We start from the raw sequence: 114651 nt of genomic DNA on the forward strand, positions 1-114651 counted from the left end.
CGGCGCGGGCGCCGACATCGACGCCGCGGGTCGGTTCGTCGAGCAGCAGGACCCGGCAGCCGCGCAGCAGCCAACGGGCCAGGACCGCCTTCTGCTGGTTGCCGCCGGAGAGCGTGCGGACGGGGGTGTCCGGGTTGTCGGGGCGCAGCGAGAGTTCGCGGGTGGCCTCGCGGGCCGCCCGGCGCTCGGCCCCGCGGTCGATCCAGCCCGCCCTGGAGAAGCGGGACATCGAGGAGACGGAGACATTGCGGGTGACGGATTCGAGCATCAGCAGGGCCTGCGCCTTGCGCTCCTCGGGGGCGAGGCCGATTCCGGCGGCGACGGCCGCGCGGACGCTGCCGGGCCGCAGCGGTTTCCCGGCCACGGTCACCCGTCCGGCGCTCGGCCTGCGGGCGCCGTAGACGGTCTCCAGGATCTCGGAGCGTCCCGAGCCGACGAGTCCGGCCAGGCCCACGATCTCGCCGGGCCTCAACTCCAGGTCCACCGGGGCGAATTCCCCCTTCCTGGTCAGTCCTTCGACCCTCAGGACGGGCTCCGCCCCGGACGCCCCCGCACGGTCCGTGGTGCGCGGCGGGAAGACGTACTCGACGTTGCGGCCGGTCATCATGGCAACGATGTCGCGTGTCGGGGTGGACTCGGCGGGCAGCCCCACGGCCACGGCGCGGCCGTCCTTGAGGACGGTCACCCGGTCGCCGATCCGGCGGATCTCCTCCAGGCGGTGCGAGATGTAGACGACGGCGACACCGTCGGCGGTGAGCGAGGCGACGGTGCGGAAGAGGTTGTCGACCTCGTCCGGGTCGAGTGCGGCGGACGGCTCGTCCATGACGATGAGCCGTACGTCGTGCGAGAGCGCCCTCGCCATGGAGACGATCTGCTGCTGGGCGGCGGACAGTTCGCCGACCGGGCGGCCCGGGTCGATCTCCGGGTGACCGAGCCGCTTCAGCAGCGCGGCGGCGGCCGTGCGGCCCTCGCGGGTGCGGACGACGAAGCGGGCGGTGGTGGGTTCATGGCCGAGAAAGACGTTCTCGGCGACGGACAGGCCCTCGACCAGGTCGAGTTCCTGGTAGATGGTGGCGATGCCCAGCCGCATGGCGGCGATGGGGGACTTCAGCGCGACCGGTTCGCCGCGCCAGGTGATTTCGCCGTCGTCGGGCTGGTGGGCCCCGGCGAGCACCTTGATGAGGGTGGATTTTCCGGCGCCGTTCTGCCCGAGGAGACAGTGGACTTCGCCGGCCTGGACCTCCAGGTCCACGCCGTCGAGGGCGCGCACTCCGGGGAACGACTTGGTGATGCCGGACATGGTGAGCAGGGGTGGTTCTGGTGCCATGACGAATCCCCTCGGCAAATGAGGTCTCCCCTGCTCGGACGCAGCCGAGTGCTTGGGGAAGGCCGATGAGCGGGCAGGGCTGTACCAGGTGCGGTGGTGCGGGTGTTCCCGGCGCTCCCGGTGTTCCCGGGTGCGCCCCTGTGCTGCCGGCCCGGGGTCAGGCCGGTGAGAAGAGGTGGTCGCTGATGAGCCGGGCGGCGCCGATCACTCCGGCGGCCGGCCCCAACTCGCCCAGCACGATGGGGAGATTGCCGGTGGCCAGCGGCAACGACTGCCGGTAGACCTGGGTCCGGACGCTGGCGAGCAGGGTGTGGCCGAGGCCGGTCACACCGCCGCCGATCACCACCAGACCGGGGTTGAAGAAGCTGACGAGTCCCGCGATGACCTGGCCGACCCGGTTGCCGCCCTCTCGGATCAGGTCGAGCGAGGTGGCATCACCGGCGGCCGCGGCGGCGGCCACATCGGCGGCGGTGAGTTTCCCGGCCGCTTCGAGCAGGCCGGCCAGTTCCGCCGACCGACCGGTGCGGGCCGCGTCCTCGGCGTCGCGGGCGAGCGCCGCACCGCTGAAGTGGGCCTCCAGGCAGCCCCGGTTGCCGCAGGCGCAGGCGCGTCCCTCGGGTTCCACCTGGATGTGGCCGATGTCCCCGGCGCTGCCCGTCGTACCGCGGTGGACCTCGCCGCCGACGACAATGCCGCAGCCTATTCCGGTGCCGATCTTGACGCAGAGGAAGTCGCCCACGGAACGGGCGACGCCCGCGTGCTGCTCCCCCATCGCCATCAGGTTCACGTCGTTGTCGACCATGACGGGGCAGCCCAGTTCCTGGCTGAGCGCCTCGCGGACCGGGAAGCCGTCCCAGCCGGGCATGATCGGCGGTGCTACCGGTACGCCCTCGGGGAAGCGGACCGGGCCGGGTACGCCGATCCCCGCGCCGTCGAAACCCTCGGCGAGTCCCGAGGCCCGGAGCTTGGCCGCCATGGACAGCACCTGCTCGAAGATGGCGACGGGCCCCTCGCGTACGTCCATCGGGTGGTTGAGGTGGCCGAGTACCTCCAACTCGGCGTTGGTGACGGCCACATCGACGGATGTGGCACCGATGTCGACGCCGAGGAAGCGCAGTTGCGGTGCGAGCCGGATGTTGTGCGAGCGGCGCCCGCCACGGGATGCGGCGAGTCCGTCGGCGACGACGAGTCCGGTCTCCAGCAGTCTGTCGACCTCGACGGCGAGCTTGGAGCGGGAGAGATCCACCTGATCCCCCAGCTGTGCCCGGGAGTTGGGCCCGCCGTCGCGCAACAGCCGCAGCAGTCGCGCCTGATGCGCATTCGCGGGTCGTGCAGTCATACGTCTCACGCGCCCCTCCCCGCCACATCGGCCTGTACGTCGGGCTTTCGAGTGGAACGTAGCAGCGGTTGCCGGGAGTGGGAAGAAGTTGCGCAGGAATCCACCACAACTTTCTCCACACCGAGGACAAAGCCGGTCGGCGGGTCCGTGGCCCCACCGGCCGGCTGTCTCAGCGCAGGATTCCGGCCTGCCGGGCGGCCCGCACCCAGGACGGGAACTCCGACAGGACCCGGTCGTACAGCTCCTGGTCGGAAATCGTCTCGATGTCGTCGACCGCGAAGAAGCCGACGTTGTCGACCCGGCGGCCCGACATGGTGTCGAGCCGTTCCAGCACGCCGTACTGGGAGCTGCCGAGCCCGACGAACTGCCAGAACACCGGCTCCTCGGCAGCCGCCCGCAGCTCCTGCTCGATCTCCCGGTTGCGGTGCACACCGCCGTCCGAGAAGAACAGGACCAGCGTCGGATCGGGCGCCGGGTGGGCCCGCACGAAGGCCCGCACCTCGGCGATGACCTTCTGCTCCTCGTTCTGGATGCCGACCGTGCGCATGTCGATCTGACCGGGGACCAGTCCTCTGGGCGGCTTCCTGCGGCCGAAGCCGAAGATCTGGCCGACGCGTACGTGCAGGGCGAGCCACTGGGGCAGGTCGCCGACGGCGAGGTCGGGCAGCCGGGCGGGGTTGGTGGCGAACGTCCATGCCTGCATCTCGCCGTCGTCGTCGAGCTGTGCCGCGACGGCGACCATCCGCTCGGCCACGCCCGCGACCGTGCCGCGCCGGTAGAGGCCGCTCATCGAACCCGAGGCGTCGAGTACCAGGACGACGCGGGCGCGCAGTTCCGGTACGCCGTGTTTGCTCAGGCTGACCAGGACCTGTTGCTTGCGCAGCGACAGGCGCTCACGCATCTCCACCGGCAGCCGTTCCTCGCCCTTGGTGAGCCGGGGGCCGGACCCGCCGCCCGCGGTGTGCCCGGGTGCGGGCCACGAGGGCGGCGAAGCCGGCGCGGGGGGAGGAAACGAGGGCGGGGGCGGGGGCGGGGGCGGAGGGACGGGGCCGGGGCCCGGGGTGGTCACGGGCTGCGGGCCGGGCCCGGCCGCGGTCGGTTCCTCGTCGATGCTGATCCCGAAATCGGTCGCCAGCCCGGCCAGCCCGCTCGCGTAACCCTGGCCGACCGCGCGGAACTTCCAGCCGCCGTCGCGGCGGTAGAGCTCGCCGCCGACCAGCGCGGTCTCCGTACCGGCGGTGATGTCGAAGCGTGTCAGCTCGGCGCCGGAGGCCGCGTCGAGCAGCCGCAGGCACAGCCCCGGTACCTGGCCGAACGTGCCGCCGTCGGCGGAGGCGCAGAGCGCGACACGTTCGACGTCCGGCGCCAGCGCGCCCAGCCGGACGTCCAGCGCTTCGCCGCCGGTCCGTCTGCCGAGGTGGCTCACGGCGCCCGACGCGTGGAGAGGCTGGTTGTAGAAGACGAAGTCGTCGTCGGAGCGCACCCGCCCGCCGCGCGTCAGCAGCAGGGCGGAAGCGTCCACGTCCGGCACTCCGGGCCCCGCCGACCAGTCGAGTACGGCCCGGATCGCGGAGGCCGCGACCGGCACGTTGGCGCCTTTGCTCAATATCGTCACAGCAGCAAGTCTGCCTGCCGTCCAAAACACCGGCGCCGACGGCCCCGCAGGGCCGTCGGGACGCCGGGCCGGATGCCTCAGCTCTCGTCGCGCTGGTGATACGTCCGGCGCGTGTGTTCCGTGTGGGAGCGCATGATCTCCGTGGCCCGCTGTTCGTCGCGCGAGGAGATCGCCGCGATGAGCGAGCGGTGCTCGATCCAGGACCGGGTGCCGCGCTGCCGGGCCACCGGGGTGTAGTACCAGCGGACCCTGCGGTCCACCTGGCCCGCGAGTTCGGCGAGCACGACGTTGCCCGCCAGCTCCATGACCTTGGCGTGGAAGGCCGCGTTGGTGGCGACCGCCAGGTCGACGTCGTCGTCGGCGACGGCCTGCTCGCCCTTGGCGCACAGCTCCTCCAGGGCCGCGATGCCGGCCGTGGAGGAGTTGGCCGCGGCGAGACGCGCGGCCTCGGCCTCCAGAAGGGTACGGACCGAGAGCAGTTGGTCCGCCTCCTCCTCCGTGGGCTCGTGCACGAACGCGCCCTGGGCGGGCCGGAGATCGACCCAGCCCTCGGTGTTCAGCCGCTGCAACGCCTCGCGCACCGGCTGGCGGGACACCCCGAGATGGCCCGCCAGCTCGCTCTCGACCAGGTGCTGGCCGGGGCGGAGGGCACGCGTCGTTATGAGTTCGAGCAGCGCCTCATACACGCGCTCGCGCAGCGGACCGGGCCGTTCCAGCTTCGGCACAGCCCCCTGCGGCAGTCCTGTGGACAACATCGCGGTCCCCCTCCGGCCGACGAGCACCAATTGCTTATCGTCTACAGTCTACCGAGCGCAACGCCCCTCAGGGACAGCGGATCACCTGACCCGCGTACGAGAGATTCCCGCCGAAGCCGAAGAGCAGGACCGGCGCACCGCTGTGGATCTCGCCGCGTTCCACCAGCTTGGACAGGGCCATCGGGATCGAGGCTGCGGACGTGTTGCCGGAGTCGACCACGTCCCTGGCGATGACCGCGTTGACCGCGCCGATCTTCCTGGCGACCGGTTCGATGATCCTCAGGTTGGCCTGGTGCAGCACCACCGCTCCCAGGTCCTCCGGCGCGACACCGGCCTTCTCGCACACCTTGCGGGCGATGGGCGGCAGTTGCGTGGTGGCCCAGCGGTAGACGGACTGACCCTCCTGGGCGAACCGCGGCGGGGTGCCCTCGATCCGTACCGCGTTCCCCATCCCCGGCACCGATCCCCACAGCACGGGACCGATCCCGGGCCGGCCGTCCCCGTCCGGCTCCGCGACGACGACCGCCGCACCGGCTCCGTCACCGAGCAGGACGCAGGTGCTGCGGTCGGTCCAGTCGGCGATGTCCGCCATCTTGTCGGCGCCGATGACCAGGACGCGTCCGGCGGCCCCGGCCCGGATCGCGTGGTCGGCGGTGGCGAGTGCGTGGGTGAAGCCGGAGCAGACCACGTTGATGTCCATCACCGCGGGCGAGCCCATCCCGAGCCGGGCCGCGACGCGCGCCGACATGCTCGGTGAGCGGTCGATCGCGGTCGAGGTGGCGACCAGGACCAGATCGACCTCGGCCGGCTGGAGCCCCGCCGCGGCCAGCGCCTTGGCCCCCGCGTGCGCGGCCATCTCGTCCACCGGCTCGTCCGGGCCACCGACGTGGCGGGTCTTGATGCCGACGCGACTGGTGATCCACTCGTCGCTGGTGTCGACCAGGGCCGCCAGATCGTCGTTGGTGAGCACCTTGGCGGGCTGATAGTGGCCGAGCGCCACGACACGTGAGCCGGTCATGTACGGGGTCCCCTCGCTACGAATGGCAGGAACCATCCAGTCTTGGTCGCTACCGCCCGGTACACGTGCACGTGTTCCCACAGGAATAGCGCCCGGCCGTTGGAGGCTTGACGACAGCCCCGGCACTTTGAAAGGCATATTGTAGACAATGTGCTGTCAAGTGGCGGGCCCGGCGTCGGCGGCGCCCTCCGCACATGCTGCGGCACCGGTTGCGATGTCACACTCCATGTGCAGGGCAAGGGCCGGTCCGGCTTCAGCGCGTTCCGGCCTCCACCACGTACAGAATCGGATTCAGCCGCCATGGGACGGGTCACCGAGCGTCGCCGCACCATCCGCATCAGGGACGGGGCCGTCTCCACCCGCCCCGACACCCTCGTCGCCGAGGAACCCCTGGAGATCCGGCTGAACGGCAGGCCGCTCGCCATCACGATGCGCACCCCGGGAGACGACTTCGCGCTGGCGGCGGGGTTCCTGGTGAGCGAGGGCGTCATCGGTGACGGCTCCGAGGTGCAGTCGATCGTCTACTGCGCGGGGGCGACGGCCGACGGCGTCAACACGTACAACGTGGTGGACGTGAAGCTCGCCCCCGGGGTCGCGGTCCCCGACATCACGCTCGAACGCAATGTGTACACCACCTCGTCCTGCGGGCTGTGCGGCAAGGCGAGCCTGGACGCGGTACGCACCACGACCCGTCACCCGGTCGCCGACACTCCCCCGCTGCGGGTCGAGCCCGCACTCCTCTCCGCCCTTCCCGACCGGCTGCGCGCCGCCCAGCGGGTCTTCGACCGGACCGGCGGGCTGCACGCGGCGGCGCTGTTCTCCGAGACGGGCGAACTGCTCGACATCCGGGAGGACGTCGGCCGGCACAACGCGGTCGACAAACTGGTCGGCCGGGCCCTGACCGACCACAGGCTGCCGCTGAGCCGGGCGATTCTGCTGGTGTCGGGGCGGGCCTCGTTCGAGCTGGCCCAGAAGGCGGTGATGGCCGGCATCCCGATGCTCGCGGCGGTCTCGGCGCCCTCGTCGCTCGCCGTCGATCTGGCGGCCGAGACCGGACTGACCCTGGTCGGCTTCCTGCGGGGTCCGTCGATGAACGTGTACGCGGGCGAGCACCGCATCGCCCTGGAGACGGCGGCAGCCCGGGACTGAGGCGGCCGGCCCGCCCTCAGCTCGCGACGGCGGCCCGGGACGACACCGGCCCGCTCACCGGCTGCTCCTCCTGCGTGTCGCGCGAGCGGCGCTTGGCGATCACCGCGCACACCATCAGCTGCATCTGGTGGAAGAGCATCAGCGGCAGCACCGCGAGGGACGCGTGCGCCCCGAACAGCACGCTCGCCATCGGCAGCCCCGAGGCCAGACTCTTCTTCGAACCGGCGAACTGGACGGCGATCCGGTCCTCCCGGTCGAAGCCGAGCCGCTTCGACCCGTACCAGGTCAGCGCGAGCATCAGCGCGAGCAGCAGCGCCTCGACGCCGAGCAGCGCCCCGAGCCTGGCCGGGGTGACCTGGTGCCAGATGCCCGCGACCACGCCCTCGCTGAACGCCGTGTAGACGACGAGCAGGATCGAGCCTCGGTCGACATAGCCGAGGACCTTCTTGTGGCGGGTGATGAAGCCACCGATCCAGCGGCGCAGCAGTTGCCCGGCGACGAACGGCAGCAGCAGCTGGATCCCGATCTTCAGCAGCGCGTCCGCCGAGAATCCGCCGCCGTCGTTGCCGAGCAGGGCGGCCGCGAGCAGCGGGGTGAGGAAGATCCCGGCGATCGAGGAGAAGGAGCCCGCGCAGATCGCCGCGGGCACGTTGCCGCGGGCGATGGAGGTGAAGGCGATCGACGACTGGATGGTCGAGGGGACGAGGCAGAGGAAGAGGAAGCCGCTGTAGAGCTGCGGCGTCAGCACGTGGGGAACCAGCCCCCGGCCCGCCAGGCCGAGCAACGGGAAGGCCACGAAGGTGCAGATCAGCACGGTGAGATGGAGCCGCCAGTGCTTGAGTCCGTCCAGTGCCTCGGCGGTGGAGAGCCGGGCGCCGTACAGGAAGAAGAGAAAGGCGACGGCCCCGGTCGAGGCACCGCCCGCCACCTTCGCGGCGCTCCCCGACGCGGGCAGTATCGCCGCGAGCACGACGGTGCCGATCAGCGCCAGGATGTACGGGTCGAGCGGCAGCCAGGACGGCAGCTTCAGGGTGCGGCGGCTCATGTGCTCCACATGTTCTCTTGGTTCTGGTCGTGCCCTCTCCATGCTGCTCCCGATCGGAGCGATCGGGAATCCCGCACACCGCTCTCACTGTCATCACGTTGCGCGATAGCCTGGTTTCATGTACGAACCCACGCAGCTCCGTACCTTTCTCGCCGTCGCCCAGACGCTGAGCTTCACCCGGGCCGCCCGTCGGCTGGGGGTACGGCAGTCCACGGTGAGCCAGCATGTGCGGCGCCTGGAGGATGCGGCGGGGCGGCAGTTGTTCACCCGGGACACCCACCGGGTCGACCTCACCGTGGACGGCGAGGCGATGCTCGGCTTCGCGCGGACGATACTCGCGGCCCATGAGCGGGCAGCGGCCTTCTTCACCGGCACCCGGCTGCGCGGGCGGCTGCGGTTCGGGGCCTCCGAGGACTTCGTGCAGACCCGGCTCCCGGAGATCCTGGAGTCGTTCCGCCGTGACCACCCGGAGGTCGAGCTGGAGCTGACGGTGGAACTCTCCGGGACACTCCATCAGCGGCTCGCGGCCGGCCGGCTCGATCTGGTGCTCGCCAAGCGGCGCGCCGGTGACACGCACGGCGAGCTGGTCTGGCAGGACGCGCTGGCCTGGATCGGCGCCCCACACCTGCGGCTCGACCCGGACGGCCCAGTTCCGCTGATCCTCTTCCCCCCGCCGGGCATCACCCGGGCCCGCGCCCTGGAGGTCCTGGAGGAGCACGGCCGACCCTGGCGGATCGCCTGTACGAGCACCAGTCTGAGCGGGCTGATCGCGGCGGCCCACGCGGGGCTGGGCGTGATGGCCCACAGCCGGGGCCTGATCCCGCCGGGACTGGCGCCGGTGCCCGCCAGGGCGGGGCTGCCGGAGCTGGGCGGGGTGGACTTCGTACTGTCGCACGGTCGCCGTCGCGACGGGGCACACGAGGCCGCGGACGCGCTGGCGGCGGCGATCCTGGCGGGCGGCGACCGGCTGATCCGGGGCGTCGGCCCGATGGGATCGATCAACGGCCGGGAGAGCGCATGACCGTCCGCGCGCAGGGGAAACATTGGACGGCGGAGGTCGGGGAACCGACCCACCCGATCCAGGATGGATGAGGGCAGAACACTGCGCATGCGTCCGGAACGGGAGTGGCAGCGGCGTACAGATTCCGTGGAGATTCCGGCGCCGACCGCTCACTCTACGGTCCAGGCCACGCCCGAGCCTTGCCCATCTGGCCGGATTTCGGTGACTGACCTGTGCATATGCCAGGTTGTCCACCGGCCCGGGGCCCTCCCGCCGCGCCGCCCGGTGGGGTAGCGTCACGGCGCTGTGCGGAGCGCCACAAGGAGCAGGTCATTGCGCGAGTTCACTGTCCCACCCATGGCGGCCGCGCCCCTCGTGGGCGGCCTGGCCGATGTGGTGTTCGACCATGCCGAAGAGGACCCGAACAGGGTCGCGCTCGGCCGGAAGGACGCGAGTGGACAATGGCGGGATGTCACTGCTGCGGCCTTCCGTGACGAGGTGCTGGCGCTGGCCAAGGGGCTGATCGCGCACGGCGTCAGATTCGGTGACCGGGTGGCCCTGATGTCGCGCACGCGCTACGAGTGGACGCTCTTCGACCTCGCGCTGTGGGCGGTGGGCGCCCAGTCCGTACCGGTCTATCCGACGTCCTCGGCCGAGCAGGTGCTGTGGATGCTGCACGATGCCGAGGTGTCGGCGGTGATGGTCGAGCACGAGGACCACGCCATGACGATCGCCTCGGTGATCGACCGGCTGCCCGGTCTGAAGCGGCTCTGGCAGCTGGACGCCGGCGCGGTGTCCGAGCTGGTCCGAGCGGGCGCGGACGTCGAGGACGAGGTGGTGCACCGCCACCGCCGCGCGGTGACGCCCGAGTCGGTGGCGACGGTCATCTACACCTCGGGGACGACGGGGCGTCCCAAGGGCTGTGTGCTCACGCACGCCAATTTCATGTTCGAGACGGACACCATGGTCGCCCGCTGGCGGTCGGTCTTCCACTCCAAGCCGGGTGACGAGGCGGCGACCCTGCTCTTCCTGCCGCTGGCCCATGTCTTCGGCCGGATGGTCGAGGTCGCGGCGATCCGGGGCCGGGTGAAGCTGGGCCACCAGCCCGAGCTGTCGGCCAGGGCGCTGATGCCGGACCTGGTGTCGTTCCGGCCGACGTTCATCCTGGCGGTCCCTTACATCTTCGAGAAGGTCTTCGACGCCGCCCGGCGCAAGGCCGAGGCGGAGGGCCGGATCGGGCCGTTCGACAAGGCCGTGGACATCGCGGTGAAGTACGCGGAGGCGCTGGAGGCACGGGCGTTCGGTACCGGTCCGGGGCCGTCCGCCGGGCTGCGGATGCAGCACCAGTTCTTCGACAAGGTCGTGTACAAGAAGGTGCGCGACGCGATGGGCGGCCGGATCCGGCACGCCATGTCGGGCGGTTCGGGGATGGAGCGGCAGCTCGGACTGTTCTTCGGGGGCGCCGGCGTCACGGTGTACGAGGGCTACGGGCTGACCGAGTCGACCGCCGCGGCCACGGCCAATCCGCCGGAGCGCACCAGGTACGGCACGGTCGGGCTGCCGATCCCGGGGACGACCGTGCACATCGCCGAGGACGGCGAGGTGTGGGTGCACGGCGGCAATGTGTTCGGGGGCTATCTCGGCGACCCGAAGGCCACCGACGCGGTGCTGCGCGAGGGCTGGCTGGCCACCGGGGATCTCGGTTCGCTCGACGAGGACGGCTATCTGACGATCACCGGGCGGAAGAAGGAGATCCTGGTGACGTCGGGCGGCAAGAGCGTGTCGCCGACCGGTCTGGAGGAGCGGGTGCGGGCGCATCCGCTGGTCGCGCAGTGCATCGTGGTCGGCAACGACCGGCCGTACATCGCGGCCCTGGTCACGGTCGACCAGGAGTCGGTGGACCACTGGCTCGCGATGCAGGGGCGGGCGCCCCTGAAGCCTGAGGAGCTGGTGCGCGATCCGGACCTGGAGATGGAGGTCCGGCGGGCGGTGGTGGCCGCCAACACGGCGGTCTCGCAGGCCGAGTCGATCCGTACGTTCCGGATCCTGGCGCATCCCTTCAGCGAGGAGCACGGCCTGCTCACCCCGTCGCTGAAGCTGAAGCGCAGGGCGATCGAGACGGCGTACGCGGCGGAGGTCGACGCGCTGTACCGCTGAGACACGACGTGCCCCGGCGGTACAGCGCGTACGACGTCAGGTGCCGGCGCCTCTCGTTCGGATCATGCCGGGCTCGCGTGCCCCGGCGCCGCGCCTCGCCGCGTTGTCGTCACTCGCCAGGGCTCCTTCCCCGAGCTCCCGGCGGACCCCGCTCCCCGATCCGGCCCGATCCAAACGAAACGCCCTAGGTGATCGAGACACGGAACAGCTTGTCCGAGCCGTCGGGTTCATTGCCCTTGTTGTCGCAGTTGGTGGTGGAGAGCCAGAGCTGGTCCTGGCCGGGCACCTTGGTGACGGTGCGCAGCCTGCCGTACGTACCGACGTAGTACGCGCTCGGTGTGCCCAGGTTCTCGGTGTCACCGGTGATCGGCACCCGCCACAGCCGTTCGCCCTTCAGGGCGGCCATGTAGATGACGTTGCGGACGATGGCGATCCCGCTGGGCGAGGCCTCGGAGATGTTCCAGGTCTTCTTCGGGTTGGTCATGCCGGTGGTGGTGCAGGTGCCCTCGCAGACGGGCCAGCCGTAGTTCTTGCCCGGCTTGATCAGGTTGAGCTCGTCCTTCTTGCTGTCGCCGAACTCCGCCTCCCACAGACGGCCGTTGCGGTCGAAGGCGAGGCCCTGCGGGTTGCGGTGTCCGTAGCTGTAGACGTAGTTGCCGAACGGGTTGCCGGGGGCGGCCTTGCCGTCCGTCGTCATCCGCAGGATCTTGCCGTTCAGCGAGTTCTTGTCCTGGGCCAGGTCGGGGGTCTGCGCCTCGCCGGTCGACGCGTACAGATAGCCGTCGGGGCCGAAGGCGAGCCGTCCGCCGTTGTGGTACCGGCTCTTCTTGATCCCCTGGAGCAGGACCGTGTACCCGCCGAGCGAGCTGCCGTCGTAGGTCATCCGGGCGACCCGGTTGCCCTCGGACGCGGTGTGCATGAAGTACACGTAGTGGTTGCTGGACCACTTCGGGTCGACGGCGATGCCGAGCAGGCCGCCCTCGCCGTCGGTCGTGACGGCGTTGGGCACGGTGCCGACCTGGGTGCGGGTGCCGTCGGGGGTGGCCTTGAGGACCTTGAAGCTGTCCCGTTCGGTCACCAGCGCGGTCTTGCCGTCGGGCATCCAGTAGGTGCCCCAGGGAATGGACCAGCCGCTGGAGACGGTGGCGATGCCGGAGGGCACCCCGCCGTCGGTGGCGCAGTCCGGGGTGGTGAAGGTGACGGCGTTGCTGGGCGGTGAGGCGTTGCCCGCCGCGTCCTTGGCGACGACGTCCAGGGTGTACGGGCTGGCGCAGGCGAGCCCGGTGAGTGTGGTCGTGGTGGCCGGCGGGGTGCCGGTCACGGTCTTGTAGACGGTGCTGCCGCTGCGTACCTCGTAGGTGGCGACGGCCTTGTCGTCCGTCGACGCCCCCCAGCTCAGGGCGACGCTGTTCGCGGTGAGGCCCGAGGTGGACAGGGTGCCGGGTGCCGTGGGTGCGGTGGTGTCGGAGCTGCGCAGGGTGGTGCAGTCCACGATGGGGCTGACCGATGACACATTGCCGGCCGCGTCGCGCGCGAACAGTGTGAGGTTGTAGGTGGTGTCGGGGGTGAGGCCGGTCAGGTTCTTCGTGGTGGTGGTGCCCGGTGCCTCGCCGAACTTGTTGCCGTGTTCGTAGATGTCGTACGCGACGACACCCACGTCGTCCGTGGCGGCGCCCCAGCTGAGCGTGAGGCTGTTCTCGGTGATCTCCGAGCAGCTGGGCGCCGTGGGTGCGGTGGGTGCCTGGGTGTCCGACGGGGCGGTGACGGTGACGTCGAGGTAGTCGAGGTTGGGCAGCCCGTTGGTCGTCGTGGACGTGAGCCGGATCTTGTTGCTGCCCGCCTTGACCGGGGTGGTCAGGGTGGAGGTGGCCCAGGTGTTCCAGTCGGTGGTGGCGTTGAAGGCGCGGGCGGCCGAGACGACCGTGCCGCCCACGGCGACATCGGCGGGCCGGGCGTCCGCCGTGCCGTTGGAGTACCGGATGGCGATCTTCCCGGTGCCGGCAAAAGCCGCGTCGACGGTGAACTCCACATAGCTGCCGACGACGTTGTCGCCGTTGACGAATCCGGTGCCCGAGTAGCCGGAGTGGTTGGACTCGGCGGCGCCCTCGACTATGGTCGCGGACTCCGCCTCGTACCGGGTGGCGGCGGCGGAGGCCGGCTGCGGGACCGCCTGCACCAGGGCGGTACAGAGCAGCACGGCCGTGAGGGCGGCCACTCTTCCTCGTACCGTGGTGAGTGTTCTGGCCTGCATCTGAACCTCCGTCAGGGAACCCAGTAGTTGCCGGATGCGACGATCATCGACTGGAGCTGGACGCTCCCGCCGTAGTAGAGGTCCGGGTCGACCGACGTGGTGGCGAGCTTGTTCCAGAGCGCGTCGAGCCAGGCCTGGGAGCCGGAGTCGGTCAGCGCGGTCACGACGAACGGGGCGGTGAACGCCATGTCGTTGCCGCTGTCGAACACCGAACCGTTCAGGTGGTAGCCGCTGGCGATCTTGTCCGGGTCGGCGCCGGTCTTGGTCTTGATCCAGGAGTTGAGCTTGCGGGCCGAGGCGAGCGAGGCACTGTCCCCGCTGGTGACCGCGTCGGCGCCGATGCGCCACGGGTCGCGGCAGGCGTTCCAGGAGTAGTCGCCGTCGTTGGGGCTCTCCAGCACCTCGCCCGGGGCGGGCTTGGCGGTGCTGTTGGTGTTGACGACGAAGTCCGCCAACAGCCCTGTCCCGGAAGCGTACTTGGACTGCTGGGAGGTGATCAGGTTCTGGTGTGCGGTGCGCACGGTGTCCCAGGTGCTGTCACCGGTGGCGGCCCTGAAGGCGCGGAAGTGGTCGATCATCCAGTCCGAGGAGCGGGTCATCCAGTAGTGGGATTCGCCGGAGTCCGACCAGTCGCCGAAGAGCATCAGGTGCGTGGTCGGGTTGACCTCGCTCTTCTTGATGGCGTTGATGTGTTTGACCGCGAGGTCCTTGTAGTCGTACGTGCCGGTCGAGCCCCACTGCTTGTCGGCGAGGAGCAGCCCGAAGGCGACGTCGAGGTCCCCGTCGGTCGCCGAGTCGGAGCCGTCGACGCTCTTGCAGGAGGCGTCCTGTTCGGCGGCGAGCAGGTTGGCGTTGTTCACCGAGGGGTGCGCGAGCATGTACTTGACCATGCCGTCGAAGACGGTCTTCGCGTCGGGGTCGGCCCCGGCCATGGTCGCGGTGACGACCATCCCGTAACCCTGGGCCTCGGCTACGTAGGGGTGGTCGGCGTCCGGCGAGATGACCTCGTACCAGCCGTTGCCGCAGTTCTTCCTGACGAACGCGGACTTCCAGGCGTTGTAGGTCTTGACCACGGCCTGGTCGAGTGACGCCTGCGTACCCGAGGGCTTCAGCATCCCGGCGGCGTAGGGGAATTGACGGCTGCCGAAGGGCACCGCGGGGCCACCGGCCGCCGGGGCCGCGGTGTCGAGGTAGTCGAGGTTGGGGCCGCCGTTCGCCGTGGTGGCGGTGGCGCGGACGGTGTTGGTCCCGGCGGCGAGCTTCGCGCCGATGGTCTTCGTCTTCCAGGTGTCCCAGGATCCGGTCCCGCCGAAGGAGACGCCGGAGGCGACGACCGTTCCGTTCACACTGATGTCCAGCGGGCGGTCGGTGGTGGTGCCGTTGGCGTAGCGGATGGCCAGTGAGTCGCTGCCCGCGGCGGTGTTCACCGTGAACTCCACGGAGGAGCCGGCCACGTTGGTGTAGTCGACGAAGCCGGTGCCGGAGTAGCCGGTGTGGTTCGTCGCCACTGCCGCCCGGGCCAGCAGGGCGCTCTCCGCCTCGTAGCGGGTGTCCGCCGCGGCGGCGGACGGCGCGCCGAGCAGGGGCAGCAGCAGTCCGGCGGCGGCGAGTGCCGCTCCGCCGAGGGTCAGTCTGCTCGTGGTGGTACGCATGGGATCTCCTCAGCCCTTGTACTGGACGACGATCTTGGTGAAGTCGTACGGGGACTGGGACACCCCGCTGCAGGCGTCCCCGTCGCTGCCGGAGCCGCAGGAGCGGTCGCGGTTGACGGACCAGAAGGCGAAGCGCGCGATGTGGTGCTGCTGCGCGTAGCCGAGGATCGTCCGGAAGTCGGCGGTGGTGACGGTCTCGCCGGCCTCGTCCGTCCTCCCGTTCATCGAGGAGACCCCGATGTGCCGGTGGGCGGCGTCGTCGCCGTACCCGTAGGCGCTCTTCACGGCGGCCTTCAGCCCGTCGAGGGCGCTGACCGTGGCGGCGCCCATCGTGCCGCTGTGCCCGCCGAAGTCGAAGGGCATGATGACCCAGCCGTCGTTGTCGAGCCCCGCGGCGGCGCCCCGTTCGATGAGGTCCTTGCCCGTGGCGTCGGGGCCGGTCGGGGTGGTCCCCATGGTCACGTACGTCACGATGCCCGGGTTGGCGGTCTTGACGATCTTCAGGGCGTCGACCACCCGCTGCCGCACGGTGGCCCTGGAGAACTCGGTGTCCTCGATGTCGATGTCCAGCGCCTTGAGGCGGTAGGCGTTGATCACCTTCTGGTAGGCCCCGGCCAGCGCGGTGGCGCTGGTGCACTTCTCGCCGAGCTTGTCGCCGCTCCAGCCGCCCACCGAGACGACGATGTCACCACCGGCCGCCCGGATGGAGTCGATGGCCTTCTGGTCCGAGCCGCCGGTCAGCGGCCGGTCCCCGTCCCACTTCGGGTTGCAGGTGCCGTCCGAGAGGATGAACGCGAGCGTGAACCACTTCACGCCGGTCGCCGCCATCACATCGGCCGGCTTCTGCGGGTTTCCCCAGCCGAGGTACTCGTACGGTGCCGCGGCCATGGCGCCGGGGCCCGCGGCCGTGATGCCGGGGGGCTGGGAGTCGGGGCCGGGGCGGCCGTCCGCCGTGGTGGCGGTGAAGTCTGTGGGGGCCCCGGGCGCGTTCTCGGCGGCGGAGGCCTTCGGGAGGTGGCCCAGCAGGGGCAGGAGCAGACAGCTGAGGCCCGCGACGACGGCCACCAAGCGGCGTGGGGGTGCGGCAGGGTGCACGGATGATCCCTTCCGGTTCCGGTGTTAGGAAAGGTTCCTAACCGACACTGCATAGGATTCCCTGAGGAGCTTTCTGTCAATGCCCCGCGTGGGCCCAAATCTCGTGCGGGGCAGCCGGGTTGGCCGGTGTGCGGGCAGCTCGGCGGGGCGACGGGGATTCACCCCGCCGCCCCGGGTGCGCCGGTTCGTGCCACCTCCTGCCGGGACGGTTCGGGCCGGTCAGACCAGTTGGTAACCGCGCATGCCGGTGAGCAGGAGATGGGTGTCCCGCAACGATCCCGAGGTGTCGCCGAGCGACCGGTAGATGCCCCATTTGGGCCGGACCCGGTCGGCGAGGAGCGTGTCGGCACCGGACTTCGACCTGTCGATGACGGTGGTCGCCCCGTCCTTCAGGATCCAGCGGACCGAGCCCGACGTCCCGTCACCGATCGTGATCCGGAAGTCGACGTCGATCCACTTGTTCTGGAGCGGTTCGAGGTCGGTACGGCCGACGAGGATGTCGGCGATGGCCAGCTTGAGCTCGATGGTCTGTACGCCGCTCACCCGGCGCAGGGACTGGACGACGATCGGCGAGGTGCCGGTGCCCGGCTGCTTCATCTGCATGATGTGGGTGAAGCTGGTGGTCGCCTTCAGCGAGTCGGGGATGTACATGCGGTACGTGACCCGCCAGGTCTCCCCGGGCAGCCACTTGAGGTACGAGCCGCTGCCGGTGCGCAGTCCGGTCACCTCCTGGCGCTGACGGTCCGTCGAGGTGTCCCGGTCGACGGTGTGCATGTTGAACCGGAAGTTGTCACCCTCGGTGAAGATGTGGGGCTGCCCCGCCGGATGGGAGTCGGCGCGGTCGTCCTCGACGGTCTCGAAGGCGCCGAGTCCGTCGCCGCTCGCCGAGGGCGACCAGCGCAGTTTCCAGCTCGCCGCGTGGGCGGTGCCGGGGAGCCCGGCGGTTGCGGCGACGGCGCCGCCGATGGCCGCACCGAGCAGTGCTCGCCTGGAAGGGTTCGTCACTTCGACCTCGCTCGGAGTCGTTCGTTCGGGATCCCGGGAGTTGTCGCGTCGTTGTCACGTTCACAAGGGTGTCCGTTGTTCAGTGACGTGCTCAAGAGTTGCGTGCTGACGGGTCTCGGTCAATGGCCCGGACGGAAGCGGCCGGAGCAATGGCGGCGCGTCGAGGGGGTGCCGGCGCGAGCCCCGGAACTTCGGGCGGCGGGGGAATGTCCGGCGGCCGGTGATCGTTGACCATGGGAGTACCAACCGACGACGTAAGGATCGACCGCTCGTGAGCCAGGTCCCCTCCATCACTCTCAACAATGGCGTCGAGATGCCGCAGCTCGGTTTCGGCGTCTGGCAGGTGCCGGACGACGAGGCCGCGAAGGCGGTCGCCACGGCCATCGAGTCCGGGTACCGGAGCATCGACACCGCCGCGATCTACGAGAACGAGCAGGGCACCGGGCGGGCGATCGCGGCCTCCGGCGTCCCTCGCGAAGAGCTGTTCGTCACCACGAAGCTGTGGAACAGCGAGCAGGGCTACGACTCGACGCTGCGCGCCTTCGACGCCTCGCTCGACAAGCTGGGTCTGGACCACGTGGATCTGTACCTGATCCACTGGCCGATGCCGGCCAAGGGCGCGTACGTCGACACGTACAAGGCATTCGAGAAGATCCACGCCGACGGCCGCGCGAAGGCCATCGGTGTGTCGAACTTCCTCCCCGAGCACCTGGAGCGGCTGCTCGGCGAGACCTCCGTGGTCCCGGCGGTCAACCAGATCGAGCTCCACCCGCAGCTCCAGCAGGCCGAGTCGCGCGCCTTCCACGCCGAGCACGGCATCGCGACCGAGGCGTGGTCGCCGCTGGGCCAGGGCAAGGGCCTCCTCGACGTCCCGACGGTCGTCGCGATCGCCCGAAAGCACGAGCGCACGGCCGCCCAGGTGGTGCTCCGCTGGCACCTCCAGCTCGGCAATGTGGTGATCCCGAAGTCCGTGACCCCGTCCCGGATCGCGGAGAACCTCGATGTGTTCGGCTTCGAGCTGGACGCCGACGACCTGGCCGCGCTCGCCGCGCTGGACGAGGGCAAGCGCCTCGGCCCGGACCCCGCCGAGTTCAACATCGGCGCCTGAGCCACGAAGAAACGGACCGCCGCCCGGCTGCCGAGCCGGACGGCGGTCCGCCGTTGGACAGCCCTGGGGCTGAAGGGACCGGAACCATGAGCGGGAACACCGCACCCGCCGTCGCCGCGGGCCGCTATCAGCTGCGCAATGTGGCCAGCGGACTGCTGCTGGAGGTGTACGGCTCCGCCAAGGGCGGCGGCGCCCCGGTGCAGCAGGGCCCGGAGACCGGGGCGACTGCCCAGCACTGCCAGCTCTCGCCCGTGCACGAGGGTGCGGCGCTCCACTACCTGGTCAATGTCAACAGCGGAAAACGCCTGGACGTCGCCAATGCCTCGACCGAGAACGGCGCCGTGATCCAGCAGTGGCGGGCCAACAACTTCGGCGCCCAGGAATGGCTGATCGAGCGGCACCTGGAGGCACCGGGGGTGGTGACCCTGGTCAGCTTCATCAGCGGACTCGTCCTCGAAGTCGCCGATGGCAGCATGGCTGACGGCGCTCGTGTCCAGCAGTGGGAGGACACCGACTCCCCCGGCCAGTGGTGGCGGCTGGAACCGGTGCCGGACACCACCGGCGCATAGGCCGGATACGGTCCCGCACGGAGATGCGTGCGGGTGTGCGGATGCGTGCGGACCGAGATTCGGGGTGCCCCTTCGGGGCCGCCCCGACCGGACCGTCGGTCGCCCTGGGCCAATACGGCCCTCCGACCCCTGGCGGCCGGGACGTGGGCGGCGTCTGCCGCGCCGTCGCCACGTTCTGCCACCTGGTCGGCTGGCGGTGCATCGCCACCCGGCATTAGCATGGCCTGGCAGGTGTTCGAACCTGTCAGTCGTCATTCAGGTGCGGCTGTCCGACCGGGTTCGCCCCGGCCGGACAGCCTGAATGGAGCCCCGGCCCGATTACGGCGGGCCGGGGTTCTACTTCACCCGAGTGACCGGAGCACTGGCTTCGGTCACCAGTCGCGGTCGCCGCCGCCGTCGTGGCGCTCGATCACCCGGAAGCTGCCCACGACTCCGTTGTCGACCCACACGCCGCCCTTGACGTGGCCCGGACGCACCCCGTTGCTGGTGCTGTGCGGTCCGACGGTGGCGATGGGGGCGCCGTTGTCGCAGGTGACCCCGCGGAAGACCTCAAGGGTCCGGCGGCTGTCGTTGCGGATGTTGAGGGTCCTGGAGCCGAGGCCGCTGACCACGGTCACGCAGCCACCCAGGTTGTCGGTGTACGTCCGCTCGTTGATGTGGATGCGACCCTCGTAGTGGCCACGGCCGCCCTCGTCGTGGCCGCCACCGCCACCGCGCTCGTTGTCCTTGCCCTCGTTGCCCTTGCCGACGTCGCCGCCGCCGAGAGCCGAAGCAGGAGCGGCCTGCTGGACGGCCGGGACCGCTGCCCGGGCCGGCTCGGAGGTGGCGGCCGAGGCGTAGGTGATGCCGGTGGCGGCCAGAGCCGCAGCAGCCGCGACGGCAGCCGTAACGATGGTGGAACGCGTGATCATTTCGCTTCTCCTGTCTCAGGTGGATCGACCGAGCAGTCGACCCGCGAACGAAAGTACAGACAATCCGAATATGTGTCATATAAGACACATAAAAGGTTGTCGCCAGAGCGCCGATCGAGCTAAGCGAAATGCACGAAATGCTATTTTCAGACCGTCATATGGGACATCAATTGCCCTTGCAGATACGCGAGTTGACCGGCCATTAGCCCGCCCAGGGGGTTTCTGACGTCCACTCACTCCGGTGGCAGCATGTCTTCCCTCGACGCGGCCCGGTCGGCGACCGGTGTTCGTGACCGCCCATCAGCCGTCCAGCCAGCGCCTGAGGGCCTCCGTGTGCTCACCGAGGCGCGGCGGCCGTCGTTCGTACCGCGGCGGGGTGCGGGACAGCCCGATGGGGTTGGCCACCAGGCGCATGGGGTCGTCGGGGCCCGCATCGGCCGGTGTGACCCGCGGGGACAGGCCCAGGCGCTCGGCGAGACCGAAGGCGCCCGCGAGGTCATTGACCGGACCGCAGGGCACCCCGAGCGGGGTGAGCAGGTCGAACCACTCGGCCGCGGTGCGCGGGGCGAGCCGCGTGGAGATCTCCTCGGCCAGCGCGTCGACATGTGCGACCCGGTCCGCGTTCGACACGAACCGGGGGTCGGTGGCCAGCTCCTCGGCGCCCAGGCCCCGGCACAGCGCGCGGAACTGCCGGTCGTTGCCGACGGCAACGACCAGCGGCCGGTCCGCCGCCGGGTAGAGCTCGTACGGGGCGATGGACGGGTGCCGGTTGCCGAGGATGCCAGGCACCTGACCGGCCAGGGTGTAGCCACCCGCCTGGTTCACCATGCTCGACAGCAGCGAGGACAGCAGATCGACCTCGACGTGCTGGCCTTCGCCGGTCGCGTCGCGGTGGCGCAGCGCCGCCATGACGCCCACGGCGGCGTGCAGCCCGGTGAGCACATCGACGAGTGCCACACCCGTCTTGACGGGCTGCCCCGGTGCGGGCCCGGTGACGCTCATCAGCCCGCCGACCGCTTGCAGCAGCAAGTCGTAGCCGGGCAGCGCGGCGCCCCGGCCGGATCCGAATCCGGTCACCGAGCAGTAGACGATGCCGGGGTTGAGCAGCTCGGCCTGCGCGTAGGAGAGGCCGTACTTGTCCATCGTGCCGGGGCGGAAGTTCTCGAAGAGCACATCGGACCGGCGCACCAGTTCGTGGGCGTCGCGGCGCCCTTCCGGTGTGCCGAGATCGATGGCGAAGGACCGTTTGTTGCGGTTCACGGACAGGAAGTATGTCGACTCCCCATGGGCGTGGGGCGGCCCCCAGGCCCGGGTGTCGTCGCCCGTGCCGGGACGTTCCACCTTGATGACGTCGGCGCCGAGGTCCGCGAGGAGCATCGTGGCGTACGGAGCGGCCAGCACCCGCCCGAAGTCGGCGACCACGACACCCGAGAGGGGGCCGGGAACGGGAGTGCCCACCGGGGGGCCGTCCGGAATCCGCCTCTGCGACGGGGAAGCCGACGCGGCCGCTTGAGCGGACGGGGTGGCTGGAGTGTGCTGCATTCGGATCCCTCTCGATGCGGCTTCTCATGCGCCGGGCCGCTGATGGCCGCGATCGCGAAGCCTCATCCTGGGCATGCCGCACACCCCGTGCCAGTGGACGAGATGTCCTGTCCGGACACCCGGTACCACTCCAATCCGTCGATGGCCGGGGCAGGCGTCAGCCCCGTCGGCCCAGGTGCACCGTGCGCGCCGAGAGCAGGAAGACATCGGGGCGCCGGCGCAGTCCGGCCGGGTCCTCGGGGTCGAGCAGCCGGTCGAGTACGGCGATGTCCTCGGCCGAGAGGTCGTCGGCGAACATCTCACGGCGACGGGTGAGTTCGGCGACGACATGGTCGCGGGCCCGGTCGGGAAGGGGCGCCGGCAGGTCGAGCAGGAAGCTGCGGGTGCCCTGCGGCTCCAGCCCCACCGCGGTGAACAGGGCGCTCCAGTCCTCGGTCTCCCGCTTGGCGCCGGGCAGCGCGGCCCGCATGTTCTCGAACCGGTCCGCGTTGATCGCTTCGAGCCTGGCCTCCAGACCGGGCCGTCCCATGCCGATGTCGCGCGGGAGGCGACGGGGCTGCAGACCACCCTCGGCCAGGGCCACCGTTCCGCCGGGTCGCAGCAGCGCGGCGAATCCGGCGAGGACGGCGCGCTGGTCGCCCATGTGGTGCAGGGCGTTGCCCACCCAGATGAGGTCCGCCTCCCCGAGTCCTTCGAGGTCGTCGGGGATGTCGGCATGCCGGGTACGGACCCGGTCGCCGAGGCCGAGCTGTTCGGCGCGGGCGCGGGTGCGCTCCAGCAGGGCCGGGGTGCCGTCGACGGCGACGACCTCCGCCTCCGGGAACACCTCGGCGAGCAGGCAGGAGATCACCCCCGGTCCACTGCCGATGTCGAGGACCCTGCGCACCTTCGGTGCGGTGGGGAGCCCGGCGATCCAGCGGGCGGCCTCCTCGTACTGCGGTCGGCTGACCTCGGCCTCCTGCTCCAGCATCGGTCCCATGACGTCCCAGTCGAGGTCGCCGTTGTCGTGGTGATGTCCCTGGGGGTCGCCGTGGTGGTGGCCGGGGGAGGTGTGCCGGTGATGACCGTGATCGGTTCGCTGACTCATGGAGCCAGCCTCACCCCACTCCGCACCCTCCGGCAAGATTTATTGCCGCTTCAGCAATACGTACACAGGATGCGTCATAACCCCCTCGCACCGTGAGCCATTCACGCATCAAGCACTACGGGATCAAGATCACCCCCGAGGCGCGGCGAGGCACCGACCGAAGGGCGTTCCCCCTGGTGAGCGAGGCAGGCAGTGGCCCGGCACCGCAAACATCATCCCCACACCGGCCTTAGCGCGTTAATTCATCGCCCAACAATCTTGTGTGACAACGGTGTTGACGCGTTATGACCGGGCCCATACGGTGCACTCGCCCGCCCCATCGAGCCAACGCCGGAGCGTACCCATGAAGCGCCGTACCTTCCTTGCCGGAACCGCCGCCGTGTCCGCACCGGCCGTCGCCCTGGCCGCTGCGGCACCCGTCGTCGCCGCGCCCGCTCCCGGTGACGGCGCCACCGCCGCGGAGACCGTACGCCTCGTCATCGACGGCATACCGCACGATCTGCCGCCCACCACACTGCACAACACCGCCCTCGCGGCCACCGGCACCGCCGGGCAGGCGCGGGTCACCATGACCGGGACGTACAGCGAGTTCTCGGTGGCCTTCCCGAGCCCGTACGCGCCCGGCCTCGCCCGGGTGTCGGTGTGGCTCACCGGGGTCACCCCGAAGAAGGGCAACCTCTGGCTGAAGCTCTTCGACGGGGACAGCGAGGAGTGGGGGACGCTGGCAAGCAGGGTCGACCCGGCCGGTTTCGACGGGCGGACCCGGGTCACGTTCGAGCCGCAGCGGCTGGCCCGGATGACATGGAGCGGAAAGGGCGACGGCCGGCTCACCCACCCGCTGCGCCGGCTGGTGCTGGTGTTCTTCCCCGACGACAAGCAGTCGGCCGAGCCACTCGTGCTGGACGTGGACTCCGTGGAGGTGGTCGGCGACGGCGGGCCGGTGGCCGGCTGGAACCGGGCCGGTGCGCTGGAACTGACCAGCGGCGCGGACCGGGTCCTCATCGACGACCGCGGCCGGCTGCTCGACTGGACGTCCGGTGGCCGGGTCCAGTCCCCCGGTGTGCTGCCGCTCGCCGTGTACTACGACAACGGCACCGGTGTCTTCTCCGACGAGGCCACGGTCGACATCACCCGGGTCGCCGCGGACGAGGCCAGGGTCGGTTTCACCGTGCCCGGGTTCTTCACCGCCGAGCTGGCGGTGAGACTCCGTCCGGGCGGCCTCGAACTGCGCCCCACCGCCGTCCGGAACCTCTGGTCCCGGCCCATCCTCAGGATCACCTGCCCCGAGGTGGCGTACCGGCTGATCCCCGCCGACGGCACCATGCTCGGCATCGCGCCGAAGTGGGGCGGGCTCGCCCACACCCGTTCGGTGCTCGCCGGTGGCTTCTACGCCAACTACGGCATGCCGACCGCGACCCATGACCTGATCCTGTTCGAGGAGGACGACTCCGCGATCGGCGTGTACTCCGTACAGCCCGCGAGCGCGAAGCCCTACCGCCCGACGCAGTTCGGTTTCGTGGGTGCCCGTGCCCGCGAGGAGTCCCTGACCGGGCTGATGCACCGGCTGGACGCCTGGATCGCCCCCGGCGGGACCGGGGGCCTGCCCGCGACCCGGCTGGTGGCCGGGGGCACCGCGTTCGACCTGTTCGCGGCCTACCGGGCGGACAACGGGATGGACTCCTGGCGCGGGCTGTCGGACAAGCTCGGCCCGCGGCTGCGCGCCGGGCTGCCCGACGCGGTGCACCTCAAGGTGGACCTGTGGCAGCCGACCGGCGGCACCTGGGCGACGGGACGGCCCGAAGCGGCCCTCGAATACCTGCGTGCCGTGCCCGGCGGGCCGTACAGCGTAGAGCTGGCCAGCTACTACTCCGACGGGCAGCACGACCACCACTACCCGGACTTCCTCACCTTCGACTACCTCGGCGGGCCCGCGGAGTTCCAGCGGCTCATCGACACCATCCACGACGGCGGGCACTACGCCAGCGCGTACACCAACCCGACGTGGTGGCACCCCGACAGCCGGGCGGTGGCGGAGCTCGGCGGCGTCGAGCGGATCGGGATCCGCGACGGGCGCGGCAAGCTGGTCACCAAGACCCACACCGACAACCCGGGGTATCTCATCGGCGGCTGGCGGAAGGCGCCCAGGGCGCTGATCCTCGACCAGCTCCGCACATTCCGCGACACCTACGGACTGGACATGATGTTCCAGGACGAGATCGCGCGCCGGGAGTACGACTACTCGGCCGACTTCTGCGCACCGCCGTACGCGTACTGCGAGGAACTGGTGGAGCAGACCGCGCAGTCGGCCGCGATCCTTCCGATCGGCACCGAGGGGGTGGGCGGGGACCGGCTCTTCCAGACTCTGACGTCGAGCCTCGGCTTCTTCCTCAACACCATGCAGGGCGACCGGGCCAACACGTACGACGGCCCCAACCGCAACGGTGCCGTGGTGCAGCAGTGGCCACTGGGGACCGGCGTCCTGCACGACAAGGTCGCGTTCTACCCGCACAACCTCGACCGGGGCGTCGACACCACCGAGAACCTGAGCTGGGCACTGGCTTTCGGCCTCAATCTGCACTACCAGGCGCAGCACATGGAGAGGGACTTCAGGGCGGGGCGCGGATTCGAGATGCTCAAGGGCCTGTCGCTGGTCCAGCGGCGGGTCGCCGGCCGGTACTTCGGGCGGCGGATGACCGCGTTCCGGTACCTCACCGAGGACCTGAAGGTGTCGCGGACGGTGTTCGACGGGGGTGTGGAGATCGTGGCCAGCCACGACATCCAGCCCCGCGCGCTGCCACTGCCCGGCGGCCTGGGCACGGTGACCGTCGCGCCGCACGGCTTCGTCGCCTCCGAGCACGGAACCCCGACGTACGCGCTGATCGACGACGCGCACCACCGGCCCGGCCATCTCGCGCGCTGGGCGGGCGGCCGGTTCGTTCCCGAACTCGCTTGGTACCCGGCTGATCTGGCGGGCTACCGGACCGACACGATCCACGCCGACCTCCGGCTCACCGCCACACCCGCCGAGCTCCCCGCCGCCGGCACCACCCGGGCGGCGCTGGCCCTCGCCGCCTGGGACGGCGCACCGGTCGACCTGACCGGTGCGGACATCGAGTGGGAGATCGAGGGCCGGCCGATCGCCCGTCTGGTCACCGACGCCGACGGCAGTGTGTGGCTCGCCCCGAACCCCGGCGGTGCCACGGGCTGGGTCACGGTCCGCGCGGTCGTCACGCGGGACGGGGTACCGGCGTACAGCGGCGTCGAACTGGTCAAGCTCACCGACGGGTGACCCAAGGCGTGCGGGGTCCGGGGCGTTCAGGTGTATGTCATCGTTCCGGACACGCCGCTGCCGATTGGACACCGGCATATTGCCGGTAGGCCTCCGGGCCCATAACTTGCGTTTATGGAGCTGGAGTTGCGCCATCTGCGAACCGTACGTGCCATCGCCGACACCGGGAGCCTGACCAAGGCGGCCGCGGCCCTCGGGCTCGCCCAGCCGGCCCTGAGCGCGCAGTTGCGGAGGATCGAGAAGGCGCTCGGCGGGCCGCTGTTCGACCGGGACCACACCGGCGCCCGGCCCACGCTCCTCGGCGAGCTGGTGCTGGAACGGGCCCGGGTGGTGCTGCCCGCCGTGAGCGAACTCCAGGAGGAGGCGGTGCGGTTCGCCAACGCCTGGGGGACCATGGAACGCTTCCGGCTGGGCGGCACGCACGGACCGCTGCTGGGCGGTCTGGTGGACCGGCTGGTCGCCGCGCACCCGGCCGCTCCCGTGTCGACGTACACCTCCTGGTCGGTGGGCGAGATCGCCGCCCAACTGATCGACGGCAGGCTCGACTTCGCGCTCATCGGGGCGTGCGGTCAGAGCCCGCCGCCCGCGCACGACCGGTTGACCTGGCAGGTGATCGGCATCGACCCGGTCTTCGTGATGCTGCCGGATTCCCATCCGCTGGCCGGTGCCGAGGAGCTCAGCCTCTCCGCCCTGGCGGACGAGTGCTGGGCGGACGTGCCGGGCGAGGGCTGTTTCGCCGACTGTTTCGTCGGCGCGTGCGCACGGGCCGGGTTCAGCCCGGTCTCGGTGTACGAGACCGACACGGCGTCCGTCGTCCATCTCGTACAGGTGGGGCGGGCGGTCGGGCTGTGCCGGGCGACGTTCCCGCCGACACCCGGGGTGGTGACACGGCCGATCACCGGCTCGCCGCTCAGCTGGCGCCATCTGCTGGGCTGGCATCCTCGGTCGGCGGCGGCCGCTGCCGCGGCGGGCGCGGTGAGCGGGCACACCCGGGCGGCGTACGCGGCGGCGGCGGAGCGCAGCGAGAGCTATACGCGCTGGCTCGCCGCACATCCGCGGTTCGGGGCGGCTATGTGACATGTGGCGTGACGCGCACCGCGTGCCGCCCCGGCTACCGCACCCCGTGTCCGTCGGCGATCGCCGCCACTCGCGCGGCCAGCTTCAGATCGTTCTCGGTGACCACACCGCCCGCGTCGTGCGTGTTCACGGAGAGGGAGACGGTGTTGTAGCCGAGGGTCAGATCGGAGTGGTGGTTCAGTTCGTCCTGGATCGCGGCGACGTGCGCGGTCAGTCCGAGGGCGGCGAAGTGGCTGTGGAGCCGGTAGGTGCAGGTGATCCGGTCGCCCTCCAGCGACCAGCCGGGCAGGTCGCCCAGACGGTCCTCGATCTCCTGCTGCGACAGCGGTGCGGCGGGCATGCGGCGACTCCCTCATCGGTGAACGGTGCCGGTCGGCGGTGCCGGTGACGTTACGGTCTGGGTATGACGACTGTCGCGATTGACACGGGGGTAGGGCCGCTGCTGCGCAGTTGGCGGGAGCAGCGCCGGATCAGCCAACTGGAACTGGCGCTCCGTGCCGATTCCTCGGCCCGGCACATCTCCTTCATCGAGACGGGCCGGTCCCGCCCCAGCGAGGAGATGATCCTGCGGCTGGCCGAGCACCTGGAAGTCCCGGTCAGGGAGCGCAACGCCCTTCTGGTGGTGGCCGGTTACGCCCCGCGCTACGCGCAGACCGCGCTCGACGACCCCGCGCTGGACACGCTGCGGGAGGGCATGGAGCGGCTGCTCCGGGCGTACGACCCGTATCCGGCGCTCGTCGTCGACGGCACGTACAACGTGGTGGCGGCCAATCGGGGCATGGCGCTGCTGATGGACAAGGTGGCCGAGCACCTGCTCGTGCCGCCGCTGAACGCCATGCGGCTCACCCTGCACCCGGACGGGCTCGCCCCGCACATCCGGAATCTGCGGGAGTGGCGGGCCGATCTGCTGGCCCAGATGGAGCGTCAGATCGCCCTGGCCCGTTCGGCGGAGCTTCGCGAGGTGTACGAGGAGGTCGCGGGCTATCCCGTACCGGAGAGCACCGGCTCCATCGGCGCCGGGGCCGCCCCGTCGCTGCCGTTCGCGCTGCCGTTGCTGATCGAGCACGACGGAGAGGTGCTCTCCTTCGTCTGCTCCATCGCGACGTTCAACACGCCGATGGATGTGACGGTGGCCGAGCTGGCGATCGAGACGTTCCTGCCCGCCGACCGGGCCACCGCCGACCATCTGCGCGCGCTCACTTCCTGACGACCGGAGCGACCCACTGCGCCCGGGAGCGCGCCAGGACGGTCGCCGCGACGGTCACGCAGGCCAGCACGGCCGCGGCGATCAGCAGCGGAAGCCTCGGATGCCCGTGCAGTACGGCCATGGCGCCGGCGACCGCGCCCAGCATCATCGCGGCGGCCGAGAGCACCCGCCGTCCGGCCCGGCTGCCGCCTCCGCCGGCGAACCGGCTGTCGGAGAGGATGCCGGTGATGGTCAGGGTCAGCACGGTCGTGGTGAGGTCGGGAACCGCCAGCGCCCGGGACACGGCGTTCTGCACACCGAGCCCCAGGCCGAGGAGCACGACGAGCGCGAAGCGGACCCCGCCGGTGAACGGGTGGCCGGAGGCCGCGGTGACGATCAGCGCGGCCAGGACGCAGGCGGTCTCCACGAGGAGCGCGTACAGCAGCATCCGGCCGCGGTGCGTCTGGGTGCGGTGCACGATCAGGCCGCCGAGCAGTGCCCCGGCCGCGAACGCGGCGAGCGCGACGAGGGACGCTGCGAGCGAGAACCCGGGGGCTCCGGCGATGGCGAAGCCGGAGAAGACCACGTTGCCGGTCATGTTCGCCACGAACACCCGGCCCAGCTCCAGATAGCTGACGGCGTCGACCAGCCCGGTGACGACGGTCAGGGCGAGCATCAGGGGCGGCAGCGGTCCATGACGGTCCTTCAGATCCGGAACGACGGTGCTCCAGGCCTCACGCAGCAGGACGGGCATGGGCACGGGCACACTCCGATCACGGGGACGGCTGCTCGGAATTGTGCGCCCCGGGCCCGTGGAACACCATGACCGACGCACAGTGCTCCTCCCGGCACGGCGGGCCGGGAGGAGCACCGGTCGCTACACGCGTGCCCCGTTGTCGAGCGGATCCCGACGCGCCGTTCTCGTACCGGAGCGGCGGCCGGGAGACCGCTTCCGGGCGGGCGGCGGGGCCTTGCTGCTCCGTTCCAGGACGAGGGCGGCCGGGACCGCGGTCATCACCGAGGAGTACGTGCCGACGCAGATCCCGATGAGCAGGGCCAGCGCGAAGTCCGCGAGCGAGTCACCGCCCAGCACGGCGAGTGCGGTGAGGATGAACAGGGCGCCCATTCCGGTGTTGAGCGTTCTCGGGACGGTCTGCAGGACGGCCCGGTTGGCGACCTCGGCGACGGGCCGGCGGCGGGCCTTCGCCCACAGTTCCCGCACCCGGTCGAAGACCACCACCGAGTCGTTGACGGAGTATCCGATGACGGTGAGGAGCGCGGCCAGGAAGATGCCGTCGACGGTGCGCCCCAGCCAGGCGAAGGCGCCGACCAGGACGATGACGTCATGGACGAGGGCTCCGACCGCGGCCACCGCGAACGTCCAGCGGAACCTGACCGCCAGATAGGCCAGTTGGACCAGGACTGCGATGCCGAGCGCGATCAGGGCATTGCGCCGGAGTTCGTCGCCGAGGCTGGGGCCGATGAGTTCGTCGCGGACCTTGGTGGTCTTGCCGCCCTCCTCCGCGAGGGCTGCGCGCAGGGCGTGCTCGCCGTCGTTGTCGAGCTTCCCGGTCCGTACGGAGAGGTCGCCCGCACCCGCCGTGGTGACCTCGGCATCGCCGAAGCCCGCGCCGGCCAGGGCGGTGCGGGCCCGCTCCACGTCGACGGGCCGGCTGGTCGAATACTCCACGAGCCGACCGCCGGTGAATTCGACACCCAGGTTGACGCCGCGTACGAGGATGCCGAGGACGGCGACGGCGACCAGTGCCGAGGAGATCAGCAGCCAGCGGCGCGGGGACCGCATCAGCTGGGGGTCGCGGCGGGTCAGCCAGGTGCGCACCCGGCCGGGGCCGGAGATGCCGTTGACGCCCCGGTAGTCGCCGACGAACCGGGAGCCCGCGGCGATCTCGGTGAGTGCGCGGGCGATGACGAGCGCGGAGAACATGGAGGCCAGTACGCCGATGGCAAGGGTGACGCCGAAGCCCTTCACCGGTCCCGAGCCGAGGAAGAAGAGCAGTCCGGCCGCGATCAGCGTCGTCACGTTGGAGTCGGCGACGGCGCTCCAGGCGCCGCGGAATCCGGCGATCAGCGAGGAGCGCAGCGACCGCCCAGGATGCTGGGTGTGCTCCTCCCTGGCCCGCTCGAAGACCAGCACGTTGGCGTCGACCGCCATCCCGATGGCCAGGACGAATCCGGCGAGGCCCGGAAGGGTGAGGGTGACGCCGAGGGCCACCAGGGCCGCGTAGGAGATCAGTCCGTAGGCGGCGAGGGCGACGGCGGCCAGTGCGCCGAAGAGCCGGTACACGACGGTGATGAAGAGCGCGGTGGCGGCGGCGCCGATGAGGGCGGCCCGGGCGCTGGCATCGATCGCGGCGGCGCCGAGCGTCGGGCCGACGGTCCGCTGCTCGACGATCTCGACGGGGAGCGGCAGGGCACCGCCCTTGATCAGCAGGGCCAGTTCGCGGGCCTCGTCCGCGCTGAAGGATCCGGTGATCTGGGTGGAGCCGGAGGGCAGGCCGGCGTTGCAGCCGACGGAGGGCGAGACCTGCGGCGAGGAGATGATCTGCTGGTCGAGGACGATGGCGACGCGGCGCCGGTCGTCCTGTACCGGGTGGCAGGCGGCTTCCCCGGTCAGCCGGGTCCAGTCCCGGCCCGCCGCCTTGTGGAAGTCGAGGGAGACGGTCCAGCCGGCGCCCTGCTGGGCGTCGAACACGGCGGTGGCGTCCTTGACCCCGGCGCCGGAGAGCCTGGCCGGGCCGAGGTCGAGGGCGCGGCCCTGTTCATCGGGGAGCGTCGGCCCGGCATCGGGGCTCCGGCCGGCACCGGGCTCGGCTCCGGGCTTGGATCCGGGCTCGGCTCCGGGCTCGGTGTCCGCCCCGTCCTCGTTCGGAGCGGTGGCGGGGCCCTGGACCGCGTGGAAGCTGAGCTGGGCGGTTCTGCCGATGACCTCGGCGGCCTTGCGCGGGTCCTGGACGTCCGGGAGTTCGACGATGATCCGGTCCTCGCCGGAACGGGTCAGTGTGGGTTCGGCGACGCCGAGGGAGTCGATGCGCTGGCGGAGCACCTCCAGGGTGCGGTCGGTGCTCTCCCGGTCCGCCTTCGCGGTGTCCGAGTCCTTGGCCTGGAGCACCATTCGGGTGCCGCCCTGAAGATCGAGGCCGAGTCTGGGTGACATGGTCAGCGTGATGAGCACGGAGACGAGCAGTACGGCCGCAGCCAGAACCGCCCGCACCGTGGTGGCGCGAGTCATGGGTTTCCTCCGAGGGGGCGCCGGGCGCCCTCACCTCGGCGAGGACGGGACGGCGGTTCAGCGGGACGGGACCGGTGACAGGACCGGTGGCCGGTGAACGGCCGTCCACGGAGGCCCGCGTACGCCGGGGAGCGTGACGCGGGAACGGTCGGTGGCACGAGAGGGCGCGGCGGGGGCCGGGCGGTGGGCGCGGCGCGGCGTGTGGATGCCGGGCGCGCCGGGCAGCAGGACGAGGTCCGGGCCGGGCGGCGGGAGGTGGTGCGCCGTGCGAGCCTGGTCGCTGCCGGCCCGGGGCAGGGGACGGGGTGCGGGCGGCGGCTGGGACCGGTGGTGGTCGGTGGCCGTGACGGTGCGGCTGCGCCGGGAGTCGTGGAAGGCGCCGGCGCGGGCGGTCCGGTCGGTGTGCTGGGTGGGCTGATGGGCGCCGGGTGTGTACGCGGCGGAGGGCGGTACCCCGGCGGACGGCCGGGCGGGGAGTACGTAACCGGCGGCTGCGGGGGTGCCGCCGACGACGGTGAGGACGGCGAGCAGAAGGGCGGCGAGGAGCAGCCGGGCCGACCGCGCGGTGCCGGGGTGTGCCGGGGCGCCCGGCCGTGCCCTCGGGGACACCTTCCCCGGGGGCGGCCCCGGGAGGGGGGTCACCCGGTTTCGCCGGTCGGGGCCGGTGCCGTGCCGGCCCGGCGGAGTACGGAGCTGAGGACCAGGCCGGCGCCGCGTACGACCGCGGTCGCCGGGTCGTCGGCGGGACGGACCGGGACGCCGAGGCGGAGCGCGATCCCGTCGGTGATGTCGGGGCGGGCGGCACCGCCCCCGGTCAGCAACGGGCCCTTGCGCAGGGCGCCGAGGACGGCGCCGTGCCGGTCCTGCTTCCACATCTGCGTGATCATGTCCAGCACGGTGCGGGCGACGGCGGCAGGCGGCCGGGCCGGGTCGAGGTCGTCGAGCCCGGTCTCGGCCTGGCGGGCGTCGCGGACCTGCCCGTCGACGAGCACGGTCACCTCGGTCAGTCCGGCGCCGATGTCGACGACGAGCAGCGGCCCGCCGGTCCGTGGTCCGGCGCATGCGGCGGCGGCCCTCGCGCTGTCGAGGGCGATGACGGTCGTCGGCCCCAGACCGGCGATCAGTTCCGCCGCCGCGGCACGGTGCCGGGCCCCGGCGAGGACGGGGTGGCTGACCACGATCACGGTGCCGGTGCGGTCCGTACCCAGTGCCGTGTCGGCGATACGGCCGAGCAGCCGGCCGCAGGACTCGGGGTCGACGATGCGCCCCCGCCGGACCGGGCGGCCGGGCCCCGACTCCGTACCGGAGTCGTCGTGGACGTCGCTGTCGGCCAGGACGCCGTGTCCGGGCACCCAGACGCGGGTGCGGGAGCTGCCGAGATCGAGGGCGAGGCCACGGGTGACACCGCGGTGGCCCCGGCGGGAGGACGGGCCGAGTCGTCGTCCGTCGTGCAGAGAACGCATCGCCCCTCCCCCGCCCTGCTACCGCAGCCACGCAAACCACCCATGGACCCGCTGATAGCGAGGCATGGCCGAGCCCTCACTATGCAATAGGGAGGCAAAGAAAGCCACTCCCGGGCAAAATCCAAGGGCCGGGGGCTGTCGTGTGTCACACCTCCGACGGCAGGAAGACGGCAACCAGTTCGGCGAACTCGTCCGGTGCGGCGATCCGGACGCCGAGATCCTCGGCCTTGGTGCGCTTGGATCCGGCCTTCTCCCCGGCCACCAGGAGCGAGGTGCGCTTGGAGACGCTGGACGAGGACTTCCCGCCGGCCCGCTCGATCAGCTCGTTCATCTCGTTGCGGGAGAGCTTCTCCAGTGCGCCGGTCATGGCTCCGGTGACGACCACGGTCATCCCCTCCAGCGGCAGACCGTCCCCCTCCCCGTCCCCGTCGGCAACAGCGCCTTCCGTGCTCTCCTCCCCCGGCTCGGGCGGCGGCGTCGCGCCGGGCTCCGTCATGTTCACCCCGGCGGCCACCAGCTTCTCGATCAGCGGGGCCAGCTCCACCAGCTCCGCGACGACACCCGCGGCCTTCTCCTTGCCGATGCCGTCGACCTGCTGGAGCTCCTCCGCGTCGGCCGCCCTGATCCGGTCCATGTCCGCGAAGTACCGTGCGATGCGCCGGGACATGGAGCGCCCGGTGCCGCGTACGCCGAGCGCGCAGAAGACCCGGGAGAGCGGCTGGGTCCGGGCCGCATCGATGGCGGCCAGGAGGTTGTCGGTGCTGGTCTCGCCCATCCGTTCCAGGCCCAGCAGTTGTTCGCGGCCGAGGGTGAACAGGTCGGCGAAGTCGGCGACCAGGCCCGCGTCGACGAGCTGGACGACCCGGGTCGCGCCGAGGCCCTCGATGTCGAGCTGGTCGCGGCCCGCCGCGTACGAGACGGAGGCGACGAGCCGGCAGCCGCGGCCCCGGACGCAGCGCCAGCGCTGCTCGCTGGTGTCTATCTCGGAGCCGCACTGCGGGCAGGCCCCGGGGAAGTCGATGGGCTTCTCGTCACCGGTGCGCAGATGGGCGACGGGGGCCTCGATCCGGGGGATGATGTCGCCCGCCTTGTAGACCATCACCCGGTCGCCCAGGCGCAGATCGCGGCGGGTTATGTCGGCGGGGTTGTGCAGCGTGGCGTAGCTGACGGTCGAGCCGTCGATCTCGACCGGCTCCAGCACGGCGCGCGGTGCGATGATGCCGGTCCGGCCCACGTTCCATTCGACGGCCAGGAGCCGGGTGACCTTCTCGACGGCCGGGAGCTTGTACGCGATGGCCCAGCGCGGCGCCCTGGTCCCGGATCCGGCCTCGCGCCGGTCGGCCGCGAGGTCGGCCTTGATCACGATGCCGTCGATGCCGAACGGCAACGAGGCGCGCAGGGCGGCGACTTCCTCGACCCGGCTCTGCACCTCCTCGACGGTGGTGACGGTGCGCGGCGCGACGTCCGTGTCCGCCGCGGTGTGCACGCCGAGCCGGGCGACGTAGGAGAGGACCTCGCTGTGCGGGAGTCCGGCGAGTCGGTCGGCCAGCTCGCCGGAGTCGGGCAGCGGCAGGGCACCGTAGGCGAAGAACGTCATCTCCACCGTGTAGGCGCGGTCCTTGGCACGGAGGGTGCCCGCCGCGCCGTTCCTCGGGTTGGCGAAGGGGGCGCCGCCGTGTTCGGTGCGTACGGCGTTGGCCTGCTCGAACTGCTCGGTGGTCATGAGGATCTCGCCGCGCATCTCGATCGTCACCGGCTCGGCGAGCTGCTCGGGCAGGCCCACCACGGTGCCGATCGCGTGCGAGACGTCCTCGCCCGCGGTGCCGTCGCCCCGGGTGATCAGCTGCTCCAGGCGGCCCGCCCGGTAGCGCGCCGCGACGGCGAGCCCGTCGAGCTTCGGCTCCACGCTCCAGGCCACGACGGGGCGGCCTATCCGGCGCTCCAGCGACGCCGTCCAGGTGACGAACTGTTCGGCCGAGAAGACGTTGTCCAGGGACAGCATCGGAACGGTGTGCGGCACGTCCCCGGTCGCGGCGCCGCCCGCCACCTTGCCGGTCGGGGAGGCGTCCAGCGTCTCCTCGGGGTGCTCGTGTTCGTATGCGGCGATCCCCCGCACCAGCCGGTCGTAGGCGTCGTCGTCGAGCGTGCTCTCGCCCGTGGCGTAGTACGCGGCGGCGGCCCGCGACGCCTCTTCGACTGCGGCGGCGTAGGCGGCGGTGTCGGCGAGCACATCAGCTGAGTTCGTCATGGCCCCCATCCTGCCGCCCACCACTGACAACGGCCCTCAGCCGGCTGCCCGGACCGTTCCGTCCGGCTCGTCGGTGCCGCCCGCCGCGCCCGGTGGCGGCAGCGGAATCTGCGGGCCCGAGCACTCCCGCAGCCAGCGCCGCAGCACGCCGTGCACCTGTTCGGCGCCGACCAGCTCCGTGTCCGGGGCCACCGGCGCGGACAGCTCGGACGGCCACAGCAGGAACGGCCGGGACTGCTCGCCGCCGAGGCCGCCGTGCGAGCCGATCTGTTCCTCGAAGGCGTGCACGCAGCCCGTGGCGCCGTCGTACATCGAGTTGACCATGATGTCGGCGACGTGCGGGAAGGTGTCAGTCCGCCGCACCGCCGCGGCCGCCCCGGGGCCGAACGGGGCCAGCGGCCCCTCCCCGTCCACCAGCTCCGACACCGGGATCTCCGCGCCGCCGCGGCCCAGCACCACCGATCCGCGTCCCTCGCTGCGGACCAGCAGAAAGCCGATGCCGGGGTGGTTGGCGAGGGTGCCGAGCAGGGCGGGGTGACTGCGGTCGAGCTGTTCGCGCGAGGCGCGCCCCGCGATGTCGGGGAAGGAGATCAGGCCGAGGTTCCCGGACGCGAGGACCACCGGGTCGGACGGGGTCGCGAGAGGTTCCGCCGCGCCCTCGCCGACCGGCCGGTGCAGGGCGATCCGTACCGCGTCACGCGCCTCCGAGCCGCTGGGGGTGCGCTGCGCCCGTCGGGACACCGGCAGCCCGCAGCCGGCCCGCACCAGATCCTTGAGGGTCAGCCCGTACGCCCCCGCGAAGGTCTCCCCCGGGCTCTGCCCGTGGTCGGAGAGCAGCACGATCCGGTAGGTGCGCGGGGTGTGCTCGGCGACCTTGACGATCAGGGCGAGCGAGCGGTCCAGACGGGCGAGCACCTTCTCCGCGTCGCGGCTGTTGGGTCCGGAGTGGTGCGCCACCTCGTCATAGGCGACCAGGTCGGCGTAGACGGCGGTCCGGCCGGCGAACATGTCCCCGATGACGGCGGAGACCACCACATCGCGTTCGACGACGGTCGCGAAGGCCCGGATGAAGGGGTACAGCCCGCCGCGCTTGATCCGGGGCGTGACCTTCCGCATCCGCGCCCGGGTCGACTGGCCGATCTCGCGACAGACCTCGGCGACGAACGAGAGGGCGGTGCGCACGGCGTTGGCCGGGTCGGAGAAGTACGCGAAGTACCCGGCCCTGGAGCGGCGGCCCTTGCCGAACCGGGCCGCCATGGACAGGACGAGCGCCAGCTGGTCGGCGCCGCCGCTGAAGAGGTTGCCGCGGCTGGCCCCGTCCAGGGTGAGCAGCCCAGGGTCGTTGGTGCGTGCGATGGCCCTGCGCTGGAGTTCGAGGGCGCTGGCGGGTCTGCTGGAGACCATGACGTCGCCGGTCTCCTTCTCGTACCAGCGGAAGGCGGGGACGTCGTGGTTGCTGCCGTGCAGGATGCCGAGCTGGCTGGCCCCGGTCTGGCTGGACCAGTCGGTGCGCCACGGGGTGAGCCGGTGCCCCTCCTTGTCGGCCAGCCACTGTGCGACGGTCGGCATCAGCCCTTCGTCGGCGGCGCGGGCGAGCGCGTCGTGGCCGACGCCGTCGAGCTGGAGGAAGACGGTGCCCGGCGGTCCGCTGCGTCCGCTGTCCGTGCCGGTGCGGCGCCGGCGGCGGACGGCCAGCCGGGAGAGCCTGCGCCGGTAGGCGTTGTCGTCACGGACGGCGAGCGCGGTGGAGGTCGCCGAGGCGACGGCGGACATCACGGCAGCGACGACGACGGCCGTCTCCGGGTTGGCGGCGCCGCGCCCGTCCGGGATGAGCCGCAGGGCGAGCAGCAGCAGCGAGCCGTTCAGGAAGAACACGAGCAGCCCGAGAACCAGTGCGGGCACGATGAGCAGCGCCCTCACCAGGAGCGGCCAGACCAGTGCGGAGAGCAGACCGAACGCGCCGGCGCCCCAGGCGGCGGTGAACGCGGTCTTGGTTATGCTGTCGCCGTCGTCCGACTGGAGCTGGAAGTCCGGCAGGATCCCGGCGAGCGCCAGCATCGTGAGCGTCGAGACCGCCCACACCACGACCACTCGCATCAGGGCGCTGCCGGCTGCTCGCCATCGCCCGTCATTCACGCCTTTTCCACCTCACGTCCGGCCCCCGCCGTTCCGGGCCTCGGCCCCCCAGCTTTTCACAGCGGGGCCGCGGACCACCGGGGCCGGACGGTCAGCAGCCGTCGTAGCCGGCGGTCGGCATGGAGAGTCTGCGGTGCACGCTCGCCTTGGCACGGGCGTTGTACGGCGGCTCGTCCAGCCCGGCCAGCTCCAGGCGCACACCGCGCCGCTCGCACTCCGCGGCGAACTCCGGCACCGAGGTGAGGGCCCGTGCCAGCACCCGGTCGTTGGCGGCGACGAAGAGTTCGACGTCGCCGCTCTCGACGTCGGTCCACAGGGCGTGGTGGTCGGGGCGCAGTCCGTAGAGCCGCAGCTGCCGGGTGACGACGTAGCCCTTGTCCGCGGCCCAGCGGGCGCACATGTCCTGCTGGCTGCGGGTGTCCACGAGGAACGGGTCGTTGTCGAGCTCTTCCAGCGGTGTGAGGCTGGCGATGGCCGCCACCCGTACGTCCGTCACGTCCACCATGGCCGTTCCCCCGGTGCTAGGCGTATCGGCGACCCTACCCTCCGCCCTCCCGCGCAAAAAGGCGCGCGCCGGGACGGGAGGGAGCGGGAGGAGTGCGGGGCGCGGGCCCGGACCATCTGCGCGCCCCCAACCCTTAGGCTCGATGCCGGGGACAGGATTCGAGGAGTCCGGGAACGAGGAGGGATCGCGTGCCGGTGGAAGTCACCTGGTGGGGTCATGCCACCTGCACGATCGAGGACTCCGGGGTCCGGGTGCTGACCGATCCGCTCTTCGTGCGACGCATGGCACATCTGCGGCGCCGCCGCGGTGAGCTGCCCGGCCCCGAGGCCGCGGTCGCGGATGTCGTGCTCGTCTCGCATCTGCACTCCGACCATCTGCATCTGCCGTCCCTGGCCAGACTCGCCCCCGGCAGCAGGCTGATCGTGCCGGTGGGCGCGGTGCGCGCGGTGCCGGGGCTGCGGGTGCTGCGCTCGATGCGCGGGCTGCGGATCACCGAGGTCGCCGCGGGCGACGAGGTCCGGGTCGGCGAGGTGCGGGTGCGGGCGGTTCCGGCGCTGCACGACGGCAGGCGGCTGCCGATGGGTCCGCATCGCTCCCCCGCGCTCGGCTTCGTGGTCGAGGGCGAGGCGCGGACGTACTTCGCCGGGGACACCGGGCTCTTCGACACGATGGCCGAGGCCGTCGGTCCGGTGGATGTGGCGCTGCTGCCGGTCGGCGGCTGGGGTCCGCATCTTGGCCACGGTCATCTGGACGCGGGCCGGGCGGCGCAGGCGCTGGCCCGGCTGGCACCGCGGTCGGCCGTGCCGGTGCACTACGGCACATACTGGCCGATCGGCATGGACGCGGTCAGGCCGCACGAATTCCATTCGCCGGGTGACGAGTTCGTCCGCAAGGCGGCGCTGCTGGCGCCGGAGGTGTCCGTGCACCGGCTGTCCCACGGTGAACATGTGCGGCCGGAGGCCGCCAGGTGATCCATCAGGTCGTGGGGCAGTTGCCCCCGGAGTCGACGCAGCAGGCGGTCGGCTATCCGTCGCTGTTCCTGCTGGTGGCACTGGGGGCGCTGGTGCCGGTGGTGCCGACGGGTGCGCTGGTGAGTTCGGCCGCGGTGGTGGCGCTGCATCAGTCGTCGCCGTTCTCGCTGCTGATCGTCTTCGCGGTGGCCTCGGCCGCGGCGTTCCTCGGTGACGTCTGCCTGTACTGGCTCGGTCAGCGCGGGGTGCGGTCGAGGAACGGTTCCAGGTGGCTGCGGGCGATCCGGGACCGGGCGGCTCCTGAGCGGCTGGCGCAGGCGCAGCGGAAGCTGGACGAGCACGGTGCGATGGTGCTGGTGCTGTCCAGGCTGGTGCCCGCCGGGCGGATTCCGGTGATGCTGGCGTGCCTGCTGGGCCGGATGCCGCTGCGGCGGTTCGCCCGTGGCGATGTGCCGGCGTGTCTGGCGTGGGCGGCGACGTACCAGCTGATCGGGATACTGGGCGGTTCGCTCTTCCCCGAGCCGTGGCAGGGGGTGGTCGCCGCGGTGGGTCTGACGCTGCTGGTCAGCGGGGCTCCCGCGGTGTGGCGCAGGACGCGGGCGCGGTTCAGCCACTGATCGGGCGGGGTGCCGGTTCCAGCACCCGCGAGGCGCCGATCGGCAGGTCCCAGAGCCGGTCGCGGGGGTGTCCGGCCCGTTGCCAGGCGGTACGCAGCCGGGTCAGCGGTTCGAGTACGGGTTCCGCGGAGAGCAGGAAGGTGGCCCAGTGCATCGGCGCCATCGCACGGGCGCCGAGGTCCTCGTACGCCTGCACCGCCTCCTCGGGATCGGTGTGTACGTCGCCGAGCCACCAGCGCGGTTCGTACGCGCCGATCGGCAGGAGGGTCAGGTCGATCCCGGGGTACCGGCTGCCGATCTCGCCGAACCAGTGCCCGTAGCCGGTGTCCCCGGCGAAGTGGATGCGCTGCGCCTCGGGGCCGGGGGCCGTGATGATCCAGCCGCCCCACAGGGAGCGGCAGGTGTCGGTGAGGGTCCGCTTGGACCAGTGATGGGCCGGTACGAAGTCGAAGCGGACGCCGTCGATCTCGGCCGATTCCCACCAGTCGAGTTCGGTGACGCAGGTGAAGCGGCGACGGCGGCACCAGCGGCCGAGTCCGGCGGGGACGAGGAGCGGGGTGTCCCGGGGCAGTCTGCGCAGGGTGGGGGCGTCGAGGTGGTCGTAGTGGTTGTGGCTGATGACGACGGCGTCCACGGGCGGCAGGTCCTGCCAGCGGACGCCGACCGGAGTGATCCTGGCCGGGGTTCCGAGGATGCGCCGGGACCAGACGGGGTCGGCGAGGACGGTCAGTCCGCCGGTGCGGATGATCCAGCTGGCGTGCCCGGCCCAGGTGACGGCCGTGGCGCCCTCGGGGGTGTCGGGCAGGGGTTCGGGGGCGTACGGGAGCCGGTGGATGCCACGCAGTCCTTCCGCGTTGGGCCGCAGGGCGTGCTCACGGGCCAGTCGGGACATGCCCATGACACCCGGGAGGGGTGCGGTGAGCCGGTCCGCGAAGCTCTTGGGCCAGGTCCGGATCTCGCCGAGCGGACGCGGTGCGACGATCCGGACCTGGGGGCCGTGGTGCGGTAGCGGCTGTGCGGTCCCGGTGCGGGAGCGCTCGGTCTGTTCCGTCATCGAGAGACTCCCGTCTCGCAGTTCCTCATCGGAGTTCGTCGAGGGCCGTTGCGAAAATGCTCAGGGCCTCGGCCACATGCGGCAATTCCAGGGGCGCCACAGCGGTGAGGGACTCCAGTTGCTGTTCCGGGGTCGACCCGAGCAGCGTCCCGGTGCCCAGCCGTACCCGCAGCGCCCCCAGTTCGTCGCCGAACCGGTGTCCGCCCGGCGTCGGCGCGCCGAGACGCTCTGTCAGGTACTCCTCCAGTTCCAGCGAGTCCGTGACGCCGCGGCCGGCCAGCCGGGATCTGAGCGGGCCCAGATCGGCGTAGAGGTGCCGGCCCGCCTGCGGGGGCCGGGCCAGCGCGCCCGCCGCCAGGACCGCGCGGTGGGCCGCGGCGGCGATCCTCGCCTGGAGCGCGGCGGCCCGGCGCACCCGGTCCGTCACGGCCCCGGGCTCGCGCAGCGCGTGGGCGGCGGCCATGGCCACCGGCCCCGCGACGAGCGCGCCGAGCGCGGTGAGGATGTCGAGCGTACGGGCGTGGCGCACCGCCGCCCGTTCGGTGTCCGGGAACCGGGCGACCGCGACCGGCCAGGCGGACGGGGCCAGCGCTCCGGCGAGATCGCAGACGACCGTGACGTCGTCCGGGCACATCTCGGCCGGGCTGAGCAGGACCGTTTCGTGCGGCCGGTGCAGGGTGTCGCGCCAGGTCTCGTCGCTCACGACGTGCAGCCCCTCGGCGATCGCCGCCTCGCACGCCTCGCGGACCAGCTCCGGCGGGGCGACGGTGGCGGTCGGGTCGTCGACGACGGAGACCATCAGCAGCCGGGGCCGGCCGCCCTCGGCACGCACCCTGCGCACGGTCTCCAGCAGCGCATACGGGTCGGGCACGCCACCGCACTCGGCCGGGGTCGGCACATGGTAGGCGGGCCTGCCGAGCAGCCGGGCCTGCGGGATCCAGGTGGCGGGGCAGGGGCGCGGCATGAGTACGTCGCCGCCGTGCGCGGCGATCAGCGCGAGCAGCAGCGGCGAGGCGCCAGGGGCCGCGGCGATGCGCTCCGGGCTGCCGGGCAGTCCGCGCCGCTCCCAGTAGGCGGCCGCGGCCGTGCGCAGGGCCTCGCCGCCGCCGGTCGGTTCGGGCTCGCTGCGGCCCGCCGCCGCGGCGAGCACCTCGGCCAGTTCGGGCAGCACCGGCAGCCCCGGATCGGGGGCGGGCGGCCCGTACCGGACGGGGCCGCGGTCCTCGCGTACGGAGCGCGCGCCGCCCCCGGCCCGTCCGGGCCGCTCGGTCCGCTGCCGCGCCATCCGGGCCTCCTTCGCCGCCGCCCCGTCACCCTGTCGCGCCGTCTCGCACTCAGGGCCCTTTATACGAGGGTTCGGCCGACCGCGCCCGCCGACGAAGCGGCGGGCGTCGATGACACGGGATCAGCCGGCGAAGGGTGTACCGGGCATTCCGCGCCCCGCGCCGGGCAGCACCAGCAGTGAACCGGACAGCGGGTGCGGGGCGGTGAGCCCGGTGCGGGCGGTGGAAATGTACAGGTCGTCGAGGTCCCGGCCGCCGAAGGCGCAGGCGGTCGGGCGACGGACCGGCACCGCGACGATCCGGTCCAGGGCGCCGTCGGGCGTGTACCGGCGCACCGCGGCGCCGTCCCACAGGGCGACCCAGACGGCCCCTTCGGCGTCGACCGTCAGCCCGTCGGGGAATCCCGCGCCCTCCTCGACGATGGCGAACGGGCGCCGGTCCACTGCGTGTTCCCCGTCGAATTCGAAGACGTCGATCCGGCGCGTCGGTGTGTCGATGAAGTACATCAGCCGGCCGTCCGGGCTCCAGCCGATGCCGTTGCCGCACGTCACGACGGGCAGCACCGCGGTCACCCGGCCGTCGGCGGCGACGCGGGTGAGGCTGCCGCCGTCGGCGGCTCCGTCGTAGCGCATGCTGCCCGCCCACAGCGCCCCGTCGGGCGCGACCGCCGCGTCGTTGCCGCGCCGGCCCGGCACCGGGTCGTGAACCAGCCAGTGGAAGGTGCCGCCGGCGTCGTACAGGCCGATGCCGTCGCGAAGATTGACCACGAGTCCGCCGCCGGCGCGCGGTTTGGCGGCCCCGACGTGCTGTTCGGTCGCCATCACCGTACGGCGGCCGCTCACCGGGTCGTAGGTGTGCACTCGCGCGGAGACGATGTCGACCCAGATCAGCCGGCCGGTGGCCGCGTCCCACGTCGGCCCCTCGCCGAGTTCGGCCTGCTCATGTACGGCCACGTCCACGTGCGGTGCGTTCACTTCTGCCTCTCACGCCGGAATATCGAACACACACTAGAACACGCGGTGCCGCGTGACATCCGGCGCTTGCCGCGTCCTGGCTGCGGTGGAGGCCGGGGGCGGCGTGCGCAGACGGTCAGCTCAGCGGTGGCGCCGTGTTCTGCACCGAGGCGACCGGTGCGGTCATGTCGAGCAGGAGCAGGGCGCCGTGGTCGGGGCTGCCGGGCTCGGCGGTGCAGGCGCCGATGCGTTGGCCGGGGGTGCCTTCCACGTGCAGGGACCGGGACGTGGGGGTGAGCGTGCCGACCCGCGGGTGCTGGAAGGTCTTGTCGGCGGGCTTGCGTCCGGTCACTTCGCAGCGCTCCCGGAGACCCGCGAAGTCGGGGCTCTTGAGGAGGAGTTCGCCGACGAGCTGGGTGAGGTCGGGGGCGTCGGGAGCGGTGCCGGCGATGGCGCGCAGGCGGGCGACGCAGGCGGTGATCCGACGGTCCCAGTCGTGAGCAGCTCGCGGGCGGCCGGTGCAGGAACAGATGGCTCGCGAGGACCTGTCCGTCACCACCGAACCGTGGGTCCGGGACGCCCCCGACGAGGACAACACCAAGCGCGCGCTCGTCGCATCGCTGGAGAAGCTGGGCCCGGACCACCTCGACCTGTACCTGATACACCAACCAGCCCTTCGGCGATGTCCACGGCCAGTGGCGTGCCATGGAAGCCCTCGACCGGGAGCGCCTCGCGAAGGCGACCGGTGTCGCCGACCTCTGCCCCGGCCGGCTCCTTGACCTGATCGACAACAACGAGGTCACCCCGCAGGTCAACCAGATCGAGACCCACCCCTTCTTCCGGCACGCCGACTACCAGGACCTCATGCGGGAGCACGGCGTGCAGATCCAGTCCTGGGGCGGCTTCGCCGAGGGCAGGAACGACCTGTTCACCAACCCGCTGCCGGCCGAGATCGGCGAAGGGTGCAGTCGGCCCGAGCGGCCGGCCGCACCGCTCAGTCGTACCGGGCCTGCCTCCACGGACCGGCGACAGGTGGTGGTGGGCACACCGGGGTCACACCCCCACGTAACCTTTCTCCCGTGTCGGACTCCCGCCTGTACCGCGTCGCCGTGCTCGTGCTCGAAGGCGCGAAACCGCTCGATGTCGGCATTCCCGCGCAGGTCTTCTCGACGCGCGCGAGCATGCCGTACGAGGTGCGGGTGTGCGGGGCGGCGCCCGGTCTCGTGACCGGCGGCGACGGCCTGTCGTACCACGTCGCCCATGGCCTCGACGCACTCGCGTGGGCCGACATCGTCTTCGTCCCCGGCTACCGGTTCCCGGACCGCGACGACCCGCCGCGCTCCGTGCTCGACGCGCTGATCTGCGCCCACGCCCGGGGCGCGCGGCTCGCCGCCATCTCGACGGGTGCCTTCGCGCTCGCCGCCACGGGACTGCTCGACGGCAGGCGCGCCACGACGCACTGGCACTACACACGGGCGCTGATGGCACGGCACCCGCTCGTTCAGGTCGACGAGAACGTCCTGTTCGTCGACGAGGGCAGCGTGCTGACGTCGGCCGGCGCCGCCTCGGGCATCGATCTGTGCCTGCACATCCTGCGCAGCGACCTCGGAGTGGCAGCCTCGAACCACGCGGCCCGGCGCCTCGTCGCGGCCCCCTACCGCAGCGGCGGTCAGGCGCAGTACGTGCCACGCAGCGTGCCCGAGCCACTCGGCGAGCGGTTCGCCGCCACCCGCGAGTGGGCACTCCACCGACTGGGCGAGCCCCTCACCCTGGAAGCGCTCGCCCGGCACGCGGCGGTGTCGCCGCGCACGTTCTCACGGCGCTTCGTCGAGGACACGGGATACACGCCGGTGCAGTGGGTCATGCGCGCCCGCGTCGACCTGGCCCGCGAACTGCTCGAACGTTCGGAGCGGAGCGTCGAGCAGATCGCCACCGACGTCGGTCTGGGCACCGGTGCCAATCTGCGGTTGCACTTCCAGCGGATCCTCGGCACGACGCCGAGCGAGTACCGGCGCACCTTCACCCGGGGCGAGTAGCCCGCCGCCCGGTGGCGAGATCCTTTTGAACCGTGGCGATCCTGCCGCTGTCAGAGGCGGACGCGGCGCGCGAGATTGGTGGCGAACCGAAGGGACACCACCAATGACTCGCATTGCCATCAACGGATTCGGCCGCATCGGACGCAGCGTGTTCCGCGCACTGCTCGAACGCGACAGCGCCCTTGAGATCGTCGCCGTCAACGACCTCACGGAGCCCGGATCCCTCGCGCGGCTGCTCGCCTACGACACGACGGCCGGCCGGCTCGGCCGCCCGGTGTCCGTCGACGGGAACGCCCTCGTCGTGGACGGCCGTCGCATCACGGTGCTCGCGGAGCGCGAACCGGCGCAGCTTCCGTGGGCCGGGCTCGGCGTGGACATCGTGCTTGAGGCGACCGGCCGCTTCACGTCGGCCGGGGCCGCCCGCGGCCACCTGGACGCGGGCGCGAAGAAGGTGCTCGTCAGTGCTCCGTCGGACGGCGCCGACGTCACGCTCGCGTTCGGGGTCAACACGGATGCGTACGCCCCGGACGCGCACACCATCGTCTCGAACGCCTCGTGCACGACCAATGCGCTGGCGCCGCTGGCCTCGGTGCTCGACGACCTCGCCGGCATCGAGCACGGCTTCATGACGACGGTGCACGCCTACACGCAGGAGCAGAACCTCCACGACGGTCCGCACCGTGACGCCCGCCGTGCCCGGGCCGCCGCCGTCAACATCGTGCCGACCACGACGGGCGCCGCCAAGGCCATCGGCCACGTGCTGCCGAACCTCGACGGCAAGCTGTCCGGCGACTCGATCCGCGTGCCGGTCCCGGTGGGCTCGATCGTCGAACTCAACACCACCGTCAGCCGCGACGTGACGCGCGACGAGGTGCTGGCCGCCTACCGTGCCGCGGCGGAGGGGCCGCTCGCAGGCGTGCTCGAATATTCGGACGACCCGCTCGTGTCGTCCGACATCACGGGCAATCCGGCTTCGTCGATCTTCGACTCGGCCCTCACCCGTGTCGACGGGCGCCACATCAAGGTGGTCGCCTGGTACGACAACGAGTGGGGCTTCTCGAACCGCGTGATCGATACGCTCGAACTGCTCGCCACACGCTGACCGGGCGCCGGCCCGGTACCCCGCCCCGGCAACCGGCGACCGTGCCTCCCGGCACCTCCTGCGGCGCTCCGGTCGGCAGCCGGGCCGACCGGAGCGCCCGGCCGGACCCGGGCCGGGCCTCAGGCCCGTCGGCCGAGCAGCGCGAGCAGTCGGGTCTGCTGGTCGGCGTCCGGTGCGGTCTCCACGGGCGCGTCGAACAGTCCGCTCCGCGAGAGGTCCTTCGCGTACGGCCCGACCTCGCGGCGGGTGAAGTCGACCAGCCCGGCGGGCAGCCGATCGTCGGCGCCGATCGCCCGGGACAGGTCCCAGGCGTGCACCACCGCGTCGGCCACCATCTGCGCGCAGTAGGCGTCGGCGGCGGTGTTCCCGTACGAGAGGTTCACCGTCCTCTCCAGCGCGCCCGGCGCCTCGAACGCCCTGCGCGCCCCGGCCGCCGCCCGGTCCCACACGGCCACGGGGTCCTCGCCCAGCACATCGCCCGCGAAGGCGTCACCGACCTCGGCGACGGTGCGGCCCTCGGTGACGAGCGGCGGCACCCAGAGCTGTTCGGAGGTGAGATGGGCGACCAGGTCCCGGACGGTCCATTCGGTGCACGGAGTGGGCGAGGACCACTGGTCCTCGCGCACCGCGTGCACCCGGTCGGTGAAGAGCCGGAGCGCCTCGCCGTGGCGTTCGAGGAGTTCACTTGCGGAGACAGATGCCATGCGTCCACTCTTCCCGGCCCGGCGCCCGGGCGCGAGCCGCCCATATATCAAGACGCGTATCTCATACTTCGACACTCCGGCGTACGGTGACGGAACCGATCAACGCTTCGCGGCCCGCGGTCGCGGCCGCGTTCCGAGAAAGGATCCACACCCATGCCGAAGGAGACCGCCGTCTACACCCACGGCCACCACGAGTCGGTGCTGCGCTCGCACCGCTGGCGCACCGCCGCCAACTCCGCGGCCTATCTGCTCGACGAGCTCCGCTCCGGTCTGACCGTGCTGGACGTGGGTTGCGGCCCGGGCACGATCACCGCGGATCTGGCCGCGCTGGTGGCCCCCGGCCGGGTGACCGCCGTCGACACCACCGAGGAGATCCTGTCCCGGGCGGCCGAGGCCGCGGCCGAACGTGGCCTGGACAACGTCGAGTTCACCACTGCGGATGTGCACGCCCTGGATTTCCCCGACGACTCCTTCGACGTGGTCCACGCCCACCAGGTCCTCCAGCATGTGGGCGACCCGGTGCAGGCGCTGCGCGAGATGCGGCGCGTCTGCCGCCCCGGCGGCGTGGTCGCGGCCCGCGACAGCGACTACGCGGCGATGGCCTGGTACCCGCAGGTGCCCGGCCTGGACCACTGGCTGGACCTCTACCGCCGGGTGGCCCGCGCCAACGGCGGCGAGCCGGACGCGGGCCGCCGGCTGCTCTCCTGGGCCCGCCGGGCCGGTTTCACCGACATCACCCCGACCGCCGCCAGCTGGTGCTTCGCCACCCCGGAGAGCAGGGCCTGGTGGAGCGGCATGTGGGCGGACCGCACGGTCGGTTCGGCGTACGCGAGGATGGCCGTCGACGGCGGCCGTGCGAGCACCGGGGAACTGGCGGAGATCGCCACCGCATGGCGCGAGTGGGGCGCGGCGGACGACGCCTGGTTCATGGTCCCGCACGGCGAGGTGCTCTGCCGGGCCTGAGCACGCCGCCCCTCCCCCGAATCGATCACACTCCCATGTGCCGCCAACTACCCTTGTGCGCATGGACATTCTGGGAACCACGCTGCGTATCTGCGTCGACGACCTGGAGGCCGCGGTGGCCTTCTACGAGGACCTCACGGGCAGTTCGGCGCTCCGTTTCGAGCGCGGTGGGGTCTCGGTCGCCGCGATCAGCTGCTTTCTCCTGATGAGCGGCCCGGAGTCGGAGCTGGAGATCCTGCGCAAGGTGACGGCGACGATCGCGGTCAAGGACGTCGACGACGCACACGCCTCCCTCAGCCGGGTCGGCGCCCGGATCATCGCGGGTCCGGTGCCGACGCCGGTCGGCCGCAATCTGATCGCGGTGCACCCGGACGGTTCGGTCTTCGAGTACGTCGACCGGGCCCTGCCGTCCGGCCGGTGAGGGCCGGACGGCGTCGGTGCGGCCTCGTCAGCGCTCGGGGCGCATCCGGAAGTTGTACCGGTCGGGCAGCGGCTCGTCCGTGAGCCCGGCCCACACCTCGTCCAGGATCTGCGCGCCTTCGCGCAGGTCCTCGACCTCGAAGCCCTCGTCGAAGACGGCGCGGGCGGCGGCCCGGTCGTCCTCGGCGATCAGCAGCCGGGCCTCCAGCAGACGGAACCGGCCGCGCTGCCGGACCGCCGGAGGCAGGGCGGCCCATACGGACCGGGCCGCCGCGGGGCGCCCGGCCGCCAGCAGTGCCTCCACCGCCTCCCGGCCCAGCGCGGTCGCGGCCGCCGTCCAGTCCTCGTCCTCGTCGCGGCGGTCCGCGCACAGGTCGTCGAACGCCTCGCCGTAGAGGTCCGCGGCCCGGTCCCGCTGCCGGCCCTCCTCGGCGGCGACGGCGAGACACCGCAGCAGCGGCCAGCGCGACGGGGCGAGCACCAGTCCGCGCTCCCAGCTGCGGACCGCCTGGGCGCGGTCACCGGCATGCCACTGGGCGATGCCCAGGTGGTACTCGGTGAGGGGTTCGGCCGGAGCCGTCTCCAGCATGTCGCGCCAGTGCGGGGAGACCAGGGAGGGACCGGGCGGGACCACCGGGTGCGGCTCGGGGAAAGCGCCCTGGTCCAGCAACTCCAGCCAGGGCTGCTGCTGTTCACCCAGGGTGGCGTCGGCGAACGGGGTGCCGGGAAGCTCGTACTTGCCCCGTCTGACTTCCAGCGCTCCCCAGCCCGATCCGGTGGCGAGCGACTCGCCCGGTTCGGTGTCGGCGAAGGGGCGCCAGGCGGCGTACGCGGCCTCGACATCGGCCCGCGGCAACGCCTCGGCGAGCCGCTGCTCGGTCTCGGCGCGGGCCGCCGCCCAGTCCTCGCCGTGCACGGTGAGCGGGTCCGCGGACAGCGGCCCGTACGACTCCAGCCAGCTGAACTCGGCGCCCGGTTCGAGGGGGACGTGCTCCAGCTGGGTGCGGGCGAGCCCGGCCTGGATCTCGGCGTATCCGACGGTGCCGGGCTCGGTCAGCCACTCCTGCCAGCGCCGCCCGCCGGCGCCACTGCCCCAGAGGAACAGCTTCCGGCCGCGCAGCAGATCGGTCGACGTCTGGACGAGCCCGTGGCCGTCCTCGTCGAGCGAGGCTATCCAGCGGCGGGCGCCGTCGGGCACCTCGTAGAAGTAGTCGGCGGGGAATTCGCCGCGCAGCGGGTACGTCCGGTCGACGGAGCCGGACACCGGGACCGGAACCCGGGTCAGGGTCCGTTCGTACCCGAAGTGCCAGGCCTCGTCGGCGGGGGCGAGGACGCGGGTGCGTTCGCCTTCGGGGACGGCGATGTTGGACCACCAGTACACGGGCGCGGTGTGTTCGTGCGGATTGCGGATCCGTACGCCGACGTGCAGGAAGGCGGAGTCCTCCGGCAGCCACAGGTCGACCTGGAACGGCAGGTCGCGCAGCCGCTCCCACTCCCAGAGGCGGACCATCTCGCCGCCGTCGGGCGCGGGGACCAGGGCCGCGTGGAGCGGGGCGCAGGACAGCGTGGTGTGGCCCGTGGCGCCGATGTTCCATTCGATGCCGCCGGAGAACCAGGCGCCGTTGAGCGCGAAGTCGGCGGGCTGCAGGACGGGGTTGCGGTAGAGGAGTTCCCGGCCGGTCGGCTTGTGGTGGAGGGAGTGGATACGGCCGCCGAGTCCGGGCAGCACGGTGGCCCGCAGCCGGTCGTTCTCGATGACGATCGCGTCGAGTGCGGTGGGGGTGCGCTCGCGCCCGAAGCCGTCGAGGATGCGCGCCGGCAGCACGGTGGACAGTGGTTGAAAGCCGATCTGGCGTGCCATGTCACGTGGCAGTGCGGCCCGGTCACGTTCGTCGACCACATGCGTCTCGTCGAGCGGCCGCAGCGCGGGCAGCGGATTCTCCGGGCCCAGCGGCCCGGCGGGCAGAGTCAGTACGGTACGTCGCACGGTCGTGGCCAAGGCAACCTCGCTCCCTCGCGCGGGCCGCCACAGGTCCGGGCGCCCCCCGATGACCATGGAACACGTTCGACAACGCCCTGGCCAGGGGGCTTCGCCGTCAGACTTCGGCAAATACCCGGCGGAGGCGGTCCCCGGGGCCCGCCTCCCGATAATTCGGGTGCGCACCGCCCACGTCGCCGTAGCCTTGGTCCTCGACGGGGATCAGTGGCAGTGGCCGGTGCGGCATGCCCGAACGGAACGCGGAGCGGAACACGATGAGCACGCAGCACACCTACCGAGTGATCGTGCGTGGCACCTGGGACGGTCTGACGGACGAGGCCCGTGCCCGGCTGCTGTCCGAGGTGGACGATCACGGCCTGAGTGCGATGCAGTTCACCGAGGAGGGCTCGCTCACGTACGACCGCGTGCTCAAGCACTTCAGCTTCCGGTACGTGGTCGTCTGCGATGCCGAGGACGGCGAGGAGATGGCGGCCGCGATCGCCGAGGACCGGGCCGAGACCTACCTCGACGAGCACGGGTACGGGCATGGCGCACTGCGGTCCACGGTGACGGACATGGACACCATGAAGATCAATTACAAGGGGCGGCGCGGCTAGGGTCTTTCGCCGGATCGCCGTCGTCGCCCGGACGGCGGGCCACCAGGCGGTGCCGGACACGGCGCGGCCTGTCGCGGTGCGGCTGCCGCCGGAGCGGTATGCCGATCCCGGTGTCCGGAACCGTCCCCCCGATCGCGGTGATGCGGGCGGCGCGGGTGGTGGTGGAGCGGCGGTACGGCGTGGGGAACGGTGTTCCTGGGTCCAGGTGTTGAGGAATCCGCCCCCGTGGGTCCGGGCGTCCTCGCACAGGGACCGTGCGGCCGGTGTGATGGCGAGCACGGCCACCGGCCGGCCGGGCCATCACCCGCCCGGCCACCACGGGCCCGGCCGGCTCCCCGACACCGGCTCCGCGGCCGGCACGGCACTGATCGCCACCACCGCGGTCCTGCTCGGCGCCGGCGGTGCGCTCTTCCTCACCGCTCGCCGCCGACGCCGCTGACAACAACGGCACCACCCGCACAACGACGGGGCACCCGTGGCCGGTCACTGGTCGGCGCCACCGCGACGAGGGTGGTCCCCCGCCCGGGCGGCGAGCCGGACTCGCGGCCGAGGCGGACTCCCGTGGCGCCCATGGGACGTCCGGCCCGGAGCAGGCGTCCGGTGCTCCCGTCCGGCAGCGCTTCGCCCCGCCGGATGACCGACGGGGCGAAGCGGTGGGGCCGGGCCCCGGAGTTCGTGGACTACTGGCCGGCGGCCTTCTTCCGGCGGAGGAAGAACACGGCGCCGCCGCCGACCACGACGAGCGCCGCCGCGACACCGGCGATCACCGGCGTGGTGGAGGAGCTGCCGGTCTCGGCGAGGTCACCGCCGCCGGTGGAGGAGCCGGTGGTCGAGCCGGCCGGACCACCGGTGGCCGGGCCCTCGGTCGCGACCGGGGAGGGCGACTCGGAGGGGGCTACGGTCGGCTTGGTGCCCGGGGCAGCCGTCTTGCAGTCGAGGACACCCTTGAAGTTCTTCTCGAAGCCGTCGGGGCCGGTGACCGTGAAGTCGTAGGCCGCGTCCTCGGCGACGGGGACCGTCACGGTCTTGGTCTCACCGGCGGGGACGGTGTACTTCGTGCCCTTGAGGTCGAAGGTCCAGTCCTCGTCGCCCTCGTTGGTGGCGATCACGTTCACGCCGCCCTTCGCGCAGTCGTTGGCGATCGAGACGGCCGGGACCGCGCCCTTCTTCGCCCACGCGGCGGTGGCCTCGGCGGTGACCGACGAACGGCTGGAGCCGGCCAGGATCAGCGTCTGGCTGGGGCCGTCGGTGCTGACGAAGGCCCGCCCGAGAGGCACCTCGGTGCCGGCCCGGGCGATCAGGTCGGTGGAACCGTCGGCGGTGCCGGCGGGCACGTCCAGGAAGACCTGGGCGCCGTCGCCCGCGGATTCGACCGGCTTGCCGTCCTTGTCGACGATCCGGGCACCGGCCGGAGCGCCGGGGGCCAGGGAGAGGGTGGCGGCCGACGAGTTCGTGCCGATGGTGATCGGTCCGAGCTTGTCTCCGGACTTGCCCGCGACGGACGACGGGGAGAGGCTGAGGGAGGCCGCGGGCTCCTGCAGGGCTTCCGCCTTGTCGAGGAGGTACTCGGTGAGCAGCTTGGCGTCGGCATCGGCCGGGGTGGCCGTGACCTTGTCCGAGAAGTGCCAGATCGCTGCCTGCGTCGCCGCGGCGGCGTCGCTCTTGTCGAGGCCCTTGGCCCCCACCTTGCCGGCCAGGTCGTTCACGCCGACCTTCGGGTAGGAGTTCTCCAGGATCCAGAGGATCCTGCCCGCGTCGGCGTTGTTGTGCAGCGACGACTCGCCCCAGCCGACTTCCTTGTAGTCGTAGCCCTGCTTCGCCCCGGTCCGCAGGTCGATGCAGTAGGTCGAGAGCGTGCCGCCCTGCTGGACGCGCATCTCGAAGAGCCCCGCGCGGCCGACGGACCAGCGGCTGCCGTCCGTCTCCTTGATGTCGACCCGGCCGTAGTCGGTCATGCCACCGAGCTTCGCGGTCGCTCCCCCGGTGCCTCGGGTGTTCTCGTCCGCTGCCGCGGAACCGGCCGTGGCTATCGCACCTGTCACGACCAGGCCCGACGCCAGGGCCGTCGCGGCCAGGCGGGCAACGCGCCGCCGGAAGATAGAGATCATGGAATTCCCCTCTAGGGCAGGCCACTCCGCGTGGTCGATGCATGCGGAGGTGCCTGCGGAAGACTCAAAGGGCATATGGGCGCCCCGAGTACGCGAAATCCTAGAGACGGAAATCCTGTTACTTCCGGACCATATGACTCAGATAAGGATTCCGAGTCGGAATCGTGATCAAGAGGGAGGCGGGGCACGGACCGTGACAGAGTCTCGGCGGTCCTGCCCCTGCGCTCCTCTTCCCCTGTGGCCCGCGGGCCTCAGGTGCGTTTGAAGAACTCGACCTCCCCGACCGCGATCGGCCGCCCCTCGCCCTGGCCTGCCGCGGCCTTCAGCACCAGCTGGATGGACACGACGTCGCTGATGCCGGTCCGGACCGTCTGCCGGCCCGGCTTGTCGGTGAGCGTGACCGCCTTCTTCCGGACCTCGCCGTCCTCCGTGGTGATGACGAGTTCGGCCTTGGTGGGCCTGGCCCCCTGCCGGAATTCCTCGGGTTTCGTCGACACGCCGGTGTACACCACGACGCCGACCAGCCGGAACGGCTTCTCGAAGTCGCACGTGAGCGACGAGTCGAGCGTGGGTGCGCCCCAGTACCTGTTGGTCAGTCCGTCGATGGCCGCGGATGCCGGGTGGCCGGGGGCGTGTGCGCTCGCGGTGGCCTTGGCCGGGCTGATCTCCGCAGTACCGCCGAGTTTGTCCCGTACGTCCTCGAAGACGTAGCGCCCGGCCGGTATGAGCAGGAAGCCCGCGAACAGCAGCCCGACGATCACCAGGGCCAGCACGGTCCGCCGCAGTGCCCGGCCCGATCCGTTCCGCACCCGGCGGCGGAACGGCCACACCGTGCGCCACCAGGGCAGCGGTGCGGGCTGCTCCCTGGTCTGCAGGGGTGCGGCGCACCTGCGGCAGAACTTGCGTCCAGGCAGGTTCGGGGTGCCGCATGCCGGGCACGGCGGCCCGTCCGGCTCCTCGTCCGCAGCCACGGGCCGCACGACGGGCCGCCGGGCGATCGGCCGGGCCGGCTGCACCGCACCGACCGGCTCCTCAGCAGCCGGTGAATCCGGCCGTACGGGGGCCGGTTGCGCCGGTCGTTCCGGGCGTACGGGGGCGGGCTGGGGCGGTCGCGCGGGCGGCTGAGGTACCGGCGCGGGTGGCCGCGGCGGACGCGTGGGCGGCGGCGGTGCCGGTACGGGCGGGGCGGGCGGTGGCCCGGCGGGTGCCGGTGCCGGTGGCTCGGGGGGTGCGGCGGGCGGGGCTCCGGCCGAGGGCGGTGCGGGCTCCGGGGCAGTTCGGGTTCCGGGCTCGGACGGAGTGCCGGTCGCGGGCCCGGCTGCCGGGCGCGCCGGTGCTGACGGGCCCGCAGGACGCGTCGCGGGGGCAGCCGGTTCCGGTGCGGGAGCGGAGGGCTCGGTTGTGGTGCCGGCCGGCTCGGCTGCGGAACCGGAAGGTTCTGTCGCGGAACCGGCGGGTTCTGTCGCGGAACCGGCGGGTTCTGTTGTGGTGCCGGAAGGCTCCGTCGCCGGGGCGGCGGGTTCCGTCGTGGGAGCGGCGGGCTCCGTCGTGGGAGCGGCGGGCTCCGTCGTGGGAGCGGCGGGCTCCGTCGTGACGGGAGGGGTTCGCGGCGTCCGGGAGGACCAGCCCAGGTAGGAGCCGCAGTTCCCGCAGAAGTCGTCGTCCTCGCGGTTGGCGGAACCGCACGCCGGACACGAGCGCATCGCGTCAGTCTCCTGTCTCGTCCGGTGGGCCCGGCAGGATCTCCACCCGGCATGTGAGGTGTACAGGGCACGAGGCGGCGACGACGTCGCGGACGCGATCGGCGTCCACCGGTCCGCCGTGCGGTGCCCAGACCCGTACCAGCAGTTCCCCGGTCGGGGCCGGGGGCAGTTCGGCGCCCGGCCGGGACGACCACGCGGCGCCGCCGCCGTCCCGGATGTCGGCGTGCACGCCGAAACAGAGCCGTAGTTGTTCGACCAGGCCGCGGCGGGTGCCGCGCCACCGGTGCAGCTCGACGGCGCGGGCGATGACGGCCCGTCGCAGCTCCTCGGGCCACGCCGGATCGACCTCGGCGGCCACCCAGGACGACAGCCACGGCAGGAAGTCGGCCGGGGCCAGCGACGGGTCGAAGTAGGCGGGAAGGTTGTCCAGCGTGGACAGGACCGGCGCCAGGACGGTGTCCAGGCCCGCCGTGAACCGCTGGGCCAGGTCGTCGTCCGCGTACAACGCCGGCAGCAGCCCGCCGATCGGATAGCGGCTGGCCAGCCCGGGTACGGCAGCTCTGGTCATGAGCCGTCACCGGCCGTGCTCGCGGTGACCTCGACCTGGTGCTGGTGCGAGAAGACCAGGGCGCCGGGGGCGACATCGATCCGGTCGACCGCCGCCCCGCGCCGGCCGGTGATCGGGTCCGCGGGGAACAGCCGCACCTCCTCCACCAGGCCCACCCCCCGCACGCCCTGGAGCACGGCGAAGATCTCGCCGTACTGCACCGGCCTGCCGAACGGCCACCCGGTCCCGTCCGCCCCGCCCCGCAGCGGGTCGATGTGGTCGAACAGCGCCGCGATCGCGTCAGCGCGGACCCGGTCCACGTCACCACCGTTCGTCACCAGCCTGGCGACCACGGTGACGCCCTGATACGCAGGCGGTTCCACCAGCAGCCGGGTGCCGACCAGGCGCCGTTCGTCGAGCCGCGCCATGACCGTCGAGAGCACCGAGTCCGACGGGATCAGCTGCTCGAACCGGAGTTGGCCGCCCTCGTCGATGACCGCGTCCGGCACGACCAGGACCCGTACCGCACCGGCCTCCCCCGCGACGGCGGGCACGCAGCGGACCCGGCGCAGGGAGGGTGCGGCCTCTCGGGCGATGGACTCGTAGTCCCCGGCCGTGACCGCGCGTTCCTGGATCCGCAGGAGGTTGGGCGCCCGGACCTTCGCGTTCTCCACGGTCTCACCGTCGACCCCGCCGCCGGCCGCCTCGCGGTTGTCCACGCCCGCCACGTACGGCACCGAGCTGCGCAGTACGTTGATGGCGCCGCGGGCGACGTTCCCGGCCGCCCCACCGCCCGTGCGGTAGCGGGGGATCCGCAGTTGGGCGCCCTTCTCGGGCACCGCACCGTAGGCGCGCATCGTGCCGTCCGGTTCGCGTACCTCGGGCGGGAAGGCGAACTCGCCGGAGACCGCGTCGATCCGCACGTGCCGGTCGTGCGGGGCGGAGGCGCCGAAGTGTTCCACGGCGGTCCAGACCTGCCAGCCCTCCCCGGACGACACCTGGACGACCGGCGGCTCCCCGTCCAGCAGCAGCGGCGCCCGGCTCACCGAGAACCGCTGCCCGGCGACGCCCTCGGAGACACCGAGCGGCACGTCGAGGACGGTCTCCGCGTGTTCGACGTCCGCCGTGCCGCCGACGGTGAAGACCTCCGCCTCCCTGATCGTCGGCGACTCCGAGTAGAACGGCTGGCCCGGCTCCGGTGCGGTGACCCGGCAGCGCAGCCAGCCCGCCCGAATTCCCGCGGTCACCGAGGGAGTGTGTCCGGCGGGGACGAACACAATGACCTCACCGGGCCTGTTCAGCCCGCCGGTGCTGTCGGTGCCGGTCCGGCAGGTGACCCAGCGGGCACCGTCCCACGCCTCCCAGACCAGCGGCGGCTGCCTCGGGTCGACGCCGACGCCCTCCACCCGGCTGTCCAGCCGGACGGCGACGATGCACCGGGGCACGGCGGTGGGCAGTCCGAACAGCAGGGCGTCGCCGGGTTCCGGCCTGGACTGGAAGCACGGGATGTCCTTGCCCGCGCCGAGCGGTGCGGTGCGGTCGGTCTGATCGCCCGACACCGGCGCGGTGACCAGCCGGATCAGCGAACTCGGCACGATCGGCAGCTCCTCGGAGGTGGAGAACACCACCGCCTCCTCGGTCTCGCCGCGTGAGGTGGCGACCTCGGTGCCCGCCGGGAGCCGCACGGTCTCCGGCTGCGGCGCGGAGAGCCAGAAGTCGACCTCGGCCCGCGCCACCGTCGGCGGGAACAGGGTGACGCCCAGAAGATCGAGGAAGGCCGAGTAGTTCTTGTCCGGTACCCGGTTCAGCCGGTAGAGCAGCTGGTCGACCATGTACGCGAACGTCTCGATGAGCGTGACCCCGGGGTCCGACACGTTGTGGTCGGTCCACTCGGGTGAGCGCTGCTGGACGTACCGCTTGGCCTCGTCGACGAGTTGCTGGAAGCGCCGGTCGTCCAGATTGGGTGAGGGCAGGGCCATCAGCGCACTCCCGATTCTTCGGAGCCCTCGGAGGACGGAATGGTGTAGAAGGGGAAGACCAGGTTGCGCAGGTCGTTGGTGGCCCGCACGGTGTAGTGCACGTCGATGTACAAGGTGCCCTCCTCGATGGCGTCGAAGGCGATCACCACGTCGGTCACCTCGATGCGCGGCTCCCACCGCTCCAGCGAGGTGCGGACCTCGTGCGCGATGCGTCCTGCGGTGGCTCCGTCACCGGGTGCGAAGACGTAGTCGTGGATGCCGCAGCCGAACTCCGGACGCATCGGCCGCTCGCCCGGCGCCGTGCCGAGCACCAGCCCGATGGCCTCCTCGATCTCCCGGTCCCGCTCGACCATGCCGATGCCGCCGGTGGCGCCGACCCGCAGCGGGAAGCCCCAGCCGCGCCCGATGAACCCGCTGCCACTCACATCGGGCCCCCGATCAGTACGTTCAGCGCGCCGCTGATGATGGGCGCGCCGCAGCTGGTGTTGTCCCGCATCCGGGCGGCGGGCAGTCCGCCGATCAGGACCTGACCGGTGACCGCGGCGGCCGGGTTGGGCATGATCACGTTCCCCGGCCCGAGCGCGGCGTGCGGGGGGACGACGCACACGTGCAGGCTCCCGGTGACGGCCGCGGGCCGACCACCGATCAGCACGGTGGCGACGGCAACCGCGCCGGGGGGCGGGGTGCCGATGAGGCCGCCGTGGGCGGTGCTGTCGCCCGTGCGAGCTGCGGGGGGCATGGTCGCTTCTCCTTGCTGTGATGGGACTTCGCTGTGCGAGGGACTTCGGTGCGAAGGAGCTCGTTGTGAAACGGGCTTCGTCGCGAAAGGGGGCCTCTGTCGCCGTGGAGCGGCATGGGCCCGGGAGCGGGCTTCAGTTGATCCGGATGAGCTTGGCCTTGAGCACCGCGAGCAGTCCGCCGTCCACCGTGACTCCCGTCTTGCCGTTGATGGTCACCGAGCGTCCCTTCACGTTGACGTCCCCCGTACCGGCGTCGAGGGTGATCCCGGACGAGGAGAGGGTCACGGAACTCAACGCGCGGGTGCCGCCGCGGGCGAACACCGTCAGGGCGATCTCGCCCCGCCGCTCGTCCAGTGTGATGTCGAGCCGCTTGTCACCGGTGGCCAGCCGGACGCCGGACGGTCCGCGCGGGGCGTCCAGCAGTTCCAGCCGGTTGCCCGAACGGGACACCAGAGAACGGCGGTTGACCTTGCCGCTGGTCGGATCGACCAGCGGCACGTCGTGCGGCGAGGGCTTGTCCACCCCGTTGTAGAGACCGCCCAGCACATAGGGGCTGTCCAGCATCCCCTGCTCGAACCCGACCAGCACCTCGTCGTTGACCTCGGGGCTGAACACCCCGCCGCCGCCCTGCCCGCCCCACTGCACCGTGCGGACCCAGTCGGTCACATAGGTGTCGTCGAGCCAGGGGAACTTGAGCTTGACCCAGCCCCGTTCGGTCTTGCCCTCGCGGATGTCGGTGACCACACCGATCGCGAGGCCGGGCATCCGCGGGCCGCGCGAGGGCGCGTTGGAGCCGCTGGTCAGTCCCGCCAGCGAACGGTCGGGCGCCGCGCTCACCAGCACGGTGGTGCGGTAGCCACCGTTCGGTTCGAGCACGTGGTGTGCCGCGGTCGCCGTGTAGCGCCCGGCGAACGCGGGTCCGACGTTTCCGAGGGCCACCGGCAGGCCCGCCCTCAGCTGGGGGTTGCCCTCGGCGACCGCCTCGATCTCGCCGAATCCGGAGCTCACCGAGGCGGCCACCGATCCTGCCACGGCCCTGGCCTCGGCCTGGGTCCGGTACGGGGTGTCGGTGACGGTCATCCGGGCGTTCGGACCGAATGCCCCGGCGGCCAGCGACGGGCTCATCCCCGGGGACACGGTGTCGCTGCGGATGGACTGTTCGCGGGCCACCAGCCGGGTCTTGGTGTCGACGTTCCAGCCGCGCACCTCCACACTGTCCGCGCCGTCCGCACCGGTCAGCACGGCCCGCAGGGCCAGCAGGTTGCGCCCGTACTCCAGAACCATCGGGTGGCGGGTGGCGGAGGTGGCGGGCGAGGGCGCGGATGAGGCGGGCTTCGGCTTGACGAACTGCAACAGGCCCTTGTCGTCCACCCGTACGTGCGCGCCGCTCTCGCCCGCGAGGTACTGGAGGAACTCCCAGTCCGAGACGTTGGGCTGGGTCAGCTGCTTGTACGTGATGGGCGCAGCCTCGATCTTTCCGCAGGCCAGCCCGGCACCAGTGGCGACCTTGCGGACGATGTCCGCGGTCTTCATGTTGCGGAAGGCCACCACCTTCCGGCCGCGCTGGAGCCGGTGGGCCTTGGAGAAGGCGCGCACCACGGTGAACGAACCGGTGGTGTCGCTGTCCAGCTCGACCGCCGTGACCTCACCGGTGAACAGCCGCTCGCGCACCCGCTCCTGCACGGTGACCACGGAGATCTTCAGCGGGGTGCCGATGGTGATTCCGGTGGCGGTGAGCAGCTTGTGATCGGGGTCGCGGTACGTCAGCACGGCGGCGTCGGGCAGGCCGACGTTCTCGTCCACCACACAGCTCACCAGCTGGGCCACCCAGGCCGCCGGCAGCTCGCCGGGGGCCTCGACGATCGGATCCGCGGCGAAGGAACGGCCGGCGGCGGTCACCGGTCGGCCTCCGAAGCACGGTCTTCCAGTCCGGGCACGACCAGCTCCCTGCCGGGTGTCAACTGCATCGGGTCGTCCACGTCGTTGGCCTCCGCGATGGTGCGCCACGCGGTGGCGTCGCCGTACTCCCGCCAGGCGAGCAGCGGCAGGCTGTCCCCGGCCACCACCCGGTGGGTACGGCGCGCCTCGCGCGAGCCCGACGTGGGGTTCTGGCCGGCCGGGTCGACGCTCGCCTCCTCGATCGAGAGCGAGCAGGTGGCACGCAGCGGCTTCCCGTCGACGTCGAACAGTGTGTACGAGACGGAGAGGTTGGACATCACACCGTCGAACGAGGTCGTCTTCGACGTGCCCCAGTCGAAGCGGACCCAGGGGCTGGCGGGTGTCTTGCGGGCCAGGCTGCTCGGGGTGGGCACACAGGCCGTCATGAGTTGTTCCACCGCCTTCTCCACCGAGTTGTCGTGGGTGGCGGTGGCGTCCAGGAAGACCTCCAGGGACAACGACCGGGGCCCGCTGCCCACGAATTCGGGCAGTGCGGACTGCCCGGCCATCCGGGACGGTGTGCGCCGCCACTCGGTGCTCTTGCTCAGCGACAGCTTCGCGGGGTTGAACTGCAACGTGATCCGGGCGAGGCTCCCGCCGGGCTTGGCGCCGACGGTCGCCGGCGGTTCCATGATGGTCAGCTGGGCGCGAGCACGGCTCGTACGGACAGCGGGTGACATTGCGTTCCTCCTTCCCGGTCTTCTCCGGTATCTGTGCCGGTCACGGCATATGACGACACGTCAGGACGCTTCCAGGCCCTCGTGTGCGATCTCCAGCGTCTCGATCGCCGCCTGGGAGTTGGCGGGGTCGAAGGACGGTCCCTGCCAGCGGACCGGCACGATGCCCTGCACCTGCCAGCTGATGATGCGGCTGAGGTCGGGGCGGAGCGCGACGATCTCGCCGTCCTTTGGCTCGACCCGCTGGATCGTCTCGTTCAGCCATCGCGCGATCTTGATCGTGTCGGCGGTGACGGGGCGGGTCAATGTGATGTTGGTCCAGGTGATCCGCCCCGGCAGCTGCCAGGTGAACCCGTTGTTGCCGCCCTCGGCGTACTGCTCCATCTCCACCTCGGCGCCCAGACCCGAGCAGGTGTGGAAGGCCCCCAGGTCGCTGCCTCCGATGACGAGCTTGAAGAACACACTCGTCGCGAAGATGTTGTCCGTCATGTGCTTCTCTTCTTCTCTGCTGTTGCCACGTACGTTGCGGAAGGGGCGGACCGTTGTCAGTGGCGGCCGTCGTACAGCCGTCCGGTACGTTCCCGCCCTCTGCGCAGGTCCGCACGGATCAGCCGGCTCACCGGATCGATCAGGCGGCGGGCCAGCTCCTCGATGTCCGCCCCGGTGACCCGGTTCGCGGCCGCCGGGTCGCCGGTGGCCGGCGCGTGCGGTCCGGCCGGGACGGTTCTGCCCGGCGGATCGGAGCGCTGCACGGGGACCGCCCGCACCGGAACTCCGGTGATCCCGGCGTCTGCCGCCGCCCGCTGAAGCGCCTCGGCCGTGGCGCCCGGGGCGCGGGCTCCGGCAGTCGGAGCGGGATTCGGTGCCGCGGTCCGGACGGGAACCGGTGCGCGTTGTGGAGCCCGCACCGCGAGGGTCGGTGGTCCGGAGGGTGCGGACCCGGCGGACTCGGGAACGGGTACGGCGGTCGCGGGGGTGGCGGATTCGGGCACCACCGGGAACGACATCCGCTGCACGGGCGCGGCGGCCATGCCCGGCCGGTCCGTCGCGGGCGGATGCGGACGCACCACCGGGACGGGTCGGGCGACGGATCGCACGGGCGGAGTTCCGGGAACGGCAGGTGCGGGGCGCGGCGCCGGGGTTGGCGTTGTGGGGCGGTGGGCGGGGGGTGGTGTTGCGGGGCGGTGGGCGGGGTGTGACTGTGCGGAGCCCCGCTCCGGCGGGTGTACGTCGGTCCGGGACAGTGCCGCCGACGGTGCCGCCGACGCGTCGCCGCGTGACGAACGCTGTACGAGCCGCAGGAGGGAGCGGGCTGCCCCCGGTCCGCGCTCCGGCCGCCGGTCGGGCTTGATCCTGGCTCCGGATTCGGCTCCTGCTTCGGCACCGGCTCCGGCTCCGGCTCCGGATTCGGCTCTTTTTCCGGTTCCGGCACCGGTCCGGGCGTCTGCCACGGGCCCGGCTCCCGCTCCGGTGCTCGCGGCGCGGCGGGGGTCGCTGCCGGGCATGCGGCCGGGGACACGGGCGGACGTTCGGCCCGAGGGCGTGCCGCTGTTCCGGAAGGTGCCGGACGCCGGGCTCCCGGACACGAGGCGTTGGACGGTGCCGCCGGGCGCCGAGCCGTCGGGCGCCGAGCCGTCGGATGCCGGCCCACCGGTGGTCGCCCCCGGGCCGGCGGCACGGGGCCGACGGGGTGGGGTGGGTTCGGCGGGGCGGGTGGGTGCGTGAGGAACTGCTTGCCGGGATGTGGTGTCCGGCTGTGCCCGGTGTTCCCCGGTGGGAGAGTTCCCGCGCCCCGGCGAAGGCGACGGGGCTTCGGACCCGGGCTGCCGTACGTCACGACGCCAGGTGGCTGCCACGACGGGCCGGGCCGGGCCGCCCGCCGTCGTCCTCGCCGAGAATCCCTCGGCGGAGCCGGTGCTCACGTCCAGGGCCCTGCCCGAGAGGAGGCCCCGAGACCGCTGAACGACGGCTGCCGATCCCCCGGCAACGACAGCGGGCCCGGCAGTCCGGCCCTTCTGCCGATCCGGGGCGATCCTCCGGATACGTACCGGCGCAACGGGACCGGAAGGAGACGGTGACGTGGGCGCGGACGGGCCGGCGAGGGGGGTGTTCGGACGCGCCGGGTCCGCCACGCGCCGGACGGCCGCAGGTTCCGGTGCGGACCCGCCGGGCCGCGCGGGCCCGGCGGACGAGCGAACCGGCATCTCGGCGGGCGCGTTCAGGGGTGTCGGGCCCGGCTCGGCGGCTGCCGGGGACAAGGCCGAGGGCGAGGTCTGGAGTGGGACCGTCCCGGGCTCTCCCGCTGCTGCCCTGTCCTGCCGAGGGCCCGCACCTCCCGGCTGCGCCCGACGCCGATCACCGAGCAGCGGTGCGTCGTTCTGGAGCCTGGCGGTCGGCGGAAGCGAGGTGAGCGGGGCACCGATCCCGCCGCGGGCACGGGCCGGTGAGCCGGAGGCGTCGCGCTGCGACGGCTGCGGAGCCCGCGGGCTCGACAACTGACCATCGGCCGAGGGTGACTGACGATCCGTCGGATGTGATGCTTCCGGTGAGGGTGTGGTCGCCGCAGGGGTTGCCGCGTCCGATGCCTGGCGTTGCAGTACGGGCATGCCCGCCGCGTCCGGCCCTTCCGGGGCGGACGGCACGACCCCGCCCGGCGCCGCCCGGCCGGGGGACACGGCCCCGCTGGGCAACTCCCGCAGTGGCTTGCCGAGGGCGGGGCGCACCGGTGCGGCGGGACGGTCGGCAGTGTGGTCCGTCGACAGAGCGGCGCTCAGCGGAGCAGCGGGAGTCACACCGCCGGAACCGCCCTGCTGCTCAGCGATGCTGGAGGCAGAGGTGGCGGTGGTTGCGGCAGCCTGAGGAGTGGCCGGTGCGGAAGCCGTGGGCGGCAGTACCCCGGCTATCCGGCGCAGCGTCATCGCCGGACGCCGGGCAATGATCAGCGGCGGGGCGGTCCGCCGAGGGCGTACGGCGGCGGGCCGGGCCCGCTGGGGCGAATCCGGCGCCGGTGCGCCGGCCCCGGCCTGCTGCGACGCCGATGCGGTGACCGGACCCCGGGCCGCGCCCGGGCCGCTCGCCCGCGCCGTGCTCCTCGCCGTGGCCTCCCCTCCCATGGCCTCCACGGCAGTGGCATCGTCCGCACGTTGCTGCCGTCCGGGCGCTCCGTTCCCGGAGGAATGCGGAGACTTCGTACCGCTCGACCTCTGGACGGTCGCGGGGGCCGACGACCTCCCGCGCGCCCCGCCACCACCGCTGCCGTTGGCCCCGCCCGCCGGGGCGGGTGCCGGGCCCGCAGCGGCTTCCGCTTCCCCGTCCGCCCCGGTCCGGGCGGCACGCAGCAGCAGTGGCCCACCCGGGGCCGTGGACCGTGCGCCGCCCGGACGGGCGACGCCGTGGATCAGGCCCACCGGTGCGGACGGCAGTACGGCATGGCCGAGTTCGCCCGCGAACGCGAGGTTCTGCCAAGAGGCGAGGCCGGCCCGGAACCGCAGGCCGTCGCTCACCCCGATCGAGGACCGGGCGACGGTCACCGCCGGCGGCGCGACCTGCCGCCAGCCACCGTCCCAGCCGGAGTCGCCCCGGCCGTCGTCCCGCTGATCGGCCCCGGTGTCGCTCCGGCCGGTCTCCGGTTCCGGAGTGACGGCGGGAGCGACCCCGGTGTCGGTCCCGGTGTCGGTCCCCGTCCCGTCCCGGGAGGGCGTTGGGGGCTGCTGCCCGCCCCCTCGGCGGAACCAGTTCCCGAGACCCACACGATCACCCGCCTTCGTTGACGCGGGTGTTGATCCGCGCTATCTCCCGTACCCACTCCTGACGCTCGGCGTGGGTGAGGTCGAGAATGTCCTCTCGTGGCCAATGGAAGTGGTAGGCGACGTACGCGATCTCCTCCCGCAACCGGGGAAGCGCGTACGTCACGATTCCCCCAGGCGCCCACCCGAGAGGTCCACCTCGAACGATCCGTGGCACAGCGGACAGGTCACCGCTGCGTGCGTGTGGCCCTCGCTGTTGATCCGGCGGTAGAAGTCCTGGAGGAACGCCACGTCCGTGGCGTACATCCGCTCGACGACCCCGGCGTGCACATCGGTGATGGTGCCGAGCTGGGTGATCACCTGGCTCAGCAGCACCACCGACAGGTACGCCGGGTTCTCCTTCACCCGCAGGTCGATCTGCGGGCGCAGCTCGTCCCGTGCCGTCGCGAGCCGCATCGAGCCGTGCCGATGGACCTGGCCCTCGTCGTCGACGTATCCGCGCGGGAGCTCGAACTCGAACTCCGTACGCAGGTCCTGCTGGTCCCGGTCACGCTCCCGGGGCCGTGCCGCAGCCGGTGCGGGAGCCTCCTCGCCCCCGGCGGGCGGGGTGGACGCGAGGCTGTCGAGGACTTCGTCGAGCCCACCCGACGTAACGGTCCTGCGCCTCATTCGACCACGATCTCCTCGAAGGTGATGGTCACCGACTCGGTCGCGGCACTGGACTCGCCGGCCTTCAGCGAGGGGCCCTCCCACTTGCTGGCCCAGCCCTGCATCAGCTGGATGCGCCGGACCGTCTCACCCTTCGAGTCCTTGATCTCGATGGTCAGGTTCTGGCGCGCGGTGTCCACCGCACCGTTGTTGAGCGTCTCCTTGATCCATTTGGTGAACTCGCTGCTCTTGTCGAGCCCGCGCGTGATCGTCACCTCGCCCGCCTGGCGTGCGCCGGGCTGCTTGCGGATGATCTGCTTGCCCTCGGCGGTCACTTGACGGACCTCGACGACTTCCTCCTCGACGGTCAATCCGCTGATCTCTTGGATCGACTCGACGAGATAGCCGCCCAGCTGGACGCCGAAGACGTGGGTGGAAAGAGCGTCGCCCTCTGCCATGACTCTGTGTCACCTGTTCTGTTCGCGGACCCTGTCGGGTCACTCGTTGACGAGGCTCGTGCTGTCGGAGAACTGCGCGAGGCGGAATATCACGAACTCCGCGGGCTTCACCGGAGCCACGCCGATCTCACACACGACCTGGCCGAGGTCGATCGACTCCTGCGGATTGTTGTCGCGGTCGCACTTGACGTAGAACGCCTCCTCGGCCGTGCGGCCGAAGAGAGCGCCGCGGCGCCACTCCTCGGTGAGGAAGGCGGTGACGTTGCGCCGGATGCTCGACCAGAGGCGGTCGTCGTTCGGCTCGAACACCACCCACTGGGTGCCCAGGAGGATCGACTCCTCCAGGTAGTTGAAGAGGCGGCGTACGTTGAGGTAGCGCCAGGCCGGGTCGGACGAGAGGGTGCGCGCGCCCCAGATCCGGATGCCACGGCCGGGGAAGGCGCGCACGCAGTTGACGCCGATCGGGTTGAGCAGGTCCTGCTCGCCCTTGCTGAGGCGGATCTCCAGGTCCAGTGCGCCGCGGATGACCTCGTTGGCGGGGGCCTTGTGCACACCGCGCTCACCGTCGCTGCGCGCCCAGACGCCGGCGACGTGACCGCTCGGCGGCACCAGGGAGTTGTGGCCGGTCGCCGGGTCGAAGACCTTGACCCACGGGTAGTACACGGTGGCGTAGCGCGAGTCGTAACCGGCGTCGTCGTTGCGCCAGGCACGGACGCGCTGGGCGTTCATGCCCGGCGGGGTGTCCAGAATGGCGACCCGGTCGCCCATCTGCTCGCAGTGCGAGATGACGGCCAACTGGACGGCCTTGACGCCGTCGGCGTCGATGTCTCCGCGCTGGTAGGCGCTCATCAGGTCCGGGACGGCCACCATGGTGATCTCGTCGATCGCTTCGAGGCCGGCGAACCCGGTACGGGCGGCGGCGTCGCCGACGTACTCGGACGGGTCGAGCCGTGCGACACCGGCTCCGGGGGCCGCGGCGGGCGCCAGCGAGAGGCTCTGGTTCTCGGGGCGGGTCTGGGGCGAGCCGGCCTGCTCGGTGACATGGATGAGCTTGGACTGGCGGGCCTGGGTGACGAGATAGCCCTTGACGTTCTTGCGGCTGGAGGCGTCGTAGGTCTCCACCACCTTGCCGGCCTGCCGCACCAGCAGCCGGAACCGGTCCTCCGGGGGGTTCTCGCCCTCGGCGTCGGTGATCTCGACGGTGAGGTCGGCGCTCGTGCCGGGCCTTGCGGAGACCTGGAATCCGCCGAGGGCGGCGGGCGCGGCCGACTCGGACACGGACTTCTGCCCCGAGTCCTGCGCGGGGCCGCCGATGCGCACGATGTACGCGGCGCCGCCGCCGTTGGCGAAGTAGCCGTAGACCGCGGGGGCCAGATAGGTGTCGGCGGTGAAGGTGCCGAAGGTCTGGACGTACTGGTCCCAGTTGGTCACCAGTGTCGGCTGGTGGAAGGGGCCGGACTCCGCGAAACCGACGAAGGCTGCGACCGCGGTGCCGACTCCCTCGATGGGCCGCGCACCGGACTGCACCTCCTCCACGTAAACACCCGGGGTGAGGTACGACGGCATGCTCGCTCCTTCGCGTGGTCATTCGTTCGTCGCCGAGTCTTCCTCGGCGGCTGTGGCGGACAGTAGGTCTCAAGGTCCTGGGCACGGGGCAAGGGTGCTGCCTTCCCAGGTACCCCGCAGGGCAGGAAGTGCTTCCCTTTGCGGGCCGGCCCCGGCTTCGGCCGCCGTCACTTTTCCCGCCTCAACCACGTGACGGAAAGGTGAACTCTGGTTTAACAAAAGGTGTTCACCGGAACACCGTCAGAGGGCTCGGCGGAAATATGGGGCCCTGCCGTCGGTGCCACATCGGCGGAAATCAGCCAGAATTCGCTGCCCTCGGCCCTCTCACGGGGCTCCGACGACCGGAACCGGTCCTTGACCACCCCACCCCACATGATGTGAGCAGGAGAAAGAAACTGCCACGGACCGGCAAGCCGGGTTTCCATCGGTCCGGTTTTCTGCTGTTCTCATCCCCCGTGAAGGAAGCAGGAGGCCGGACGCATTGTTCCTACGGTGCGAGATCGCTCAGCACACCGCTGACATTGAGCACCTGGTGGCATTCGGAGGCCTGAGTTCCGGTCGCCGGGGTGCCAGGTTTGTTGCAGGTCACGGAGGCGGTGACGGTGTCGTTCTCCTGAATCTGGATGGGGGTGACCCAGTGATAGTCCTGGTTGCGGAAGGTCTCCAGGGCGATGGTGGTGATCTTCCGTTCCCCGAAGGAGATCGTCAGCACGCCTTCGTCACCCTGGAAGTTCGCCACCACGATGTCCGTGATTCCGAATACCTTCCCCTCCGGAACCCGGTACGTCCCCTTCTTCTTGGCCCCGGACCCGGTCTGCACATCGATCGTCGCCGAGCTCTGCTGGGTGCCGCCGGTCCCGCCGCCCGTTCCCGAGTCGGAGCCGCCCGAACCGCCCCCGGACGTACCGGGCTTGCCCTTCCCGTCACCCTTGTCCTGCCCCTGGCCGCCGGTCGGGTCGCCCGTGCCGCCGTCCGCCGCGCCCTGTTGCCCGTCGGGCTTCTTCTCCTGCGCGGCCTCGTTCGCCGCCTGCTTCGCGGTGCTCCGCACCGCGGGCCGGACCAGCGCGAACCAGGCGAGCAGCAGCGCCAGCAGCGCGGCCAGGACGATCAGCAACCACCTTGGCAGTACCGGACGTTGGGCGAACTCACCGGGCAGCGTCTCGGACCGGCCGGACCGCTCGCCGTCGGTGTCCCCCGCGGTGCTCTCGGCGGCCTCGACCTCGAACGGCCAGGTCACCGGCTGCCCGAACCAGATCAGCTTCCGGGCCCGCACCCGCAGGCCCACTTCGGCGGACTCGCCCGGTTCCAGGCGCCGTTGGCCCTGGGTGAAGGCCAGGCGGAGTTCCTCCCCGGCCTGCTTCCCGGAGAGCGCGACATCGACCGGGGTGTTGCCCCTGTTCTGCACCGCGGCCCGGAAGCGGGCGCCCAGCCAGCCGGAGCGCCGGCCCGGGTCCAGCTCCGCCCGGAGCTCATGGAAGGGCCCGACGATCACCGTGGCCTCGGGGACCGCCACCGATTCGGGGTGCTCCGCGGGCAGTACGCGGACACCCAGGGGTATCTCGCCGGCCCGGACCTCGTGGGATCTGGGCGGCGCGAGCCGTACGGTCACCACTTCGGAGGTACCCGGGTAGAGGGACACGCGGGCCGGCTCGACGGTGCTCCAGGCTGCGCAGTCGCCGACCACTTCGAGCGTGTACGCCTCGACGATGTCACCGTCGTTGCGCACGGTCAGGGTCGTCGTCGCTTCGGTGCCGGGCGACACCGTCACCGTGGGCGTTTCGAGTTCGGCAGATGTGGTCACGATGCGACGGTAGGCCCACCCTGCCGCCGCGCAGCAGAGACGCGAGGGCAACGAACGGGCAGGGGTGGTGCCCCGACGGCCCATGGGCACGCTGTCCCGGCGAGCCCTCCCCGGGCCCGGTCACCCTGCCGAGGACCGACGCGGTCGAGATCGGAAACCGGCGTATCGGACGGAAGTACCTGAGGAAGACAGGCACGCAGAAGAATGACGACGACAGCAGCAGAGACGAACAACCGAGGAGTGGATCGCGGCCAGTTCCGCAGGTCCGCCGCCTCGGCGTACGCCGCAGGGGGCAGTACCCCCGAGGCTCCCCGGGGCAGAGTCACCGTGGCGGTGTACGCGGAGGACCTGATACTGCAGACCGGTGTGGTCCAGCAATTACGCCCACGGCCGGAGATAGAGCTGATACCCGAGTCCGAGGCGGACCGGGCCCAGGTCTCCCTGGTGGTGGTGGACATGGTGAACGAACCCACCGTCCAGCTCCTGCAACGCCTCCAGCGCAACACCTCGACCCGCACCGGACTCGTCGTCGGGTTCTTCGAATCGGGCGCGCTCCAGACCATGATCGAGTGCGGAGTCGCCGCCGTGCTGAGACGCGGCGAGGCCGATCAGGACAGCCTCGTCCACCTGGTGACGGCGATGGCGAACGGCGAAGGAGTGCTGCCGGGCGACCTGCTCGGAAAGCTCCTCACCCATGTCAGCAGCCTCCAGCGCACGGTCCTCGACCCCCGGGGGCTCTCGCTCTCCACGCTCACGACGCGGGAGGCGGAGATGATCAGGCTGGTGTCTGAGGGCTACGGCACCGCGGAGATCGCGCAGAAGACGTCGTACTCCGAACGCACCGTCAAGAACGTGCTGCACGAGGTGGCGACCCGGCTCGAACTGCGCAACCGGGCCCATGCCGTCGGCTACGCCATGCGACACGGACTCATCTGAGTCCCGCCGCGGGCTCCCGTGCGGACGGCGTGACGACGTCACCGCACGGGGGCGCGCCGGTGTTCACGAAGGAGCGGCCGGGTGGGGCAGAAGGGCGCCGCAAAGGGCAACCGCCCCTTCCCCCGGGCCGGGTACTTGGGACCTGTATTTGCCCCCGTGCGAGCGGGATGCTTGTCGTGGAGAGTCATCGACAGAACTGTGAGGTGGGCCGTGACCGGCACCGCTGGCCCGGCGAGGAAAACCCGGCTGGGCCGACTGACAGGCGCTGTGGTGCTGTTGGCACCGCTGCTGGTGGCGGGTTCCGCGTCCGCCCCGCAGGGTGCGCCGAGACTCGCCGCGGCGGCGGACGAGAGCCCCGCGGATGCCGGACGCATCGCCTACGCCGGTACCGGACACCGCAGCCTCGGCCGGGTCTCCGACCAGGCCACCAGCGCACCGCTGTTCGGCACCGGACCGGCCCACCACGACCAGGATCCCTCCGCACGCGGTGAGGTGGTGGTCTTCACCAGTCTCCGCGACAGCCTGCAACCGCAGGTGTACGTACGCGACGCGGGCGGCGCGGTGCGCAAGCTCACCACCGGCCGGGACGCCGCCCACCCCGAACTCTCCCCGGACGGACGGACCGTGGTGTTCGACTCCGCGGAGCGGGGGCCGGGCGATGTGGTCCAGCGTGAGCTGTGGATCGTCGGGATCGACGGCTCCGGCCTGCGGCGGCTGACGGACACTCCCAACAACGAGACCTCCCCGACGTTCTCCCCGGACGGCTCGCGGATCGCGTACTCCTGCGACTCCGGTCCCGGGCGGAACGGGCTGATATTCGAGATGGCCGTGGCCGGCGGCGCCGCGAGGGTGATCAGTGACGGCCCGGCCGGCGACGCGACCGAACCGGCGTGGAACCCGGTGGACGACGACACCCACCGCGCCCGGGTCGCGTACACCCTCACGACGGACGCGGAGACCGGACCCCGGCTCCGGGTGACCGAGGGAATCGGAACCGACCGTCCGCTGCTGGCCGGTGTCCAGGCCGGCTGGCGCACCCGCTCGGCCGCCTGGCTGCCGAACGGCGACGACCTGCTCTTCCTGAGTCCCGACACGACCTGCGGGTGCAAGGACTACGACCACGTCTACCGGACGATCGCCTTCGACGGGAAGGAGCCGGGCCTGACGCTCGGCGAGGACCGTGAGGTCGAATCGCCGACCTGGACCGGGTCCATGGACACCGGGACCGTCGTCGTGGCACGACGGACCCACCGCGAGGAGCACGAGGTGACGCTCCAGGACGTCCGGCAGGACGGTTCGGACCCCCGGGACCTCGGACTCACCATCCTGAAGGAGGACCCGGAGGCCGACTCGAACACCGATCCCGCCAAGGATCCGCTGTTCAACCCGAGGGACGTCTACGACCCGTGGACCGAGCGGCAGAACTACACACCGGACGGCCGGCGCATCGTCGTGACCCGCTTCGAGGGCAAGGAGAAGGAGCGCGTCGAACAGATCTGGCTGGCCGACGCGGACGGTACCGACGAGGCGGCGATGCCGCTCGCCGGACGCGGTCCGCGCGACTGGGACACCGACCCCACGTTCTCGCCGGACGGCACCAAGCTGGCGTTCACCAGGACCTCGCCCGGTGGGGTCGGCGAGGCCGCGGGGCCGAGCAGCATTCTCATCGCGGATGTCGCCACGGGAGCGATCCTGGGCAGGATCGTGCCCCCGGAAGGGCAGTTGACCGGCGGGGACGCACAGCCGACCTGGTCGTCGGACGGCACCACACTCGCCTTCACCCGCAACCACGTGATCCGGGGCCTCGGCGGCATCAAGCACGTCTGGACGGTCCCGGTGGCGGCGCTCGACCAGCAGCGCGACCTCAGCGCCACCGTCTGCCCCGGTGAGTGCAAGAAGATCGACGACAGCCCGGCCTTCTCCCCCGACGGCAGCACGATCGCCTTCAACCGCAAGGACGGCGGCGGCCAGGTCAACGAGCGCACCGGGATCGTCGTCACCTCGCTGGACGGTGGCGACTGCCGGGTCGTGCTGCCGTCCAGCCGGCGGGACAACCCCGACGCGTGCCGTCAGGAAATCCCCGACACCTCGCTGACCGGGCCCTTCCAGCCCCGCGACGTGGCCTGGTCGCCGGACGCGACACGGCTGGTGTTCAGCTCGCGCAGGGCGCTCGCGCCGAACTCCCCGGAGCAGCTGTCCATGCTCGATCTCGCCTCCGGCAGCCTGACGCCGTTCGGCGAGCGGCTCGGCGGGCGGCAGAAGGAGCCCAGCTTCCAGCAGTCGGTCGACCTGACCCTGACCGCGCCGCCCACCGGCCCCTCCGTGGAGGTCGGTTCCTCGGTCACGGTGCCGGTCACCGTCACCAACCGGGGGCCCGCCGCAGCGCCCGGCACCGTACTGACCGTCGACGCCCCGCCCGGTGTGCGCCTGGAGGAGCTCACCACCCCGGCCGGTACCTGTGCCGCCGGGTCGCCGCAGTGCGATCTGGGGGTGCTCCGGCCCGGGGACAGTGTGGAGGTCACCGCCCGGCTGACCGGTGTGACGAGCGGGGACCAGCGGATCGGCTGGTCGGTCACCGGAGCCGTGGTCGACCCGAACCCCACGGACAACGCCACCGGGACGGTCGTCCCGGTCCAGGACGTGACCCCGACGCCCACACCGACACCGACGCCCACACCGCCCCGGCCGCCGGCCCCGGAACCGCCCGCGCCCGAGGCGGGGCCCGGCGTCACGGTGCGGGCGCAGCCCAGCCCCGGCTATGTCGGCGGCCGGGTGGTCGTGACGTACACCGTGCGCAACGGCCGCAACGCGCTCGCCACCGGCCTGCGGCTGAAGCTCGGGCTGCCCGCGCGGATCCCGGCGGGTCCGCTTCCCCCTGGGTGCACGGACGGTGTGTGCACACTGCCCGATCTGACACCGGGCGCGTCCACGGTCGTCCGGGTGGTGCTCAAGCCGGATCAGGCGCTGCGGACGACCATCACCGGAACGCTGACCACGACCGGCACCGACGCCGACACCCGCGACAACGTCGCCAGGAAGCCGCTGCGCATCCTCCAGCCGCGGATCATCGCGGTGCCCGCCGTCGGCAAACCGGGGTTCGTCACCTCCGTGCGCGGCAAGGACTTCCCGCCCGGTGCGCCCGTGAAGCTCACCTGGAAGCCGGGGATCACGGCGACCGCGCCGCCCGCCTTCCCGCGCCGGAACGGAACGTTCATCGCGCAGTTGCTGATCCTGGCGAAGGACCAGACGGGGCCGCGCACGATCACCGCCTCGGGTCCGGGATTCGGCCCCGTCACCACGCCCTTCCTGGTGGTGGCCGGAACCATCGTCCCGCCGGACGAGGTGGGGCGCCGATGATCCACGAAGTCGACGAGGGGCTGCGGCTGTTGCTGGTCGACGGCGGACTCCAGGAGAGCGGGGTGGACCTGGTCTTCGACGCGCCGACGAAGGACTGGTCCGCCCGGCGCAACGCCCCCACGATCAGTGTGTTCCTGCACCGCATCCGTGAGGACGCGGGCCGCCGCCGCACCGGGGCGGCCGAGGAGCACGACGACGAGGGAGTGGTGATCGGCTGGCGCACCCCGCCGCGCTGGTACGAGCTGACGTATCTGGTGACCGCGTGGACCAATCGCCCGCAGGACGAACACCGGCTGCTCTCCGAGGCGTTGCGCTGTCTCGTACGGTCGGACGTGCTGCCCGCCCATATGCACACCGGCAGTCTCGCCGAGCTGGGGCTGACCGTGGAGATCGAGGCGGCGGGTCCGGGTACCGACGGGCCGTCCGCCTCGGACGTCTGGTCGGCGCTCGGCGGTGAGCTCAAGGCCGCGATCGACCTGCGGGTATGGGCGCCGCTGGCCGGTGAGCGGACCGCCGCGGGACCGCCGGTCACCGAGGGGCTGGTGGTCAGGAGCGCGCCCGGCCCGGACGGCGACAGTACGGAGCCGGGGCGCCGGCTGCGCTACGACGGGGCGTCCGACCCCGGCGGGCAGGGCTTCGCGGCGCAGCGGCAACGGCAGTTGCCGCCCGGCCGGCGCAGGCGTGGGGGCGCGGCCCGGTGACCACGACACAGGGCGCCCGTGCCGTCCCCGGCACGGCCGACGCCCCGACCGCGGTCATCGAGGACCTGTGGGAACGGCTGGTCCACGTCGAGCAGCGGGTCAGGAACGCCGTGGCCGTCAGGCGGGCCAACGACCCGCAGCCGGACGATCCGTACCGGGGGCAGTACCTCACGCCCGAGGCGGCCGGGCGGATCGTGGAGGCCCGCGACGCGTTCGCGCCCGTACCGGCGTACGCCTCCGGGCCCTCGCCGCAGTCCCCGCCGGGGAGCCGCATCCGCCGGCTGGCCGAGAGCTTCGGCCTGGTGCCGCTGGATGTCGATCTCCTGCTGGTCGCGCTGGCCCCGGACATCGACAGCCGGTTCGAGCAGCTGTACGGCTACCTCAACGACGACCTCACCCGGCGCAGGCCCACCATCGGGCTGGCGCTGGAACTCTGCGGGCTGCCCGCAGCGAGCTCCGGCCGCTTCCGGTTCTCGCCGTCCGCCCCGCTGGTCGCGGGCGGGCTGCTGGAGGTCCGCGATGCCGAACGCCCGCTGCTGTCCCGGGTGTTGCGGGTGCCGGACCGGATCAGCGCGTATCTGCTCGGCGACGACGAGATCGACGGGAGGCTGCGCGGCCTGGTCCGCGCGGCCGTGTCCGAGGGGCGGCCGGAGGCGGGCCCGGAGGCCGGGCCGGAGGTGCTGCGGGTCGCGGCGGCGCTGGGCACGGGCAGCGGTCTGGTGCATCTGCTCGACCGGGGCGGTGACCCCGGCAGGCTGGCGGTCGAGGCGCTGCTCGCCGCGGGGCGCCGGCCGCTGGTGGTGGACATCGCGGAGCTGGCCGCCCTTCCCGAACCGGCCGATGCCGTGAGGACGTTGGCGGCCGAGGTCCGGCTGAGCAACGGCGGGGTCGTCCTCGGTCCGCTCGAAGCGCTCGCCCCCGAACGCCCCGAGCGGGCCCGGCTGCTCGGGGGCCTCTGTGCGGCGGTCAGTGGCGCCCCGCTGGTCGCGTACGGGAAGAAGAACTGGGATCCCCTGTGGGCCGGGGAGAGTCCGGTGCCGGTGCACGTCCTCTCCCCCGGCCCGACGGGCCTGGCGCGGCAGTGGCGGCAGGCGCTCGCGGACGCCGGCGCGTCCGTCGGTCTGCCCGCCGCGAACAGGTCGGCCGACGAGGAAGTCATCGAGGCCACCGCCTCGTACCGGCTCGACTCCGACCAGGTACGCAAGGCCGCCGCGGTCGCCTCCCGGCTGGCCGTCCTGGAGGACCGTCCGGTGGACGTAAGGGACCTGCGCACGGCGGTCCGGGCACAGAACGGCGCCGGGCTCGAACGCCTCGCCCGTCGCATCGAGCCCGCGGTCGGCTGGGACGACCTCGTGCTGCCCGCCGCGACCCACCGCGAGCTGTCCGAACTCGCCCTGCGCGCCCGCCACCGCGAGCAGGTGCTCGGTCAGTGGCGGATGCGGCCGGGCGGCGGCCGGGGGCGCGGCATCATCGCGCTGTTCGCGGGCGAGTCCGGCACCGGCAAGACCATGTCCGCCGAGGTGGTGGCGTCGGAGCTCGGCATGGAGCTCTATGTCGTGGATCTGTCGACGGTGGTGGACAAGTACGTCGGTGAGACCGAGAAGAACCTGGAACGGATCTTCGTCGAGGCGTCCGATGTCAACGGCATCCTGCTGTTCGACGAGGCGGACGCCATCTTCGGGAAGCGTTCGCAGGTCAAGGACGCGCACGACCGGCACGCCAATGTGGAGTCGGCCTATCTGCTCCAGCGGATGGAGTCCTTCGACGGGATCGCGGTGCTCACCACCAATCTGCGCGGCAATCTCGACGAGGCGTTCACCCGGCGCCTCGATGTGATCGCGGAGTTCCCCATGCCGGACGCCCGGCAGCGGCTGGCCCTGTGGGACCGCTGCCTCGGGACGGCGATCCCCCGCGAGGCCGGGCTCGACCTGGAATTCTGCGCGGGCCGTTTCGAGCTGGCGGGCGGCTCGATCCGCGCCTGTGCGGTGACCGCCGCCTATCTGGCAGCGGAATCGGGAAGTCCGCTCGGTATGGAGCAGATCGTCTCGGCCGTGATCCAGGAGTACCGCAAGCTCGGCCGGCTGGTCCGGGAGAGCGAGTTCGGTACGTGGCTGGACGGCGGGCGGGGAGCCGGCGGCAAATAACCGGTCCCCGGTCCCCGGGCGCCCGCCGCGTCCGGGGCGGGCCGCTCAGCCGAGGATCAGCTCGGGGTCGTACAGCTCCAGCCATGCGGCGAGGTCCAGGGTACGTTCCAGGCCGCGGCGGGACGCCGAGGTGACCTGGGGCCCGTGGTGGTCGGCCGCCCGGCGGAGCCGGTCGCGGTCGACGAGCTCGAACACCCGGTGGTCCGGACGGGCGAGCAGTTCACGGGCGTACCCCTGCAGGGCCATGGCGTACTTGGGGTCCTGGGTCGACGGGTAGGGGCTCTTGGTCCGGTCGTACACGGACCTCGGCAGCACATCGGCGGTGGCCTCGCGCAGCAGGCTCTTCTCCCTGCCGTCGAAGGACTTGAACGCCCAGGGCGCGTTGTAGACGTACTCGACGAGCCGGTGGTCGCAGAACGGCACCCGGACCTCCAGACCGACCGCCATGCTCGCCCGGTCCTTGCGGTCGAGCAGGACGCGTACGAACCGGGTCAGGTGGAGGTGGCAGATCCTGCGCATGCGGTACTCGAAGTCGCTCTCGCCGGGGAGCCGTTCGATGCCGGCGACGGCGGTCTCGTAACTGTCGCGAATGTAACCCTCCAGGTCGAGGGCCCGGCCGAGGTCCTCCCGGAGCACGTCCGAGTCCTCGCCGAAGTCCTCGGGCATCCGGACCAGCCAGGGGAAGGTGTCGGCGGTGCGGGCCCGCTCGTCGAAGAACTGGAGGTAGCCGCCGAAGACCTCGTCGGCGGACTCGCCGGACAGTGCGACGGTCGAGTGCTCGCGGATCGCCCGGAAGAGCAGATAGAGCGAGGCGTCCATGTCCCCGAGGCCCATGGGGAGGTCCCGGGCACGGATCATCCGGGCCCGTACCTCCGGGTCGGCGAGGGTGTCGGGGTCGAGCACGATGTCCCGGTGCAGGGTGCCCGACCGCTGGGCCACGTCGTGCACGAACGGGGTGTCGGGGGTGGTGCGCAGCTCATCGGCGATGAAGTGCTCGGTGCGTCCCACGAAGTCGACGGCGAAGGTGCGGACCTTCTCGCCGCTCTCGGCGAGCTGCCGGGCGGAGAGCGCCGTGACGGCCGAGGAGTCGAGTCCGCCGGAGAGCAGGATGCAGCGGGGTACGTCGGCGACCAGCTGGCGGCGGACGATATCGTCGAGCAGTGACCGTACGGTGGCGATCGTGGTGTCCCGGTCGTCGGTGTGCGGCCGGGTCTCCAGCCGCCAGTAGACGCGCCGGCGCAGGCCGCCGCGGTCCACGGTGACGACCGTGCCGGGCTCCACCTCGTGCATGCCGTCCCATACGGCGTGGCCCGGGGTCTTGACCATGGTGAAGAGTTCCCGCAGCCCGTCGAGGGTCACCCGGGGCCGGGCCAGCGGGTTGGCGAGGATGGCCTTGGGCTCCGAGCCGAAGAGCACACCGTCGGGCGTCGGCCAGTAGTAGAAGGGCTTGACGCCCATCCGGTCACGGATCATGACGAGCCGGCCGTGACGGCCGTCCCAGAGCGCGAAGGCGTACATGCCGTTGAGCCGCTCGGCGAGGGCCTCGCCCCACTCCAGGTAGCCGCGCAGCACGACCTCGGTGTCCGAGTCGGTGGTGAACCGGTGCCCGCGGGCGGTCAGTTCACCGCGCAGCTCGGTGAAGTTGTATGCCTCACCCGAGTAGACGAGGGCGACCGGCCCCTCGGGGGTGTCGACGGTCATGGGCTGGCGCCCGCCGGGCAGGTCGATGATCGCGAGCCGCCGGTGCCCGAGCGAGGCGTTCCGTTCGGTCCAGGTCCCCCGGTCGTCGGGGCCCCGGCAGGCCATGGTCTCCGTCATCGCGTCCAGCGTCGCGGCCGCCTCCGCCGTCCGTAGATCATGGTCGAAGGAGACCCAGCCGGTGATGCCACACATATGCGTCCTCCCGATCCGGTCCCGCCCGGCAGAACCAGTTGTATCTAGCAGCTATATGACGAGCGTCTGCCTGGGATTGCGTACGGTCAACACGGTCGTTACCTGCACGGCGGCGCTCCCCCCTCACTTTCGGCCGCGGTTTTCCGGTTCCTGAACGGAGCGCCGGGCTCCGGAACCCGTGCGGGGAGCGGCTTGTGGGCCCTGCGGGGATACCGAATTCGGCCATCGGCAAAGACTTGCCCAACCCGGTGGGCCGGTGGGGTGGACCGGGCCGGTCGGCAGATGCCCCGATACGGCAGCCGGCGCGGAGCGCCGGTTGACCCTGACGCAGGGGCAACCTCCCAGCATGGTCGGCATGACGACGAGAACCAGTGCGATCGAGGTCATGGGGCTGTGCAAGTCGTACGGCGACCAGGAGGTGGTCACCGGACTCGACCTGACCGTCCCCGAAGGCACCGTCTACGCCCTGCTGGGGCCCAACGGGGCCGGCAAGACCACCACGGTACGCATCCTCTCCACCCTGCTTCCCGCGGACGCCGGTGAGGTTCGGATCGCCGGGTACGACGTACACCGCGAGGCCGACCGGGTGCGCGCGTCGATCGGAGTGACCGGACAGTTCTCCGCCGTGGACGGTTTGCTGACCGGACGGGAGAACCTACGGCTGATGGCCGACCTCGGCCACCTCGCCCGCCACCGCGCGAAGACCGTGGCCGAGCGGCTGCTGGAGCGGTTCGACCTGGCCGATGCCGCCGGCCGGCGGGCGGCGACGTACTCCGGCGGCATGAAGCGACGGCTGGACCTGGCGATGACGCTGGTGGCCGGGCCGCGGCTGATCTTCCTCGACGAGCCGACCACCGGCCTCGACCCGCGCAGCCGCCGTGACCTGTGGGAGATCGTGCGGGAGCTGGTGGCCGACGGTGTCACCGTCTTCCTCACCACCCAGTACCTGGAGGAGGCCGATCGGCTCGCCGACCGGATCGGTGTGCTCGACGGTGGCCGGCTGGTGGCCGAGGGCACCGCGGCCGAGCTGAAGCGGCTGGTTCCCGGCGGTCGCATCGAGCTCCAGGTCGCCGACGGCGGGCGGGTGGCCGAGCTGGCGCGCCGGCTGCCCGGAGCGAGCCCCGACGCCGCGGCCCTGACCGTGACCCTGCCGCACGACGGCAGCCTCACCGCGCTGCGACGGCTGCTGGACGGGATCGACGACGGCGCGGTCACCGGACTCGCCGTGCGCACCCCGGACCTGGATGACGTGTTCCTGGCTCTCACCGGCCACCCCACCACGGACGAGTCTCCCGAGGAGGTGCCGGTATGAGCACCGCGACGTATGTCCTCCGCGACTCGATGACCATGCTGCGTCGCAACTTGAAGCACATGGCGCGCTATCCGTCGCAGACACTGATGCTGATCGGCCTGCCACTGCTGTTCCTGCTGCTGTTCGTCTACGTCTTCGGCGGCACCATGGGCGCCGGTCTGCCGGGAGCACCGGAGGGAGGCCGTGGCGACTATCTGGCTTTCATCACCCCCGGAATCCTGACGATGACGGTGGCAAGCGTGTCCATCGGCACCGCGGTCTCGGTCGCCACCGACATGACCGACGGGATCATCGACCGGTTCCGGACCATGGCCATCGCCAAGGTCTCGGTACTCACCGGCCATGTGCTCGGCGCGATGATCCAGACCGCACTGGCACTCGCGACGGTCTTCGGCGTGGCGTTCCTGCTCGGTCTGGAGACGGCGGCCTCGGCGGCGCAGTGGTCGGGCCTGGCCGGTCTGCTCGCACTGCTGTCGTTGGCGATGACCTGGTTCACCGTGGCACTGGGGCTGGCCGCCCCGAACCCGGAGACCGCGAGCAACTGGCCGATGATCTTCATACTGCTGCCGTTCGTGGGCAGCGGGTTCGTGCCGGCCGAGTCGATGCCGACCGGGCTGCGGTGGTTCGCCCGGCACCAGCCGTTCACGCCGGTCATGGACGCCGCCGGGGGGCTGCTGGGCGGATCGCCGGATGGTTCGGACACACTGTGGGCCGTCGGCTGGTGTGTGGTCATCGGGCTGATCGGCTACCTCTGGTCCCGACGCCTCTACCGGACCCGTGCCGCGAACTAGGAGACTGGTCCCATGCTGACCATCGGCGAGCTGGCGTCGTACGCCGGAGTGACGGTGCGCGCGGTGCGGCACTATCACGCCAAGGGCCTGTTGCCGGAGCCGGAGCGGGACCACTCCGGCTATCGGCAGTACGGCGCCGGTGCCGTGGTCGAACTGATCAGGATCCGGACCCTCGCCGGGGCGGGGGTTCCGCTGGCGCGCGTGCGGGAGTTACTGCAGGCCGACGAGGCGGAGTTCGCCGCGGCGGTCGCGGACATCGACGAGCGGCTGCGGGCGGAGATCCGGGAGCGGCAGCGGCACCGTGAGCGGATCGCCCGCCTCACCTCCGGCGACAGCCTGGCGCTGCCGCCGGAGGTGGTCGAGTTCCTGGACCGGCTGCGGGCGCTCGGGGTGGACGAGCGGATCGTCGAGGTCGAACGCGACGGCTGGATCCCGCTGGCCGCGCGCTCGCCCGGGCGAATCCCGGAGTGGGTGGCCCGCAAACGGCGGCAGATCGCCGAGCCGCAGCTCATCGATTTCTATCTCACCCTGGGACGGGCGCTCGACCGGACCGACGATGACCCGCGGTTGGTCGAGCTGGCCGACAAGCTGGCCGACTACATCACGCGGATGGCCGACGAGCAGGGCGAGGACTACGTCGACGACGCCGACATCGAGCCGTTGTTCGCCAAGCTGATGGATGCGCTGGCATTCGACACCGCGCCGCCGGCCCGTCGGCTGATCGAGCTGCTGAAGGAGCGGGGCTGGACCGGCTGGACCAAGCTTGAGCGCGTGGATCCGGCACGGGCTGTGAACGGCACCGCGGCGCGGCGTTCCCGTGACCGGCGGAACGACGGGGTGTCGAACGGGCTCCGCCCTCCCCGGGGGACTGCCGCCCCTGGGGCGTGTCCGCCGGCCCATGTTGACAGGGCCTAGAGCTTCCCGCCCACCATCTCGGCCGTGATGGCCCACCGCTCGTGGTCGCGCCAGGCTCCGTCGATGAAGAGGAAGTCCGGCGAGCGCCCTTCGAGACGGAAGCCGGCCCGGCGGACGAGGGCGAGCGAACCCTCGTTGCCGGGCTGGATGTTGGCTTCTAGGCGGTGGAGGCCGAGCGGGCCGAAGGCGTGCCGCAGGACCAGTTCCAGGCCCTCGGCCATCAGACCGCGGCCCGCCGCGTGGGCGAAGGCGCCGTAGCCGAGGGCGCCGCAGCGGAACGCGCCGATGACGATGTTGTTGATGTTGATGAACCCCGCGATCCCGCCTGCGGGCCCGCCGCCGTCGCCGCGCTCGCAGACCAGGAAGCCCGCCTTCGTGGGGTTGTCGATCAGCTGTCCCGCGTAGGCGGCGTACGCGCGGGTGTCGGTGGGCGGGAAGAGCCAGGAACTGTGCAGCTCCCGGCTCTCCCGGGCCCGGGTGGTGAACTCCTCGGCATCGGCCGGGGTGTAGGCGCGGATCGCCACCCGGCGTCCCTCGGCCAGATTGTGGTTCTCGGACATCCGGCGAGCCTAACGGCTGGAATCCTCCCGGGGCAGCGGCACCCGGACCACCGCGACCTCGCCGGTCGACGGGTCGCCGTGGTTGTGGAGGACGGCGGTGCCGTCCGGCGTGAACACCGGGTGCGGGTGCCTCGGGTGCCGGTCGGCCGCCGTCCGGGCCAGGAGGGTCCGGGCGCCGGTGGCGATGTCGACGAGCACCACGTCGGAGACCTGCCCGGCGTTCTGCCAGCCCCGGCCCGGGGCGTCCAGTGGCCCGGAGGTGTCGACGACGGCCCGGCGTCCGTCACGGCTGATGTCGCAGTGCCAGTCGCGTTCGCCCGCGCTGACCAGGCGGGCCGGGCGGCCGTCCGGGTGGAGTGCGTACAGGCCGCGCGGGCCCGCCTCGCCCTCACCGTACGCGCACACCAGGGCGCCCAGGTCGTGGAACATCCAGCGTTCGTGGCCCACGGCGAGCGTTCCTCCTTCCGCCGCCTGGTCGAAGACGCAGCGGCCCTCCGGGGCCCGTGCAGGGTGCCGGGCCCAGACGCGGTCCGGGATCCGCCGGGAGGGGCCCTCGTGGGCGAACGTCAGCCACGACTCGTCGTACGGGCTGTGGGCGGGGTGGTTGGCGAACCAGTCCTTGGTGAACAGCTCGTCGGCCCTCCCGGTGGACACGGAGATCTCCAGGCAGGTCACCGGCGCGTCCCGGTCCTCGGGCTGTTCCATCACCACCACCCGGTCGCCCGCCGCCGTGAGGGAGCAAAGGTTCTGCAGGGTGTGCCCGGGGGCGGCCGCGTACAGCCGCTCGGGGGCCGCCCGGGAGTCCAGGTCGAGAACGTGGACGGCATCGTCGCGGACCCAGGCGACGCGTTCGGCGGCCAGGGCCGCATCGGGCCAGAGCAGCTGCTCCGGCCCCGTGGTGCTGGGCTCTGCCTCGTACAGGTTCCGTGCGGCCGGATCCCCGTCGCGCCAGCGGACGCTGGTGAGTCCGAGGGCCCCGGTGGTCGGGGAGTACCTGGTCAGTACGAGTCGTTCGCCGTCGGCGTGGAATCCGTTGGTGTGCGGGTAGGGCAGGTGGGCACCGCTGAGGAGGACCGTCATCGCACCAGCCTCACGGACCGGAACCGCGCGGGGTTCTTGGGCGCGGAGCCCACGCCGGCGCCCCATTGGAGGTAGCCGTCCCGGGCGTCGGTGGCGGTGCTCGCGTCGGCGTCGTTGACGAGGAAGGACAGTCCGAACGTCCCGGTGGGCGCCCGGTCGAAGCCGAGCGAGGTCCAGGGCACCGCCAGCCGATAGGTGGTGGTCCCGGCCGTCCCGTCGCGCACGACGGAGACGTCCGCACCCGGTGTCGGACCCGCCTGCTGCCCCGGCGGCGGGGTCCAGGTGTACGCGACGGGTCCGCCCGGCAGCAGCGCCGCGCCGACCTCGACCCGGTTGCCGTCGGTCGTGCCGGGGAAGCCCGAATAGAGGTCGTACTGAAGGGAGTCGACCTGCCAGGCCGCCGAGGGGTCCGTCCGGTCGGCGTTGTGGACGTCGTCCTTGATGACCGCGTCCAGGATCAGGTTCTTGTCGGTGTGGGTGTAGCGGATCGTCCCGGAGAGATCGTCGGGTCCGCTCCTGGTGCCGCCCCGCAGACTCACCCACTCCCCCTGGGAGTCGAGGTCGACCGGGGCGAGGGTGGTGTCGGCCGCCGGCTCGACGGGGCTGAAGCTGAGCGAGCCCGACTCGGTGGCGTCGCCGGTCGTGACGGAGTAGGCGTAGGAGGTGAACTGCGCTGCCCCCAAGGGCAGTTCGACCGTCCGCTCGAAGGACTTCCCTGCGGGGACGGGATCCGGTTCCGCGATCGTGCCCGTCCAGGGACCGACCCTCCAGCCGACCGGCGCGGGCGCCAGCGCCCGTTCCGGGTCGTTGTTGGTGAGCCGTACGGTGAGTCCCGCGCCATTCCTGCGGATGTCGGGCCGACCGGTCACGGTGTACGGCTCAACCACCTTCGTGGTGGTGCGCAGCCGGGCCTGCCGGCCGACGGACGCGTCGACATCACGCACGCCGGTCTGCCCGGTGGCCGGGACGGTGAGCGTGAGCGAGGTCTTCGTGCCCGGCCTGGTGGTCAGTGTGCCGCGCACACCGTCGACGGTGACCGGCAGCCGGCGGGGCAGTGCGCCCGCCCGGGTGCGGTCCGCAGTGAGCGTCACCTTCAGGGCGGCGCCGGTGACCGACCGGGCGGCCGTGCTCAGCGAGAGCGGCGAGCCGGTGACCGCCACACCGGTGACCGGTCCTTCGAGGAAGACGGGGCTGCCGTCGAGTCCGAGCGTGATGCGCCCGGCCGTCGGGGTGAGCGTGCTGCGCCTGCCGAACTGGTCGGTGAGCGCAAGGGGCCGGTCGGTGCGGACCGAGACCGTCCTGGGCGAAGTGGCCCACAGCGAACGGGTGGTGGTGCCGTACGGGTAGACGTGGACGGCCGGATCACCCGCGTCCTGCCGGGCGCCGAGCCGTTTGCCCGCGGTCTGCCGGATGAGGACCGCGTTGGAGACGGCGGAGGGCTTCGGGGCCAGCCCCTGGACGCCGCCCCCGGCGCGGCGGAACTGGCCGAAGCGGTGCTCGCGTTCGCCGGGGTTGTCGCCGTCGTCGAGAACGTCGTACCAGAAGAACTTGTCGGCACCGGCCGCGCGGGCCAGCGTCTGGGCACGGATCAGGTAGTCGGCCTGCTGGGCCTCGGTCCAGCCCGCGGTGTGTGTGGGCCAGCCGTTCTCGGTGACCCAGACCGGCATCTTCTTGCGCGCCTCGACCTTCTTCACCAGCTGGGTGAACTCCCCCAGGGCCTTGATCTCCTCCGGAGGCGTGCTGGGGCTGTCGCCGGTGCTGCTGTAGTAGTTGACGCTGAAGGTGTCGAGTTGGTCCAGGCCGCCACGGGCGATGAAGTCGTCGTGCCAGTCGAGTTGGGTGCCGGCCGAGGTGGGGCCCACCAGGTTGGCGTCCGGCATGGCCTGTTTCACCGCCTTGACCATGTCGTAGTAGCACTTGGCGGTGATGCCGCAGGCGCCGTCGTTGAAGCCGGTCGAGTTGTACTCGTTGTAGACGGAGAAGTCATTGGTGTACGGGGCGTAGGCGGCGGCCGCCGCCGCGCCGAACCTGGCGAAGGCGGCCAGGCCCTCCGGTGTGCTGGGTGTCCTGCCGCCGTCGTAGAGCGGGTTGCGGTATCCGAGGATCGGCATGGTCCTGATGCCGCGCTTCGCCGCGTTCTTCAGTCCCGCGTCGAGGGGGTAGGAGCCGAAGTCGTAGACGCCCTTCTGCTTCTCCATCGCCCAGTTGACGTCGGACCTGACCTCGCTCCAGCCGACGGTGGCGGCGGAGTCGATCAGTGCGTCCTCCCATCCGGGCTGCCAGCCGTAGTGCATGGCCACGGCGTAGTACGGGTCCTTGGCGGGCAGCGGGGCGACCACGCCGAACGAGGTCGTCCGCGTCACCGGGGCGCCGGAGTCGGCGGTGGCGGTGAGCGTGTAGTAGCCGGGGCCGAGATCCTTGATGTCCAGGGCGGCCCGTCCGTCGATGACCTGCGCCGTGCCGGACTTCAGCGGTACCCCGTTCGGATCTCCGACGGACCAGGCGATCCGGCCGGCCGCGGAGGCGAAGGTGATCGGGCCCTGGTCCGCGCCCTGGGTGAACAGCAGGCGGCGCGAGGTGATGTCGAGCAGCGGGGCATCGGTGAATTCGACGGATATCCGGCTGAAGCAGACCGGCGGCATGTTCTCGGCCGTCGCCTGCACATCGAGCCGGAAGTCGGCACCGTTGGCCCGGTCCGCGAACCGGATGTCACCCAGCTCGAACTGGTGGCTCCGCCAGGTTCCGGTGCCCTTCAGTGCCACACCGGTCGCCCCGGTGAAGGCGTTGGACCGCGAGTCGTACTGGAGGTTCATTCCGACCGCGCCCGAGTCGAAGTAGTCGACCGTGACCACGGCCCGCTTTGCCCCGGCGGGGATGGCACCGGCCGCCACATCGACGTACAGGTACCGGTTGTACGGGTCGCCGGACATCGTCCAGCAGCTCCGTCCGGCCTTTTCGCGCACCGCGTGGGCGGGGTCCTTGTCCCGGTCGCCGGGCCAGGCCCGTTCGATGCCCTCGTACGTGGGCTGCGCGCCGAGCACCGCGGTGGCCCGGGCGGCCAGGGCGTGGGCCGGTGCGGCGACAGGTGCCTGGATCAGGGTTGCGGCCAGGGTCGCGACGGCGAACGCCGTGAGTGTGCGGCGCAGCCGGGTGAGCGGTTTTCTCGGTGGTGCTCCGGACATGTGTGTTCCCTCTCCTGGAGCCAACTGGGGTGCCGTGCCGTTCATCGCGTCGGTGTCACCGCTGCGACCGTTCGAGGGCCGGGCCGATCCTGCGGTCCGCCTTCGCCAGTTCCTCGTCCGGGTCGGCGCTCTCCCGGGTCAGTACGGCCTGTACGGCGCTGTCCAGAGCCGCGTACAACTCCTGGGCCGCGACGGGTGGTTCGACGACGTACCGGGTGGTGCCCAGACTGTTGAGGTAGGGGGTGAAGTTCTCCAGCGGCACGTTGGAGTGCTCGCGCTCGGCCGCCGTGGCCGGGCCGGAGACCTTCGCGTCGTAGAAGGGGAGGCCGGGGACACCGGCGGGGTTCTTGTCGGCGGCGGCCCGCGCGGTGCGCTCGGCGGCCAGCGCGGGATCGTACTTGGGCCTCAGATAGAAGAAGTCGATCCACTTCGCGGCGGCGCGGCGCTGGGCCCGGTCCGCCTTCGGCGAGACGACGGCGACGCCGCCGCCGAGCAGGGTGGACTTCTCGCCTTCCGAGGGAAGCGGGGCCTGTCCGTAGACTCCGGGCCTGCCGCGGAACTTGGCGACATAGGCACCGTAGGTGCTGGGGGAACCCAGCAGCATGGCGACCTTGCCGCCGGCGAAGTCGCGGGTCAGGTCGTCGGTGCCGCGCAGCTGCTGCTCGCCCATCGATCCGTCGTCCCACCGCATGGCCTTCAGCAGGGCGAGGGCCCTGCCGGTCGGGCCGTCCCGGAAGGCCGTGACCTGTCTGCCCTCCGCCTCCTTCTCCATCCGGCCGCCGTAGGAGTACGTCATGGTGGTCAGCATCCAGCCGCCGGTGTTGTCGGTGGTGTGCATGCCGAAGCCGGGGACACCGGTCCGGTCCGTGATGGTTCTGGCGGCGGTGCGCAACTCGTCCCAGGTGACGGGCGGCTTGTCGGGGTCGAGTCCGGCCCTGCTGAACAGCTCGCGGTTGTAGACCAGGCCGACGGAGTACACCTCGGTGGGTATCCCGTACACCTTCCCGTCGGAGTCCGTGACCGGGGCGAGCAGCCGCTTGTCGAACTCCGCGCCGTGCGGAAGTGCCTTGATCTCCTTGCTCAGATCGGCGATCCGGTGACGTTCGATCATGTCCGGCGGATAGGTCAGCGGCACCCGGAACACGGTCTCCAACTGGCCGGAGGCCAGGCGTGCGGGGAAGGTCTTGGCGTCCCACAGCGCGTCGGTCGGCTTGACCCTGATGTCCGGGTTGGCCTTCTCGAAGGCCCTGACCTGGGCGAGGAAGTCCTTCCGGCCGGCCGGCAGCGTGGTCGGCGGCATGCCGGCGACGGTGATCTCCGTCCTGCCGTCCGTGCTGCCTCCCTCCCCGCTGCCGCTCCCGCAGGCGGTGAGGGAGACGGCCATGAGCAGGGCCGCTCCGATAGCGGCGAGTCTCGTCCGGCGGCTCCCGGTCCGTCTGCCGGCTGGCCTGTGCGCTGGTTTGGTCATCATGGCTCCCATGGCTCCCATGGCTTCGGATCGGGCTGAGCAGAAGCTAGCAATAGCGCGTTAACGCGTAAAGATACTTAGGTCAACTTCCCTGAATCCGGGCCGGAGTTCGTGCAGTTAACACACTATGAGCGCCGTTGTTCGTTCCCGCCCACCACATGGGCCGCGCGGCTGTGATGCGTCTTCCGCCCGAAAGCTGCCCGGAGTTATCCTTAGCGCGTTAACGCGTAAGGGAGTGGTGTGGTGAGCGATGGGGGCAGCATGACCGAGGCCGAGCGGGACGGCACCGGCCAGGAACCGCTCTACCGGATGGTGAAGCGGGACCTCGTCGCGGACATCGACCGGGGTGCCTACGAGGCCGACCAGCCGTTCATCAGTCAGCGTGAGGTCTGCGAGAGATTCGGCGTCAGCTCCACGACCGCGGTGCGGGCCCTGAACGAACTCGTCGTCGAGGGCTATTTGATCCGGCACCGGGGGCGCGGAACGTTCGTGGCGGAGCGCGGCTCACCGCTGCCCGGCCCCGGCGCCGGGGAGCGGGAGCGCTCGGTCGCCTGTGTGATGCACGGGCGCGGCGCGCACCAGTCGGCGGTCGTCGACGGCATCGAGTCGGTGTGCGGCGAGGAGGGTCTGCGGATGTTCCTGTCGAACTCCAAGGGCTCGAAGCAGGCGGAGGAACACGCCCTGCGGCTGGCCCTGGAGACGGGCGCCGGCGGGGTCGTGCTCTACCCCGTCGACAGCGGCGCGGACTCACCGGCGCTGGCCGAGCTCGCGCGGTGCGGCGTTCCCGTCGTCATGATCGACCGCTACCACCCCGAGTCCCCGAGCGACGCCGTCGTCTTCGACAACTACGCGGTGGGGTTCGAGCTGACCGAGTACCTCATCGAGCGCGGCCACCACCGGATCGCCACGCTCTGGGACGAGACCGACGTCACCAGCGTGACGGAGCGGCTCACCGGGCACGTCCAGGCGCTGCGGAAGCACGGCATCCTGGTCTCGCCGGAGCTCACCGCCCTGACGACCTATCACCGGCTCCCCGACGACCGCCGACTGGCGATGCTCACGGCCTTCCTCGACCGCCCGGAGCCGCCCACCGTGCTGCTCTGCGCCAACGGCCACACCCTGGCGCACGCCGCCCGGGACCTGTCCGTCCTCGGTCTGGAGGTGCCCGGTCAGATCGAGCTGGCCGGCATGGACGATGCCGGTCCCTTCGACCTGCTTCCCCTGACGGTGGCCGCCGCCCGGCTCCCCTCCGGGGAGATGGGCCGCCGGGCCATGGAGATGCTCGCCCGGCGCATCCGGAACCCGGACGGTCCGCACGAGGTGCGGCACATCCTGCTGCCCGTCGGGATCCGCACGCGTGACTCCGCGCAGGCCTACCTGCGGGTGGTCGGCGCCGGACGTGCGTGAGGTATCGGGCCGGCTCACGGTCGGCCCGATACCTTGCGGGAGGTGCCGGTGCCCCTCCCGGTAGGAAAGGTTCTAGCCGCCGACCACCGGAAGCTCCAGCACACCGGTGTCCTGCGGGGCGCTGACCACCGTGACCGGCTTGATTCCCCGGTTGCCCGAGTACGCACTGTCGCTGGCCGCGATCACGAACTCCAGCCGGTGGCCCGCTTCGTACCGGTGGACGATGCCCGGCAGCTGCACGGTGAACGAGCGCGTGACGTCCGGCACCCGCACCGGGGAGACCAGCCGGTTCACGAGTGTCCGGCTGCCGTCCGGTGCGACGTCGTAGACCTTGGCGAACAGGACGAGCTTGTCGGCGGCGTCGCCACTGTTCTGGACCCGCTCCGTCTTCGGCGAGACGACCTTCAGGGTGGCCTTCGGCGCGCCGACCACATCGAGGGGCGAGGCCAGCGGGGCGCTGCTCCAGCCGAGGTAGGTGCCCTTGGTGTCATAGGGCTTGGGGTCGGGCAGGCCGATCAGTCCGGCGAGCGAGTTCTCCGAATGGCTGGTGGGGACGAGCCAGTTGACGTACTGGCGACTGCCCCGGGTGACCTCGGACCGGTTGTCGACGAGCTTCCCGTCGCCGGACAGGTACAGCTTCCGCGAGAGGGCCGGTACGGAGTCCGCGGTGCCGTAGCCGCTCCGCCAGTCGCGGTAGTAGGCGAAGCCGGGTCCGGTGTCGGTGTTCTTCCGGTGCTGGAGGTAGCGGTCGAACCAGGCGAGGACGCGCTGCCCGACGTAGCTGGTCTCCAGGTTGCCCTTGCCCAGGTCGAGTTCGCCGGGCACCTGCCCGCCGCTGTGGCCCCAGGCCTGCCAGATCATCTTGGTGGTGGTGCCCTGCGCCTTGAGGGTCTCGTACGTGGCGGTGGCCTCGTTCAGGTTGAACAGGCTGTCGGTCTGGCCCTGGACGAGCAGGGTGGGTGCCTTGACCTTGCCGAGGTGGTCGACGGGTGACACGCTGCGCGCGTAGTCGAGCATCTCGGCGGTCCGGTCGGCCGGGAAGCGGCCGGAGTTGAGCAGCCGGATGGTGTCGCAGGCCCGGGTCGCGAAGTGCAGACAGGTGAGGTTGTTGAACCGGGACGGGTCGAGGCTCGCGTTGAGGATCGTCTGCCCCTCCCCCATGAGGTAGAAGCCGTTGGTCCACTGCCACTTGAACACCCCGGGGGTGTCGGACGAGACACCCGTGCGGGTACCGGCGTTGTTGGGGGCGAGCGCGTACGCGAGGTCGTTCCAGGTGATCAGCGGTACGAGGGCGTCCACGCGCCGGTCGACGGCGGCGGTGGCCATCTGGATGGCGCCGCCGTAGGAGCCGCCGATCATGCCGACCCTGGGGTCGCCCTCGCCGTCCTCGGTGACGTAGTCGGCCTTCGTGCCGTCGTCGGCGGCGCGGGTTCCGGCGAGGAAGTCGATGAGCCCGGCGGCGGCCCGGCCGTCGATGGCCGGGTCGTCGAGGGTGATGAGACAGCCCGACTTGCCGAAGCCGAGTCCGGAGTAGACCAGGCCGACATAGCCGCGGGAGGCGAAGGCCTTGCCGATGGCGTCGGTCGAGCCGTCCGTCTTGCTTCCGCCGAAGCCGTTGGTGGCGAGCACGGCGGGGGCCGGATGCCGTGCGTCGACCCCGGCGGGTCGGTACAGATCCGCGTCGACGGTGCAGGAGCGGCCGCCCGCCTGGAGGGTGAACTTCAGCGGGGTGACGGTGTATTGGGAAGGCTCGGCCGCGGTGGCGCGCGCCGCACCGGTGAGGACCAGCGGTGCGGCGAGCGCGGCTCCCGCCACGTACGCGGCCGACTTCCGGGTGAGTGTCCGGTACCCGGACCGGGGGCGGGAAACAGCACGCGACACGAAGACCTCCACACCGAGGGCGACTTACCAACCGGTAAGTAACGGATCGCGCTCATGCTGTGACACGCGTCATAGTGATGTCAACGCTGGGAGGGGTGTTTCGTGAACGTCGCTCAACTTCTTTACCGTTCACGCCCGTTCAGAGCAGTGCCGGCACCTCGGCCGTCAGGGTGGCGGGGCCGCCGTCGCCCGGGGCGTCCAGCACGGCCGGCACGCCGAGCGGGATGGTGAGCGCGGTAGGGCCGTGTCCGAAGCCCAGCTCCTCGACGACGGGTACGCCCAGCGGGCCCAGCCGGTCGGCGAGCACGGCCCGCACCTTCTCGTACGGGCCGCAGCCCGCCCAGGAACCGCAGGCCACCCCCGCGATCCCGTCGAGCGCCCCGGCCCGCAGCAGTTGGGTGAGGATGCGGTCGATGCCGTACGGGTCCTCGGTGGTGTCCTCGATCACCAGCAGCCCGCCCCGGGCCGATGTCCTCGCGTGCGGGGTGCCCAGTTCGGCGGCGAGCAGGCTCACACAGCCGCCGTAGGTGATCCCGCGGGCGCGGCCGGGGACCAGCGCCCGCGCCGTGGGCAGGCCGAGGGTCCGTACCGCTTCGGGCTCGAACAGGGTGGCCCGCAGGGACTCCTGCGTGTCCGGGTCCTTGAGGAAGGTCTCGGTGCCGGCCATCGGGCCGTGCAGGGTGGCGAGCCCCATGCGCAGGGCGAACGCCTCGTGGAGCACGGTGATATCGCTGTAGCCGATGAAAACCTTGGGTCCGGCCGCGCGCATCGCCGCCCAGTCGACCAGGTCCACCATCCGCTGTACGCCGTACCCGCCGCGGGCGCAGATCACCGCGTCCACCGCCGGGTCGCACCAGGCCTCCTGGAGATCCCTGGCCCGCGCCTCGTCCGTACCGCCGAGATGATCCAGCTCCGGGTGTACGTCGCGGGCGTGCGGTGCCTCGACGGGGTCCAGGCCCCAGCCGCGCAGGATGTCCAGGCCCGCTTCGAGGCGGTCGGCGGGCACCGGCCCGCTGGGTGACACGACGGCGATCCTGGCCCCCGGGCGCAGCCGGGCCGGGCGGGTCAGCGGTGCGAGGGTCACTTCTTCAGCTCCAGCCGCGGCACGTCGGTACGTTCGATCCCGAAGGTCTGGGCGTACAGGGAGAGTTCGGCCTCCAGGGCGCGGATCATGGTGTCGGCGCGCCGGAACCCGTGTCCCTCGCCCTCGAAGGTGAGGTAGGCGTGCGGGATGCCGCGTCCGTCGAGCGCGGCCAGGAACCGCTCGCACTGGACGGGCGGGCAGATCGGGTCGTCCAGTCCCTGGAGCAGCAGGAAGGGGGTGGTCAGCCGGTCGGTGCGGCTGACCGGCGAGCGTTCGCGGTAGCGCTCCGGGACTTCGGCGAGCGGGCCCACCAGGGACTCCAGGTACCGCGACTCGAAGTCGTGGGTCTCGTCGGTTCCCCAGCCGGTCAGGTCGAGGATGGGGTAGATGATCGTTCCGCAGGCGTAGACATCGGTGCCGGTCAGCGAGGCCGCGGTGGTCCAGCCGCCGGCGCTGCCGCCCCGGATGGCGAGCCGCTGCCGGTCGGCCGTGCCCTCGTCGGCCAGCGCCGCGGCGACGGCCGCGCAGTCCTCGACGTCGACGACGCCCCACTGTTCGCGCAGCCGGTTGCGGTATGCCCTGCCGTAGCCGGTGGAGCCGCCGTAGTTGACCTCGGCGACGCCGATGCCGCGCGAGGTGAAGTAGGCGATCTCCAGGTCGAGTACGAGTGCGGCGTGGCCGGTGGGGCCGCCGTGCGCCCAGACGACGAAGGGCGGGCGCTCGTCCTCGGGGCCGGTCCGGTCGGGGCTGCGGGGCGGGTAGACGTGGGCGTGGATCTCGCGTCCGTCGGGCCCGGTGAAGGTGCGTTCCTCGGGGCGCGGGTAGTACGCGGGATCGACGGCGTCCTGGTGCGGTGACCCGATGACCCGGGTGCGGCCGGTCGCGGTGTCCAGCTCCACCACCTCGAAGGAGCTGTACGGGCTCGCGGCGACGCCGATGACCCGGCTGCCGTGCACGGCGAGCGTCTCGGCCCATTCGGTCCAGGGCCCGGCGACGTCGACGAGTTCACCGGTCTGCGGGTCGAGGATGCCGAGGGTGGTGGTGCCCCTGCCGTGGATGGTGGCGATCAGGCCGTTGTCCAGCGGCCGGAACCAGTCGAGGCCGATCTTCCAGAGCGGTCCGGCGAACTCCTGCTCGCGGGGACAGAGCGCGACCATGCCCCGGTCCGGGTCGGCCCGGTAGAGGTTCCACCAGCCGCTGTGGTCGCCGGCGAGGAGCAGTTGCCCGTCGGCGTCCCACTCGATCTGCGGCACCGATTCCTCGGGGCCGCCGGCGAAGGAGCGGGGGCGGTGGAAGGTCCCGTCCCCGGCCACGTCCGCGAGCATCACCTCGGTGCCGTCCCACGGCATCCGGGGGTGGTCCCAGGCGATCCAGGCCGCTTGCCTCCTGTCGGGCGAGAGCTTGGGTCCGGTGACGAACCGGCTGCTGTCGTCGGTGAGTTCGCGGACCGCGGCGCGGTCGTCGGCTGCTGAGCCGTCCAGGGGTACGGCCGCGATCACCCGGCGCAGGTCGGTGGGGCCCTCGCCGGTGAACTCCTCCAGGACGCACCAGACTTCGCCGCGGTCGGGGTGGAGCTGCGGGTCGGCCCAGCGCAGTCCGCCGGCGGTGGCCGGGACCGGGGTGAGCGGTACGGGTTCGCCGGGCCCGTCGGGGGCGTAGGCGTACAGCCGCTGGTCGGCGAAGTGGACGAAGACGATCAGCGGACCGTCCTCGGTCCGCGCTGCCCCGGCCCAGGGCCGTCCGCCGTACTCGATGACCCGGCTCCGTACGTTCCACGGGGCGGGCAGCACGCTGTCGGTGCTCCCGTCCGCCCGGCGGCGGACCAGGGCGCGGCGGCCGGCCTCGGCCGGGCGCGGCTCCGTCCACCACACCTCGTCGCCGACAGCGCCGACGTACTCCGGGCGCCCGTCGTGGGAGGCGGCGAGCGCGGCGTCGATCGGCGACGGCCAGGTTCCGTGAGCCCCTGTGGGCAGCATGATCGATTCCCCCTGTAGCGGTCAGGCAGTACGCAGGTAGTGGTCGAGGACCCGGACACCGAAGTGCAGGGCCTCGACGGGGACACGTTCGTCGACGCCGTGGAACAGCGCCTGGTAGTCGAAGCCGACGGGCAGCTTCAGCGGTGAGAAGCCGTAGCCGGTGATGCCGAGCCGGGAGAACTGCTTTGCGTCGGTGCCGCCCGACATGCAGTACGGGACGACATGGCCGGCCGGGTCGAAGCGTTCGATCGCGGCGCGCAGCTTCGCGAAGGTCGGCGAGTCGACCGGGGCCTGGAGCGGGACCTCGCGGTGGTGGAACTCCCAGTCGACGTCGGGGCCGGTCAGCCGGTCCAGGGTGGCGTGGAACTCGTCCTCGCCGCCGGGCACCATCCGGCCGTCGACGAAGGCGGTGGCGTGGCCCGGGATCACGTTGACCTTGTACCCGGCCTCCAGCATGGTCGGGTTGGAGCTGTTGCGGACGGTCGGCGCGACCAGGTCGGCGGCGGGGCCGAGCTTGCCGAGGAGTTCGTCGACGTCGAAGCCGGGGGCGTCCAGGTCGGGGTGTATGCCGTGCAGGGCGGCGATCTCGGTGAGCGCGGCGCGGACCGTCGGGGTGAGCCGGACGGGCCATTGGTGCTCGCCGATCCGGGCGACGGCCGCGGCGAGCGCGCTGACCGCGTTGTCCTTGTTGACCTTGGAGCCGTGCCCGGCCTTGCCGTGCGCGGTGAGTTTCAGCCAGCCGGTGCCGCGTTCACCCGCGGCGATCGGGTAGAGCGGCAGGTCCGGTCCGGCGTGGAAGGTGAAGGCGCCGGATTCGCTGATGCCCTCCGTGCAGCCCTCGAAGAGCTCGGCGTGCCGGTCGGCGAGGAAGCCGGAGCCGTCCTCGGCGCTGGCCTCCTCGTCGGCGGTGTACGCGATCACGATGTCGCGGCGGGGCCGGACGCCGGCCCGTGCCCAGCCGCGTACGACGGCCAGGACCATCGCGTCCATGTTCTTCATGTCGATGGCGCCGCGCCCCCAGACGACGCCGTCGCGGACCTCGCCGGAGAAGGGGTGCACGGACCAGTCGGCGGCCTCGGCGGGGACCACGTCGAGGTGGCCGTGGACGAGCAGGGCGTCGGCGGACGGGTCGGTGCCGGGAATCCGGGCGACCACATTGGTACGTCCGGGGGTGCGCTCCAGCAGGGTGGGTTCCAGTCCGGTGTCGGCCAGCCGTTCGGCGACGTACTCGGCGGCCGGGCGTTCGCGGCAGTCGCCGCCGCCTCGGTTGGTGGTGTCGATCCGGATCAGTCCGGAGGTGAACGTCACCGATTCGTCGAGCGCCTGCCGGTCGACGCCGCCGGTGCTCTCCTGGGGGTAGGTCGCCTCAGCCATACTGTTCCTCCACGGCGGACGACACGATCGTCGTCACCGCCTTGAACGTGCGGATTCCTTCGTACATCGTCGCGCTGGTGTACGCGACGCGCCGTTCGCCGGCGGCCGCCACGCCGGGGACGACGGTGGCCGCCTGGGCCAGGTGTTCGGCGTCGAACTCCATCTCCACGGTGAAGGGTCCGCCCTCCACCGGTGTGTGCCGCACGGCGAGCGCGGCGGCGTCCTTCGCGGCGGCCCGGATGTCGGCGGCGGTACGGGCCGGGGTGCGGCAGACCGCCGCGTACCGCGACACGTAGTCCTTGACGGCGACCTTGCGGGCCCGGGGTGCGTACCCCTCGGCGTCCACGCAGGTCAGGTCGTCGCCGGTGACGAGGACGACGGGCACCCCGTACTCGGCCACGACGTGCGCGTTGAGCAGCCCCTCGCTCGCGCGGGCGCCGTTGAGCCAGACCCCGGTGATGGAGTTGGCGAGATAGGTGTGCGCGAGCACGCCCTCCGTGCCGGCGCCCGTGTGGTAGCCGACGAAGGCGATGGCGTCGACGTCACCGTGCTGGATCCCCTCGACCATGGAGAGGGACTTGTGCCTGCCGGTGAGCATCTGGACGCGGTCGTCGAGCCGCTCCAGCAGGAGGTTGCGCATCGACCAGTGGGCCTCGTTGACGAGGACCTCGTCGGCGCCGCCGTCGTAGAAACCGAGCGCCGCCGCGTTCACGTCGGAGGTGAACATGGCACGGCACCGCTCCCACTGGGGAGTGCCCGGCAGCACATCGGCCGGCCAGGTCACACCGGTGGCGCCCTCCATGTCCGCGCTGATCAGGATCTTCATGCCGGGTCACGCTACGCGCCCGAGAACCGCCAGGCCAGAGCCTCGGAGACGTTCAATGGTCCAGTCCTCCGAAGAGAGTGCGACGCACGCCCCGAACAGCCGCATCACGGACGTCCTTCCGGGGCTGCCGCCCGGCGCGGCTTGACACTTTCCACCACCCCAGACCATGATTCCATTAATTGACTAATGAAATTGAGGCGAAGTGCATGGCAGACGCATTCACTCCGGACGGCGCGTCGGGCGCCTGGGCCCTGGAGGCCCGCGGTCTGGGTAAGCGCTACCGTCGCGGCTGGGCGCTGCAGGACATCTCGTTCCGGCTGCCGGCCGGCCGGATCTGCGGTCTCGTCGGCCCCAACGGAGCAGGAAAGAGCACCCTGTTGGGGATCGCGACCCGTCAGGTGCAGCCCACGGAAGGTGACCTCCGGATCTTCGGCGTGCCCGTGGACGACCCCGGGGTCATGCCGAAGTTCGCGTTCCTCGGCCAGGACAAGCCGCTGTTCAAGCGGTTCACCGTCGCCGAGACGCTGCGCATGGGCGCCGAGCTCAACCCCGGCTGGGACATGGCCGCGGCGGAGCGGATCGTGCGGTCCGGCCAGGTGCCGATGAACGCCCGGGTCGGCACGCTCTCCGGTGGCCAGCGCACCCGGGTCGCGTTCGCGCTGGCCTTCGGCAAGCGGCCCGATCTGCTGCTGCTCGACGAGCCGATGTCCGACCTCGACCCGTTGGCCCGCCACGACATGAGCACCCTGCTGATGTCGGAGGCGGTCGAGCGCGGGACCACGGTGGTGATGTCCTCCCACATGCTCTCCGAGCTGGAGGACATGTGCGACTACCTGCTCGTCGTCTCCGACGGCAGGATCCGGATGGCGGGCGACGCGGACGCGCTCGTCCCGGCCCACTCGCTGGTGACCGGGCTCGCCACGGACGGCGACCCGGCCGCCGCGCTCGCCCCGCACACCGTGATCCAGTACCGCGTGCAGGGCCGGCAGTTCCACGCGCTGGTCCGCCCGAACGGCCCGCTGTCGGGTGACTGGGTGGTCGCCGAACCGAGCCTGGAAGAGGTGCTGCTGGCGCACCTCCGCTCGCCGGACGCGCCCCCGTTGTTCACGCCCGGTGCCCGGATCCAGGCCGAAGGGAGCCACACCCCATGAGCACCACCCTGACCGACGCGCCCCCGACCGGGCGCACCCCCGGGCCCCGCTTGCTGCGCGGGCTGAGCTGGCTCGTCGCGCGCCAGCACCGGGCCGCGCTGCTCAGCCTGCTCGCCGTGACGGTCCTCGGCTCGATCTGGCTCGTCTACGAGCGCAGCCGCATGAAGGACGTCCTGGACGCCGCGGGCTGGCCGGGGAAGGAACTGGCGCAGCCGTCGTTCGACTCGGACGGTGTGGGTCTCGTCGTCACCGCGCTGGGCGGACTGCCGCTGATCCTCGCCGTGTTCATCGGTGCCCCGCTCATCGCGGGGGACCAGGAACAGGGCACGGCGCAGCTGGTCACCACCCAGTCGGTGTCGGGCCGGCGCTGGGTGGCGACGAAGTTCGCCTGGATCTACGCGGCGGTGCTCGTGACCACCGCGGTGCTCTCGGCGCTGTTCACCTGGTGGTGGAAGCCCTACCGTTCGGTGTTCCCCACCCTTTGGTCGGACGGGTCGCTGTTCGATGCCACCGGCCCGGTGCTCCCCGCGCTCTGCCTCTTCATGACCGCCGCCGGCATCACCATCGGCGTGCTGGTCCGCCGCGTCCTGATGTCCATGGCGATCACGTTCGTCTTCGCCGGGGCCGCCGGGGTCGTCTGGGACCGGATGATCGTCAACCTCGCCCCGACCCGCACGATCACCTACCCGCTCGACGCGGACATGCCCGCGCGGCTCAACGAGTCGCTGGAGGTGGACCGCTGGATCGGTTCCGCCGACGGCCATCTCTACGGCTGGGGCCTGTGCGCCAAGACGACCGAGGCGGCCTCCGACGCGTGCGTCAAGAAGCACGGCATCGTGGACAATGTGTACGAGTACCTAGGCTTCGACCAGATGCCGGCCATGCAGTGGACCGGGGCGGGCATCCTGCTCGCGGGTACCGTCGTGCTCACCGCGTTCGTCCTGTGGCGGGTGTCCCGTCGGCCCCTCTAGGACCTGCCGACGCAGGTACACAGGTTTTCGACAGCCGAACGGGAGGTGAAGGCAGTGGTCGTGTTCCGTATCGACCGGCGCAGCGGAGTGGCGACATACCTCCAGATCGTGCGACAGGTCGAACAGGCGCTGCGCATGGGCGCCCTGGAGGAGGGTGACCGGCTGCCCACGGCGGCTCAGGTCGCCGCCGAGACCAAGGTCAACCCGAACACCACCCTCAAGGCGTACCGCGAGCTGGAGCGCGCCGGGCTCGCGGAGGTCCGGCAGGGGGCGGGCACCTTCATCACCCGCTCCCTGGTCCCGCCCCAGGCGGGCGCCGACTCCCCCTTGCGCACGTCGCTCGCCGAGTGGCTGAACGAGGCGCGGGCGCAGGGCCTCAGCGGCCCGGAGGTCGACGCACTCTTCCGGTCGGCCTTCGCGGCCGTGTATCCGGGCGGGGCGGACGCCGGCTGAGGGACGCCTCCGCGGGCGTCGTGGTGTGCGGCTGCTCCGGTCCCTCCCCGGGACCGGAGCAGCCGTTTCTCACCCCGGCGGCGGGTAGTCGCCCGTGGCGCCGTCGGTCCGCTCGCGCAGCAGGTCCGCGTGGCCGTTGTGGCGGGCGTACTCCTGGATCATCACCAGGAACACCCAGCGCAGGCTGACGGTCCGGCCGCGGGTGGCCGACACGAAGGTCTCGTCGAGACCCCGCCCCGCCACGGCGGCCTCGCACGCCTCGACCTCGGCCCGGTAGGCGGCGAAGTCGCGTTCGGCGTGAGCGGCGTCGACGCCTTCGAGTCCTTCGTCGCCGTCGCCCGGGGCGGTGAAGACATCACCGATGGGCTCACCCGCGAAACTCCGCCGGAACCACCAGCGTTCGATCTCGGCCAAGTGCCGTACCAGCCCGAGCAGGGTGAGACCCGACGGCTCGGCAGTGGTGTGCGCGAGCTGTACGGCGGTGAGCCCGGCGCACTTGGTGAGCAGGGTCTCCCGGTGCCAGCGCAGCCACCCTTCCAGCATCGCCCGCTCGTGCGCGGTGCTGGGTACGTTCAGCTGGTCGCCGTCGGCTGTCGTGCGTTCGATACGAGGTGCCGTCCATGTCATGGCGGCCATCCTCACACCGGCGGGCTCACCGCTCAGGTCAGTTCCCGCAGGAGCGGTTCCGGGTCCGCGAGCAGGAACAGGTGGCCGCCGTCGGGGACGGTGCGCAGCTCGGAGCCCGGGATCCGGGCATGCGCCCAGCGCGCCACCTCGATGGGGACATTGCCGTCCGCGTCGCCGTGGAGGAACAGGGTCGGTACGGAGACCGAGTCCAGCGGGTCCGGCAGTGGGCGGGCGTAGCCGGCGAGGTCGGTGATGGCCGCGTCCACGCCCTGGCGCTGGCCCTCGTCGGTGTCCACCTCGGACAGGGCCCGGAAGGCGGGGGTGCTCATGATCAGCCGGTCGGAGCGGGGCCAGGCGTCGAGGTTCGGCTCGCGCCTCGTCTTCTTGAAGATCCCCTTCCCGGCGAGCATCGGCCGGGCGAGCGCCGGGGCCCAGACGACGATCCGGTTCATCCACTTGACCAGCGGGATCCGGCGCGCGTACGCGGCACGGGGGGCTCCGGGGACGGCGGCGCAGGCGAGGATCAGCCTGGTGACCCGCCCGGGGTGCTTCTGGGCCGCCGAGAGCGCGTATCCGCCGCCGCCCGAGATCGCCACCAGCGTGGCCCGCTCGTGGCCGAGGTGGTCGAGCAGGGCAACGAAGTCGTCGTTCCAGCGGTGGAAGCCACGACCGGGCACGGGGTCGGTCTCCCCGTACCCCGGCCGGTCCGGGAAGACCAGGTGCAGGCCCGCGTCCACCGCCGCCTGCCGCAGCGCGAGGCCCTCGTAGCGGCTGCCGGGAGTGCCGTGGAGCACGATCACGGGCGGGGCGGCGGGATCGCCGTACGAGCAGTACGCGATCCGGCGCCCGTCCGGGGCCGTCAGGCGGTCCGTCCTGGGCAGTTCCGGCGAGTCCGGCAGGGAGGTGGTCATCTCTGCTCCTCGTGCGATGCGGGGTTGGCGGCAGCGGCGGCGATTCCGCCGATGACGAAGTCGAGGCCGAAGGAGAACCTGCGGTCGTAGTCGTGGTGGTCGGCGAACACGGACGCGGCCCGGCGTTCCGGCGGGAGCTGGATCAGTTCCAGATCACCGCGGCCGAGGCGGATCGCCACGTGCCCGGTGACGAAGTCGTGCAGGGTGCCGTACGCGTACGCGGCGGCCTCCTCGTCGAGCCCGGCACTGCGCAGCGCCGCCACGACCCGGTACGCGACGTCGTCGGCGCCGGGCCCGACCAAGGAGGCGCGGCGGTGCGCCTCCAGGATGACGGGGTGCCGCATGAGCAGGTCGTGGAGCGTGTCGGCGAACAGCCGGACGATGCCGCGCCAGTCGTCCGGCCAGTCCACCGACCGGGTCACCTCGCCGACGATCCGGGACACCAGCGCGTGCTGGAGTGCGTCGATGCCGCCCGTCGTGCGGTGGATCGCCATCGGTGACACCTCCAGCCGGTCGGCCAGTGCGCGGAAGGTCACGGCATCCAGCCCCCGGTCGTCGGCCAGCTCGGTCGCGGCGTCCAGGACCGCGTCGAGCGTGACCGCCCGGGGACGTCCGTTCTTCGGAGTGCTTGCCTTCTCGACCACCATGACCGCACCATATCGATACGCGTAACGAAACTTCAATGGGAGCGCGCATGACGCAGTTGCACGACCTCACCGCTCTACAGCTGGCCGCCGCCTACGAGAGCGGCGACACCGGTCCCGCCGAAGTCGTGGATCATCTGCTGGCCCGGATAGGGGACGGCGACCGGGTGGGGGCGTTCACCACCGTGTCGGCCGACCGGGCCCGCATCGCGGCGGCCGAGGCCGAGCGCGTACTGCGCACGACGGATCGCACCGGCCTGCCGCGTCTGTTCGGTGTGCCCACCGCGGTCAAGGATCTGGAGGCCACCGCGGGCGTACGCACCACACTGGGGTCGGCGCTGTTCCGCGACTGGATTCCCGGGCACGACGACGAGATCGTGAACGTCATGTCGGACGCCGGACTGATCAGCCTCGGCAAGACCACCGTCCCCGAGTTCGGGGCCGCCTGCTACACCGAGCCCGAGGTGTCCGGCCCGGCGCGCAGCCCGTTCGACCTCACCCGGAGCGCGGCCGGCAGCAGTGGCGGCGCTGCGGCGGCGGTCGGCGCGCTGCTGGTGCCGATCGCGCAGGGCAGTGACACCGCGGGGTCGGTGCGCTCCCCCGCGAGCGCGTGCGGGGTGGTCGGGCTCAAGCCGAGCCGGGGACTGGTCACCGCGGGCCCGGACGGCAATGACGGGATGGGGCTCTCCGTACGCGGGCCGCTCGCCCGCACCGTCCGCGACACCGCCGCGTTCCTCGACGCGCTGACCACCCGTACCGGTGCCGGCACCGTGCATCCGCCCCGGGTCGACAGCTACGAGCGCGCCTGCGACACACCCGTGCCGCGGCTGCGGATCGCACTCGCCCAGGGGTCGGTCTCCGGCTCGCCCGTGCATCCCGAGGTGGCCGCCGCCGCGGAGCTCACCGCCCGTACACTGGCGGGCCTCGGGCACGATGTGTTCGCCCGGGACCAGGCGCCGGACGCCGAGCTGACCGAGGGCTTCCGGGTGATGTTCACGGCACTGGTCGGATCCAGGACCATGACGCTCGACGGGTCGTCACTGCGTCCGATCGTCCGCCATCTCCGCTCCCGGGCCCAGGAGTTCAGCTCGGCGGAGCTGGCCGCCTCGATCGGCCTGGTCCAGTCCCGCGCCCGCGCCTGGGCACTCGACCACGCGGACGCGGACGTGGTGATCACCCCGACCGTGACCACCCCGCCGACGCTCGTCGGCCAGCTCCGCGACGACGCCGACCCGGCGGCGGAGCTGGCCGCGATGACCGCGTTCACCGGCAACACCGTGCTGGCGAACGCCACCGGTTTCCCGGCCATCAGCCTTCCGCTGGGCTGGAGTTCGCAGGGCCTGCCGCTCGGGGTCTCGCTCACGGCCGGATGGGGCCGCGAGGACCTGCTGCTCGGCGTCTCGGCCGCACTGGAGGAGGCGCTGCCGTGGGCCCACCGCTACGGCGGCCGGGCCCGGGGCATCTCCGCGTGAGGGGGTGGCGCGGCGAGAACACCTCGCCGCCCTGCCTTCCGGCGACAGCGGCACCGGGGCCGGGGCGTCGACCGGCTCAGCCGGTGGGCTGCCCCTTGAGGATCTCCTCGATCCTGGCCAGCTCCTCGTCGGCGAATTCCAGGTGCCGGACCGTCTCGACGCTGTTCTCCAACTGGGCGACGCTGCTCGCCCCGACCACGGCGGAGGTGATCCGGCCGCCCCGCAGCACCCACGCGAGCGCCATCTGCGCGAGGGACTGCCCGCGCTCGGAAGCCACCTGGTCGAGCGCCCGCAGCCGGTCCACCAGCTCCGGGGTGACCGCGTCGGGCGTCAGGAAGGGGCTGCTGCCCGCGGCGCGCGAGCCTTCCGGGATGCCTCGCAGATAGCGGTCGGAGAGGATGCCCTGCTCCAGCGGCGAGTAGGCGATCGATCCGGTGCCCAGCTCGTCGAGCGCCGTGAGCAGGCCGTCCTCGACCGTGCGGTCCAGCATCGAATAGCGCGGCTGGTGGATGAGCAGCGGTGTGCCCAGCCCGTCGAGGATCCGGGCGGCCTCCCGGGTCTGCTCCGGCGAGTAGTTGGAGATGCCGACGTACAGCGCCTTGCCCTGACGCACCGCCGAGTCGAGCGCGCCCATCGTCTCCTCCAGCGGAGTGTCGGGGTCGGGGCGGTGCGAGTAGAAGATGTCGACGTGGTCGAGGCCGAGCCGGGTGAGGCTCTGGTCCAGCGACGAGAGCAGATTCTTCCTGGACCCCCACTCCCCGTACGGGCCTTCCCACATCAGGTAGCCCGCCTTGGTAGAGATGACCAGCTCGTGCCGGAGCCGGGCGAAGTCCGTCCTCAGTGCCCGTCCCATCGTGGACTCCGCGGCGCCGGGCGGCGGTCCGTAGTTGTTGGCGAGGTCGAAGTGGGTGATGCCGAGATCGAAGGCCCGCCGCAGGATCCGCCCCTGGGTCTCCGGCGTCCTGTCGCTGCCGAAGTTGTGCCACAGACCGAGGGAGAGCGCGGGAAGCAGCAGTCCGCTGCGTCCGGTGCGCCGGTAGGGCATGGCCTGATAGCGGTCGGCGGACGGAAGGTACATGCGGACTCCACGGAAGAGGGCGGGTGCGGTGCGCAGGGTTCAGGTTGGCCGACAACGATCCAGCAGTCCAACAGAAGATTCTGCTGGGATTCAGCGCTTATATTTCTCAATCATGGAGCTGCGTCAGCTGGAACACTTCGTCGCCGTCGCCGAGGAACAGCACTTCACCCGTGCCGCCGAGCGCCTCGCCGTGTCGCAGTCGGGGCTCTCCGCCTCCGTCCGGGCCCTGGAGCACGAGCTCAGGACACCGCTGTTCAGCCGCACCACTCGCAGCGTGCGGCTGACGGAGGCGGGGCAGGCGCTGCTGGTGGAGGCCGAGCGGACGCTGGCGGGGGCCCGGGCGGCGCGGGATGCCGTCGACGCGGTACGGGGGCTGCTGCGCGGCACCCTGTCGGTGGGCGTGGAACAGTGCGTGCCCGGGGTGCATGTGCCGCGTCTGCTGGCGGCCTTCCACAGCAAGCATCCGCTGATGGAGATCCGGCTCCGCAATGAGGGCACCACGAGCCTGGTGGACGGGGTGGCCGGCGGGCGGCTCGACGCCGCCTTCGCCGCGACGGTCCGTGCCGACGAGTGGCGCGGCGATCTCATTCCGCTGGCGCGCGAGCCCATGGTCGTGCTGTGTGCGCCGGGCCACCGGTTCGCGGCGGCGGAGCGCGTCGCGTGGCGTGAGCTGTCCGGTGAGTCCTTCATCGACTTCCACCCGGACTGGGGCCCGCGGCGGGCGGCGGACGGGGCGTTCGGCCGGGCGGGGGTGCGGCGCACGGTGGGGCTGGAGGTCAATGACGTACACAGCCTGCTGGAGCTGGTGCACGAGGGGCTCGGCATCGCGCTGGTGCCGCATCATTTCTCCCGCAAGCCGGAGGCCCGGGGGCTGGTGACGCTGAGCCTCGAAGAGCCGCAACAGCCTTGCTACGAAAGCGTCGTGGTGCTCCCGGCGGCCCAGTACATGAGCCCCGGCGCGCGGGAACTGATGACGCTGCTCCGAAGCGTCGGTGCGAGCGGCGACACTGCCGCGCCGTGACGGCGGGCGGTGCCGGTGGTCATCCGCCCAGTGCCCTCGCGAACGCTCCCGCTTCCTGTGCGACCCCGCTGCGTGTGTCGTCACCGTGCACCGGCTCGTGCGGCCGTCCGGCGACGCGGAGGCCGGCGCGGTGGCCGGGAACGCCGAGGCCGGCAACGCACGTGCCGTGACCGTCCGTCTGTGGCACGAGATCGCGCTGATCGTGAGCGTGCCGCTGATCGACCCGATGTGGAACGTGCCGGCCATCGAACGGGGCTGCCGCTGGACAGCATGCGGTTCCGGTTCATGATCGACCGGGTGATGATCGCCGCGGCGGTTGCGCTGTTCGGCTGGGTCGAGGACCTGGCGGCGAAGCGCCGGCCGCGACTGCTGCCCACTACGGTGCAGGGTGCTCGGTCAGCAGGGGGAACAGTCTGGTGATCGCGGCCACGGCCACGGTGCCTGCCGGGCGTGCGCCGGGCCGCTGGTCCCGTTCGCGGTAGCCGGCCAGCAGCAGGCGGATCGAGGCGGCGAGTTCGGCCGTCTCCGCCGGCGTGAGGTGGACCACGGCGCTGAAGGATTCGTCGTGCTGCCACTCGGCGGGCGCCTGGTCCCGATGGGCCAGCCAGCGCTGATAGCTCTCGTCCTCCAGCCCGCGGGCGAGAACGTCGAACTCTTCCGGTGCCGCCTCGGCCGGCTGGTGCGCGGAATCCCAACGCAGCCGCCAGGGCCGGGCCCGCCCGCCCTTGTGCGGGACTTCCTCGATGAGCCCGTGCCGGGCGAGCTGGCGCAGATGGAACGAGCAGAGGCCGGAGCTGTGGCCGAGACGGGCGGCGGCCTGCGTGGACGTGACGGTGCCGACCTCTGCGAGCAGGTCCAGCAGGGCGATACGCACGGGATGGTCCGGGAGCGAGCACCGGGCGCGTTGCGAGGAGGGTCGCGCGGATGCAACGCGTCCGTCGCCATCGTCATGGGGTACGCCCCGCCGGTCCTCGCCCTGCCGGTAGTCGCTTTGCCGGTAATCGCTTTGCCGGTTCTCATCGCTCACTTTGCAAAGACTGCTACTTTGCAAAGCATTCGGTCAAGTGACCTGCCGTCGGCCGGGGCGCCTTCCCCGGCCGGCTCAGGCATGCGCGGAAGGCGTTGATGATCCATGGCTGTTGGTTTCGGCGGCACCTCGCAGGACCGTCGGGTGCGCGTACAGGGCGAACCCGTCGAGTCCTTCCCCCGGTTCGCGCCGGAGGTGGAACGGGGTGCGGTACGCCGCATCACCGTCGTCGGGGAGGAGATCCTGCGCCGCCGGTGCCGGGAGGTCACCGCTTTCGGCACAGCGGAGCTCTCACAACTGATCGACGACATGTTCGCCACGAACCTGGTGGCGGAGGGCGCGGGGCTGGCCGCCAACCAGGTGGGCGTGGACCTTCAGTTGTTCGTGTGGGACATCACGGACGAGTGGGGGGTGCGCCATGTGGGGCACATCGCCAACCCCGTCCTGGACGAGGTGCCGGCCGAGCATCGCAGGCTGGTCGACGAATCCGAGGGGTGCCTGTCCGTTCCCGGCCCCTACCGTGTGGTGCCGCGCCTCGACCGTACCGTCGTACGGGGTCACGACAAGGACGGCAGATCGCTGGTGATCGAGGGCAGGGGCTACTTCGCCCGCTGTCTCCAGCACGAGACGGACCACCTGCACGGCCGCCTCTACCTGGACCGGCTCTCCCAGCGGGAGCGCAGAACGGCCCTGCGCGAAATGGCCGGGGCCAAGGACGAGACCTTTGCCCGGCGTGCCGCGTCCGCCGCGAAGCTGGGCAAGTAGGAGGCCGGGCGGACAGGCGTGCACTCGGGGCCGGCGGCTCGGGAGTCCGGGCACCGGTGGGGACGGGCCGTGGCCGGGGTCACCGAGCGGCTCAGTCGTGGAGAGTGACGCCGGGCAGCGGGAGGCCGGTGGCGTCGAACAGCGCGGTTCCGCAATCACAGCGCTCGTCGGCCAGGGTCTGGTCCGCCGGCAGTTCCCAGACCAGCATCGACGAGCAGTTCGGGCAGTTCAGGCTGACCAGGGTCTGTTCGGGTTCCGAGCCCCAGGCCCGCACCGGGAGGCCATGGTGCGTCAGCCCGGCCGGCTCACGGCCACCGGTCAGCGCGACCAGTAGCTCGTACGTGTCGGTGCCGTTGTCCACGACCATGAGCGTGCAGCCCAGACCGGCCAGCACTGCGGACAGATGATCGAGCCGGCGGACCGGGAGATCACCGCGTCCCAGGGCCGGGCCGGACTCGGCGTCACGGTGGTCGGCGTCGGTGTCGACGTCTGTCGGCTCCGCCCCGAAGGCCCGTACCCGACCGGCCACGAACTCCGCCAACTGGCCCGGGTGTTCCTCACCGGTCCAGTCCATCGCGAACACCACACTGTCGACCCGGACCCCCCGGGCCCGCTCGCCCGGGGCCAGGACCAGCTCTTCCAGTACATCCGGCTCTGTCACGACGAGCACGCTATCAACTGCCGGGCTGCGGACCTTACCGCCGTTGTGCCGTTGCCGTTCGAGGTCCCAGCACGAACCACCGTGCGGGCAGCGCGACCCGCGTACCGTCGGGCAGGTACTCGGTCTGGGCCAGGGCCGTGGCGCCCTCGGCCAGCGTGGTGAGCCCGGCCTCCCCTAGCAGCCGCCGCACCTCCTCCTCGGTGGCGCTCGCCGGTTTGAGCCCGTGGGCCAGCACCCTGCGCAGCTTCTCCGGCGGGCCGTCCGGTCGCTGCGCCACCTGCTGGAGCACGTCCTTGGAGGCCGGGGTCGGCTCGGTGACGAAGGCCCGTCCCCGCTCCCCCAGCAGCGTCGCGACCGCCGCGGCGACGGCGGCCCTGGCCTCGGGCTCGCTCTGGTGGATCACGGCACGCATATAGACATTGGTGTCGCCGATCCGCTCGCGCAGGGCCGCCACGGCCTCCGCGTCGACGAGGTCGAGCTGGGCGAACTCCGCGACGCCCGCGGTGTCCGCGCGGCGGGCGTGCTCGACGGCCGCGTGCGAGAGGTCCACCCCGATCGCCCGGGCGAAGCGGGTGGCGAGGTAGCGGGTCTGGGTGCCGTTCCCGCAGCCGAGGTCGACGACGGGCAGCGAGGTGTCGGCGTGCGGCAGCAGCAGTTCGGTGTGGGGTACGGAGGTGAGGGACGGGTCGGAGTCCCAGATCGCCTCGCCCGGGGTGTCCGAGGTGGCGGACCAGTAGCCTTCCCACGCCTCGCGGTAGTGCTGTGACACGTCCATGCGCGCTCCCGGTCCGTTCGTCCTGCGACGCCCTGCGGTGTTCCGCGGCGTTCTTCTCAGGACCGGACTACCGTCCCGGGACGGCCCCGGCAAGACCCCGCACAGCATCCACCCGCTCCCCGGCCGGGCCTTCACCAGGTGTGCGACCTGGGGCCCGGGATCCCGCTGAGTGCCTGTTCGAACCAGACGGTCTTGCCGTGCGCCGTGGTGCTGGTGCCCCATTCGCGGGCGAGGGCGCTCACCACGAGCAGGCCGCGTCCGGACTCGTCGTGGGAGGTGGCGTCGAGCAGCGTGGCCGGGGCGGGTTCGTCGTCGCTGACCTCGCACAGCAGGGCCCCGGTGCGCACCAGTCGGAGCACGATGTGATGGGACCGGCCGTGCTTCACGGCGTTGGTCACCAGCTCGCTGACCATCAGCTCGGCCGCCTCCACCGCGTCCGGCAGCTTCCAGTCGAGCAGCTTCCCGCGCACCAGGCGTCGTGATCGCGCCACCTCCCTCGGGTCCAGGGCGAGTTGCCACTCCGCCACGTCGTCGTCCGGGATGCCGTTCAGCCGTGCCATCAGCAGCGCCACGTCGTCCTTGCGGCCTCCGCTCGGGTTCAGGGCGCGGATGATGGTGTCGCAGGCGTCGTCCATGGAGGCGGCGGGATGGGCGGCCGAGGCGCAGAGCGCGGCGAGGCCGGCGCCGATGTCCTGGCCGCGCACCTCGACCAGCCCGTCGGTGCACAGGATCAGCCGGTCGCCGGGCCGCACCCGTACGGTCGCGGTCTCGAAGGCGACACCGCCCACACCGATCGGGGCACCGGTGGGAAGGGTCAGGAGTTCGGCCCGGCCGTCCTCGGCCCGGACGAGCACGGGCGGGATGTGCCCGGCGTTGGCGATCTGGACTTCGGAGCGGATCGGGTCGTATACGGCGTAGAGGCAGGTCGCCAGATACTGCTCGCCCAGGCGCTGCGCCAGGTCGTCGAGATTGCGCAGCAGTTGGGACGGCGGCATCTCCATCGTGGCCATGGTCAGTACGGCGGTACGCAACTGGCCCATCATCGCGGCCGAGTTGAGGCCGTGCCCCATGACGTCGCCGACCACGAGCGCGGTCCTGGAGCCGGGCAGTTTCACCGAGTCGAACCAGTCGCCGCCGACCCTGCCCAGCCGGGCGCCGGGCAGGTACCGGGTGGCGATGTCGCAGCCGGCCATCCGGGGAGCGACCTGGGGCAGCATGCTGTCCTGGAGCGTCTCCGCGACGTTCTCCTGGTAGGTGTACATGCGGGCGTTGTCGAGCACCAGCCCGGCGCGGGCGGCCAGTTCGGCGCCGGTGGTGCGGTCCATGTCGTCGAAGGGCTCGCGGCCGGGGCGGCGCATCAGGACCATGAAGCCGAGGACCACGTCGCGGGCCTTGAGCGGCACGATCAGCAGGGAGCGGTGGGTGATCAGCGGGCGCAGGTCGCGTTTCTCGAACTCGCCCGAGATCCGATTGCTCATCTCCTCGCTGACGTACGGGACGAGGACGGGTTCGCCGGTGACCATGCACTGGAAGAACGGGGTGTGTTCGGGGAAGGCGATGGACTCGCCGACCGGGACGGTGTCGTCCCAGCGGCCCGGTTCGTCGTTGTGCTCGACCCAGACCCGGTGCCAGACGGTGGTGACGTCGGGCGGTCCGTCCGGGAAGCCCTCGCCGGCCAGAACGGCGGCACGCAGATGCGTGCCCGCGAAGTCGGTGAAGCGGGGCACGGCGGCGCTGGTGACCTCGCGGATGGTGCGTTCCAGGTCGAGGGAGGAGCCGATGCGGCCGCTGACCTCGTTGAGGAACTCCAGCCGTTCGCGGACCGCCGCGTATTCGAGGTCCAGTTCGGGGCGGGGGACGGCGCGGGGAGCGGTCGCCGCTTCGCCGTCCACGAGCGGGGAGCGGGCGGGGTGCCGGGCGCCGCGTCGCGGCACGCCCCAGTCGGGGGTGACCGGGACCTGGCTGTGGTGGCTGAACTCCAGGACGGGGTAGCCGAGTTCGAGTACCTGGGCGACGATCCTGGTCGCCTCGCCGACGCTCATGCTGGGCAGGATCTCGGGCAGCCGGCCGGCCAGCTCCCGGTAGCCGGGGAAGTCGGTGTGGAGCGCGAACGCGGGGGCGACGGTCCCGGTGTCCCGGTCGTCCGCCTTGCCGCCCTCGCCCAGCCGGACGGCGTCCGCGGCGAGCACCAGAAGCCGCTCGGAACCCGGGCCGACCAGTGGATAGGCCCACCACAGGACGTCGATCCTGCCGCGCCCCGGTTCGTCGATCCGGGCCCGGCCCGACGCCGGGTACGGGAGGTTCCCGCCCGGCGGCGCGTCGAGGTCGGCGCCGAGTCCGCAGTCCGGTACGGGATCGGCTCCGGGCCGGACCGTCTCCTGCGCCCGGTCCAGCACACCGTGGATCGGCAGGAGTTCACCGGCCGGGCAGCCGACCGCCTCCTGTCTGGTGACGCCGAAGAGCCGTCTCGCGCCGCTCGACCAGTGCGAGACGAGCCCGTCCGCGTCGACCACCGCGACGGCCAGCGGCACACGGCCCGTCATGGCGTCGCGCGACGACGATGTCCGCTGCGGCGGCACCTCGGGTTGCATGGGTGGAAGGCTCCTTCCCCACCGCGATGTTCTGCGGTGCGTGACTCCACGGTACGGCTCCGTGACCGGCGTCCGCCGGGCATCGGCGGAATCACCTCCGGGGGTTGTGCGCCCGGCGCGCCGGGGCGCGCACACGGCGGCGGGGCCACGAGGCCGGGCCGGCCGGGGAAGCCGCCGGCCGGCCCGTCGTCGCCCCGGACTCTCAGTCCTCGTGCCCCAGTTGGAGGTCGCGTTCGGTGCGTCCGCCGCCTGCCACCTGGAGAACGGTGGCCACCGGCGGATACCCGGCCGCGATCACGGTGTACTCGCCGGTGGACAGGTCCACGAACCGGAACGCCCCGTCGGCGCCCGTGGTGAGGGTGTCGACCACATTGCCGGCCGCGTCCAGGAGGGTGACCCGGGCGTCCTCGACGGGCCGGCCGCCGCTCGCCCGTACGATGCCGCGCAGCACCGCGCCGCCGGCGAGTTCGATGTCCTGGCGGGTCTCCCTGGCCGCCTGCACACTCACCGGCAGCGCGGCGGGCCGGAAGGCGGGGGCGCTGGCGGCGAGGGTGTACTCCCCGGCCACCAACTCCGAGATCACATAGCCGCCTTCGCGACCGCTGCGGGTGGATGACACGACCTCGCCGCGGACATCGGTGAGGGTGACGGCGGCGTCGCGGACCGGGATGCCGTCGGCGGTGACGACGGTCCCGGCGAGGCGCCCGGCCCCGCCGAGCACCACATCGAGCTCGACGGGCCGTTCGCCCACGGTGACGCTGACGGCCTGCGGCTGGTGGCCACCGGCGGCGGCGATGAGCACGTACGAACCGGCGCCCGGCACGCTCAGCGCGTACCGCCCGTCGTCGCCGCTCGCGCCGCGTCCGACCTGTTGGCCCTGGACGTCGATGAGGGTGAGGGCGGCGCGCGGGACCTTCGTACCGTCGGGGTGCTGGACGCTGCCGCAGACCGGCACGCCCGACAGGTGGACGGACGGCGGCAGAGCGGCGGCCTCGGTGCTCGTGGGGGGCGTGGGGGTTGTGGTGGTGCGGGCGGCCGGAACGGTCACGGACTCGGCGGCGCTTTCGGGGCTGTGGTGGGACACCAGCGGTTTCTCCTTGAGGAAGAAGGCGAAGAACATGCCGAGCGCGAGCACCGGCACGAGGTAGAGGAAGATCCGCGGCATCGCGTCGGCGTACGCCTGGATGTAACTGTCGCGCAGCGCGGGCTCCATCGCATGGACCAGCTGCGGGGTGATCGACTCGGGGTCGGGGAGGTCGGCGCCGGAGGGCAGCCGGACGGCGAGCGCGTCAGCGAGGCGGCCGGCGAAGAGCGTTCCGAAGACGGCGGCGCCGACGCTGCCGCCGATCTGCCGGAAGTAGTTGTTGGCGCTGGTGGCGGAGCCGATGTCGGCGGGCTCGACGGAGTTCTGCACGGCAAGCACCAGGACCGGCATGATCAGCCCGATCCCGATGCCGAGCACGGCCTGCGCGACGCTGTATTCGAGCCGCGGGGTGTCGGTTTCGAGGCGGGAGAGCAGCCACATCCCGACCACCGAGATGCCACTGCCGAGGATCGGGTGGATCCGGTAGCGGCCGGTGCGGGAGATCAGCTGGCCGGAGACCACGGACGCGATGACGATGCCGCCCATCATCGGAAGCATCAGCAGCCCGGATTCGGTGGCCGTGGCGCCGTCGACCATCTGGAGGAAGGTCGGCAGATAGCTGGCGGCGCCGAACAGCCCCACCCCGACGATCGCCCCGACCAGCGCGGTCACATTGAAGATCGAGTCCCGGAACAGCCGCAGCGGAATGATGGGTTCGGCCGCCCGGTGCTCGACCACCAGGAACAGCAGGGTCGTTCCGACGGCCCCGGCCCCCAGCCCCAGGATGGTGCGCGATCCCCACGCGTACTCCGTGCCGCCCCAACTCGTCAGCAGCACCAGGCAGGTGGAGGCGGCGGCGAGCAGCAGCGCGCCCAGCACGTCGAGGCGGGGCCGGACGGTGGGCCTGGGGAGTTTCAGTACGACGGTGATGACGGCGAGCGTGACCAGGCCGAACGGGACGTTGATGTAGAAGCACCAGCGCCAGGACGCGTGGTCGGTGAAGAAGCCGCCGAGCAGCGGGCCCGCCACGGAGGCTAGGCCGAACGCGGCGCCGATGAGCCCCATGAACCGGCCACGTTCCCTGGGCGGCACGACATCCGCGATGATCGCCTGGACCCCGATCATCAGCCCGCCGCCGCCGATGCCCTGGACGGCGCGGAAGGCGATCAGCTCGTCCATGGTGCGGGACCAGCCGGCGAGCGCGGAGCCGATGACGAAGACGACGATGGCGAACTGGAAGACGCCCTTGCGGCCGAAGAGGTCGCCGAGCTTTCCGTAGATCGGCAGCCCGATCGTGGAGGCGAGCAGATACGCGGTGACGGCCCAGGACATCTTCTCCAGGCCGTGCAGCTCGCCGACGATCTTCGGCAGCGCGGTGGCGACGATCATCTGGTCGAGCGCCGCGAGCAGCAGCGTGAGCATCAGCCCGATGAAGATCAGCCGGATGCGGTGGGGGCTGGCCTCCGGTTCGCCGTACGGGGCGGGGGCCGCAGCCGCCGATCCGGCCTCGGCAGGGGGCGGCGAGGGCGGATCGGCGGCCGTTCCGGCGGTCCCCGTGCCGCCCGGCTCCTCCTCCAACAGAGTGATCCCACCCACCACGTGCCGCTCCCCTCGTCGCGTCTGCGCCGCCCATTTCTGCCATTGCGCAAGAACGGAGGGCAAACGCGACGGAGGGGCGCCGACAGCGCGTCTCGGGGGCTTAGTTCCCGGTGGGAGCCACTACGGCGCACAACCGGCGGGCCGAGAAAACCACCCGAACCGGTGAGGCCGGTCAAGCACGGAGAGGGCTACTTCTCGACCTCGGTGGCGAGGTTCTGCAGCAGCTCGTCGTAGATCCGCCCGAGCCCCTTGGGCGCGAAGGTCTTCTCGAAGAACCCGCCGATACCGCCGGCACCGTTCCAGACGGTCGAGACGACGGCCTTCGACCTGCCCTCGCCGGCCGGGGTGACGGTCCAGGTGGTGACCATCGAGGAGTTGCGGTCCTTCTCCACGAGCTGACCGTCGGTGGGCTCGGTGACCTCCAGCAGACAGTCGCGCACCCGCTTGCTGGTGGCCTGGAGCTTCCAGTGGACGAGGGTGCCCTCGCCGTCACCGCCCTCGCGCACCTCGTACTCACTGAAGTGTCCGGGCAGCACCTTGCCCCGGACCTCCTTGTAGTCGGCCAGCGCGTCGAACACCGTCTCCGCGTCCGCCGCGATGACTCGCTCTGTCGTGGCCTCGACCTGCGCCATGGCTGTTCCTCCAGCACTCGGTTGTTCGGGGGTGTGCTGAGCCAACCATCTCGGGCACTCCGCTCAAAATCCGGCCCGGGACGAAGGGGAGAAAACGATCAAGGGAACAAGTGTTCTATTCTCTGTCCAGTGCTACCGAGGAGGCGTCCATGCGCTGGGACAATCTGGTCGAGAAACCCGCCACGACCGGGAACAGCGCGCTCTTCACCGCCGACGCGGTGACCACGCGCACCTTTGACACCCCCGAGTTCCGGGGGATCACCTTCCACGAGATCCGGGCCCGTTCGATCGTGAACCGGGTGCCGGGCGCATCGCGGATGCCGTTCGAATGGACGGTCAATCCGTACCGGGGCGGTTCGCACGCCTGTGTCTACTGCTTCGCCCGCAAGACCCACAGCTATCTGGATCTCGACACCGGCCTCGGCTTCGACTCCCAGATCGTCGTCAAGGTCAACGCCCCGGAGCTGCTCCGCGGCCATCTGGCGTCCAGCCGCTGGCACGGCGCGCACATCGCGATGGGCACCAATGTCGACTGCTACCAGCGCGCCGAGGGCCGGTACCGGCTGATGCCCGGCATCATCTCGGCGCTGCGCGACCGGGCGAACCCGTTCTCGATCCTGACCAAGGGGACGCTGATCCTGCGCGATCTGGAACTGCTGCGGCAGGCCGCCGAGGTCACCGACGTCGGCATCTCCGTCTCGGTCGGCTTCGTCGACGAGGCGCTGTGGCGCACCGTCGAGCCCGGCACCCCGTCCCCCCTGCGCCGGCTGGACACCGTCCGCACCCTGAGCGAGAACGGCATCGACTGCGGCGTACTGATGGCCCCCGTCGTCCCGTTCCTCGGCGACCATCCGGACCAGCTGCGCGCCACGGTCCGGGCGATCGCCGCCGCCGGGGCGACCTCGGTGACCCCGCTCGTCCTCCATCTGCGGCCCGGCGCCCGGGAGTGGTACATGCAGTGGCTCGGCAACCACCACCCCCATCTGGTGCGGCGGTACGAGCGGCTGTACGCCGAGGGCGCCTACGCGCCCAAGTGGTACCAGCGCCGCATCACCCGGTACGTCCACGAGCTGGCGACCGAGTTCGGCATCGGCCCCTCGCACCGCGGCACCGCCCGGCGGCTCCCCACGCGCAAGGAGCGGCCCTCGCCGCTCGACGGCCCCGGGTCCACCCAGCTGACCCTGCTCTGATCTGCCGGAACCGTCACGGAGACCGAAGGAACAACACGTACAAATGGGTCAACTCTCTACATAACAGGTCCTTCCCGGCGTGAATGCGGGGAGCATGCGGCGGGGGCTGCGCCACGCGCAGCCGTGTTTCCCCCACCACGGGAGGCCATATGACGAAACGTTCAGGAGTTCTGTTCGCCGTCGGTGCGACGGTCGCCGGTCTGGTGACCGCCGCACCGTCCCCGGCGGCCGCCGACAACGGTGCACGGCTCGCCGCCGCCGCACAGCTCGAATGGACCGACTGCGGCACCAAGTCGTATCCGCGGCTGCAGTGCTCATCGGTCAGTACCCCGCTCGACCATGACGATCCGTCGGGCCGGCGGATCACCCTCGCCCTGTCCCGCATCCCGCACACCGCGAAGACCTTCCAGGGCCCCTTGCTCGTCAACCCGGGCGGCCCCGGCGGCAGCGGACTGTCGATGGCCGGATTCGTGGCGTCCTCGCTGCCGAAGGCGATCGCCTCGCAGTACGACGTCATCGGCTTCGACCCGCGCGGCGTCGGAAAGAGCCGGCCGGCGCTGGACTGCGTACCGAAGTATTTCGACCCGCTGCGCCCCGACTCGGTACCCGGCTCCCCCGGCGTCGAGCAGGCCAACCGGAACCGGGCCCGCGCCTTCGCCGAGGCGTGCGGGCGCAAGTACCCGGATCTGCTGCCGCACATGGACACGGTCAGCGCGGCGAAGGA

Annotated in this window: 94 protein-coding genes and 3 pseudogenes (2 of these 97 cut by a window edge); 34 read left to right on the plus strand and 63 right to left on the minus strand. The window is 71.7% G+C overall.

Features of this window, described 5'->3' with window-relative positions; translation table 11 throughout:
• The 5 genes from ACFVH0_RS02960 to ACFVH0_RS02980 form a co-directional block, all read right to left on the minus strand.
• Positions 1–1327 carry the 5' portion of a sugar ABC transporter ATP-binding protein gene (locus ACFVH0_RS02960; RefSeq protein ID WP_385817689.1) on the minus strand. 200 nt of this gene lie to the left of the window's left edge, so the window shows 1327 of its 1527 coding nt (coding positions 1–1327); its start codon is at positions 1325–1327; the stop codon falls past the left edge of the window.
• Positions 1328–1484: 157 nt separating this feature from the next.
• The gene (locus ACFVH0_RS02965; RefSeq protein WP_385817690.1) at positions 1485–2666 is read right to left on the minus strand and encodes an ROK family protein; all 1182 of its coding nucleotides are present in this window, start codon (positions 2664–2666) and stop codon (positions 1485–1487) included.
• A gap of 169 nt (positions 2667–2835) precedes the next feature.
• On the minus strand, positions 2836–4281 hold the full coding sequence (locus ACFVH0_RS02970) for a VWA domain-containing protein (protein WP_385817691.1): 1446 nt from the start codon (positions 4279–4281) through the stop codon (positions 2836–2838).
• A gap of 77 nt (positions 4282–4358) precedes the next feature.
• Entirely contained in the window at positions 4359–5036 is a 678-nt protein-coding gene (locus ACFVH0_RS02975; RefSeq protein ID WP_385817692.1) for a GntR family transcriptional regulator, read from the minus strand.
• A 67-nt stretch (positions 5037–5103) separates the two neighbouring features.
• Positions 5104–6054 carry a beta-ketoacyl-ACP synthase III gene (locus ACFVH0_RS02980; protein ID WP_385817693.1) on the minus strand — a complete coding sequence of 317 codons (951 nt, stop codon included), beginning with the start codon at positions 6052–6054 and terminating at the stop codon, positions 5104–5106.
• Between the two features lie 300 nt (positions 6055–6354).
• Between ACFVH0_RS02980 and fdhD the strand changes: the two genes are divergently transcribed.
• Complete coding sequence (gene fdhD, locus ACFVH0_RS02985) at positions 6355–7203, plus strand: formate dehydrogenase accessory sulfurtransferase FdhD (RefSeq protein WP_385817694.1); 849 nt, start codon at positions 6355–6357, stop codon at positions 7201–7203.
• Positions 7204–7219: 16 nt separating this feature from the next.
• On the opposite strand, the gene ACFVH0_RS02990 is transcribed toward fdhD, so the two are convergent.
• Complete coding sequence (locus ACFVH0_RS02990; RefSeq protein ID WP_385817695.1) at positions 7220–8248, minus strand: bile acid:sodium symporter family protein; 1029 nt, start codon at positions 8246–8248, stop codon at positions 7220–7222.
• 118 nt (positions 8249–8366) lie between these two features.
• On the opposite strand from ACFVH0_RS02990, the gene ACFVH0_RS02995 reads away from it, so the two are divergent.
• Positions 8367–9269 (plus strand): LysR substrate-binding domain-containing protein, encoded by a 903-nt coding sequence (locus ACFVH0_RS02995; RefSeq protein ID WP_385817697.1) that lies wholly within the window; start codon positions 8367–8369, stop codon positions 9267–9269.
• Positions 9270–9605: 336 nt separating this feature from the next.
• Complete coding sequence (locus ACFVH0_RS03000) at positions 9606–11405, plus strand: AMP-dependent synthetase/ligase (protein WP_385817698.1); 1800 nt, start codon at positions 9606–9608, stop codon at positions 11403–11405.
• A 184-nt stretch (positions 11406–11589) separates the two neighbouring features.
• Here the strand turns inward: ACFVH0_RS03000 and ACFVH0_RS03005 are convergent, their stop codons facing one another.
• The 4 genes from ACFVH0_RS03005 to ACFVH0_RS03020 form a co-directional block, all read right to left on the minus strand.
• Positions 11590–13656 carry a PQQ-dependent sugar dehydrogenase gene (locus ACFVH0_RS03005; RefSeq protein ID WP_385817699.1) on the minus strand — a complete coding sequence of 689 codons (2067 nt, stop codon included), beginning with the start codon at positions 13654–13656 and terminating at the stop codon, positions 11590–11592.
• An 11-nt stretch (positions 13657–13667) separates the two neighbouring features.
• Complete coding sequence (locus ACFVH0_RS03010) at positions 13668–15308, minus strand: glycosyl hydrolase family 8 (protein WP_385817700.1); 1641 nt, start codon at positions 15306–15308, stop codon at positions 13668–13670.
• A gap of 9 nt (positions 15309–15317) precedes the next feature.
• Positions 15318–16403 carry a chitinase gene (locus tag ACFVH0_RS03015; protein ID WP_385817701.1) on the minus strand — a complete coding sequence of 362 codons (1086 nt, stop codon included), beginning with the start codon at positions 16401–16403 and terminating at the stop codon, positions 15318–15320.
• Positions 16404–16622: 219 nt separating this feature from the next.
• Positions 16623–17408 carry a Tat pathway signal sequence domain protein gene (locus ACFVH0_RS03020; RefSeq protein ID WP_385817702.1) on the minus strand — a complete coding sequence of 262 codons (786 nt, stop codon included), beginning with the start codon at positions 17406–17408 and terminating at the stop codon, positions 16623–16625.
• Positions 17409–17679: 271 nt separating this feature from the next.
• On the opposite strand from ACFVH0_RS03020, the gene ACFVH0_RS03025 reads away from it, so the two are divergent.
• Both ACFVH0_RS03025 and ACFVH0_RS03030 read left to right on the plus strand, forming a co-directional pair.
• Positions 17680–18516: an aldo/keto reductase gene (locus tag ACFVH0_RS03025; protein WP_385817703.1), complete on the plus strand. Its 837-nt coding sequence runs from the start codon at positions 17680–17682 to the stop codon at positions 18514–18516.
• Between the two features lie 86 nt (positions 18517–18602).
• Positions 18603–19085, plus strand: a complete 483-nt coding sequence (locus tag ACFVH0_RS03030) for an RICIN domain-containing protein (RefSeq protein WP_385817704.1) — start codon at positions 18603–18605, stop codon at positions 19083–19085.
• A gap of 371 nt (positions 19086–19456) precedes the next feature.
• Here the strand turns inward: ACFVH0_RS03030 and ACFVH0_RS03035 are convergent, their stop codons facing one another.
• From ACFVH0_RS03035 to ACFVH0_RS03045, 3 genes are all read right to left on the minus strand, one after another.
• Positions 19457–19996 carry a hypothetical protein gene (locus ACFVH0_RS03035; protein ID WP_385817705.1) on the minus strand — a complete coding sequence of 180 codons (540 nt, stop codon included), beginning with the start codon at positions 19994–19996 and terminating at the stop codon, positions 19457–19459.
• A 300-nt stretch (positions 19997–20296) separates the two neighbouring features.
• The gene (locus tag ACFVH0_RS03040; RefSeq protein WP_385817706.1) at positions 20297–21454 is read right to left on the minus strand and encodes a CaiB/BaiF CoA transferase family protein; all 1158 of its coding nucleotides are present in this window, start codon (positions 21452–21454) and stop codon (positions 20297–20299) included.
• Between the two features lie 241 nt (positions 21455–21695).
• Positions 21696–22625 carry a class I SAM-dependent methyltransferase gene (locus ACFVH0_RS03045; protein WP_385817707.1) on the minus strand — a complete coding sequence of 310 codons (930 nt, stop codon included), beginning with the start codon at positions 22623–22625 and terminating at the stop codon, positions 21696–21698.
• A 343-nt stretch (positions 22626–22968) separates the two neighbouring features.
• Between ACFVH0_RS03045 and ACFVH0_RS03050 the strand changes: the two genes are divergently transcribed.
• Together ACFVH0_RS03050 and ACFVH0_RS03055 are read left to right on the plus strand one after the other, a co-directional pair.
• Positions 22969–25914: a hypothetical protein gene (locus ACFVH0_RS03050; protein WP_385817708.1), complete on the plus strand. Its 2946-nt coding sequence runs from the start codon at positions 22969–22971 to the stop codon at positions 25912–25914.
• 114 nt (positions 25915–26028) lie between these two features.
• Complete coding sequence (locus tag ACFVH0_RS03055) at positions 26029–26991, plus strand: LysR family transcriptional regulator (protein WP_385817709.1); 963 nt, start codon at positions 26029–26031, stop codon at positions 26989–26991.
• A 34-nt stretch (positions 26992–27025) separates the two neighbouring features.
• Here the strand turns inward: ACFVH0_RS03055 and ACFVH0_RS03060 are convergent, their stop codons facing one another.
• Positions 27026–27331 carry a 4a-hydroxytetrahydrobiopterin dehydratase gene (locus ACFVH0_RS03060; protein WP_385817710.1) on the minus strand — a complete coding sequence of 102 codons (306 nt, stop codon included), beginning with the start codon at positions 27329–27331 and terminating at the stop codon, positions 27026–27028.
• Between the two features lie 63 nt (positions 27332–27394).
• On the opposite strand from ACFVH0_RS03060, the gene ACFVH0_RS03065 reads away from it, so the two are divergent.
• Positions 27395–28198 (plus strand): helix-turn-helix domain-containing protein, encoded by an 804-nt coding sequence (locus tag ACFVH0_RS03065; protein ID WP_385817711.1) that lies wholly within the window; start codon positions 27395–27397, stop codon positions 28196–28198.
• Here ACFVH0_RS03065 and ACFVH0_RS03070 read toward each other — a convergent pair.
• From ACFVH0_RS03070 to ACFVH0_RS03100, 7 genes are all read right to left on the minus strand, one after another.
• Positions 28188–28931: a YoaK family protein gene (locus tag ACFVH0_RS03070; protein ID WP_385817797.1), complete on the minus strand. Its 744-nt coding sequence runs from the start codon at positions 28929–28931 to the stop codon at positions 28188–28190. The genes ACFVH0_RS03065 and ACFVH0_RS03070 overlap by 11 nt on opposite strands.
• Positions 28932–29054: 123 nt before the next feature.
• Positions 29055–31427 (minus strand): protein translocase subunit SecD, encoded by a 2373-nt coding sequence (secD, locus tag ACFVH0_RS03075; RefSeq protein WP_385817712.1) that lies wholly within the window; start codon positions 31425–31427, stop codon positions 29055–29057.
• 57 nt (positions 31428–31484) lie between these two features.
• On the minus strand, positions 31485–32036 hold the full coding sequence (locus tag ACFVH0_RS03080; RefSeq protein WP_385817713.1) for a hypothetical protein: 552 nt from the start codon (positions 32034–32036) through the stop codon (positions 31485–31487).
• Positions 32037–32065: 29 nt separating this feature from the next.
• Positions 32066–32890, minus strand: coding sequence for a rod shape-determining protein (locus ACFVH0_RS03085; protein ID WP_385817714.1), 825 nt, complete (start codon positions 32888–32890; stop codon positions 32066–32068).
• Between the two features lie 145 nt (positions 32891–33035).
• Positions 33036–35147, minus strand: coding sequence for an NAD-dependent DNA ligase LigA (gene ligA, locus ACFVH0_RS03090; RefSeq protein WP_385817715.1), 2112 nt, complete (start codon positions 35145–35147; stop codon positions 33036–33038).
• A 27-nt stretch (positions 35148–35174) separates the two neighbouring features.
• Positions 35175–37274: a phage holin family protein gene (locus ACFVH0_RS03095; RefSeq protein WP_385817716.1), complete on the minus strand. Its 2100-nt coding sequence runs from the start codon at positions 37272–37274 to the stop codon at positions 35175–35177.
• Positions 37275–37365: 91 nt separating this feature from the next.
• Positions 37366–37770 carry a hypothetical protein gene (locus ACFVH0_RS03100; RefSeq protein WP_385817798.1) on the minus strand — a complete coding sequence of 135 codons (405 nt, stop codon included), beginning with the start codon at positions 37768–37770 and terminating at the stop codon, positions 37366–37368.
• Positions 37771–37967: 197 nt separating this feature from the next.
• Between ACFVH0_RS03100 and ACFVH0_RS03105 the strand changes: the two genes are divergently transcribed.
• Together ACFVH0_RS03105 and ACFVH0_RS03110 are read left to right on the plus strand one after the other, a co-directional pair.
• Positions 37968–38750: an MBL fold metallo-hydrolase gene (locus ACFVH0_RS03105; RefSeq protein WP_385817717.1), complete on the plus strand. Its 783-nt coding sequence runs from the start codon at positions 37968–37970 to the stop codon at positions 38748–38750.
• On the plus strand, positions 38747–39367 hold the full coding sequence (locus ACFVH0_RS03110) for a DedA family protein (RefSeq protein ID WP_385817718.1): 621 nt from the start codon (positions 38747–38749) through the stop codon (positions 39365–39367). The genes ACFVH0_RS03105 and ACFVH0_RS03110 overlap by 4 nt, the downstream gene beginning before the upstream one ends.
• Here ACFVH0_RS03110 and ACFVH0_RS03115 read toward each other — a convergent pair.
• From ACFVH0_RS03115 to ACFVH0_RS03130, 4 genes are all read right to left on the minus strand, one after another.
• The gene (locus ACFVH0_RS03115; protein ID WP_385817719.1) at positions 39357–40421 is read right to left on the minus strand and encodes an MBL fold metallo-hydrolase; all 1065 of its coding nucleotides are present in this window, start codon (positions 40419–40421) and stop codon (positions 39357–39359) included. The genes ACFVH0_RS03110 and ACFVH0_RS03115 overlap by 11 nt on opposite strands.
• 25 nt (positions 40422–40446) lie before the next feature.
• Positions 40447–41706 carry an aminotransferase class I/II-fold pyridoxal phosphate-dependent enzyme gene (locus ACFVH0_RS03120; RefSeq protein WP_385817720.1) on the minus strand — a complete coding sequence of 420 codons (1260 nt, stop codon included), beginning with the start codon at positions 41704–41706 and terminating at the stop codon, positions 40447–40449.
• Positions 41707–41826: 120 nt separating this feature from the next.
• Positions 41827–42678, minus strand: coding sequence for an SMP-30/gluconolactonase/LRE family protein (locus ACFVH0_RS03125; RefSeq protein ID WP_385817721.1), 852 nt, complete (start codon positions 42676–42678; stop codon positions 41827–41829).
• A gap of 115 nt (positions 42679–42793) precedes the next feature.
• Complete coding sequence (locus ACFVH0_RS03130; RefSeq protein ID WP_385817722.1) at positions 42794–43255, minus strand: hypothetical protein; 462 nt, start codon at positions 43253–43255, stop codon at positions 42794–42796.
• Here ACFVH0_RS03130 and ACFVH0_RS03135 point away from each other — a divergent pair.
• From ACFVH0_RS03135 to gap, 3 genes and pseudogenes are all read left to right on the plus strand, one after another.
• Positions 43194–43617 (plus strand): annotated as a pseudogene (locus ACFVH0_RS03135) (aldo/keto reductase); the annotation flags it as partial. The gene ACFVH0_RS03130 and the pseudogene ACFVH0_RS03135 sit on opposite strands and share 62 nt — an antisense overlap.
• Before the next feature lie 119 nt (positions 43618–43736).
• Entirely contained in the window at positions 43737–44693 is a 957-nt protein-coding gene (locus ACFVH0_RS03140; protein WP_385817723.1) for a GlxA family transcriptional regulator, read from the plus strand.
• A gap of 103 nt (positions 44694–44796) precedes the next feature.
• A complete protein-coding gene (gene gap, locus ACFVH0_RS03145) occupies positions 44797–45795 on the plus strand; it encodes a type I glyceraldehyde-3-phosphate dehydrogenase (protein ID WP_385817724.1) in 999 nt (332 codons plus the stop codon).
• A 119-nt stretch (positions 45796–45914) separates the two neighbouring features.
• Here the strand turns inward: gap and ACFVH0_RS03150 are convergent, their stop codons facing one another.
• On the minus strand, positions 45915–46499 hold the full coding sequence (locus tag ACFVH0_RS03150) for a TIGR03086 family metal-binding protein (RefSeq protein ID WP_385817725.1): 585 nt from the start codon (positions 46497–46499) through the stop codon (positions 45915–45917).
• A 153-nt stretch (positions 46500–46652) separates the two neighbouring features.
• Between ACFVH0_RS03150 and ACFVH0_RS03155 the strand changes: the two genes are divergently transcribed.
• Complete coding sequence (locus ACFVH0_RS03155) at positions 46653–47462, plus strand: methyltransferase domain-containing protein (protein WP_385817726.1); 810 nt, start codon at positions 46653–46655, stop codon at positions 47460–47462.
• Positions 47463–47523: 61 nt separating this feature from the next.
• On the plus strand, positions 47524–47883 hold the full coding sequence (locus tag ACFVH0_RS03160) for a VOC family protein (RefSeq protein ID WP_385817727.1): 360 nt from the start codon (positions 47524–47526) through the stop codon (positions 47881–47883).
• A gap of 27 nt (positions 47884–47910) precedes the next feature.
• Here ACFVH0_RS03160 and ACFVH0_RS03165 read toward each other — a convergent pair whose 3' ends face one another.
• Positions 47911–49881, minus strand: coding sequence for a DUF5107 domain-containing protein (locus ACFVH0_RS03165; RefSeq protein WP_385817728.1), 1971 nt, complete (start codon positions 49879–49881; stop codon positions 47911–47913).
• 254 nt (positions 49882–50135) lie between these two features.
• Between ACFVH0_RS03165 and ACFVH0_RS03170 the strand changes: the two genes are divergently transcribed.
• Together ACFVH0_RS03170 and ACFVH0_RS03175 are read left to right on the plus strand one after the other, a co-directional pair.
• Positions 50136–50477, plus strand: coding sequence for a DUF6204 family protein (locus ACFVH0_RS03170; protein ID WP_385817729.1), 342 nt, complete (start codon positions 50136–50138; stop codon positions 50475–50477).
• Between the two features lie 268 nt (positions 50478–50745).
• Positions 50746–50916 carry an LPXTG cell wall anchor domain-containing protein gene (locus tag ACFVH0_RS03175; RefSeq protein WP_385817730.1) on the plus strand — a complete coding sequence of 57 codons (171 nt, stop codon included), beginning with the start codon at positions 50746–50748 and terminating at the stop codon, positions 50914–50916.
• 241 nt (positions 50917–51157) lie between these two features.
• Here ACFVH0_RS03175 and ACFVH0_RS03180 read toward each other — a convergent pair whose 3' ends face one another.
• The 16 genes and pseudogenes from ACFVH0_RS03180 to ACFVH0_RS03255 all read right to left on the minus strand — a co-directional run bounded on the left by ACFVH0_RS03180 (position 51158) and on the right by ACFVH0_RS03255 (position 68388).
• Positions 51158–52585 carry a Cys-Gln thioester bond-forming surface protein gene (locus ACFVH0_RS03180; protein ID WP_385817731.1) on the minus strand — a complete coding sequence of 476 codons (1428 nt, stop codon included), beginning with the start codon at positions 52583–52585 and terminating at the stop codon, positions 51158–51160.
• A 251-nt stretch (positions 52586–52836) separates the two neighbouring features.
• Complete coding sequence (locus ACFVH0_RS03185; RefSeq protein ID WP_385817799.1) at positions 52837–53556, minus strand: NADase-type glycan-binding domain-containing protein; 720 nt, start codon at positions 53554–53556, stop codon at positions 52837–52839.
• A gap of 669 nt (positions 53557–54225) precedes the next feature.
• Positions 54226–54288 (minus strand): annotated as a pseudogene (locus ACFVH0_RS03190) (zinc ribbon domain-containing protein); the annotation flags it as partial.
• Positions 54289–54292: 4 nt separating this feature from the next.
• A complete protein-coding gene (locus ACFVH0_RS03195) occupies positions 54293–54856 on the minus strand; it encodes a phage tail protein I (protein WP_385817732.1) in 564 nt (187 codons plus the stop codon).
• Positions 54853–56814: a putative baseplate assembly protein gene (locus tag ACFVH0_RS03200; protein WP_385817733.1), complete on the minus strand. Its 1962-nt coding sequence runs from the start codon at positions 56812–56814 to the stop codon at positions 54853–54855. Before ACFVH0_RS03200 ends, ACFVH0_RS03195 begins: the two co-directional genes overlap by 4 nt.
• Positions 56814–57239 carry a GPW/gp25 family protein gene (locus tag ACFVH0_RS03205; protein WP_344510880.1) on the minus strand — a complete coding sequence of 142 codons (426 nt, stop codon included), beginning with the start codon at positions 57237–57239 and terminating at the stop codon, positions 56814–56816. The genes ACFVH0_RS03200 and ACFVH0_RS03205 overlap by 1 nt, the downstream gene beginning before the upstream one ends.
• Entirely contained in the window at positions 57236–57553 is a 318-nt protein-coding gene (locus ACFVH0_RS03210; RefSeq protein WP_329816656.1) for a PAAR domain-containing protein, read from the minus strand. The genes ACFVH0_RS03205 and ACFVH0_RS03210 overlap by 4 nt, the downstream gene beginning before the upstream one ends.
• Before the next feature lie 133 nt (positions 57554–57686).
• Entirely contained in the window at positions 57687–59453 is a 1767-nt protein-coding gene (locus ACFVH0_RS03215) for a VgrG-related protein (RefSeq protein ID WP_385817734.1), read from the minus strand.
• Positions 59450–60172, minus strand: a complete 723-nt coding sequence (locus ACFVH0_RS03220) for a LysM peptidoglycan-binding domain-containing protein (protein WP_124720825.1) — start codon at positions 60170–60172, stop codon at positions 59450–59452. The genes ACFVH0_RS03215 and ACFVH0_RS03220 overlap by 4 nt, the downstream gene beginning before the upstream one ends.
• Positions 60173–60232: 60 nt before the next feature.
• On the minus strand, positions 60233–60658 hold the full coding sequence (locus tag ACFVH0_RS03225; RefSeq protein ID WP_385817735.1) for a phage tail protein: 426 nt from the start codon (positions 60656–60658) through the stop codon (positions 60233–60235).
• Between the two features lie 56 nt (positions 60659–60714).
• Entirely contained in the window at positions 60715–61200 is a 486-nt protein-coding gene (locus tag ACFVH0_RS03230; RefSeq protein ID WP_385817736.1) for a hypothetical protein, read from the minus strand.
• Between the two features lie 2722 nt (positions 61201–63922).
• A complete protein-coding gene (locus ACFVH0_RS03235) occupies positions 63923–64081 on the minus strand; it encodes a DUF6760 family protein (protein WP_164495324.1) in 159 nt (52 codons plus the stop codon).
• Entirely contained in the window at positions 64078–64584 is a 507-nt protein-coding gene (locus ACFVH0_RS03240; protein WP_385817737.1) for a hypothetical protein, read from the minus strand. Before ACFVH0_RS03240 ends, ACFVH0_RS03235 begins: the two co-directional genes overlap by 4 nt.
• Positions 64581–65021 (minus strand): phage tail protein, encoded by a 441-nt coding sequence (locus ACFVH0_RS03245; protein WP_072486912.1) that lies wholly within the window; start codon positions 65019–65021, stop codon positions 64581–64583. The genes ACFVH0_RS03240 and ACFVH0_RS03245 overlap by 4 nt, the downstream gene beginning before the upstream one ends.
• A 39-nt stretch (positions 65022–65060) precedes the next feature.
• A complete protein-coding gene (locus tag ACFVH0_RS03250; protein ID WP_385817738.1) occupies positions 65061–66587 on the minus strand; it encodes a phage tail sheath family protein in 1527 nt (508 codons plus the stop codon).
• Positions 66588–67074: 487 nt separating this feature from the next.
• Entirely contained in the window at positions 67075–68388 is a 1314-nt protein-coding gene (locus ACFVH0_RS03255) for a hydrolytic protein (RefSeq protein ID WP_385817739.1), read from the minus strand.
• A 204-nt stretch (positions 68389–68592) separates the two neighbouring features.
• Between ACFVH0_RS03255 and ACFVH0_RS03260 the strand changes: the two genes are divergently transcribed.
• The 4 genes from ACFVH0_RS03260 (at position 68593) to ACFVH0_RS03275 (ending at position 75526) form a co-directional block, all read left to right on the plus strand.
• Positions 68593–69324, plus strand: coding sequence for a response regulator transcription factor (locus ACFVH0_RS03260; protein ID WP_385817740.1), 732 nt, complete (start codon positions 68593–68595; stop codon positions 69322–69324).
• A gap of 210 nt (positions 69325–69534) precedes the next feature.
• The gene (locus ACFVH0_RS03265) at positions 69535–72681 is read left to right on the plus strand and encodes a hypothetical protein (protein ID WP_385817741.1); all 3147 of its coding nucleotides are present in this window, start codon (positions 69535–69537) and stop codon (positions 72679–72681) included.
• A complete protein-coding gene (locus ACFVH0_RS03270) occupies positions 72678–73382 on the plus strand; it encodes a DUF4255 domain-containing protein (protein ID WP_385817742.1) in 705 nt (234 codons plus the stop codon). Before ACFVH0_RS03265 ends, ACFVH0_RS03270 begins: the two co-directional genes overlap by 4 nt.
• Complete coding sequence (locus ACFVH0_RS03275) at positions 73379–75526, plus strand: ATP-binding protein (RefSeq protein ID WP_385817743.1); 2148 nt, start codon at positions 73379–73381, stop codon at positions 75524–75526. Before ACFVH0_RS03270 ends, ACFVH0_RS03275 begins: the two co-directional genes overlap by 4 nt.
• Positions 75527–75571: 45 nt before the next feature.
• On the opposite strand, the gene asnB is transcribed toward ACFVH0_RS03275, so the two are convergent.
• Positions 75572–77419, minus strand: coding sequence for an asparagine synthase (glutamine-hydrolyzing) (gene asnB, locus ACFVH0_RS03280; RefSeq protein WP_385817744.1), 1848 nt, complete (start codon positions 77417–77419; stop codon positions 75572–75574).
• 355 nt (positions 77420–77774) lie between these two features.
• On the opposite strand from asnB, the gene ACFVH0_RS03285 reads away from it, so the two are divergent.
• Genes ACFVH0_RS03285 through ACFVH0_RS03295 form a run of 3 tightly spaced genes read left to right on the plus strand, consistent with a single transcriptional unit; the run spans position 77775 to position 80437 of the window.
• Positions 77775–78731, plus strand: a complete 957-nt coding sequence (locus ACFVH0_RS03285) for an ATP-binding cassette domain-containing protein (protein WP_385817745.1) — start codon at positions 77775–77777, stop codon at positions 78729–78731.
• Positions 78728–79522: an ABC transporter permease gene (locus tag ACFVH0_RS03290; RefSeq protein WP_385817746.1), complete on the plus strand. Its 795-nt coding sequence runs from the start codon at positions 78728–78730 to the stop codon at positions 79520–79522. Before ACFVH0_RS03285 ends, ACFVH0_RS03290 begins: the two co-directional genes overlap by 4 nt.
• A gap of 12 nt (positions 79523–79534) precedes the next feature.
• Positions 79535–80437, plus strand: a complete 903-nt coding sequence (locus tag ACFVH0_RS03295) for a MerR family transcriptional regulator (RefSeq protein WP_385817747.1) — start codon at positions 79535–79537, stop codon at positions 80435–80437.
• Here the strand turns inward: ACFVH0_RS03295 and ACFVH0_RS03300 are convergent.
• From ACFVH0_RS03300 to ACFVH0_RS03315, 4 genes are read right to left on the minus strand one after another with little or no spacing between them, the layout of a single operon-like run.
• Positions 80434–80997, minus strand: coding sequence for a GNAT family N-acetyltransferase (locus tag ACFVH0_RS03300; protein WP_385817748.1), 564 nt, complete (start codon positions 80995–80997; stop codon positions 80434–80436). The genes ACFVH0_RS03295 and ACFVH0_RS03300 overlap by 4 nt on opposite strands.
• Before the next feature lie 9 nt (positions 80998–81006).
• Positions 81007–82077 (minus strand): oligogalacturonate lyase family protein, encoded by a 1071-nt coding sequence (locus tag ACFVH0_RS03305; RefSeq protein ID WP_385817749.1) that lies wholly within the window; start codon positions 82075–82077, stop codon positions 81007–81009.
• Entirely contained in the window at positions 82074–85259 is a 3186-nt protein-coding gene (locus tag ACFVH0_RS03310) for a hypothetical protein (protein WP_385817750.1), read from the minus strand. The genes ACFVH0_RS03305 and ACFVH0_RS03310 overlap by 4 nt, the downstream gene beginning before the upstream one ends.
• A gap of 55 nt (positions 85260–85314) precedes the next feature.
• A complete protein-coding gene (locus tag ACFVH0_RS03315; RefSeq protein ID WP_385817751.1) occupies positions 85315–86643 on the minus strand; it encodes an ABC transporter substrate-binding protein in 1329 nt (442 codons plus the stop codon).
• Between the two features lie 345 nt (positions 86644–86988).
• Between ACFVH0_RS03315 and ACFVH0_RS03320 the strand changes: the two genes are divergently transcribed.
• Positions 86989–88134: a substrate-binding domain-containing protein gene (locus ACFVH0_RS03320; protein ID WP_385817752.1), complete on the plus strand. Its 1146-nt coding sequence runs from the start codon at positions 86989–86991 to the stop codon at positions 88132–88134.
• A gap of 72 nt (positions 88135–88206) precedes the next feature.
• On the opposite strand, the gene ACFVH0_RS03325 is transcribed toward ACFVH0_RS03320, so the two are convergent.
• The 5 genes from ACFVH0_RS03325 to ACFVH0_RS03345 form a co-directional block, all read right to left on the minus strand.
• Positions 88207–90027, minus strand: coding sequence for a CocE/NonD family hydrolase (locus tag ACFVH0_RS03325; protein ID WP_385817753.1), 1821 nt, complete (start codon positions 90025–90027; stop codon positions 88207–88209).
• 127 nt (positions 90028–90154) lie between these two features.
• Positions 90155–91099, minus strand: coding sequence for an LD-carboxypeptidase (locus tag ACFVH0_RS03330; protein ID WP_385817754.1), 945 nt, complete (start codon positions 91097–91099; stop codon positions 90155–90157).
• Complete coding sequence (locus tag ACFVH0_RS03335) at positions 91096–93075, minus strand: prolyl oligopeptidase family serine peptidase (RefSeq protein ID WP_385817755.1); 1980 nt, start codon at positions 93073–93075, stop codon at positions 91096–91098. Before ACFVH0_RS03335 ends, ACFVH0_RS03330 begins: the two co-directional genes overlap by 4 nt.
• A gap of 21 nt (positions 93076–93096) precedes the next feature.
• Positions 93097–94449 (minus strand): M20/M25/M40 family metallo-hydrolase, encoded by a 1353-nt coding sequence (locus ACFVH0_RS03340; protein ID WP_385817756.1) that lies wholly within the window; start codon positions 94447–94449, stop codon positions 93097–93099.
• Complete coding sequence (locus tag ACFVH0_RS03345; RefSeq protein WP_385817757.1) at positions 94442–95275, minus strand: M55 family metallopeptidase; 834 nt, start codon at positions 95273–95275, stop codon at positions 94442–94444. The genes ACFVH0_RS03340 and ACFVH0_RS03345 overlap by 8 nt, the downstream gene beginning before the upstream one ends.
• 206 nt (positions 95276–95481) lie before the next feature.
• On the opposite strand from ACFVH0_RS03345, the gene ACFVH0_RS03350 reads away from it, so the two are divergent.
• Genes ACFVH0_RS03350 through ACFVH0_RS03360 form a run of 3 tightly spaced genes read left to right on the plus strand, consistent with a single transcriptional unit; the run spans position 95482 to position 97850 of the window.
• Positions 95482–96426, plus strand: a complete 945-nt coding sequence (locus ACFVH0_RS03350) for an ABC transporter ATP-binding protein (RefSeq protein WP_385817758.1) — start codon at positions 95482–95484, stop codon at positions 96424–96426.
• Positions 96423–97397: an ABC transporter permease gene (locus tag ACFVH0_RS03355; RefSeq protein WP_385817759.1), complete on the plus strand. Its 975-nt coding sequence runs from the start codon at positions 96423–96425 to the stop codon at positions 97395–97397. The genes ACFVH0_RS03350 and ACFVH0_RS03355 overlap by 4 nt, the downstream gene beginning before the upstream one ends.
• Positions 97398–97442: 45 nt before the next feature.
• Entirely contained in the window at positions 97443–97850 is a 408-nt protein-coding gene (locus ACFVH0_RS03360) for a GntR family transcriptional regulator (RefSeq protein WP_385817760.1), read from the plus strand.
• Positions 97851–97919: 69 nt separating this feature from the next.
• On the opposite strand, the gene ACFVH0_RS03365 is transcribed toward ACFVH0_RS03360, so the two are convergent.
• The 3 genes from ACFVH0_RS03365 to ACFVH0_RS03375 are packed head-to-tail and all read right to left on the minus strand — an operon-like array spanning position 97920 to position 100035.
• Entirely contained in the window at positions 97920–98477 is a 558-nt protein-coding gene (locus tag ACFVH0_RS03365; RefSeq protein WP_385817761.1) for a DinB family protein, read from the minus strand.
• Positions 98478–98509: 32 nt separating this feature from the next.
• Positions 98510–99388, minus strand: coding sequence for an alpha/beta fold hydrolase (locus ACFVH0_RS03370; protein WP_385817762.1), 879 nt, complete (start codon positions 99386–99388; stop codon positions 98510–98512).
• The gene (locus tag ACFVH0_RS03375) at positions 99385–100035 is read right to left on the minus strand and encodes a TetR/AcrR family transcriptional regulator (RefSeq protein ID WP_385817763.1); all 651 of its coding nucleotides are present in this window, start codon (positions 100033–100035) and stop codon (positions 99385–99387) included. The genes ACFVH0_RS03370 and ACFVH0_RS03375 overlap by 4 nt, the downstream gene beginning before the upstream one ends.
• A gap of 47 nt (positions 100036–100082) precedes the next feature.
• Here ACFVH0_RS03375 and ACFVH0_RS03380 point away from each other — a divergent pair, with 47 nt between their 5' ends.
• A complete protein-coding gene (locus ACFVH0_RS03380) occupies positions 100083–101504 on the plus strand; it encodes an amidase (protein ID WP_385817764.1) in 1422 nt (473 codons plus the stop codon).
• Positions 101505–101580: 76 nt separating this feature from the next.
• Here the strand turns inward: ACFVH0_RS03380 and ACFVH0_RS03385 are convergent, their stop codons facing one another.
• A complete protein-coding gene (locus tag ACFVH0_RS03385) occupies positions 101581–102582 on the minus strand; it encodes an aldo/keto reductase (protein ID WP_385817765.1) in 1002 nt (333 codons plus the stop codon).
• A 112-nt stretch (positions 102583–102694) separates the two neighbouring features.
• Between ACFVH0_RS03385 and ACFVH0_RS03390 the strand changes: the two genes are divergently transcribed.
• Positions 102695–103603 (plus strand): LysR family transcriptional regulator, encoded by a 909-nt coding sequence (locus tag ACFVH0_RS03390; protein ID WP_385817766.1) that lies wholly within the window; start codon positions 102695–102697, stop codon positions 103601–103603.
• A 154-nt stretch (positions 103604–103757) separates the two neighbouring features.
• Positions 103758–104023, plus strand: a pseudogene (locus tag ACFVH0_RS03395) (acyltransferase); the annotation flags it as partial.
• Here the strand turns inward: ACFVH0_RS03395 and ACFVH0_RS03400 are convergent.
• The gene (locus tag ACFVH0_RS03400; RefSeq protein WP_385817767.1) at positions 103980–104654 is read right to left on the minus strand and encodes a helix-turn-helix domain-containing protein; all 675 of its coding nucleotides are present in this window, start codon (positions 104652–104654) and stop codon (positions 103980–103982) included. The pseudogene ACFVH0_RS03395 and the gene ACFVH0_RS03400 sit on opposite strands and share 44 nt — an antisense overlap.
• An 81-nt stretch (positions 104655–104735) precedes the next feature.
• On the opposite strand from ACFVH0_RS03400, the gene def reads away from it, so the two are divergent.
• Entirely contained in the window at positions 104736–105395 is a 660-nt protein-coding gene (def, locus tag ACFVH0_RS03405; RefSeq protein ID WP_385817768.1) for a peptide deformylase, read from the plus strand.
• 91 nt (positions 105396–105486) lie between these two features.
• Here the strand turns inward: def and ACFVH0_RS03410 are convergent, their stop codons facing one another.
• From ACFVH0_RS03410 to ACFVH0_RS03430, 5 genes are all read right to left on the minus strand, one after another.
• Positions 105487–106056 carry a hypothetical protein gene (locus ACFVH0_RS03410; protein ID WP_385817769.1) on the minus strand — a complete coding sequence of 190 codons (570 nt, stop codon included), beginning with the start codon at positions 106054–106056 and terminating at the stop codon, positions 105487–105489.
• A 34-nt stretch (positions 106057–106090) separates the two neighbouring features.
• Positions 106091–106831: a class I SAM-dependent methyltransferase gene (locus ACFVH0_RS03415; protein WP_385817770.1), complete on the minus strand. Its 741-nt coding sequence runs from the start codon at positions 106829–106831 to the stop codon at positions 106091–106093.
• A gap of 131 nt (positions 106832–106962) precedes the next feature.
• Positions 106963–109422 carry a SpoIIE family protein phosphatase gene (locus ACFVH0_RS03420; protein ID WP_385817771.1) on the minus strand — a complete coding sequence of 820 codons (2460 nt, stop codon included), beginning with the start codon at positions 109420–109422 and terminating at the stop codon, positions 106963–106965.
• A 202-nt stretch (positions 109423–109624) separates the two neighbouring features.
• Positions 109625–112105, minus strand: coding sequence for an MFS transporter (locus tag ACFVH0_RS03425; protein WP_385817772.1), 2481 nt, complete (start codon positions 112103–112105; stop codon positions 109625–109627).
• Between the two features lie 188 nt (positions 112106–112293).
• On the minus strand, positions 112294–112737 hold the full coding sequence (locus tag ACFVH0_RS03430) for an SRPBCC family protein (RefSeq protein WP_124721496.1): 444 nt from the start codon (positions 112735–112737) through the stop codon (positions 112294–112296).
• A gap of 149 nt (positions 112738–112886) precedes the next feature.
• On the opposite strand from ACFVH0_RS03430, the gene ACFVH0_RS03435 reads away from it, so the two are divergent.
• Together ACFVH0_RS03435 and ACFVH0_RS03440 are read left to right on the plus strand one after the other, a co-directional pair.
• Complete coding sequence (locus tag ACFVH0_RS03435; protein WP_385817773.1) at positions 112887–113927, plus strand: Rv2578c family radical SAM protein; 1041 nt, start codon at positions 112887–112889, stop codon at positions 113925–113927.
• 149 nt (positions 113928–114076) lie between these two features.
• Positions 114077–114651, plus strand: the beginning of a protein-coding gene (locus tag ACFVH0_RS03440) for an alpha/beta hydrolase (protein WP_385817774.1). It continues 1033 nt past the right edge of the window; only the first 575 of its 1608 coding nucleotides appear in the window; the start codon lies at positions 114077–114079; its stop codon lies off the right edge, out of view.

The organism is Streptomyces sp. NPDC127117, from assembly GCF_042677325.1.
GTDB lineage: Bacteria > Actinomycetota > Actinomycetes > Streptomycetales > Streptomycetaceae > Streptomyces.

What these genes read in the sequence shown, in the direction of transcription:
- ACFVH0_RS03270 (WP_385817742.1), top strand. Translation starts at nt 72,678, where the DNA reads ATGATCCACGAAGTCGACGAGGGGCTGCGGCTGTTGCTGGTCGACGGC.
- ACFVH0_RS03420 (WP_385817771.1), bottom strand. Translation starts at nt 109,422, where the DNA reads ATGCAACCCGAGGTGCCGCCGCAGCGGACATCGTCGTCGCGCGACGCC.
- ACFVH0_RS03225 (WP_385817735.1), bottom strand. Translation starts at nt 60,658, where the DNA reads ATGACGGACAACATCTTCGCGACGAGTGTGTTCTTCAAGCTCGTCATC.
- ACFVH0_RS03085 (WP_385817714.1), bottom strand. Translation starts at nt 32,890, where the DNA reads ATGCGTTCTCTGCACGACGGACGACGACTCGGCCCGTCCTCCCGCCGG.
- fdhD (WP_385817694.1), top strand. Translation starts at nt 6,355, where the DNA reads ATGGGACGGGTCACCGAGCGTCGCCGCACCATCCGCATCAGGGACGGG.
- ACFVH0_RS03415 (WP_385817770.1), bottom strand. Translation starts at nt 106,831, where the DNA reads ATGGACGTGTCACAGCACTACCGCGAGGCGTGGGAAGGCTACTGGTCC.
- ACFVH0_RS03290 (WP_385817746.1), top strand. Translation starts at nt 78,728, where the DNA reads ATGAGCACCGCGACGTATGTCCTCCGCGACTCGATGACCATGCTGCGT.
- ACFVH0_RS03365 (WP_385817761.1), bottom strand. Translation starts at nt 98,477, where the DNA reads ATGACATGGACGGCACCTCGTATCGAACGCACGACAGCCGACGGCGAC.
- ACFVH0_RS03380 (WP_385817764.1), top strand. Translation starts at nt 100,083, where the DNA reads ATGACGCAGTTGCACGACCTCACCGCTCTACAGCTGGCCGCCGCCTAC.
- ACFVH0_RS02990 (WP_385817695.1), bottom strand. Translation starts at nt 8,248, where the DNA reads ATGAGCCGCCGCACCCTGAAGCTGCCGTCCTGGCTGCCGCTCGACCCG.
- ACFVH0_RS03435 (WP_385817773.1), top strand. Translation starts at nt 112,887, where the DNA reads ATGCGCTGGGACAATCTGGTCGAGAAACCCGCCACGACCGGGAACAGC.
- ACFVH0_RS03120 (WP_385817720.1), bottom strand. Translation starts at nt 41,706, where the DNA reads ATGGCGCGGCAGCGGACCGAGCGGCCCGGACGGGCCGGGGGCGGCGCG.
- ACFVH0_RS03250 (WP_385817738.1), bottom strand. Translation starts at nt 66,587, where the DNA reads ATGCCGTCGTACCTCACCCCGGGTGTTTACGTGGAGGAGGTGCAGTCC.
- ACFVH0_RS03170 (WP_385817729.1), top strand. Translation starts at nt 50,136, where the DNA reads ATGAGCACGCAGCACACCTACCGAGTGATCGTGCGTGGCACCTGGGAC.
- ACFVH0_RS02965 (WP_385817690.1), bottom strand. Translation starts at nt 2,666, where the DNA reads ATGACTGCACGACCCGCGAATGCGCATCAGGCGCGACTGCTGCGGCTG.
- ACFVH0_RS03200 (WP_385817733.1), bottom strand. Translation starts at nt 56,814, where the DNA reads ATGGCCCTGCCCTCACCCAATCTGGACGACCGGCGCTTCCAGCAACTC.
- ACFVH0_RS03300 (WP_385817748.1), bottom strand. Translation starts at nt 80,997, where the DNA reads ATGTCCGAGAACCACAATCTGGCCGAGGGACGCCGGGTGGCGATCCGC.
- ACFVH0_RS03385 (WP_385817765.1), bottom strand. Translation starts at nt 102,582, where the DNA reads ATGTACCTTCCGTCCGCCGACCGCTATCAGGCCATGCCCTACCGGCGC.
- ACFVH0_RS03305 (WP_385817749.1), bottom strand. Translation starts at nt 82,077, where the DNA reads ATGACGGTCCTCCTCAGCGGTGCCCACCTGCCCTACCCGCACACCAAC.
- ACFVH0_RS03335 (WP_385817755.1), bottom strand. Translation starts at nt 93,075, where the DNA reads ATGCTGCCCACAGGGGCTCACGGAACCTGGCCGTCGCCGATCGACGCC.
- ACFVH0_RS03375 (WP_385817763.1), bottom strand. Translation starts at nt 100,035, where the DNA reads ATGGTGGTCGAGAAGGCAAGCACTCCGAAGAACGGACGTCCCCGGGCG.
- secD (WP_385817712.1), bottom strand. Translation starts at nt 31,427, where the DNA reads ATGACTCGCGCCACCACGGTGCGGGCGGTTCTGGCTGCGGCCGTACTG.
- ACFVH0_RS03210 (WP_329816656.1), bottom strand. Translation starts at nt 57,553, where the DNA reads ATGCCCCCCGCAGCTCGCACGGGCGACAGCACCGCCCACGGCGGCCTC.
- ACFVH0_RS03045 (WP_385817707.1), bottom strand. Translation starts at nt 22,625, where the DNA reads ATGAGTCAGCGAACCGATCACGGTCATCACCGGCACACCTCCCCCGGC.
- ACFVH0_RS03030 (WP_385817704.1), top strand. Translation starts at nt 18,603, where the DNA reads ATGAGCGGGAACACCGCACCCGCCGTCGCCGCGGGCCGCTATCAGCTG.
- ACFVH0_RS03240 (WP_385817737.1), bottom strand. Translation starts at nt 64,584, where the DNA reads ATGAGGCGCAGGACCGTTACGTCGGGTGGGCTCGACGAAGTCCTCGAC.
- ACFVH0_RS03050 (WP_385817708.1), top strand. Translation starts at nt 22,969, where the DNA reads ATGAAGCGCCGTACCTTCCTTGCCGGAACCGCCGCCGTGTCCGCACCG.
- def (WP_385817768.1), top strand. Translation starts at nt 104,736, where the DNA reads ATGGCTGTTGGTTTCGGCGGCACCTCGCAGGACCGTCGGGTGCGCGTA.
- ACFVH0_RS03010 (WP_385817700.1), bottom strand. Translation starts at nt 15,308, where the DNA reads ATGCGTACCACCACGAGCAGACTGACCCTCGGCGGAGCGGCACTCGCC.
- ACFVH0_RS03245 (WP_072486912.1), bottom strand. Translation starts at nt 65,021, where the DNA reads ATGGCAGAGGGCGACGCTCTTTCCACCCACGTCTTCGGCGTCCAGCTG.
- ACFVH0_RS03150 (WP_385817725.1), bottom strand. Translation starts at nt 46,499, where the DNA reads ATGGCATCTGTCTCCGCAAGTGAACTCCTCGAACGCCACGGCGAGGCG.
- ACFVH0_RS03430 (WP_124721496.1), bottom strand. Translation starts at nt 112,737, where the DNA reads ATGGCGCAGGTCGAGGCCACGACAGAGCGAGTCATCGCGGCGGACGCG.
- ACFVH0_RS03195 (WP_385817732.1), bottom strand. Translation starts at nt 54,856, where the DNA reads ATGACCAGAGCTGCCGTACCCGGGCTGGCCAGCCGCTATCCGATCGGC.
- ACFVH0_RS02980 (WP_385817693.1), bottom strand. Translation starts at nt 6,054, where the DNA reads ATGACCGGCTCACGTGTCGTGGCGCTCGGCCACTATCAGCCCGCCAAG.
- gap (WP_385817724.1), top strand. Translation starts at nt 44,797, where the DNA reads ATGACTCGCATTGCCATCAACGGATTCGGCCGCATCGGACGCAGCGTG.
- ACFVH0_RS03355 (WP_385817759.1), top strand. Translation starts at nt 96,423, where the DNA reads ATGAGCACCACCCTGACCGACGCGCCCCCGACCGGGCGCACCCCCGGG.
- asnB (WP_385817744.1), bottom strand. Translation starts at nt 77,419, where the DNA reads ATGTGTGGCATCACCGGCTGGGTCTCCTTCGACCATGATCTACGGACG.
- ACFVH0_RS02995 (WP_385817697.1), top strand. Translation starts at nt 8,367, where the DNA reads ATGTACGAACCCACGCAGCTCCGTACCTTTCTCGCCGTCGCCCAGACG.
- ACFVH0_RS03390 (WP_385817766.1), top strand. Translation starts at nt 102,695, where the DNA reads ATGGAGCTGCGTCAGCTGGAACACTTCGTCGCCGTCGCCGAGGAACAG.
- ACFVH0_RS03310 (WP_385817750.1), bottom strand. Translation starts at nt 85,259, where the DNA reads ATGTCCGGAGCACCACCGAGAAAACCGCTCACCCGGCTGCGCCGCACA.
- ACFVH0_RS03155 (WP_385817726.1), top strand. Translation starts at nt 46,653, where the DNA reads ATGCCGAAGGAGACCGCCGTCTACACCCACGGCCACCACGAGTCGGTG.
- ACFVH0_RS02975 (WP_385817692.1), bottom strand. Translation starts at nt 5,036, where the DNA reads ATGTTGTCCACAGGACTGCCGCAGGGGGCTGTGCCGAAGCTGGAACGG.
- ACFVH0_RS03295 (WP_385817747.1), top strand. Translation starts at nt 79,535, where the DNA reads ATGCTGACCATCGGCGAGCTGGCGTCGTACGCCGGAGTGACGGTGCGC.
- ACFVH0_RS03065 (WP_385817711.1), top strand. Translation starts at nt 27,395, where the DNA reads ATGACGACTGTCGCGATTGACACGGGGGTAGGGCCGCTGCTGCGCAGT.
- ACFVH0_RS03000 (WP_385817698.1), top strand. Translation starts at nt 9,606, where the DNA reads ATGGCGGCCGCGCCCCTCGTGGGCGGCCTGGCCGATGTGGTGTTCGAC.
- ACFVH0_RS03260 (WP_385817740.1), top strand. Translation starts at nt 68,593, where the DNA reads ATGACGACGACAGCAGCAGAGACGAACAACCGAGGAGTGGATCGCGGC.
- ligA (WP_385817715.1), bottom strand. Translation starts at nt 35,147, where the DNA reads ATGGGGGCCATGACGAACTCAGCTGATGTGCTCGCCGACACCGCCGCC.
- ACFVH0_RS03220 (WP_124720825.1), bottom strand. Translation starts at nt 60,172, where the DNA reads ATGTCACCCGCTGTCCGTACGAGCCGTGCTCGCGCCCAGCTGACCATC.
- ACFVH0_RS03035 (WP_385817705.1), bottom strand. Translation starts at nt 19,996, where the DNA reads ATGATCACGCGTTCCACCATCGTTACGGCTGCCGTCGCGGCTGCTGCG.
- ACFVH0_RS03340 (WP_385817756.1), bottom strand. Translation starts at nt 94,449, where the DNA reads ATGGCTGAGGCGACCTACCCCCAGGAGAGCACCGGCGGCGTCGACCGG.
- ACFVH0_RS03345 (WP_385817757.1), bottom strand. Translation starts at nt 95,275, where the DNA reads ATGAAGATCCTGATCAGCGCGGACATGGAGGGCGCCACCGGTGTGACC.
- ACFVH0_RS03070 (WP_385817797.1), bottom strand. Translation starts at nt 28,931, where the DNA reads ATGCCCGTCCTGCTGCGTGAGGCCTGGAGCACCGTCGTTCCGGATCTG.
- ACFVH0_RS03230 (WP_385817736.1), bottom strand. Translation starts at nt 61,200, where the DNA reads ATGGCCGCCGCGCCCGTGCAGCGGATGTCGTTCCCGGTGGTGCCCGAA.
- ACFVH0_RS03285 (WP_385817745.1), top strand. Translation starts at nt 77,775, where the DNA reads ATGACGACGAGAACCAGTGCGATCGAGGTCATGGGGCTGTGCAAGTCG.
- ACFVH0_RS03055 (WP_385817709.1), top strand. Translation starts at nt 26,029, where the DNA reads ATGGAGCTGGAGTTGCGCCATCTGCGAACCGTACGTGCCATCGCCGAC.
- ACFVH0_RS03180 (WP_385817731.1), bottom strand. Translation starts at nt 52,585, where the DNA reads ATGATCTCTATCTTCCGGCGGCGCGTTGCCCGCCTGGCCGCGACGGCC.
- ACFVH0_RS03060 (WP_385817710.1), bottom strand. Translation starts at nt 27,331, where the DNA reads ATGCCCGCCGCACCGCTGTCGCAGCAGGAGATCGAGGACCGTCTGGGC.
- ACFVH0_RS03005 (WP_385817699.1), bottom strand. Translation starts at nt 13,656, where the DNA reads ATGCAGGCCAGAACACTCACCACGGTACGAGGAAGAGTGGCCGCCCTC.
- ACFVH0_RS03350 (WP_385817758.1), top strand. Translation starts at nt 95,482, where the DNA reads ATGGCAGACGCATTCACTCCGGACGGCGCGTCGGGCGCCTGGGCCCTG.
- ACFVH0_RS03160 (WP_385817727.1), top strand. Translation starts at nt 47,524, where the DNA reads ATGGACATTCTGGGAACCACGCTGCGTATCTGCGTCGACGACCTGGAG.
- ACFVH0_RS03175 (WP_385817730.1), top strand. Translation starts at nt 50,746, where the DNA reads ATGGCGAGCACGGCCACCGGCCGGCCGGGCCATCACCCGCCCGGCCAC.
- ACFVH0_RS03115 (WP_385817719.1), bottom strand. Translation starts at nt 40,421, where the DNA reads ATGACGGAACAGACCGAGCGCTCCCGCACCGGGACCGCACAGCCGCTA.
- ACFVH0_RS03315 (WP_385817751.1), bottom strand. Translation starts at nt 86,643, where the DNA reads ATGGCCGTCTCCCTCACCGCCTGCGGGAGCGGCAGCGGGGAGGGAGGC.
- ACFVH0_RS03370 (WP_385817762.1), bottom strand. Translation starts at nt 99,388, where the DNA reads ATGACCACCTCCCTGCCGGACTCGCCGGAACTGCCCAGGACGGACCGC.
- ACFVH0_RS03320 (WP_385817752.1), top strand. Translation starts at nt 86,989, where the DNA reads ATGACCGAGGCCGAGCGGGACGGCACCGGCCAGGAACCGCTCTACCGG.